Here is a 114,219-nt window from a genome sequence, read left to right on the forward strand (position 1 = left end):
ATCCTATAGGAAATGCGATTCTAGATCTGGAGTGACAATGCCGTACACCGCCGATAACTGGCCCATTGCCGCCGCCCTGCTGCAGTTCCCCGGAACCCGGCCGGACGGAACCACTGCCCAGGATGCCCCTGCCAGCGACTGGCAGCGGGTCTTCGAGGAAGTGGCCGATGCCGGTTTCTCCAACGCCGACCTCACCGACAGCTGGGTCCGCCCCGGCGATCTTTCCAGCGCCCGGCTGGACGAGCTGAAGGCTGCGGCCACCGCCGCTGGCCTGGGGCTTCCCTCCATCTCAGCCATCCGCCGCAGCGTGATCGAGGAAGGGAAGTGGGAGGAAAACCTGGCCTACACCCACCGCACCCTCGAAGCCGCGGCGCAGCTTGGCTGCGAAGTTGTCTCCATCGGCCTGCACCAGGCGATCACCCCCGAGCAGCAGAAGCAGCTGTGGTTCTGGACCGTAGAAGGCCACAAGGATCCCGTCGGTGACAAGGAAAGCTGGAACAACGCCGTCAGCCGCATCCGCGAAGTGGGCAAGCACGCGGCCGAGCTCGGCCTCCTGGTGTCCCTGGAGATGTACGAGGACACCTACCTGGGCACGGGGGACTCGTCCGTGCAGCTGGTCCAGGACATCGACCTGCCCAACGTGGGCCTGAACCCGGACCTGGGAAACCTGATCCGCCTGCACCGACCCATCGAGGACTGGCGCGAACTGGTCCACAAGACGCTGCCGTACTCCAACTACTGGCACGTGAAGAACTACATCCGCGATGAGGACCAGGCCCGGGACCACTACGTCGCCATGCCGGCGCCGATGGAATCAGGCCTCATTAGCTACCGCGAGGCCTTCCAGTTCGCCCTCTCCGTAGGTTTCCAGGGCATCATCTGCACCGAACACTACGGCGGGGACGGCCTGAGCGTCACGGCCGCCAACCAGGACTACCTGCGCCGCCAGGTCCTGCCCAAACGGGACAGCTATGCACTGGGAACCAGCATGGTGGCCCAGGGCCGGCAAACCCCGGCTGCCGTCCCGGCACGCTAAGTCCCGCAACCACCCCAAGCGGTTCAACGAGGAATCATGACAAAGATATTTGACGATCCAGCGCAGTTTGCCGACGACGCCCTCGACGGCTTCGTCGCGGCCAACCGCCAGTACGTGGCCCGCGTTGACGGCGGAGTGGTCCGTTCAACCGAATCACCCGACGGCCAGGTGGCGCTGGTCATTGGCGGCGGTTCCGGCCACTACCCGGCCTTCGCGGGCCTGGTGGGTGCCGGGCTCGCGGCCGGAAGTGCCTGCGGCAACATGTTTGCGTCCCCTGCCGCCGGTCAGGTTTACCGGGTGGCCAAGGCATCCCATAACGGCGGCGGCGTCCTGCTGAGCTACGGCAACTACGCGGGCGATGTCCTCCATTTCGGCCAGGCACAGGACAAGCTGAACGCCGAAGGCATCGAAACCCGGACCGTCCTGGTCACCGATGACATCGCCAGCGCCCCCCTCGAAGAGATCGGCAAACGCCGCGGCATCGCCGGGGACCTTACGGTCTTCAAGGTGGCCGGGGCGGCAGCAGAAGCGGGCCTCAACCTGGACGAGGTGGAACGCCTCGCCATCAAGGCCAACCACCACACCCGCTCGCTTGGCGTGGCCTTCGCCGGCTGCACCCTTCCCGGCGCGGAGGAACCCCTGTTCACGGTGCCTGAAGGCATGATGTCCCTGGGACTTGGCATCCACGGCGAACCCGGAATCTCGGAGCAGCCGCTGCCCACCGCCAGCGAACTCGCCAAGCTGCTGGTGGACGGACTGCTGAAGGACAAGCCCGAAAACGCCGGCACCCGCGTGGTGCCGATCCTGAACGGCCTGGGCACGGTCAAATATGACGAACTGTTCCTGCTGTTCGGCAGGATCGAGTCGCTTCTGACCTCAGCCGGCCTTGAGATCGTGGAGCCAGAATGCGGCGAACTGGTAACCAGCCTGGACATGTCCGGACTGTCGCTGACGCTGTTCTGGCTGGACGGGGAACTGGAGAAATTCTGGGCCGCGCCGGCTGATACCCCCGCCTTCCGGAAGGGCAACCTGGCTCCCCGCCGGGCCCGTTCGCTGGAGGCCCTGGAAGACGCCGAAGCGACTCCGGCGCTGGCTGCCACGGCAGCCTCCACCGCCCTGGCGGCCACCGCGGTGGGCGCCCTGAAGGAAGCCCAGGCCGTCGTCGTCGAACATGAGGAGGCGCTCGGGAAGCTTGACGCCATCGCCGGGGACGGGGACCACGGCATCGGCATGCGGCGCGGCGTTGACGCTGCCGTTGCCGCGGCCGAAAAGTCCCACGCTGCCGGCGCGGGCCTTGAGGAACTCCTCGCGGCGGCGGGGGAGCAGTGGGCCGAACGCGCCGGCGGTACTTCCGGTGCCCTCTGGGGCGCAGCCGTCACCGCCGTCGGCAGGACCCTCGGCAGCAAGGATTCGTACACTTCCGCAGACGCGGCTGCGGCCGTGAACGCCCTCCGCGACGCCATTGTCACGCTGGGCAAGGCCGAAGCCGGCGACAAAACCATGGTGGACGCGCTGCTTCCGTTCGCCGACACTTTCGCCAAGTCAATTGACGACGGCGGCAGCCTGGCCGGCAGCCTTCGTGCGGCAGCGGAGGCGGCGGCAGAGGCCGCTGACGCGACTGCCGCGCTCAGCCCGAAGAAAGGCCGCGCCCGGCCTTTGGCGGAAAAGAGCATTGGCCATCCCGACCCCGGTGCTGTGTCCTTCGGCCTCATCGCCCGCCGGGTGGCCGAGTACGCCGCCTCGATCGAAAGCAACTAAGGAGAACCCTTATGACTGAGCAATCCCAGCCGGGCTGGCGCATCGTCGTCGGCAACGATGAAGCCGGCGTCGAATACAAGAACGCCCTGCGCGAACTGCTGGAGGCGGACCCCCGCGTGGCCTCGGTGGAGGACGTGGGAGTCGGCGCCAACGACTCCACGGCCTACCCGCACCTGGCCGTTGCAGCCGCCCGCAAGGTGGCCGCCGGCGAAGCGGACCGCGCGCTGCTGATCTGCGGCACCGGCCTGGGCGTGGCCATCTCGGCCAACAAGGTACCGGGCATCCGCGCAGTCACGGCCCACGACAGCTATTCCGTGGAACGCTCCGTGCTGTCCAACAACGCGCAGGTGCTGACCATGGGCCAGCGCGTCATCGGCCTGGAACTTGCCAAGAAGCTGGTGGGCGAGTGGCTCAACTACCGCTTCGATGAAAACTCCGCATCCGCGGCCAAAGTAGACGCCATCTGCTCCTATGAGGGCGCGTCGGAAGGACTTGACACCAAATGAGCACACGTAACATCGCCGTCGTCGGCTCCGGCTACATGGGCGGCGGAATCGCCCAGGTCCTGGCACTCGCCGGGGCCCGCGTGGCCCTGGCGGACGTCTCCGCCGAAATCGCCCGGAGCAACTACGAACGGCTGCTGAAGGAATCCGACGAATTCGTCGCTGCAGGCCTCTTCCCGGCCAACGCAACGGACCTGCTCAAGGAAAACCTCTGGGCCGCCAAGGACATTGAAGAAGCAGTAGCTGACGCCGAGTACATCGAGGAAGCGGTGCCGGAGGTCCTCGAGATCAAACACGCCACCCTGGCCCGGATCAGCGCTGCCGCCCGCCCCGACGCGATCATCGGCTCCAACACCTCCACCATTTCCATCGCCAAACTCGCCGAGGTCGTCGACAACCCGGAGCGGTTCCTGGGCGTCCACTTCTCCAACCCCGCCCCGTTCATTCCCGGCGTGGAAGTCATCCCGCACGAGGGAACTTCCGAGGCAACCGTCCAGGCCGCCCGCACCATCGTGGGGGAGACCGGCAAGGAAACGGCCACCGTCAAGGACGTCACCGGCTTCGTGCTGAACCGGCTCCAGTACGCCCTCTTCCACGAGGCCGCCCAGGTAGTGGAGGAAGGCATCGCCAGCGCCGAGGACGTGGACACCCTGGTCCGCACCACCTTCGGCTTCCGGCTGCCGTTCTTCGGCCCGTTTGCCATCGCCGACATGGCAGGGCTGGACGTCTACGCCTTCTGCTACAAGTCACTGCAGACCGGCTTCCCGGAGCGTTTCGCCACCCCGAAGATCCTGCAGGACAAGGTCGACGCCGGTCAGCTCGGCACCAAGACCGGCTCCGGCTTCCTTGACGTCCCCGCCGACCGCACCGCAGCCCTGGTTGCCTACCGGAACAAGGCGTACGTGGCCATGCAGAAGCTCATCGAGGAACTGGGACCTGCGCCGCTGTCCTAGGCAACGCCTGCCTTGGCAACGCCCTCCAGTTCCCCTTCATCCAAAAGGAAAACCATGACTTCATTCCCCACCGACCGCACGGTGATTGTCACCGGTGCCGTCTCCGAGCGCGGCATCGGCCGGGCCACCGCCGAGTACCTGGCCGAGCGCGGCTGGAACATCGGCGTGATCGACCTGGACGACGCCGCCAGCAAGAACCTGGCCAAGGAACTGGCGGACAGGCACGGTGTCAAAGCCCACGGTGCCGGCGCCAATATTGGCGACGAAGCCTCCGTGCGGGCCGCCATCGACGAGATCGAGGCCGAGCTTCCCCAGTTGGTTGCCCTGGCCAACATCGCAGGCGTCAGCTCACCCGTCCCCTATCTTGAGCTCGATGGAACCGAATGGGACCGCGTGGTCAACATCAACATGAACGGTGTCCACTACGCCACCCGCCGGGCCGCCGAGTCCATGGCAAAGAACCGGCTGGGCCGGATCGTGAACATTTCGTCCGTGTCCGCGCAGCGCGGCGGCGGAACGTTCAGCAAGACTCCGTACTCGGTGGCCAAGGCCGGCGTCATCGGCCTGACCCGCGCCACCGCCCGCGAACTGGGCGAGTACGACATCACTGTCAACGCCATCTCGCCCGGTCCCATCGATACGGACATTATGGGCGGCACCCTCAGCGAGGAACGCAAGGATGAACTCGTCAAGGACCTGGTGGTGAACCGGGTGGGCACCACCCGCGACGTCGCCGCGGCCATCTCCTTCCTCATCGGGGAGGACGCCGGGTACATCTCCGGCCAGACGCTGAACGTCGACGGCGGCCTGTACATGCACTGACGGCGCCCACCTCCCGGCATCACAAGGCCGGGCGCCACACCACGCCCGGGGGCCGCCGGCCCCCGGGGAACAACCAACGTCACCACTCGAAGGAGAGTGTTGTGTCAGAAACCACCGCAACATCCAAGGAACTCCTGGCCCGTCCGGTCCTGAAGTCCGCGATCTTCAAAGCGGCCCGCCGGCTCATGCCGATGCTGGTCATCCTCTACGTTGTTTCGTTCCTGGACCGCACCAACGTGGGCTTCGCCGAAGCGGCGCTGGGCGCGGACAAGGGCGTGTCCGCCGCAGCCTTCGCCCTCGGGGCGGGCATCTTCTTCATCGGCTACGCAATCTTCGAGATCCCCAGCAACCTGCTGCTCAAGAAAGTCGGCGCCAAGATCTGGCTTGCACGCATTGCCATCACCTGGGGCATCGTGTCCGCATGCTTCGCCTTCGTGCAGGGCGAGACCTCGTTCGTGATCCTGCGTTTCCTCCTCGGCGTGACCGAGGCAGGCCTGTTCCCCGGTGTCATCATGTACCTGGCCGAATGGTTCCCGAACAAGGTGCGCGTGCAGATGTTCGCCATCTTCTACCTGGCCCAGCCGTTCTCGCAGATGATCGGCAATCCGCTCTCCGGCTGGCTGATCAACATCGGCGACCAGGTACCGGGCCTGCGTGGCTGGCAGGTCATGTTCTTCGTCGAAGGCATGCTGGCCGTCCTGGCAGGCATCGCGGCCTTCTTCTTCCTGATCAACGGCCCGGAGAAGGCCAAGTTCCTCAGCCGCGAGGAAAAGTACGCGCTGAAGGAAGTCATGGCCCTTGAGGACAACATCAAGGACGAGCACGGCCCCCGCGGCATCCTCGCCGCCATGCGCAACGGCCGCGTCTGGTACTTCACCGTCATCTACTTCTGCCTCCAGATCGCCGTCTACGGCGTGACGTTCTTCCTGCCGCAGCAGGTGAGCTCGCTGACCGGGCAAAAGGTGGGGCTCGCCGTCGGGCTGTTGATCGCCGTCCCGTGGTTCTTCGGGATTTTCGCCTGCTACTTCATCGGCAGGGCCGCCGACACCGTGGCCAAGCGCCGCAAGTTCGGCACCATCCTGTTCCTGTCCACCGGCCTGTGCATCTTCGGCTCGGCCTGGGCAGGCACCAACCACCAGCCGGTCCTGGGCATGGTCTTCATAACCCTCGCCGTCTGCAGCTTCCTGGCAGTGGGTCCGGTGGTCTGGTCCTATCCCACGGCGTTCCTCGCCGGTTCCGCCGCTGCGGCAGGCATCGGGCTGATCAACTCGCTGGGCAACCTGGGCGGCTTCGTGGCCCCCATCCTGCGCACCGCCGTCAACGAGGCCACGCACTCACCCACCGGATCCATGGGCGTCTACGCCCTGGGCGTCCTGCCGTTCGTAGCCGCAGCGATGATGTACGCAACCAAACGGTTCAAGAACCAAGCCGACGACCTGCTCGACTGAGCACCGCACTATCCACGCAAGGACACCATGAGCACCTCCGGCAGCAGCGCAGGCAACGGCACCCTCTTCATCGGTGTCAGCACCAAGATGTACCTGGGCTACCAGGAAAGCCTGCGCTGGCTGTCGGAGGTGCGGTGCATCGTCGATGACAGGCCCGGACTGGCAGCGGAGCATTCCACGGTCCGGGTCTTTGTCATCCCCTCCTTCCCGGTCCTTGAGCCCGCGGCCCGGATCCTGGCCGGCTCGCCGGTCCTGCTCGGCGCCCAGAACTGCGCGTGGGGCGGCGGTCCACTGACCGGGGAGGTCAGCCCCGGGATGCTGGCCGAGCTCGGCGTCTCGCTCGTCGAAATCGGCCACGCCGAACGCCGCCGGCTGTTCGGGGAGGACGACGCCGTCGTGGCACGCAAGGTGCGTGCCGCCGTCGACCATTCCCTGACCCCGCTGCTGTGCATCGGTGAGCCGGACAGGCTCGACGCCGGGGCTGCCGCCGCCTTTTGCGTGGACCAGGTCCACGCTGCCACGGGGGGAAGTCCCACCCTTCTCCGCCGCCTGGTGCTTGCCTACGAACCGGTATGGGCCATCGGCGCGCAGGAGCCGGCGCCCGCGCAGCACGTCAACGCCGTCCTCACCTCGATCCGGACAGCCCTGGGCCCGGGCTGCCCCATCATCTACGGCGGCAGCGCCGGGCCGGGACTGCTCCCGCAGCTGCCCGCTGCGGACGGACTCTTCCTGGGCCGCTTCGCCCACGACGCCGCAAACCTGGGCCGGGTGCTTGACGAAGCGCTCCTCCTGCGTCAGGCAGGCGCCGACGCCCCGGCCAGGAGCTCGTCAAGGCGCTCATAGCCTTCGGACATGCCGCCTTCCATGCCCGAGTGCAGCATGCCGTCCCGCGCCTCCATGCTTGGGTACATGGCGTGGCCCCGCAGCCTGCACCGGCCGCCGTCGAGCGGTTCAAAAGTCATGGACTCGAGGCTCACGGAGTCCGGGTAGCCGCCGAACTCGAAGGTCTGCAGGGCGAACTCGTTCTCGCGCACCGTGTGGAAGATTCCACGGAACTCGTATGGGACCCCCTCCGGGCCGGTGTGAATGTACCGGTAGCTCCCGCCCGTGCGGAAATCGTAATGGTCCATGTCCATCTTCATGCCCCGCGGACCCAGCCACTGGGCCACCAGCTCCGGGTCCTTGTGTGCCCGGAAGACATCCGCCACCGGAAAGTCGAACTCCCGCTCGAAGTCGATGTAGGGGAGTCCCTCCGGGGCCGTGATTCTCAGTGGATTGCTCATTTCCTGTCCTTTGCCGTTGGCGCCGCTTGCCCGGCGCTGGATTCAAGCACGGCATCGAGGCTGCGGAACTGCTCCTCGCGGACCAACCGGTACTGGTCAATCCAGGCAGTGAGCGCTTCCAGCCGTGCGGGGTTCAGGTGGACGGGCCTGCGCTGGGCATCCCTGGTGCGGGTCACCAGCTGCGCCTGCTCGAGTACCTGGATGTGCTTCGAGACTGCCTGCTTGGAAATCTCGAACGGCTCCGCCAGCTCGTTCACCGTGGCCGGGCCACGGCTCAAACGGGCAATGATGCTTCGCCGCACGGGGTCGGCCAGGGCGAGGAATGCGGAGTCCAATTCCGCGTCATTGGTCATGCCCGGCCCCTTAATCAACCTCTTTGTTTATCAATCTGTTGATTGACTAATCGTAACCCCGGTTGCGCCCCCTTTCAAGGGTCTTGTTTCTTCGAAAAGCATTTTGTTAGTATGTCAGGACAAACTACTCGAGGGGATACTTTCATGCCATTGGTACGCATTGACGTCAACGAGGGGCGCTCACCGGAGGATCTGCAGAAGCTGAGCCGCGGGATCCATGACGCCATCCTTGCGGAGTACGGAATTCCGGAACGTGACTACTTCCATATCCTGACCGAACACGCGCAGGGGCAGATTTTCGCCCAGGACGCGGGACTGGGGTTTGAGCGCACCGGGGGAGTGGTGATGATCCAGATTTTCACCCAGGGCGGCCGGTCCCAGGAGGCCAAGCAGCGGCTCTTTGCGGCGGTGGCTAAAAAGCTTGCTGGCGTGGGTGTTGCCGGCGAGGACGTCTTTATTGGCTATGTCGAAAACTCTGCCGGGGACTGGTCGTTCGGATTCGGCCGCGCCCAGTACGTCACGGGCGAATTGGCTGTGCCCAAGAAGTAGCCGGGTGCCCATTCCTCATGGGAAGAGTGCGGCGAAACGTACGTTGTAAGTATGTCAGTACAAACCTTTGACAGGACATTGGAACTACGGCAAAGTAGTGCCTGTGGCCCACACCACGGCCTGCCAGTTCCGGAGTTCCTGCCCCTCAAAGGACACGAGTTCCACACCAGAAAGGTCCACGATCACCGTGACCCACGAGCTTCTTACGATCGGGCGCATCAGCGTTGATATCTACCCGAACGACATCGGGGTTGGCCTGGAGGACGTTGAGTCCTTCGGCAAATACCTTGGTGGTTCCCCGTCCAACGTCGCCGTCGCCGCGGCCCGGCACGGCCGCCGGGCCGGCGTCATCACCCGGACAGGGGACGACCCCTTCGGCACGTACCTGCACCGCGAACTACACAAGTTCAACGTCGACGATTCTTTCGTGACCCCGGTCGCCGGCCTGCAGACACCGGCGACGTTCTGTGCAATCAAGCCGGCCACCGATGACTTCCCGCTGTACTTCTACGGCCGGTTCCCCACGGCTCCGGACCTGCAGATCAAGGCCGAAGAGCTGGACCTGGACGCCATCCGGAAGGCGGGGATCTTCTGGTCCACGGTGACCGGCCTCTCCCAGGAACCTTCCCGGTACGCCCACATCGCCGCGCACGAGGCCCGCCCCCGGGCAGAACTTGCCGAGGGACAGTTCACCATCCTGGACCTGGACTACCGCCCGATGTTCTGGGCCTCCCAAGAAGAAGCCCGCGCCGAGGTAGCGAAGATCCTGCCGCACGTCACCGTGGCCATCGGCAATGACAAGGAATGCGCCGTCGCCGTGGGTGACGGTACGCCCGATGAGCAGGCAGACCGGTTGCTGGCTGCCGGCGTGGAGATCGCCGTCGTCAAGCTCGGCCCTGAAGGCGTGATGGCCAAGACCCGCACCGAGCGCGTGGTCTCGGCCCCCGTGCCGGTGGAAACCCTGAACGGCCTGGGGGCAGGCGATTCCTTTGGCGGCGCCTTCTGCCACGGCCTGTTGTCCGGCTGGCCGCTGGCCCAGGTCCTGGACTACGCCAACGCCGCCGGTGCAATCGTCGCCTCCCGCCTCTCCTGCGCCGACGCAATGCCGACCCCGGAGGAGGTCACCTCGCTGCTGGCCGAACGCGGACGCCCGGTTCCCGGCACCGGTGTTTCCAGCGCCAACGCACAGCTTGCCACCGAAGGAGCAGCACTGTGACCCTCACCCCGATCGCCTCGAACCATGCCGTGGACGATGACCCGCGCCGCTACGAGCACCTGAGCACCATCCGCCTCGAAGACCCGGACGCCGTGGCCCGCGCCGCGAAGGCCCGCCGCCGCCACCCGGGCGTGAAGGCAGGCCGGCAGAACTTCATCGTCGCCGCAGACCACCCGGCCCGCGGCGCCCTGGCCGTCGGCAACGACCCCGTCGCCATGGCGGACCGGCGGCAGTTGCTGGACCGTTTGCAGATCGCTTTGGCCAACCCTGCCGTCGACGGTGTGCTGGCATCGCCGGACATCATGGATGACCTGCTGCTCCTGGGGGCCTTGGACGGGAAGCTGGTGTTCGGTTCGATGAACCGAGGCGGCCTGGCCGGGCTGGTTAACGAGTTCGATGACCGCTTCACCGGCCACACCGCGGCCGCTCTGGAGGCACTGGGCGCGGACGGCGGGAAGATGCTGACCCGGATCTGCCTGGGCGACCCGGACACGGTGGCCACCCTGGAAGCGACCGCACGGGCCATCGACTCCCTGGCCGAGCGGAAGCTGATCGCCATGGTGGAACCGTTCCTGTCTGTCCGTGAGAACGGCCGGGTCCGCAACGACCTGTCCACCAACGCCGTGATCAAGTCCATCGCGATCGCCGAGGGCCTGGGTTCCACCAGCGCCTACACGTGGATGAAGCTGCCTGTCGTGTCGGAGATGGAACGCGTCATGGCCGCCACCACCATGCCCACCGTCCTGCTGGGCGGGGACCCGGACGGCACCCAGGACGAGGTCTTCGCCACCTGGGAAGCAGCGCTGGCGTTGCCCGGTGTCCAAGGCCTGACCGTTGGCCGCACCCTGCTCTACCCCGCAGACGGGGACGTCGCCGGCGCCGTCGCCAGCGCGGCTTCGCTGCTGCACCACACCACTGACATCCCGGAGAACTAGCCATGGGCACCACAACAGGAACACGCAGGATGACGGTGGCGCAGGCCGTCGTCGAATATCTCTCCAAGCAGTACACCGTCGACAAGGTGGGCGGCCAGGAATACCGGGAACGGCTCATTCCGGGCACGTTCGGGATTTTCGGGCACGGCAACGTGGCCGGCGTGGGCCAGGCGTTGAAGCAGTACCAGAAGCTGGACCCCACCCTGATGCCGTACTACCAGGGCCGGAACGAGCAGGCCCAGGTCCACCAGGCCGTGGGATATGCCCGGCACACCCGCCGACGCCAGACCTATGCGATCAGTACCTCGATCGGCCCGGGGTCCTCGAACCTGTTGACCGGTGCCGCGCTGGCCACCACCAACCGGCTCCCGGTCCTGCTGCTGCCCTCGGACACGTTCGCCACCCGCGCCGCGGACCCGGTGCTGCAGCAGCTCGAGCAGCCGCACGCGTACGACCTCACGGTCAACGACGCGTTCCGGCCGCTGTCCAAGTTCTTCGACCGGGTCACCCGGCCCGAGCAGTTGTTCTCCGCGTTCCACCACGGCCTGCGCGTCCTGACCGATCCGGCCGAGACGGGCGCTGTGACCATCTCGTTGCCGCAGGACGTCCAGGCCGAAGCCTTCGATGTCCCCGAAGAGTTCCTGGCAGAGCGGGAGTGGCGGATCCGCCGCCCCGAGGCCGACGACGACGACATCGCCCGCGCCGCAGCAGCCATCCGCGCAGCGAAGCGTCCGCTGATCATTGCCGGCGGCGGCGTCCTCTACGCCTACGCCAACGATGAACTGGCCAGGTTCGCCGAGCTGACCGGCATCCCGGTGGGCAACACCCAGGCCGGCGTCGGGGTCCTGCCCTGGGACCACAAGCACTCCCTGGGCGCCATTGGCTCCACCGGCACGACGGCGGCGAACGCCATCGCTGCCGAGGCGGACCTGATCATCGGCATCGGCACCCGCTACGAGGACTTCACCACCGCGTCCCGGACCGCGTTCCAGAACCCCGACGTGAAGTTCGTGAACATCAACGTGGCCCCGATCGACGCCTACAAGCACGGCACCGCGCTGCCGATCGTTTCCGACGCCCGCAAGGCCCTGGCCAAGCTCAACGCAGCCCTGGGCGGTTACCGTGTCGGTGCCGACCTGGAACAAAAGGTCGAGGCGGAGAAGAAGCGCTGGAACGCCACCGTGGACGAGGCCTTCGACACCCGTTACACCCCGCTGCCGGCCCAGAACGAGATTATCGGAGCCACCAACCGGGCCATGGACGCCCGCGACGTCGTCATCTGCGCCGCCGGGTCCCTGCCCGGTGACCTGCACAAGATGTGGCGCGTCCGGGACCCGTTCGGCTACCACGTGGAGTACGCCTACTCCTGCATGGGCTACGAAATCCCCGGCGGCCTGGGCGTCAAGCGTGCAGCGATTGCCGAAGCGGCAAGCACGACGGCGGCAGGCGCGTCAGGCGGACAGGTGCGGGACGTCGTCGTAATGGTGGGGGACGGCTCCTACCTGATGATGCATACCGAACTGGTCACCGCCGTCGCCGAACGCATCAAGCTGATCGTGGTCCTGATCCAGAACCACGGCTACGCCTCCATCGGTTCCCTGTCCGAGTCCCTGGGGTCGCAGCGGTTCGGTACCCAGTACCGGGCGCTGGATGAGGAACAGCACAGCTTCGACGAGGGCGAGATCCTGCCCGTGGACCTGGCCCTGAACGCCGAGTCCCTGGGCGTGAAGGTCATCCGGATCGAACCCGGCGAGAAGGTCATTGCAGAACTGGAGCAGGCCATCCGCGATGCCAAGGCTGCCCCGGAGGGCAGCGGGCCGATCCTGATCCACGTCGAATCCGACCCGCTCCTGGACGCACCGTCCTCTGAGTCCTGGTGGGATGTCCCCGTCTCCCAGGTCTCCGAACTGGAATCCACCAAACAGGCCTTCCAAACCTACGTTGACCACAAGTCACGCCAGCGCAAACTGCTCGGCTGACCACACTTTTTCACTACTCAAGGAAGAGTCCCATGACTGCCACCACCACCCAGACCCAGACCACGGTCATCAACCACTTCATCAACGGCGAAGAGACCGCCGGTGAGGGCGACCGCACCACCCCGGTCTACAACCCGGCCACCGGTGCCGTCTCCGCCACACTGCGGCTGGCCAACCGCGCCGACCTGGACACCGCCGTCGCCGCCGCCCGCAAGGCCGCCCACACCTGGGGCGATGTCTCCCTGGCCAAGCGCACCGCTGTCCTGTTCAAGTTCCGCGAACTCGTCGCCGCCCATGTTGACGACCTCGCCCAGCTGGTTACCGCCGAGCACGGCAAGGTCCTCTCGGACGCCAAGGGCGAGATCGGCCGCGGCCTGGAAGTCATCGAATACGCCTGCGGCATCCCCACCCTGCTCAAGGGCGACTACTCGGACCAGGTCTCCACCGGCATCGACGTGTTCAACTTCCGTGAGCCGCTCGGCGTCGTCGCGGGCATCACCCCGTTCAACTTCCCCGTCATGGTGCCGCTGTGGATGGCACCGATGGCCATCGCCACCGGCAACGCGTTCATCCTCAAGCCCTCCGAACGGGACCCCTCCGCCTCGCTGCTGCTGGCCAGGCTCTGGAAGGAAGCCGGCCTGCCGGACGGTGTGTTCCAGGTCCTGCACGGCGACAAGGAAACCGTCGACGGGCTCCTGACCCACCCGGACGTGGACGGCATCTCCTTCGTTGGCTCCACCCCGATCGCCCAGTACGTCCACGAAACCGCCACCAGGCACGGCAAGCGCGTCCAGGCGCTGGGCGGCGCGAAGAACCACGCCATCATCCTGCCCGACGCCGACCTCGACAACGCCGCCGACCACCTCGCGGCCGCCGCGTTCGGCTCCGCCGGTGAACGCTGCATGGCCATCTCCGTCGCTGTCGCCGTCGGCGAGGCCGCTGACCTGCTGGTCAAGAAGGTCGAAGAGCGCGCCCTGGCCGTCAAGGTCAACAACGGCACCGCCCCCGACGCCGACATGGGACCGGTCATCACCCCCGCCTCCAAGGAACGCATCGTCAGGATCGTCACCGAAGCCGAAACCGCCGGCGCCGCCATGGTCGTGGACGGCCGCGACCTCGTGGTCCCCGGCCACGAAAACGGCTTCTGGGTGGGCCCCACCGTGATCGACCACGTCAAGACCGAAATGACCGCCTACCAGGAGGAAATCTTCGGACCTGTCCTCGTCGTCGTCCGCGTGGACACCCTCGAAGACGGCATCAAGCTCATCAACGCCAACCCCTACGGCAACGGCACCGCCATCTTCACCTCCTCCGGCGCCGCCGCCCGCAAATTCCAGCGCTCGGTCACCGTGGGCATGATCGGCATCAACGTACCCCTGCCCGTCCCCGTGGCCTACCACTCCTTCGGCGGCTGGAAGGCATCGCTCTTCGGCGACAAGCACATCTACGGCCCCGAAGGCGTCTCCTTCTACACCCGCGGCAAGGTAGTCACTTCCCGCTGGCCCGAAACCCACCACGCTTCCGGCGCCTCCTACAACTTCCCCTCCAACTGATCCCCACCGCCACCCTCGCCTCGCAAGTCCAAATCGTCTCCCAACCTTCGCAAGCTCAGGCTGGGACCCTCGCCGATTTGGCTCCACGGCCAGGGAACCCTGGCGGCGTGGCCCCTATCAAAGAGACAGACAATGACTGAAAACAAGCTGATCATCGGCACGGCACCGGACTCCTGGGGCGTCTGGTTCGCGGACGACCCCAAGCAGACCCCCTGGGAACGCTTCCTCGACGAGGTGGCGGAGTCCGGCTACAAATGGATCGAACTGGGCCCCTACGGCTACCTTCCCACCGACCCCACCCGCCTGGCGGAAGAACTCAAGCAGCGTGACCTGAAAGTCACCGCGGGCACCGTGTTCACCGCCTTCCACCGCGGCCTCGCCCAGTGGGAAACCGCCTGGGAACCGGCCCGCAAGGTGGCAGAGCTGACGGCTGCCATGGGCGGCGAGCACATCGTGGTCATCCCCGCCATGTGGCGTGACGACGTCACCGGTGAAGCCGTGGAGAGCGGCACTCTGAGCAGCAAAGCCTGGGCCGACCTGTTCGCCGGCCACAACCGCCTGGGCAAGACCCTCCTGGAGGACTTCGGCCTGAAGCAGCAGTTCCACTCCCACGCAGACTCGCACGTGGGCGCGCAGGAGGACATTGAGACCCTGCTGGGAGCCACCGACCCGCAGTACCTGAACCTCTGTCTGGACACCGGACACGCTGAATACTGCGGCGCCTCCAGCCTGGACCTGATCAAGAACTACCCGGACCGGATCGGCTACCTGCACCTGAAGCAGATCAACCCGGAGATCCTCAAGAAGGTCAACGAGGAGAACATGACCTGGGCCGCCGCCAACCTGGCCGGCGTCATGACCGAGCCCCCCAACGGCCTGCCGGACCTCCGCGCGGTCATCGAAGCCGTGGAAGCCCTGGACCGGCCCATCTTCGGCATCGTGGAGCAGGACATGTACCCCGTGGCCTTCGACGTGCCGATGCCCATCGCCAAGCGCACCCGCAACTACCTGCTGTCCTGCGGCTCCCGTACCGCCGTCAGCTAACTCCCGCCACAGACACCAGAAGGACAGAACAATGACTCAGAACCTCCGCGTTGCCGTCATCGGCGCAGGGCGCATGGGCGCCGACCACATCCAGCGCCTCAACAAGCGCATCCATGGAGCCGAAGTCGCCGCCGTCGTGGACGTGGACCTCGCCCGGGCGCAGGCCGCCATCGAAGGCATCCCGGGCGCCGTGGCCCTGGCCGACGCTGACGAGGCCCTCAACAACGGCGACGTCAACGCCGTCCTGATCGCCACCCCCGGCTTCCTGCACCAGGACATCCTGCTCAAGGCCATCGCCAAGGACATCCCAATCCTCTGCGAAAAGCCCCTCACCCCCGACGCCGAATCCTCCTGGAAAATTGTCGAGGCAGAGGTGGCCCTGGGCCGCAAGCGGATCCAGGTGGGCTTCATGCGCCGCTTCGATGCCGAGTACACCGCCCTGGGATCGATCATCCGCAACCACGAACTGGGCGAGCTGCTGATGCTGCACCACCAGCACCGCAACCCCAGCACCCCCGAGGGCTTCACCAACGAGATGCTGATCAACGACTCCGTGGTCCACGAATTCGATGCCATCCGGTTCTTTACTGGCGAGGAAATCACGAGCGTCCAGGTGCGCCTGGGCAAGGCCACCCGGAACGCGCCGAACGGCCAGCACGATCCGCAGCACGTCCTGCTCGAGACCGAGTCCGGTGTCCTGGCTGATGTGGAAATCTACGTCAATGCCAAGTTCGGCTACGAAGTGGCCACCCAGGCCTCCTTCGAGGACGGCATCGTCAGCATCGGCGGGGACAAGGGACCCTACACCCGCAGCAACGGCCACTGGGGCGGCAACGTCACCCCCGGCTTCGAGGAGCGCTTCGGGGCGGCGTACGACGTCGAAATCCAGTCATGGGTGGACGCGGCACTTAAGGGCGGAATCGGCGGCCCCTCCGCCTGGGACGGGTACGCCACCGCCGCCTGCTGTGAAGCAGGCGTTGAAGCACAGAAGAACGGTGAAAAGGTCGCCGTGAAGCTGGCGGCAAAGCCCGACCTCTACAAGTAGGACCGGAAAGGGGGCGGAGTCATCCGTCCCCTTTTGTGTCTCCAACCTGACTGATCCACAATGGAGTGTTTACGTGAAAATCGCCCTTGACCCCACCCCGTTCCACCACTCCCACAGCCTGCTGGAGTTCCCCAAACTGGTGGCGGACCTCGGATACAAGTACATGCAAATGACCCCGCATGCGGACTTCATCCCGTTCTACAACCACCCCAAAGCGGACGATGAACTGGTGGGCCAGCTGAAGAGGGCCTGCCAGGATGCCGGAATCGGGATCGCCTCTGTCCTGCCCGTGCTGCGCTGGTCCGGCCCGGACGAGGACGCCCGCGAAGCCGCGGTCCGCTACTGGAAGCGCGCCATCCAGATCACCGTGGACCTGGGCGTCAGCACCATGAACACCGAGTTCAGCGGCCGCCCCGAAAAGGCAGAGGAATCCGAGCGGGCCTTTTACCGTTCCATGGAGGAACTGCTGCCGATCATCGAGCGTGAAGGCATCGACCTGCTGATCGACCCGCACCCGGACGACTTCGTGGAGGAAGGCCTGGCCGCCATCCGCGTGATCCGCGGCGTCAACTCGAAGAACGTTGGCATGGTCTACGTGGCCTCGCACAGTTTCCACATGAAGAACAGCCCTTTGGACATCATGCGGGCTGCGGGCGACAAGCTGCGGCTGGTCCACGTGGCCGACACCATGAACCATCACGCGTCCCATGGCCTGCGGTACATCACCAACCCGCCCGGCAACCCGGTCCGCGTCCACCAGCACCTGAAGATCGGCGATGGCGACGTGAACTGGGATGAGTTCTTCGGCGGCCTGAAGGAAATCGGCTTCCTGGACCGTGAAGATTCGGTGATGGTGTCCAGTGTCTTTGCCGAGGACGAGAACGCCGAAGACGTTTCCCGGTACCAGCTGGAGACCATGAAGCAGTACGTCCAAAAGGTGAGCGTATGAGTTCGCCTGCGCATACCGCTCCGCGGCCCGGAAACCACAAGCGCGCGCTGCGGACCGTCACTATCATCTCCACCTTCGGCGGCCTGCTGTTCGGCTACGACACGGGCGTGATCAACGGCGCCCTGCCGTATATGCAGGAGGACCTCGGGCTCACCCCGCTCACTGAGGGCCTGGTGACCTCGTCCCTGCTGTTCGGTGCCGCGTTCGGCGCCCTTTTCGGCGGCCGCCTGGCGGACCGCAACGGCCGGCGCAGGATGATCATGGTGCTGGCGGTCGTGTTCCTGCTGGGTACCCTGGGCTGCACCTTCGCGCCCAACACCGAAGTGATGATCGCCGCCCGGTTCATCCTGGGACTGGCCGTGGGCGGGGCGTCCGTCACGGTGCCGGTGTACCTTGCAGAGGTATCGCCCAGCAACCGGCGCGGCCGCATCGTCACGCAGAACGAACTCATGATCGTCACCGGGCAGTTGCTGGCGTTCATCTTCAACGCCTACCTCGGCAACTCCTTCGGCGAATCTCACGGGATCTGGCGATGGATGCTGGTGATCGCCACTCTTCCGGCCATTGCGCTGTGGATCGGCATGAATTTTATGCCTGAAAGCCCCCGGTGGCTGGCCTCGATCGGCAGCTTTGGCGAGACACTCAGCGTGCTGCAGCGGATCCGTTCGCAGGAGGAGGCGCGCAGGGAGTTCGAAGAAGTCAAAGCCATGGCCGTGGAGGACTACAAGTCCAAGATGGGCTCCTGGAAGGACCTGGGCATTCCGTGGCTCCGGCGCATCTTCTTCGTGGGCCTGGGCCTGGCGGTGATCCAGCAGATTACCGGCGTGAACTCGATCATGTATTACGGAACCCAGATCCTGTCGCAGTCCGGTTTTGGCCGCGAAGCGGCACTGACGGCCAACATTGCCAACGGCGTGATCTCGGTCCTCGCCACGTTCGTGGGGATCTGGCTGCTGGGCAAGGTGGGCCGGCGCAGGATGCTGATCACCGGGCAGGTGGGGACCACGACGGCGCTGCTGCTGATCGGACTGTTCTCCCTGATATTGCCGGAAGGCTCCGGCCGCGGCTTCGTCATCCTTGCGCTGACCGTGACGTTCCTGGCATTCCAGCAGGGAGCCATTTCGCCGGTGACCTGGCTGATGCTCTCGGAAATCTTCCCGCTGAAGATCCGTGGCCTGGGCATGGGCGCTTCGGCGTTCCTGCTGTGGATCGTGAACTTCCTGATCGGGTTTGGTTTCCCGCAGCTGCTGGCGGCCCTGGGGATCTCCAACACTTTCTTCGTGTTCGCGGTCCTTGGTGTGGGGGCAATTGCCTTCGCTGCCAAGTATGTGCCCGAGACCAAGGACAAGAGCCTGGAGGACCTGGAGCACTACTTCAAGAACGTGGCCGGGAACAAAGCCCAGGCCGCGGAAGCCACGATTCCCTGACCAAGATCAATCCACTGGCCATACAAGCAAGTGCCCCGGTGGGGATCCCCACCGGGGCATTTGCGCGCCAAGGCACCGCAGTCTTATGCGCGGGCGTGCAGCCGGGGGAGGGCGTCCACCAGCGGTGCAAGCTCCGGAACGGCCTGGGCCTCCTCGAGGGCGCGCTCCAGCGTGGCGTCGTGGACCGGCCGGGCCGTTGCCAACAGGCTGCTGCCGCTGGCGGTGAGCTCGGTGTAGATGCCGCGGCGGTCGTCGTCGCAGAGGATCCTGGTCAGCAGGCCACGGTCCTCCAGGCGGTTCACCAGCCGGGTGGTGGCACTGGGGCTCAAGGCGGTGGCACGGGCCAACTGCTGCATCCGCATGTGCCAGCCGTCCTGCCGGCTAAGGGCGTCGAGCACCGTGTACTCCACCACGGACAGTTTGGATTCGGCCTGGAGGGCACGCTCGAGCTCATTGTCGATCAGCCCGTGCAGGGCCGCCAGCGTTCGCCAGCCCTGGGCGCGGACCTCGACGGCGTCGTCCTTGATGCCCATGCATGCTCCTTCGTAGGTGGCCGCCCGGAACGGCCCATCGGTCAACAGAGAGAGATAGTTGCTTGCGCGGTATATTTGCATGTGCAACAATAAATACCGCGTCTGCAACTATCTTAGGCGCTTTCCCATTGAGGGGACAACCACACCTACAGCTCAAAGGAGCATTCGCATGCCTGTTGGCTTGATAGCACTCGCCCTGGGCGGCTTCGGCATAGGACTTACCGAGTTCGTCATCGCCGGCCTGCTGCCGCAGGTGGCGGCCGACTTCGGGGTCAGTGAGGCCTCCGCCGGCTGGTTCATCTCCGGCTACGCGCTCTCCGTAGTGGTGGGCGCGCTGGGCCTGACTGCCGCGGTGACACGTTTCCGGCGCAAGCCGGTGCTGGCCGCCCTGCTGGTCCTGTTCATCGCCGGGAACCTGCTGTCCGCAACGGCGGACGGATACTGGCCCATGATGGCCGGGCGCGTCATCGCTGCCCTCTCGCATGGCGCGTTCTTCGGTATCGGGGCTGTGGTGGCCGCCGGCATGGTTCCGCCCAGCAAGAAGGCAGGCGCCATCGCGCTCATGTTCACCGGGCTCACCGCGGCCAACGTCCTGGGCGTGCCCTTTGGAACTTTGCTGGGCCAGGCCGCCGGCTGGCGTGCCACCTTCTGGGCCATTACGGTCATCGGCGCAGCCGCGCTCGCCGGCATCCTGGCACTCGTCCCCTCGTCGGCGGGTGAAAGGGAAGAAGCGGCCAGCCTCCGCTCCGAGCTGCGTGCGTTCCGCTCCGGCCAGGTCTGGCTCTCGATCGTGGTGACCATCCTGGGCTTCGGCGGAATGTTCGGCGCCTTCACCTACATCGCCTACACCCTCACCGAGGTGTCCGGCTTTGCCGCCTCCACCGTGCCGTGGCTGCTCATCGTCTTCGGAGTGGGCCTCTTTGCCGGCAATACCCTTGGCGGAAAGGCTGCGGACCGCAACGTGGACCGCACACTGCTGGTGGTGCTGGCTGTGCTGACCGTGGTCCTGGCGGGATTTGCGCTGACGGCCACGAACCCCGTGCTGACAGTCATTTCCCTGGTCCTCATGGGCGCGTTCGGTTTTGCCACCGTGCCGGGGCTCCAGATGCGCGTCATGAAGTACGCCTCCGGCGCTCCCACCCTCGCTTCCGGTGCCAACATCGGGGCGTTCAATGTGGGGAACGCCCTCGGCGCCTGGCTTGGCGGCATCACCATCACCGCCGGACTGGGCTACACCTCTCCGATCTGGGCCGGTGCCGGCATAACCCTGGCGGGCCTGGCCGTGATGGCTATCGCCGCCGCTGGGGCCAGGAGGAGTGGGCAGCGGGGCGATAACCGCGGCACGGTCCAGGCCGTGGAGGAACTGGCCAGCCGCTAAGCGGCCGGATCGGAGGAGCGGCGCACCATGAGCGCAGGCTCGAGCTTGCGGGTTACGGCCGGACCGGCCGTGCCCGCAATCCGGTCCAGCATGACGTGCGCCCCCACCCTTCCCAGCTCCCGGGCGTGCTGGTCGATGGAGGTCAGGCCGATCAGCGGGGAAGCGCCCACCTCGATGTTGTCGCATCCGACGATCGCCACATCGCCCGGAACGGACAGTCCCCGCGCCGCCAGCGCCTCCATGATGCCGATGGCCGTGAGGTCGTTGTGCGCAAAGACCGCCGTGGGGAGGGTGGCACCGGAGTCCAGGAACTGTTCCATCACGGCCCGGCCGCCGCGTTCGGTCATGTCGCTGTGCACCAGCTGCGGCTCCAGGCCGAACTCACGCATGGCATGGAGGTAGCCCTCCCTGCGTTCGGTGTAGGGGAGCCAGTCGGAGATGTCCACGTGCGCGATCCGTCGGTGCCCCAGCTGGTACAGGTGCTCCACGGCGAGTGCGCCGGAACGGAAGTCGTCGGTCAAAACGGAATCCACGCCGTCGACCTCCAGCTCCCGGGTGATGACGACGGCGGGCGTCCCGCGCAGGGCCCCTGCCAGTTCCGCAGAGGTGCCGGTGTAGCCGGCCAGCAGCACGCCGTCCACGCGCAGGTCCACGAACGAGCGGACGGCCTCAAGTTCCGTCCCGGGATCAGCAGAGCCGACGGCGACCATCACCTGGTTGCCGCTGCCGGCCAGGCCCTCGGTCAGGCCGTCGTAGATATCAGCGAAGACCGAGTTGTGCAGATCGAGGAAGAGGACCCCAAGCGTGTTGGTCCGGTGGCTGGCCAGCCGGCTGGCGAGCCTGTTGGGGGAGTACCCCAGCGCGGCGGCGCTTTCCAGCACCGCCGTCCGTTTGGCCGGCGAAACGTTCGGGGAATCGCGCATCACCAGGGACACCAAGGCGCGGCTCACGCCGGCGTCGCGTGCCACGTCCTCCATGGTCACCGACCGTGCTGAGGGGGAAGTCTGTCTCACAGGACTCCACTATGCCAGCCTGCCGCCGCCTGGCCGCCCAACCATGGTCAGGAGCCGAACGGCAGCCGGGGATCGATGTTCTGGCTGTCCCAGGTCTGACGCACCCAGCCGTGGTGGGGGTCGTCGCTGATCAGCCATTCGCGCACAGGCCCCGGACCCGCCATCACGTTGAGGTAGTAGAGGTCGTACCCCGGCGCGGCCATGGCAGGACCGTGCCAGCCATAAGGGACCAGGACGACATCACCCGTGCGGACCTCGGCGGAGACGTCGATGGGCCGCTCGTCCGAGGCATACACGCGCTGGTAGCCGATGGCGTCGGCGTCCGTGGGCGCCCCGGAGCCGGAAGCCACCTGCGTTTCGAAGTAGTAGATCTCCTCCAGGGAGGTCTCGCCCTCCTTCTCCTCGTCATGCTTGTGCGGAGGGTAGGAGGACCAGTTCCCGGCCGGGGTGAGGACCTCGCAGACGATGAACCTGTCGGCCTCCAGTGCCGCCGGCGTGCCGAAGTTGTGGACCTGGCGCGAGCAGTTGCCCGCCCCGCGAAGCTCCACCGGGGTTTCGGCGGCGGGCACCAGCCTGGTGGGGTAGGACTTTTGTGCCGGCGCGGTTGCCACCGCCACCCGGCCGCCGTCGGCGGAGGTGATGCTGACGGCCCGCCCGGTGCCAGAGTAGAGGACATCCGTGGGGCCGGCGAAGACGGAGGGCCGTCCTGCGAGGGGGTAGTCCGTGCCGTCCACGGCCACGGTGAAGGATCCGTTGAGGGGCACTACGATCCGTTCCTCCTCCGCGGCGGGAAGCTCGACGGCGGCGCCGGCACCAAGGGTGGCAACCTTCAGGCCCGTATGGGCCCAGCCGTCCACGGTGAGGGCGGAATCGGAGGTCCCGATCGAAACATCCCAGGCGCCGTCGGAGGCAGTGCCCAGGGGGTAGACCCAGTTGGTCATGGAGTTGGCTCCTTGGATTATTGCTGTGCGGATTATCGCTGTACGAGAGTCATCTCAAAGCTGTAGGAATCGGCCCGGTAGACGTGGTGGCCGGTCTCAACGCGGCGGCCGGTATCGTCCATTGCCGTGCGTTCCATGGTGACGAGTGCCGACCCCGCCGGAGTGTCCAGCATGGACGCCTGGTAATCGTTGGCGTTCATGGCGCCGATGCGCTGCGTGGCCAAGCGGAAGTTGACGCCCCCGCGGCGGAGGATCGAGTACAGGCCTTCGGCGCCCAGCATGGCCTCATCCATCTCGGCGATATCGTCGCGCACCCAGTTCTCCATGAGGGCCAGGGGCTTGCCTCCCACCCGCCGCAGCCTGGTGAAGTGGTACACCTTCGAACCTGCGGGCAGCTGCAGCGTGGTGAGGGTTGCGTCGTCCGCCTCCAGGTGCGAGAAGCTGAGGACCTCGGTGGTGGGCTTCTTGCCGTTGTTGGTGAGGTCGTCGTAGAGGCTGGAAAGTTCCAGCGGCCGGCGCACCTGGCTGGAGACCACCTGGGTGCCCACGCCCCGTTTCCGCACCAGCAGGCCGGAGCGGACCAGTTCGTCCATGGCCTTGCGCATGGTGGGGCGGGAGAGGTTCAGCTGGGCGGCCAGGTCGATCTCGTTGTCCAACCGGCTCCCGGGTTCCAGGACCCCGCTGTAGATCGCCGCCTCAATGCCCTGGACCACCTGGTGGTACAGGGGCACGGGGGAGGAGCGGTCGATGCTGAGTCCCAGGTTGTTCGCCACGGTGCGTTCCCTCGTTTTCGGTCCTGCGCCTCCGTCCGGTCGGGACAGCCGCGCCTGCGGCCCATGTGCCGCCATATGTTCTCTTGATAGGACATACTTTCTTCCCCGATCGTATCAGCAGGGCTCTGCTGGTCAAGGGTGCTGCCCGCCCGCGTCGGCAGGAACGCCGTGCCACTCGAATTGTGCTGACATTAAGACTTTCTATTGACGAGCAGTATTAGAGCGCTCTAAAGTCGGTGGCACGCATCACATTCCCGGCCGGTCTTCCGGTCCCCGAGAGAATCTGAGAGGCAACAATGCTGTTGCAGAAACAAACCACCGGCGCGCCCGGTACGCAGCGCCGCGGATACCTTGCCCGGCTCACCGTCATCTCCACCCTGGGCGGCCTGCTCTTCGGCTACGACACCGGCGTTATCTCCGGCGCCCTGCTGTACATGAACGACTCCCTCAACATGACCGCGGTCGAGGAAGCAACCGTGGTGAGCGCACTGCTGTTCCCGGGTGCCGCCGTCGGCGCCCTCACCGGAGGCCGCATGGCCGACAAGCTGGGCCGCCGCGGCTCCCTGCTCGTCTGCGCCTTGCTGTTCCTGCTGGGCGCCATCGGCTGCGCCCTCGCCCCCAACGTCAGCTTCATGATCGCGGCCCGCATCGTCCTTGGCCTCGGCGTCGGCGCCGCCGCCGTCACTTGCCCGCTGTACCTTGCCGAAATGGCGCCCGCCCACCTGCGTGGCCGCATGGTGACCATCAACGAACTCATGATCGTCACCGGCCAGATGCTTGCTTTCGCCATCAACGCCCTCCTGGACGCCCTGATCCACGACACCGAAGTGTGGAGGACCATGCTGGGCATCGCCTCCCTGCCTGCCCTCGCACTTCTCGCAGGCATGCTGATGCTCCCCGAGTCACCCCGCTGGTACGCCATCCGCGGCCGCCTCGAGGACAGCCGCCGCGTCCTTAACCTCAGCCGCAGCCCCCAGGAAGCAGCTGCAGAATTCGAGGAGATCGCCCAGGCGGCCCGCACCGCAAAGGAAGAGCGGGGCCACGCCCTGCGCGACCTGAAGAACAACCCCTGGATGCGCCGCCTGCTGTACATCGGCATCGGCCTCGCCACGGTCCAGCAGGCCACCGGAATCAATACCGTGAATTACTACGCACCCACCATCCTGGAAAAGAGCGGACTCGGCGTCAGCGCGTCGCTGGTGGCAACCATCGGTGTCGGCGTCACCTCAGTGCTGATGACCATCCTGGGCATCTGGCTGCTGGGCTTCGTGGGCCGCCGCAGGATGCTGGTCATCGGCTTCTCCGGTGTGGTCGGCTCGCAGGCACTGCTGGCCATCGTCTTCCTCCTGCCGCAGTCGGACCTGGCCAGCTACACCATCCTGGCCGCGATGATGCTGTTCGTGGCCTTTGTCCAGTGCTTCATCGGCACCTGCGTCTGGCTCCTGCTTTCCGAAATGTTCCCGCTGGCCATCCGCGGGTTCGCCATGGGAATCGCGGTCTTCGCCCTCTGGACCGTGAACGCGGCCATCTCCTTCCTGTTCCCCATCGTGGTCAACGCTCTTGGCTCCACCGGCACATTCGGCCTGTTCGTCCTGGTGAACATCGCGTCCCTGGCCTTCGTCATCAAGTTTGTTCCGGAAACGAAGGGCCACTCGCTCGAGGACCTGGAAGCGCACTTCCGCGACGGCGGGGCGCCGGCCAAGGTGACCACCTAGCAGGCAAGGCCACCCGCCGGCACCAGCGGCCTCGGTGCGGGGCCGGACCATACCCCTTCCGGGACGAAACGGAGGGGCGTGGTCCGGGCCCCGCTTTTGCGTTGGGTGGCCTAGGCTGGCTCCATGATGTGGACGCCGGGGCGGCAGCTGTGAACTTCGCCGGCAGCCTTGGTCCCCGCCCCCGCAACCTGGAAGTCCAGGACCTGGCCAGCTTTGACCGGCTGGTGGCCGGGGGCGCCGTCAACCTGCACGGCTGGCACGCGCAGTCGCTGGACCTGCGGGGCAGGTCCGCGGCGCTGAAGGGCGTCAGCGTCGAGGGCGCGATGTTCCTGGGCTGCATCTTCGATGAAGGCATGGAAGCCAACCTGCGCGGCCGGGGTGCCCTGATCTTTCCAAGGCTTGAGGGCGTCCCGTTCGACCCCTACCGCGCCTCGTTGTATTCGCCCGCCGAACTGTATGCCGGGCTGGCAACATCGCCCTACGAGGCGCTGCCGGATGCCCGCATCTACCACTGGAGCATCCAGCCGGGCCAGCGGCAGCGCGTGGACGCAACCCTGGCCTCGGCCCTGCACGACCATGCCATCGGCGATGCTCTGGATGAGCTGACCGGGTCAGTGCCCTGGTCCAGCCGCGCCATCGTCGGGGTCATGGGCGGCCATGCTGCGCCGCGCGGCAGTGCCGGCTTCGCCCAGGCCGCCCTGCTGGGACGGCGGCTGGCGCTGGCAGGGTACACGGTGGCCACCGGCGGCGGTCCGGGGGCCATGGAGGCGGCAAACCTCGGGGCCTACCTGAGCCGGGCATCCGACGGTGACGTGAAGGCGGCACTCTCAGCCCTCGCCGCCGTTCCAGGCTTCAGGCCCTCGGTGTCCGCGTGGGCACGGGCGGCAGCCGCCGTCGTCGAACGCCATCCGGGCGGGACGCCGTCGCTGGGCATCCCCACCTGGTTCTACGGGCATGAGCCGCCCAACTACTTCGCCACGCACATCGCCAAGTACTTCGCGAACGCCATCCGCGAGGCCATCCTGCTGGAGCTCTGCCACGGCGGCATCGTCTTCCTTCCCGGTGCCGCCGGCACTGTCCAGGAGATCTTCCAGGATGCCTGCGAGAACTATTACGGCGCCCGCGAGAAGGTGGCGCCGATGGTGCTGGTGGGCCGGCGCCACTGGGAACAGGAATACCCCGCCTGGCCCATGCTGCGCTCGCTTGCCGCCGGCCGCGCCATGGCGGATTACATCTTCCTGGTGGACACGGTGGAGGAAGCAGTGGAGGTCCTGCAGCGCCGCTGACGGCACCGCAGCACCTCAAGGATGCGAACTCCCGGCTAGCCTACGGCGGTACCGAACAGCAGGCCCAGCAGGTAGGTGATGGCGGCGGCGCCGAGGCCGATGGCCAGCTGGCGCAGGCCGCGGGTCAGCGGGGAGGTGCCGGAGAGGAGGCCGACGGCGGCGCCGGTCGCCAGGAGTGCGGTGCCCACCAGGACTCCTGCCACCACCAGCGCGGTGACGCCGGTCAGGCCGAACAGGAACGGCAGGATGGGGACGATGGCCCCGGAGGCGAAGAAGCAGAAGCTGGACAGCGCGGCTCCCCATGCAGTACCCACCGCCTCATGCTGGTCCTCTTCCTCCGGCAGGTCTGGCTGGAGCGACAGGCTGGGGTCGCAGTCGCAGGACAGCAGCCCCATCCGCTCGGCCACCCGGTGCTCCGCCGCCTCCCGCGACATCCCTCGGGCCAGGTACACCAGGAGGAGTTCGTTGTGTTCCAGGTCCAGCTTGGGCGCGGCCGCCAGGGTGATCTGCGTTGGCCGGGTGGCGGCCAGCAGTTCGCGCTGGGAACGGACGGAAATGAATTCGCCCGCGCCCATCGACATGGCGCCGGCCAGCAGCCCGGCGATGCCGCTGAGCAGCACCACGCTGCTGGCCACGCCGGAAGCTGCCATGCCCATCACCAGGGACAGGTTGCTGACCAGGCCGTCGTTTGCGCCGAAGACCGCGGCGCGGAACGTTCCGGCCAGCCGGTTGCGGCCGCGGGTGGCCAGCCCGCGGACCACTTCCTCATGGATCTGCTCGTCGGCGGCCATGGCCTCGGTGGCGTTGGGATCCTTGGCATAGGGGGAGCGGCCCTCGGCGCGCTGGGCCAGGGCCAGCACGAACACGGAGCCGAAATGCCGGGCCAGGAAGCCAAGGAAGCGGCTCCGCGCGGACGCTCTCTTCGGCTTGCCGGCATGGTCCCCCAGCAGGGCCAGCCAGTGGGCTTCGTGCCGGCCTTCCGCCTCGGCCAGGGCCAGCAGGATGTCACGTTCCTCGCCCTGGCGGTTCTGCGCGAGGTCTCGGTAGACGGCGGCCTCGGCGCGTTCGTCGGCAAGGTATTGGCGCCACCGCTTGATGTTGGCCGCCGAGGGCTGGGGTGGGCCGCCGGCCTCCTGGGGCGTGGCGTGGGAATGGGAACGGGCGTGCTGCGACACTGAAACTCCTGGACTGGAAAGGGCATGTACTCGCGCCTTTGCCCTGCCAGCCTACTGCTGATTTTCGCGGATTTTTGGCTGGCAAACCTCGCTGCGAAGTTTCGGTTTGCCTTAAATCCGCAGCTCCTGCCGCCGTTCGTCCACCTGCCGCTGGGTGCTGTGACGGCTATTGACCCGTCCGGTGCGCGGTGCTGTGATGAAGGGGTGGCGCAGCCTGCGCCCTCCCTGAAAGAGCACGTCAGGCGAACTTACGGAGGTTCGATCATGAGCACCACCGGACAGCACCCGGACATGCCGCACCTTGACGCCGTGGAGGCGGATCCCGCCTACGACTACGCGGAAGATGCACCGGTTGACGATGAAACCTGGGTCGCAGAGGACGACATCGTCGACGAGGAAGAGCCCGTGGTCCAGGCGCCACCGATCGTCATCGACGCCGAGGACCGCGAGGTCCCGCTGGATGACGACGAGCCCCGCGACACGGAAGGCTAGAAACAGGGGCGGCCAGGACTGACGACGGCGGCACCTCCTTTCGCTGCCATGCGAAAGGAGGTGCCGTCGTCGTACTTTATTGCTTGGGCTTGAATGCCTGGGATCAGCGTCCGGCGAGGACTTCCTCCGGGGTTTCCTCCGCGCCCTGGCCCGAGACCCGGCGCTGCCATGCCTGCATGACGGCGGGGTCCGTGGGCGGGGTGAACAGCGAGGCTGCAATGTAGACAACGGCCGAGGCGATCAGCCCGTAGTAGATGGGCTCGTTGGCGTAGATGCCGTCCAGCGGTTCCTTGGCGTTCACCTCCAGGATGATCATGGTCCCCAGCGTCACCACCGAACCAACGGCCATGGACGCCGCCGCAGCCATGCCGGTGCCGCGCTTCCAGACCAGGCCGCCAAGGATGGCCACCAGGAGGCCGCCCACCAGGATGTCGTAGGCGATGGTCAGGGCCGCCACGACGTCCTTGGTAATGATGGCAATGACGATCGCGACGACGCCCAGCACCAGGACCCAGATGCGGTTTGCTTTGACGTCATGCTCCGGATTTTCGGTGTCCCCGGTCTCCACCGTCTTGCCGAACCAGCCGGCCACGAATGGCAGGACGTCCGCGCGGGCCACGGTCGCGGCGGCGATGAGGGCGCCCGAGGCGGTGGACATCATGGCTGCCACGGCGGCGGCGAGGACCAGCCCGCCGATGCCGACCGGGAGGATGTGCTGGGCAACCTCGGCGTAGACGTCATCCTTGGCGGCAATCTTGACGTTGGACAGGGCCACGTTGGCGGCCATGCCGATCAGGGCCCCGGCCACGCCGTAGAGGATGCAGTAGATGCCGGCCGTGGCGCCGCCCCAGCGCGCAACCTTGGGGGTCTTTGCAGTGAACACGCGCTGCCAGATGTCCTGGCCGATCAGCAGGCCCAGGGTGTAGACCACGAAGTAGGTGATGATGGTCTGGACCCCGATGCCGTCCATCTGGAAGAAGCTGGCGTCCACACGGCTGCGGATGCCGTCCAGGCCACCGGCGGCGTTCAGGGTGAACGGGAGCATGAGGAAGAAGATGCCTACGGTCTTGATGACGAACTGGACCTGGTCTGCGAGCGTGATGGACCACATGCCGCCAACGGTCGAATAGACCAGCACGATGGCGCCGCCGATGGCGATGGCCAGTGCGCGGTCCAGGCCGAAGAGGACCACGAAGATGGTGGCGTAGGCGCCGGTGGAGGTGGCGCAGAGCATCAGCGTGTAGGCAAGCATGACGATGCCGGAAGCTTCGGTTGCCTTGCTGCCGTAGCGCAGGGTGAGCATCTGGGACACCGTGTAGATCTTCAGCTTTTGGATGGTCCCGGCAAAGAGCAGGCTCAGCAGCAGGACACCGGCGCCGATGGCCACCACCAGCCACATTCCGGAAATGCCGAATTTGTAGCCCAGCCCGACGCCGCCCACGGTGGAGGCGCCGCCCAGGACGACGGCGGCCATGGTCCCGGTGTAGAGGAATGGTCCAAGGCGGCGGCCGGCCACCAGGAAGTCGCTGTTGTTTCGGGTGCGGGACTTTCCCCACCAACCGAAGGCCAGCATTGCGAGGAGGTACACCACCACAATGGCGATGTTGATGGCACTGGCATCCATAGATGGCTCCTTGGAGCTGTTGGGATCCGGGTGTTCGGGTGCGGGGCGCCCGTACTGCCGGGGATGAACGGAGAGGGACCCTGTTATTGCCTGGGAGGGTTATTGCCCTATAGGCAACAGGAGTTTCCAAAGATAGGGTGTGACGGCCGCAACAGTCAAGGTCGGGGGAATGCTGCCGCGGCGACGTGTGGCATGGGCGCGTCACAAAAGCGGCGCCCATTAGTATGGCTCGAGAGCGGAGCCGGGCTGCCGGCCATGAAAGGTTCGTAGATGAAGGCACTGCCAGTTGAGCCCAGCAACGTCCCGGTGGCCATCGGGTCCCGGATCAGGGCCGCGCGGCAGTCCCAGCGGCTCACCATTGAGCAGGTGGCCGATGCGACCGGGCTGACCAAGGGATTCCTCAGCCGTGTGGAGCGCGACCTGACCTCGCCGTCCGTTGCCTCGCTGGTGACGCTGTGCCAGGTGCTGTCCATTTCCATCGGTGATCTGTTCGCGGCGCCCGAAACCCACCTCACCCGGCGGAATGACGGCCCCCGGATCTCGCTGGGCGGCCAGGGCATCGTGGAGCGGCTCCTGACCGCGCGCTCCGAGCGCCGGGTCCAGATCATCCAGGCCGTGATCGAACCGCACGGCCGCGGCGAGTCCGAACTGTATGCGGTCGACTGCGACGTCGATGTGCTGCACGTGGTCAAGGGGTCCATCAAGCTGATCCTCACCAACGAGGAATACGACCTCAACACCGGCGACACCGTGACCTTCCCGGGCCGCGAACCCCATACCTGGGTCAACCCGACGGACAAGCCGGTCGAGGTGCTTTGGGTCCTGGTGCCTGCCGCCAGCCGCTGACCCGGTTCCTGCGCGTGCCTTCCTGCCCGGCTTCGTTCCGGCGTCACGCGGAGCACTCTTTGGTCCGTTGCCTGCCTGGCTTCCCTTGAGATCGCGGGTTTCCTGCAGCTTCCGGCTGTCCAAAACGTGCTCTGCGTGACGGGGCGTTCGACGACGGGCAAGCTATTGGTAAACAGCTGATGCTCATTGGAAAACCAAAGTGTATGATTGCAGTCACACAGTCCCTCAACTCCTCGAAGGAGAGGCCTCCATTGGAAGAGCTGCGCATTGAAGCCAACGGCAACCTTGGCCCCATCGATTCATCCCGGATTCCCCGCTACGCCGGGGCTGCCACGTATGCCCGGCTTCCGCGCCTGGACCAGGTGGACAAGGCTGATGTGACCGTGGTGGGCGTGCCCTTCGATTCGGGCGTTTCCTACCGCCCGGGGGCCCGCTTCGGCGCCAACCATGTCCGTGAGGCCAGCCGCCTGCTGCGCCCCTACAACCCGGCCTGGGACGTCAGCCCGTTCGAGAACATCCAGGTTGCCGATGCCGGCGACATGGCCGTCAACCCCTTCAACATCAACGAGGCCATCGAGACCATCCAGCAGAACGCCCTGGACCTCACGGCAGCGGGGAGCAAGCTGCTGACCCTGGGCGGGGACCACACCATCGCCCTCCCGTTGCTGCGCGCCGCGGCCGAGCGTGCCGGCGAACCCATCGCCATGCTCCACTTCGATGCGCACCTGGACACCTGGGACACCTACTTCGGTGCTGAATACACCCACGGCACACCCTTCCGCCGCGCAGTGGAGGAAGGCATCCTGGACACGGAAGCCATCAGCCACATCGGCACCCGTGGCCCGCTCTATGGCAAGAAGGACCTCGACGACGACCACCGCTTCGGGTTCGGGATCGTCACCTCCGCGGACGTCTACTACCAGGGTGTCCTGGAAACCGTGGCCAAGGTCCGTGACCGCATCGGCAAGCGGCCGCTCTACATCTCGGTGGATATCGACGTCCTGGATCCGGCCCACGCGCCGGGCACGGGCACGCCCGAAGCGGGCGGCATCACCAGCCGGGAACTCCTGGAAATCATCCGCGGCTTCCGCGGCATGAACCTGGTGGGCGCCGACGTCGTGGAGGTTTCCCCGGCCTACGACCATGCCGAGATCACCGGCGTAGCCGCCAGCCATGTGGCCTACGAACTCGTCACTTTGATGGCGGACAACGCCCTGCCGGGGGACCGCTTTGGCGCGGAGACCGGGTATCAGGCCCAGGCCCTAGGCCAGGAAGCCCGCCGGCCTGCCGGTTTCGCTGCCGCCACCAAGGAGTAGGCCGTGACCGAATCAGACCCATTGGCGGCCGAACACGGGAGCGGTCCGCGCAACGGCGGGGACCTCGTCGTCGAAACCCTTGAGGCCCTCGGCGCGAAGACCGTTTTTGGCATCCCCGGCCAGCACGCCCTGGGACTCTTCGATGCCATGGGCCGCGGCAACCTCCGGTTTGTCTCCTCCCGGATCGAGAACAACAGCGCCTTCGCCGCTGACGGTTACTCCCGTGCCACCGGTGAGGTGGGCGTCCTTTTCCTGTCCACCGGCCCCGGCGCACTGACGTCGCTGGCCGGCCTCCAGGAGGCGTACGCCACCGGCGTGCCCATGGTGGTGGTGGCCAGCCAGATTCCCCTGGAAGGCCTGGGCGCGCGGCGCAAGGGCATGCTGCACCAGCTCGATGACCAGAAGGCCTCGGCCGCCAACGTCACCAAGAGCCAGCGGCTGATCCAGCACGCCTCGGGCATCCCGTCGGCCATCCAGGATGCCTGGACCGAGGCGATCTCGTCCCCGCAGGGTCCGGTCTGGCTGGAGATCCCGCAGAACGTGCTCCTTGATCCCATCCTGGTCCCGCCGGTGGAGGATGCCCTGGCAGAGGCAGCAGACAACCCGCCGCGGATCGAACTGGTGCGCGAGGCCGTGAAGTGGCTGGAACGGGCCAAGCGGCCGGCAATCATCGCCGGCGGCGGCACCCGCCGTGGAAAGGCGGAAAAGGCGCTGCTGTCCGTCGCGGAGAAACTGCGCGCCCCGGTCATCTGCACGCCGGGCGGCAACGGCGCGTTCCCGTGGCACCACGAGTTGTCGCTGCAGGCCTGGATCGAGGACCGCTACATGACCGACGTCCTGGAGGACGCCGACGTGCTGCTGGTCATCGGGTCATCCCTTGGCGAAGTGACGTCCAACTACTTCACCTTCGAACCGCGCGGACGCATCATCCAGATCGACGCCGAACCCCGGGTTCTGGAATCGAACCGGCCCGGCCTGGGCATCCGGGCCGACGCCGGCCAGGCCCTGACGGCGCTGGACGCGGCACTGGTTGCTGACCCGTCCCGGACCGCTCCGGACTGGCATGGCGTGGCTCCCGAAACCCTGGTCAAGGAGTCCCTGGCCAAGGTAAGGGCCCGGCTGGAATCGCAGGACCTGGCCAAGGAGCTGAAGTTCATGGCCGATATCCGTGAAGCGGTCCCGGCGGACATGCAGACCTTCTGGGACATGACCATCGCCGCCTACTGGGGCTGGTCCTGCTGGGACGCCCGGGACGGACAGTTCCACTCGGCCCAGGGAGCCGGCGGCCTTGGCTTCGCGTTTCCCGGTGCCATTGGCGCAGCGGTCGGCCTGGAAACAGTGGGCAATGAAGCCGGCTCAGCCCGGGTACTCGCGGTGTCCGGTGACGGGTCGGCCATGTACTCCATCGCCGAACTGGCCACCGCCAGGCAGCACAATATCCCGGTCACCTGGCTGATCGTGGACGACGGCGGTTACGGCATCCTGCGCGAATACATGGTCGGCGCCTTCGGCAAAGCCACCGCCACCGAACTTGCGCGCCCGGATTTCGTTAAGCTCGCCGAATCCTTCGGGGTCCCCGCCACCCGGGTTGCCCCGGAAAATGTCGGGGACGCTCTCAAGGCAGGGTTTGCCGCGGACGGGCCGAACGTCGTCGTGGTGGAAACCCTCCTGAAGATGTTCGGGCCCACCCACCTGGGCGACTGATTCCAGCAATAACCCGCGCGCTCCTTCGCTTTTGCCCCACCGGCTCAAGCGGGGGAGCGCTGTTGGTTTAAGGGGCATGACCAATAACTTCGTTTCCCTAAGCAACCTTTTTCTGATACAGTTGCTTGCAGCAACTAATTCCTTAGGGAGGATCATGTCTGTCGCACCGGCCACCGCAGCCGACCTCGTCAGCCACATTTTCGACCTCCAGCGCGCCCTGCGCTGCGTCACCACCATCAACGTCAAGGGCCAGGACACGGGCATTGCCCTCCAGGGCGTGCTCAAGTTCATCGGCGAGGGGGAGACCCGGGCCGCACACCTGGCCGAGCGCCTGGGGGTCAGCCCGCCCGTGCTCAGCCGGCACGTGGCCGAGCTTGCGGACGCAGGCCTGGTGATCCGCACTCCGGACCCGGACGATGGCCGGGCCCAACTGCTGGCACTGTCCCCGCGCGGGAAGGAAAAACTGGCGGAGCTGGTGCGGCATAGGGCGGAAACACTGCAGGCCTACCTCGCCGACTGGAACGAGGACGACGCCGTGGCCACAGCCGCAATGCTCAACAAACTCACCACATCCCTGAAGAACTCCATCCGGGCAAGGGCGGCCGGAACCACCACCGAACACACCACGCAGGAGTCCATCAATGGCTAACGTCACCGCCGCCGCGGACCAGGAACGGGAGCGCCAGCGCGAACGCACCGTCAAGCAGGAGTCGCGGCAATCCAAGCGCCACGAACCCGGTGCGCCCATGAACCACCGGCAGATCATGGAGGCCCTGACCGGCCTGCTCGCCGCCTTCTTCACCGCAATCCTCAGCAGCACCATCGTGGCCAACGCGCTGCCCACCATCATGTCCGAGCTCAAGGGCACCCAGACGGACTTCGCCTGGGTGATTACGGCCGCGCTGCTGGCCAACGCCGCCACCACCCCCATCTGGGGCAAGCTCGCCGACCTCTTCGACAAAAAGGTCCTGGTCCAGCTCAGCATCGTGATCTTCGTGGCGGGCTCGGTCATGGCCGGTTTCTCCGAGAACATCCCGTTCCTGCTCACAGCCCGCGTGATCCAGGGCATCGCCATGGGCGGCCTGACCGCGCTGGCCCAGGCGATCATCGGCTCCATCATTCCGCCGCGTGAACGCGGGAAGTACTCGGGCTACATGGGTGCCGTCATGGCCGTGGGCACGGCCGGTGGCCCACTGCTGGGCGGCTTCATCGTGGACAGCGCGCTTGGCTGGCGCTGGACGTTCTTCGTCTGCGTGCCGCTCGCCGTCGTCGCCCTGATCCTGCTGCAGGTCACGCTCAAGGTTCCGCACATCAAACGCCCCGCCAAGATCGACTGGTTTGGCGCCATCCTGCTCACCTCCGGCGTCAGCCTGCTCCTGATCTGGGTCTCCTTCGCCGGCAAGGCCGACTACTACGACTGGTGGTCCTGGCAGACCGCGGTGATGGTGGGCGGCGGCGTCCTCCTGCTCGCCCTGCTGGTACTGGTCGAGTCCAAGGTGTCCCAGCCGATCATCCCGCTGAAGATCATCTCCGAGCGCACCACCGCCCTGGCCATCGTCGCCTCCGTGGCAGTGGGTGTGGCCATGTTCGGTTCCTCCACCTTCCTGGGCCAGTACTACCAGGTGGCCCGCGGCGCAACGCCCACCGAGGCCGGCCTGCTCACGCTGCCCATGATCGCCGGCAACCTCATCGGTTCCGTCGTCTCCGGCCAGCTGATCAGCCGCTACGGCAAGTGGAAGCGCTTTTTGATCGGCGGCACCATCCTGCTGATCGGTGGCCTGGCGCTGGCCGGCACCATGGACCACACCACCGAACTCTGGCTGACCGGCCTCTACACCGGCATCTTCGGCATCGGGCTGGGCATGCTGATGCAGAACCTGGTCCTTGCCGTCCAGAACACCGTCCAGGCCAAGGACATCGGCTCGGCCAGCGCCTCCGTTGCCTTCTTCCGTTCGGTCGGCGGCGCGATCGGTGTCTCCGTCCTGGGCGCCGTCATGGCAAACCACGTCAAGGACCTGGCCACCGACGGGCTGGCCAAGCTCGGCATCCCGGCCGGCGGAAACAGCGGCGCCACGCTGGACCTGAAGGACCTGCCGGCCCCGATTGCCGACGTCATGCGCGCCGCCTACGGTGACGCCACAGCGGGCATCTTCATGATCTCCGCCGTCGTAAGCGCCGTTGCCCTTCTCGCAGTGCTCTTCATCAAGGAAGTCCCGCTGCGCAAGACGGTTGACATCACCCCCGAGGCCACACTGCAGGCCAACGCGGCGGGCGAAGCAGGGATGACGGCCATGACCGGCCAGCTTCCCATGGTTTCCGGCGAATCGCGGGATGGGGACGTGCGTGACGGTGTGCGGATGGCCACCCAGGGTGCGGTCCGTTCGGGCCTGCCCACAGCCCCGGCCAAGACGTACGACGGCGGGGCTGCCGCCGCCGCCGCGGCCGCCGGCCGGGTGGCCACGGAGGACTTTGAGGAAGCCTTCGCACGGAGCTTCCGTTCCGAAGACCTGGACCTGCGCCCCGCGTACCAGATCGAGGCGGACCGGACGGAGGCGGACCGGACCGGGAAAGCCGCCGACGCCCTCGCCAGCGCCGCCGCCACTTTGCAGAAGCTGCAGGACACCCAGCACCTGCTGGCCCGGCAGCAGGCCGAACTGGGCGGCCTGGTCCTGAACATCCAGGAACAGCTGCGCTCGCAGCAGGAGGTGGCGGCCAGGCAGGCAGCCACGGCGGCAGAGCTCAGCAGGCTGCAGCGCAAGCTCCTGAAGGAACGCAAGCTCCAGGCCGCAGCCGCGCTGTACCTGGCCGGTCACGGCCGGCACAGCGCCGCCGCACCCCCCGCCGGTGCCGGCACCGAAGGCACTGAACCGGGCCGGGGACAGTAACCAACCGGCACGACAGCAGCACCACGAGGGCCGCAGCCCGCACCGGAGAACCGGAGGCGGGCTGCGGCCCTGCCGTTAACTGTGGCTTCCCGGACAGGAAAAGTGCCTTCGAGGGGCCTCAATGTCAGTGGGCATCACTAGAGTTGAGTCCATGCTCCTCACCCTTATACGGCGCTACTCCAAACCGTATGCGCCGTACATCCTGGCTGTCGTTGTTTTCCAGCTCGCCTCCACCATTGCAGCCCTCTACCTGCCCAGCCTGAACGCCCAAATCATCGATGACGGTGTGGCGCGGGGGGACACCGACTTCATCTGGCGCACGGGTGCGGTGATGCTGCTGGTGGCCTTCGCCCAGGTGGCTGCAGCCATCGCCGGCGTCTATTTCGGCTCCAGAACCGCCATGGCCGTGGGCAGGGACCTGCGCCGTGCGGTCTTCCGACAAGTCACCAGCTTCTCCGCCAAGGATGTCAACGCGTTCGGGGCACCCACCCTGATTACCCGTGGCACCAACGACGTGCAGCAGGTGCAGATGCTCCTGCTGATGGGGCTGAACTTCATGGTGGCCACACCCATCATGTGCATCGGCGGCATCATCATGGCCCTGCGCGAGGACATCAACCTGTCCTGGCTGGTCTGGGTGTCCGTTCCCCTGCTGGCAGTCGTGGTGGGGTACCTGGTGGTCCGGTTGATGCCGCTGTTCCGCTCCATGCAAAGGAAGATCGACCGGATCAACGCCGTACTCCGCGAGCAGATCATCGGTATCCGGGTGGTCCGGGCCTTCGTGCGTGAACCCTATGAAACGGACCGCTTCGGCGCCGCCAACAAGGAACTGACGGACGTTTCGCTGCGCATTGGCGCGCTGTTCGTGCTGATGTTCCCGGCCATCAGCATGATCCTGCACCTGTCCACCGCTGCGGTTCTTTGGTTTGGCGGCCAGCGGGTGGACGCCGGCGCCATGCAGGTGGGCTCCCTCACCGCCTTCCTGCAGTATCTGCTGCAGATCCTGATGGCCGTCATGATGGGCACCTTCATGGCCATGATGATCCCGCGGGCCTCGGTCTGCGCGGACCGCATCGGTGAGGTGCTCGGCGTCGAACCCTCTATCCACGACCCCCAAAACCCGCAGGCGCCGGCTGCACTGGAGGGCGTGGTGGAGTACCGGAACGTCACGTTCGCCTATCCGGGAGCCGAAGCCCCGGTGCTCAGCAACATCAGCTTCACTGCCCGTCCCGGCCAGACCATCGCCATCATCGGTTCAACAGGTGCCGGAAAGACGTCGCTCCTGTCCCTCCTGCCGCGGCTGTACGACCCCGCAGAAGGCCAGGTCCTGCTGGACGGCGTCCCCGTGGACCGGCTGGACCGCGCCGAGATCACCAGGCGCGTGGCCCTGGTGCCGCAGCGTCCCTACCTGTTCTCCGGCACCATCGCGCACAACCTCCGGTTCGGCAAGACCGAGGCAACGGAGCAGGAACTCTGGGAGGCCCTCCGGATAGCCCAGGGTGACTCTTTCGTGCGGGACAAGAAGAACGGCCTGGAATCCAGGATCTCCCAGGGCGGTACCAACGTCTCCGGCGGCCAGCGGCAGCGGCTCTGCATTGCCCGCGCCCTGGTGACCAAGCCCCGTGTCTACCTTTTTGACGACTCCTTCTCCGCCCTTGACGTCGCCACGGATGCACGGCTGCGAGCCGCGCTCAGGAGCACCACGGCCGATGCCACCGTCATCATCGTGGCCCAGAGGATCTCCACCATCACCGGCGCTGACCAGATTCTGGTGCTGGACAACGGACGGATCGTGGACCGCGGCACGCACGAGGAACTCCTGGAAACCTCGCCCACCTACCAGGAAATTGTCGAATCCCAGCTCAGCGTGGAGGAAGTGGCATGAGCCCCCGCAAGAAGGACGCCACCGCGGTGGACGCCCAGTCCGGTGACGTTCAGCCCGGTGCAGCGCAGCCCGCCGCAGAACCTGCGGACGACGATTTCGTCGAAGAGGAGTTCCAGCCCACCGAGGCTGACGGCGGCATGTTCGGTGCCATGCCGGCCAAGAAAGCCGAGCACTTCTGGCCGTCCGCGAAACGGCTCATGGGGCTGCTGAAGCCCGAGGCACTGGGCATCTACGCCGTGGTGGGCCTGGTGGTCGTCTCCGTGGTCCTGAACGTCATTGCCCCCAAGATCCTTGGCCAGGCCATGGATGTCATCTTCGCCGGGGTGGTGGGCAGGCAGCTTCCGGCCGGAGCCAGCAAGGAACAGTTCGTTGCCGGCCTCCGCCAGCAGGGCCAGGACAATTTCGCGGACATGGTCTCCCGCATGGAACTGGTGCCCGGCACAGGCATCAACTTCGACAAGCTCACCATGCTGATCGCCACCGTCCTGCTCATGTACTTCGTGGCGAACATCTTCATGTGGCTGCAGGGGTATGTGCTGAACCGGATTGTCATGAAGGTCATCCGGCGGCTGCGCGACGATACCGAAACCAAGCTGAACCGCCTGCCCCTGAACTACTTCGACACCCGGCAGCGCGGCGACGTCCTGTCCCGGGTGACCAACGACGTCGACAACATCCAGCAGGCGCTCCAGCAGGCCTTCGCCCAGCTGGTCAACTCCCTGCTGACCGTGGTGGGCATCGTGATCATGATGTTCATTGTTTCCTGGCAGCTGGCCCTGATCGCGCTGGTGGCCCTCCCGCTGTCCGGGGTGGCCGCCGGAATGATCGGCGTCCGGAGCCAGAAGCTCTTTGCCGCCCAATGGAAGAACACCGGATCACTGAACGGCCAGATCGAGGAATCCTTTTCCGGGCACGACCTCGTGCGTGTCTTTGGCCGCGACGCCGACATGCTGGCACGGTTCGAAGAGCGCAACGAGGCACTGTACAAGGCAAGCTTCGGAGCGCAGTTCGTCTCCGGAATCATCTTCCCCGTGATGCAGTTCGTCTCCTACCTCAGCTACGTGGGCATCGCAGTGGTGGGCGGGCTCCGCGTGGCCTCCGGAGCCATGTCCCTGGGCGACGCCACCGCCTTCATCCAGTACTCCCGCGAGTTCACCCAGCCCCTGGGCCAGATGGCGGGCATGGCCAACATGCTCCAGTCCGGCGTTGCATCCTCGGAGCGCGTCTTCGAGTTCCTGGACGCCGAGGAGCAGGACACCGAAACGGCCACCGAGCACCTGCCGGCCAAGACGGATGGCCACGTGGACTTCAGGAACGTCACCTTCAGCTACACCCCGGACAAGCCCCTCATCGAGAACCTGTCCTTCACGGCAGAGCCGGGCAACACGGTGGCCATCGTGGGTCCCACCGGCGCGGGCAAGACCACGCTGGTGAACCTGGTGATGCGGTTCTACGAGCTCAACGCGGGCGCCATCCTGCTGGACGGCGTGGACATCACCCACCTCAGCAGGTCCGAGCTGCGGTCCAAGGTGGGCATGGTGCTGCAGGACGCGTGGCTGTTCGGCGGCTCCATCTACGAGAACATCCGCTACGGCAACCTCGACGCCACGCAGGAGCAGGTCATGGCGGCGGCGAAGGCCACGTTCGTTGACCGGTTCGTCCGGGCCCTGCCCGATGGCTACGACACCGTGATTGACGAAGAGGGCAACAACGTCAGCGCCGGCGAGAAGCAGCTGATCACCATCGCCCGGGCCTTCGTGGCCAACCCGTCGCTGCTGATCCTGGACGAGGCCACCAGTTCCGTGGATACCCGCACCGAACTGCTGGTACAGAAAGCCATGGCAGCCCTGCGCTCCGACCGGACCAGCTTCGTGATCGCGCACCGGCTCTCCACCATCCGCGATGCCGATACCATCCTGGTTATGGAAAACGGACGGATCGTGGAACAGGGCAACCACCAGGTGCTGCTCGCCGCCGGCGGGGCATACCACCGCCTCTACATGTCGCAGTTTGCCGGTGCCGACGCCGGGGAACTTCCGGTGGATGATTCGACGGCGGTCCACAGCTGAGCGCGCACGGCGGCCAGCGGATCGAAGTCCTGGTGCCGATGCGCTGGGGCGATATGGACGCTTACGGCCACATCAACAACGTCCAGATTGTCAGGATGCTGGAGGAGGCGCGGATCGCCGCCTTCGGGCCGCCAAGGGGCGCGGGACTTCCCGGCATGGAGCCGCCGGTGTCCCTGTTCAACGATGTCCCCGACGGAACCCTGGCACTGGTGGTGGACCACAAGATCCGCTATGTCAGGACGCTGGAATACCGCAACGTTCCTGCGGTCGTGCAGGTGTGGATCGGCGCCGTCAAGGGGGCCAGCTTCGACATCCACTACCTCCTCCAGGATCCCGTCACGCGGGAGGACTGCGTGAAGGCCAGCAGCCACCTGGCCTTCGTTGACGAGGCAACCGGCCGGGTGCAAAGGCTCACCCAGGAACAGAAAGACCGGATGGCCCCCTACAGGCACTAAGACTCTGGTCAGGACGGCACCGGGTGACTGGACTGGAATAACGATCCACATTGAAAGGAAGTCCCATGGCAAGGAACAAAATGAAAATGAACAAGAGCCGCAGGACCCATGCCGGCAGGCAGAAGAAGACCTGGAAGGAAATGTCCCCGTCAGGCAGGGCAGGAATCATCATCACCGCCATCGTCCAGGTGTCGTTGCTGGTGGCCGCGCAGCGCGACATCTCCCGCCGGCCCGCCGCGCTCATCAACGGGCCCAAGGCCGCATGGCGGGCGGCATCCTTCATCAATTTCATCGGTCCCATGGGGTACTTCGTCTTCGGCAGGAAGCGGTCCGCCACCGGCAAATAGGGCGGCAGGAAGCCGGGCAATCCAGGCGGCGTGGAGCGGGCGCCCAGCTTGACCCTGTAAATTTGAGGGCATGACCCCCACTGCCACTGCTGCCATGACCCGCGCCCTCGGCATCTCCAAGGAGATTGAGGATGCGGCCTGGTTTGTGCTGGGGCCGGGCCTGCTGGGCAAGGCGTCGCCCCTGGACGGCCGCACCAGGACGTGGTCCGTTCCGGCGGCCGTCGAATTGCTGGACCGCCTGGACCGGGGGATCGCCGACCCCAAGGCGCCGATGATGACCAACCTCCGGGAGAACCTGGAGGGCGCCACCCGCGGGGCCAAGCAGTTGGCTGTGGAGCTGCTCTTCCTGCAGTCCCTCCCGCTGGCCCACGAAGTGAAGTCCCTGAAGGTCAAGCGAGCCCGCGTGGCAGAGGCCGCAGGCTGGCTGGAACCGCCGCTGGAGCTCCCCGGGGAGCTGTATGCGGGCATGACGGACCACGGCGTCATCCGTGACCGGACGGCAGAATTCAACTGGACCATCTGGGACCACCTCAAATGGCTCTGCCGCTTCGTCCGGAACGTCGCCCAGCGGCCCGCCGCCGTGGTCCAGGCGGCCATCAACGATCCGCTGCAGTTCCACCGCCTCGCCGCCTCCACCCCTGACGACCAGCCCGCCATCCGCCGCAGCATCGAATTCCTTGCCTGGCCCAGTTACTTCGAGCCCGTCGTCGCCGACGTCGAGCGGCAGGAGATCCGGGATGCCTTCGCCTCCCTGGTGGGCGGCGCCAACGGCGACACCGAAGAGGACATCACCGCCGACATCCACCGCATCCGCCTGCACCTTGACGAGCAGGCCGGCCAGCGCATCGACTGGTACTCCCGGCAGCTCGTCAGCCAGTGGCGCAAAGTGGGCGACCCCGGGCGCCGGGCCTGGCTGCTGCGCACGCACAGCGACCAGGCCGAGCTGCTCACCGCCTGGCACCACGAGGAAAAGGTGACGCTCGACGTCGAACATCTCCGCCACCTGGACCACGGGGTTCCCGCCGGCCTGGTCCAGCACGCGGTGGATGAGGACTACAAACACCTTGGCTACGTGGAGCGCGAGGACACCAAGACCGCGGTGTTTGCCTTCCTCACGGTGATGAAGCCGGGGGACCTGGTGCTTTACCAGCACGCCGGCAGCGTGCGGTTGGGCGGCGTGCTGGGGGAGCCCGAATACAACGACGACAACCGCCGGCTGCGGCGCAAGGTGCGTTGGTTCGACGACGGCCACACCACCACCAGCCTTCCCCGGCACGTCCAGCGCCAGCTCGCCACCCCGGGCATTGTGGTGGACGTGACCCGCGTGGTCCAGGCACTGCAGGCGCTGCTCCCTGCCGAGGCGGAAAACGAGCCCGACGGCGACACGGACGCCACCGCCGTCGTCCCGCCTGTCCAGGAAGGCTTCCGTCCCCTGACGCAGCAATTTGCCGCGTCCCTGCATATGGAGCTGGAACCGCTCCAGGAGATTGCCGACCTGCTGGAGGAGAACCGGCAGCTGGTCCTTTACGGCCCGCCCGGCACCGGCAAGACCTACCTTGCCAAGCACCTGGCGGCGGAGCTGGCGGATGACACCACGGACGAGCGCGTGAAGCTGGTGCAGTTCCACCCGTCCTATGCCTACGAGGACTTTTTCGAGGGCTACCGGCCGGACAAGACCGACGGCGGCCAGGTGTCCTTCAAGCTGGTGGCGGGCCCCCTGCGCCGGCTGGCGGAGGAAGCCGCCAAGCCGGGGAACGAGAAGAAGCCTTACTTCCTGATCATCGATGAGATGAACCGCGCCAACCTGGCGAAGGTCTTCGGCGAGCTGTACTTCCTGCTGGAGTACCGCGACGACAGGATCTACCTGCAGTACAGCCCCAATGAGCCGTTCACGCTGCCGGACAACCTGTACATCATCGGCACCATGAACACCGCGGACCGGTCCATCGCCATGATGGATGCCGCCATCCGCCGCCGCTTCTCCTTCATCGAGCTGCACCCGCAGACCGAGCCGGTCAAGGGTTCGTTGCTGAGGTTCCTGCAGGCCCGGCAGCTGGATTCCACCCCGGCGCTGCTGCTGGACGCCCTCAATGCGGCCATTGATGAGTGGGACCGGGACCTGATGATCGGCCCGTCCTACTTCATGAAGCCGGCGGCCCAGACCCTGGCGGGGCTGCGCCGGATCTGGAAATACGAGCTGATGCCGCTGCTGGAGGAGCACTACCACGGCCAGCTCACCCGCGCGCAGCTGGAGGAACGCTTCGGGCTGGACCAGCTGCTGGGGCGCATTGCAGCGCGCTGATCCGCGGGCGCACGGTACTCCACCCGGCCCCGTCCGGCACCTGGTGCTGGACGAGCTGTCCAGCGGCGTGATGGAACGGCTCGACGCACCAACAGCGTCCTTCCTGAACTCCAGCGGCCTGGCCAAGGCCTCCCCGATGGGCCTGGGACTGTACCGGATCGAACCCGTGGGCAAGGTGGGATCGGTGCGGACGGCCACCCTCCAGCTCGACGTCCGGCCCAAGGACCGGCTGGGGCTCAGCCGGCTCCTGTTCCTGCTCAGCTATGCGGGGGAGCAGGGCTTCCGGCCGGACCTGGTGGCCGCCGCGGAGGACCGGGACCTGTGGAGCGCGCTGGCGGAGTCGCTGGCGCTGCTGGCCGAGCGGGCGCTTGCCCGCGGTGTCCTGCAGGGTTACCTGACGGTGGACGAGTCGCTGCGGACCGTGAAGGGCCGGATCCGGATTTCGGACCAGATCTCCCGCCGCCCCGGCATGCTGGTTCCGCTGGAGGTTTCGTACGATGAGTTCACCGAGGACATCGCCGAAAACCGGATCCTGCGCGCCGCCCTGGAACGCATGGGGCAGGTGCCAGGGGTGCGGCCCGAGGTGCTGGGCCGCCTGCGCCAGCTCAAGGGAAAGCTCGACGGCGTGACGCGCCTTCCGGCCGGCTCCCCGGTTCCGCCGTGGAAGCCCACCCGGATGAACCTGCGCTACCACGCCGTGCTGCGCCTGGCCGGGCTGGTCCTGCGGAACGCGTCCGCGGAAGCCGGCGAGGGCCGGCAGCAGACCGCCGCGTTCGTGGTGGACATGGCGCAGGTGTTCGAGGATTTTGTGGGTACGGCCCTGCGCAGCGCAATGGCGTCCTATCCCGGGGAGCTGCGGTTGCGCTACAACGCCCTGCTCAGCGAGGCGGTGAACGATTCCGACCGGCTGTCCGTGCGGCCGGACGCGGTGCACATGCTTGGGGGACGCCCCGTCGTTGCCTATAACGCCAAGTACAAGGCAGCCTCCGATGCCGGCGCATCGCTCACCGCGGACCACTACCAGATGCTCGCCCACTGCACGGCGCTCGCCGTGCCCACCGCCTGGCTGGTGTATGCCGGGCAGGGTGAGGTGAAGCTGCGCCGGATCCTCAACACGGACATCGACATCGTGGAGTATCCGCTGGATCTCAGCCAGCCGCCGTCGGCCATCCTTGCTTCGGTCAGGGAACTTGCCCGCCAGTCCTGGGGCGAAGTTGTGCGGGCTGCTAGACCGGCACCCTGAAGGTAAAGGTCGTCCCCTCGCCCAGGGTGCTGTCGACGTCGATGGTTCCGCCGTGTGCCTCCACGATCGCCTTGCTGATGGGCAGGCCCAGGCCCACGCCGGGTATCGCCGTGCGCCGGACGCTGCTGGTGCGGAAGAACTTGGCGAAGACCTCGGAGGCGTCTTCCGGGGTCATGCCCATGCCGGTGTCCGTGACGCGGCAGGCCACGTGCCCGTCCTCGCGGGCCAGTGACACCACCACCTCTCCGCCGCCGGGGGAGTACTTGATGGCGTTGGACACCAGGTTGTCCAGGACCTGGGAGATGCGCGCGCTGTCCACATGGGCTTCCAGCCGCTCCGGGGTGTCGGCCCGCAGCTCCACACCGGCCGCGGCCGCCCTGGGCATGGCCGAGGACACGCTGCCACGCACGAGTTCGGCCACATCAACAGCGTGGGGCGTGACGATCAACTGGCCGTTGCGGCTGGACAACAGGTCCGAGACGAGGGTCAGGAGCCGCTCGGAATTGCGGCGGATGATTTCCAGCATGTCCCGCTGGGAATCCTCCAGTTCGTCCGCGAGCAGGATTTCCACGTAGCCCAGGATGGACGTCAACGGGGTACGGAACTCGTGGGACACGCTGGAGACGAAGTCGTCCTTGGCGGTGAGCGCATTCACCAGGTCGGTGACGTCGCTGAAGACAATCACCGAGCCGGTGAAGTTGCCGTCGGAATCCTTCATGGCGCGCGCCGTGGTCACCAACGCCCGCTGTTCCTTGCCGTCGCCCAGCCACACCAGGTAGTCGGTGAAGGTTTCCCCCAGGACTGCGCGGCGCACCGGCCGCTCCTCCACGGGGACCAGGGTCTTCCGGTCCGGCCCGAACACCAGCAGCTGGGACTCGTTGGGATCGGCAATGTCCTTGGGCCGCGCCAGCTCATGGTTGGCGCGCTGTTTCCGGTTCATCAGGACGTCGTGCCCGTCGGCGTCAACGGCCAGGACGCCAAGGTGGACTGTGTCCAGCACCGTGTTCAACAGCGACTCCTGGCGCTTGCTGGTCCGCAGGCTGGCCCTCAGCTGCTCGTCTTTCTCCTCCAGCTGCTTCTGCTGGCGCATCATGCTCAGGGTCAGTACGCTCACGGACACGCCGATGCCCAGCATCATGACCGGCAGCAGCAGGGACCGGGCAAAGTCCTGCGGGGTGAAGTTGCCCTTCAAGAGCAGCGGCACCCAAATGATGGCCAGCGGACCCAGGAAGGAAAGCCACAAGGCCGCCCGTGGATAGAACCCGGACGCACACAGCCAGATGACCGGGAACACGGCCAGCAGGCTGATACCCGCGAGGCTCTCCTGGCCGCCTTCCCGGCCGAGTGCAATGGAGATGAAATCCAGGATCGGGATGGTCAGGAAACTCGTGTACGGCAGCTTGTCCCACGGAACCACGTAGCACAGCGCCATGAGGACCAGCTGGGACACCAGGAAGGTGACGAACAACGGGTTGTCCATGGTTTCGGTGAAGAACGCCCACACCAGGAAAGCTGTCAGGAGGGTGGTCACGAACAAGGGCATCTGGCTCATCGCCACCCGGTCCGTCAGCCGGTACTCGTGGAAGGGCTGCTTGAAGAACCGCAGGCGTCCCGAGGACCAGGCCGTGGGAGTGCTCATGGGGTGCAGGACGCGGATGTCGGGGTATGCGGGGCCATACCAGCAGGATATCCGCAGCCAGCTATACTTCTGACGTTGGCACTGAGGGGGCTCTATGAGTGAGGCACGTGTGGGTCTGGTCATCGAAGATGACCACGACATTCGGGAACTGGTTCGCACTGTGCTGACCCAGGCTGGTTTCGACGTCTCCGTCGCCAGTGGCGGCGCTGAGGGCGTCCTGATGGCCAAGAGCCTGAACCCTGACGTCATTACCCTTGATCTGGGGTTGCCGGACATTGACGGCTTTGAGGTGTCGCGGCAGATCCGGGAGTTTTCGGATGCCTACATTGTGATGCTGACAGCTCGTACCGAGGAACTGGACACCCTGATCGGGCTCGAATCCGGGGCTGATGATTACCTGACCAAGCCATTCCGGCCCCGCGAGTTACGTGCCCGGGTGGCCGCCATGATGCGCCGGCCACGGTCCGTTCCGGACCCGGCCGAGGTTGCCGTGGATGCCTCACCGGACGGCTCGGCCCATCCGGAGCGGGGAAACTTCAGCCATAACGGGCTTGAGCTCAGCTACGCCTCGCGCACTGTCAGTGTGGACGGCAGGGAAATGAACCTGACCCGCACGGAGTTCGAGCTTCTGTATGCGCTCCTGGAAGCCGGCCGGACGGTCCGGACCAAGTCCGACCTGGTGCGGCGGCTCCGGGACGAGGATTACGACGTCGGCAGTTACATCAGCGAGGCCGACGAACGTTCGGTGGAGGTCCACATGGGCAACCTGCGCAAGAAGCTTGGCGATTCGCCGCAGCAGCCGCGGTGGCTGCAGACGGTCCGCGGGGTGGGTTACCGCTTGGCTCCGGGACAGCACTGAGCCTGCAGCCGGTGCGTGGTTTGCCGGCTGCACTGGGTGATGGGCCGCAGGTAGGTGGCGGCCAGCCTGGGCAACGCCACGGTCATGTCGGCGTGGCGGGCCTCGGCCCGGATCTCGTTTTCCAGCTCGAGCGCCAGCCCCGCCAGCCGCTCGGCACCGACCATCTGGCTTGAGGTCTTGAGGCTGAGGACTGCGTCGATGGAGCCCTCCAGGTCGCCGGTGGTCATGGCCAGCCTTAGCCGGTCCAGGCGTTGGGGCAAGTACTCGATGAAGTTCCCCACGAAGACCAGGGTGTACCCCTCTTCCTCCTCAAGCTCTTCCCGCAACCGGTCCAGGACTGACTGGTCCACCAGCGGCCTTGGCGCCTCGTCTGACGTGCTCATGACACTCCTTTCTGCTGGAACTGGGGACCCGAAAACAGGACGGTTATGCGGGGGTTGCTTGCTGTTTTTCAGGTTAGGACCGTTCCTCCGGGCTCGCAGAACACTCGGCAAGAATTGCGGTTTTCTTGATCGGAGGGCCCAATTCTGCCCATAAAATCGAGGCCGGTGCTTTCTGCATTGACATCAACTGCGGCCTGGGCCGCCTTCAATCTGGGGATAGATTGCCGTGTTCCGAACTTTCAGGACTTTATTTGTCGCGCTCTTAATCGTGGCCGGACTGGCTTTGGCCAGCGTCCAGCCGGCCGGCGCAGCCACCACACCGCAAATCACGCTGGACCCGGCGTCCGGTCCAGCCGGTTCTGCCGTGACCGTGGCGGGAACCGGCTTCAAGGCGTCCACCACGGGGACAGTGATTGTGGGTTCCACAACCTTCCCGTTCCAGACCACTGCGGCCGGCGCCTTCAGTACCGGCATCACCATTCCGCCCGCCGCCACCGGCAACCTGGCCATTACGGCCAAGACCTCGTCCATCAAGGCCTCAGCGACGTTCGTGGTCCAGGCGGCAACGCCGGCGCCGGCTCCGCAGCCCGCGGCCGTCAGCTCTGCCGCCCTGCGCTTTGGGGTGGCAACCGCCGGGGGTCCCCTGGCCGGTTCCGAACTGGATGATGTGGCCAGCATTGCAGGTGAAATTCCGTCCATCGTGATGAGCTATAAGGACTTCCTGCAGGCACCGCCAATAGCTGAGATGGATGCGGTACGTTCACGCGGAGCCACCCCGCTGGTGACGTGGGAGCCCTGGGCGTGGGGAGGCGGCGTGGAGCAGCCGGCGTACGCGTTGAACCGCATCACCGCCGGCGACTTCGACGGAACCATCAGCCAGTGGGGGCAGTCCCTGGCAGCCTGGGGCAAGCCGGTGATGCTGCGCTTTGCCCATGAAATGAACGGCAACTGGTATCCGTGGGCGGAAGGCGTGAACGGAAACCAGGCGGGCGACTACGTCGCGGCCTGGCGGCACGTGCATGACGTGGTCGCCGCCACAGGTGCGGCCAACGTGCAGTGGGTGTGGTCGCCGAACGTCCCGTACTGGGGATCCACCGAACTGGCCGGTTTGTTCCCCGGCGCGGGTTACGTGGACATCGTGGCCCTGGACGGCTACAACTGGGGCACCTCGCAAACCTGGAGCACCTGGGTCTCCCCGGTGGACCTGTTTGGCCCGGGGATTTCCCAGCTCCGAGCCCTGGCTCCGGGCAAACCGGTCCTGATCGCTGAAACAGCCTCCAGCGAGTCCGGCGGGTCCAAGGCTGCGTGGAACACCGACCTGGTGTCTTATCTTGCCGCCCAGCCGGATGTCATGGGTTTCGTCTGGTTCCACCTGCAGAAGGAGACGGACTGGCGGATCAACAGCAGTGACCCGTCGGCGGCTGCTTTCAAGTCTGCCCTGCTGGCACGGAGAAGCTAGGGGATAGGGGAAGCTGCTCCGGAACCATCAATGGCGTGCTGCCTGACCGCTGCAACCCATTCATCCTGCCTTGGCGGGATCAAGGTCAGCGGCGGCGTCAGCTGAAGATTGGCTCAAGATTCCACAGGTCGGGCGCCGGCCTCCAGGAAACGCACCAGCTGGGCTTCGAGAGCTGAACGGTCCTTCAACTCGCATTCCCAGACGGTCAGCACTTCCCAGCCGGCGTCTTCCAGCTGCCGGCGCTGGCCGGCGTCGCGCTCCCGGGTCCGGGTGCGCTTTGCGGCCCAGAAATCCGCGTTGGCTTTGGGTGCGTGCCGGCCCACCCTGCAGTCGTGGAAATGCCAAAAGCAGCCGTTCACGAAGATCACCTTGTGCCGGCCGGCGAAGACGAGGTCCGGGTTGCCCGGCAGCTTGCGGCCGCCGGATGTGCCATGCAGGCGGTAGCGGTAGCCCTTGGCATGCAGGAGCCGCCGGACCAGCAGTTCGGGTTTGGTGTTCTTGCCGCGGATCCGGGACATGTTCCAGCTGCGCTGCTCGGGGGTCAGCTTGTCAGCGGTGGCCTTCTCCGCGCTGGAATTGTCCGGCATTCCTCCAGTCTAGGAGCGCCTAGATCTCCCGCTCCGGTTGTTCGCCGAACACGAAGTGCCGGCCGCTGACGGACGTCGGCTCGATCTCCACGTAAAAGTCCTTCAGGGTGGGCACCCAGGTCTTCAGGCCGAGCCCTTCGATGGCGGCGAGCTCATCGGAGTTGCTGAGGACCCGTGCGGTGCCCCGAAGGATGACGGACCAGGCTTCCTGGGACAGGATGCCGTCGGTTTCGAACAGCACGCGCTCGTTGATGGTCAGTTGCGCGAGCTTGTTCCCGGGCGCTGTGCGCAGGTAAAGCTTCCGGTGTGAGGTCACGTAGTTCACCGGGAAGATGTCTGGTTCCCCCGCGACGGAAACCACCAGGCGGCCATGTTGGGTGGCGGCCAGGAGCCGCCACGACTGCTCATCGTCGAGTTCCAGGACGGGATTGCCGTCTGCATGTTCAAACATCATGCGGCCATTCTTCCCAGCCGGACCGGAAGGCACCAGAGGCCGGAAGGCCCCTTTACGGCCCGTTTACTCCGTGCCGGCTGCAGCTGGCCCACCAGCCCATCGGGGAGACCTGGACCTTCAGCCTGCGGCCGCAGGCGGCGCAGAAGCGCGGAGGTTCCAGTTGGAGAAGGTCAGCGCACCTGGAGTGAAGGTACGACGCCGGTGCGTGGCCGCCGTCGTGCGTGTCCTCTTGGTGGGCGCCCTCCTGCCGGGTGGGCGGCTCCACGGGAAGGCCGCAGAGTTCGCAGAATGGGGCGGGTGCCGCGGGTGCCGCGGGAGGCGGGGAGGAGGTGCTCACAGCGTCTTCTGCAGTTCCTTGATGGGCATGTTCAGGTCCACCAGCAGGTTCAGGTCGGCCGTGGCGGGGCGGCCCAGGGTGGTGAGGTAGTTGCCGACGATGACGGCGTTGATGCCACCCAGCAGGCCGTCGCGGGTGCCGAGGTCCCCGAGGGTGAGCTCCCGGCCGCCGGCGTAGCGCAGCACGGTGCGGGGCATCGCCAGCCGGAAGGCGGCAATGGCCCGCAGGGCGTCTTTTCCATTCATGGTCGGCTGGTCCTGCAGGGGTGTGCCCGGCCGCGGATTGAGGAAGTTCAGCGGAACCTCGTGCGGTTCCAGTGCCGCAAGCTGGGCGGCGAGTTCGGCGCGCTGCTCCAGGCTTTCGCCCATGCCGATCAGGGCGCCGCAGCACAGTTCCATGCCGGCGTCCTTGACCATGGCGCAGGTTTCCAGCCGTTCCTCATAGGTGTGGGTGGTGACTACCTGCGGGAAGTAGCTGCGGGCGGTCTCCAGGTTGTGGTTGTAGCGGTGGACGCCCCAGGAAGCCAGCTGGTCCACCTGGCGCGGGGTGAGCATGCCCAGGGAACAGGCGATGTTGATGTCCACTTCCTGCCTGATGCGGTCAATGGCGAACTTGACCTGGTTCATGAGTTTGATGTCCGGCCCCCGGACAGCGGCGACGATGCAGAACTCGGTGGCACCGGCGGCGGCGGTTTCCTTGGCGGCCCTGACCAGTTCCGGGATGTCGAGCCAGACGCCGCGCACGGGGGAGTCGAAGACCCCGGACTGGCTGCAGAAGTGGCAGTCCTCGGGGCAACCGCCGGTCTTGATCGAGATGATGCCCTCCACCTCCACCTCGTCACCGCAGTGCCGCAGCCGGACCTGGTGGGCCAGTTCCAGGATGTCCGGGAGCACGTCGTCGGGGAGGCGGAGGACGTCCAGCAGCTGTTCTTCGGCCAGACCCACACCTTGGTCCAGGACCTGCCGCCGCGCATTTTCCAGGATTGAGCGGTCCTGCGGTCGAAGAGAGGTTGTCATCGCTGTCCTTTGGTTCGCCGGGAATTCTCTTTCCGACGCTAGTTCCACTGCCGCCGGCGTTTTTTGTCGGCTGTCCACAAGGGACGCCCGAAGGATTTGTTGACACATTCGGTCAATGCTTAACGCCCTCGAAACAGCGGCGTGACCGCCCTGTCGTTTCCGCTGGCTACCGTCGGTTCGAGATCTTCCCCCTCCACTGAAAGAGGCAGCATATGAGCCAGGACCTGGACACCCCGCAACTACTGGAACGGGCGGCACCCGCCGGGGGCCCCGCCGTCGGGCGTTCTCCCGCTTCTGCCGCGGCGGGCAACACTGCCGCGCTCAACGCCACCAAGGAAAGCCTTGAGGATTACACGCTCAGGTTCGCGCCGCGCTCCTACCGGAAATGGAGCGCCGGAGTAGTGGCCACCAGCGCGCTGGGCGGCATCGCCTACCTGGCCGACTTCTCCATCGGGGCCAACATCGGCATCTCGTACGGCACGGTCAACGCAATCCTCGGAATCCTGGTGGCCGCCGTCGTCATCTTCGCCACGGGCTTTCCCCTGGCGTACTACGCGGCCCGCTACAACATCGACCTCGACCTGATCACCCGCGGCTCGGGCTTCGGCTACTACGGGTCGGTGGTCACCAACGTCATCTTCGCAACTTTCACGTTTATCTTCTTTGCGCTCGAGGGCTCCATCATGGCGCAGGGGCTGGAGCTGGGGCTGGGCGTCCCGCAGTGGCTTGGGTACGCCGCGTCCACGGTGATCATCATCCCGCTGGTGATCTACGGCATGAACACGCTGGCCAAGCTGCAGGTGTGGACTACTCCGCTGTGGCTGCTGCTGATGGTAGTACCGGTGGGATATCTGCTGATTTCGCATCCCGGGAGCATCGACAGCTTCTTCGCCTACACGGGCGCTTCCGGTGACGGCGGGCCGAACCTGGCGTCCGTCATGCTGGCCGCCGGCGTCTGCCTGTCCCTGATGGCGCAGATCGCGGAGCAGATCGACTACCTCCGGTTCATGCCGCCGCGCACCGAAGGCAACCGGGCTGCCTGGTGGAGGGCCGTGATCCTCGCCGGACCGGGCTGGGTGATCTTTGGCGCGATCAAGCAGATCGTCGGGCTGTTCATCGCCATCTACCTGATTGCCACTCTCGATCCCGCTGCGTCAGCCACTGCGAATGAGCCGGTGCACCAGTTCCTGGGCGTCTACCAGGAGATGATGCCGGCCTGGCTTGCCATGACGCTGGCCGTGGTGCTGGTGGTCATTTCGCAGATCAAAATCAACGTCACCAATGCCTACTCCGGCTCGTTGGCGTGGACCAACTCCTTTACCCGCATCACCAAGACCTACCCGGGCCGGATGGTGTTCGTGGTGGTGAACCTGCTGATCGCACTGGTCCTGATGGAAGCCAATATGTTCGACTTCCTCAACACCATCCTCGGGTTCTACGCCAACTGCGCCATGGCGTGGGTGGTTACGGTGGCGTCCGATATTGCCATCAATAAGTATCTGCTCAAGATTTCCCCCAAGGTGCCTGAGTTCCGCCGCGGCATGCTCTATGCGGTGAACCCGGTGGGTTTCGTGTCCATGCTGGTGTCCGCAGGGGTTTCCATCGCGGTGTTCTTCGGGGCGTTTGGTGCTGCCATCCAGCCCTATTCGCCCATTTTCGCCGTGGGCCTGGCCCTGGTCCTGCCGCCGGCCCTTGCCGTCCTGACCCGTGGGCGGTACTACCTTCGGCGGCTTGACGACGGGATCGATCTGCCGATGTTCGACGCCGACGGGAACCCCAGCGACGCTAAGCTCCGGTGCCACGTGACGGGTTTGGAGTTTGAACGGCCGGACATGGTGCGCTCGGCCCAGGACGCGCCCGACGGCGGTCCCCAGTATGTCTCATCGCTCGCGTTATCGACGGATAAGACAGGGGAGTTGGTGCTGCCAGGCCAGAAGTAGCGATTCAATCTTTTCCCGTTTGGGGAAACCAGGAAGCCGGTGCACGTCGGTGTGCCGGCTTCCTTTGTGACTTCTTCTGTCGCGTTCCCGATGGTAGAACCGGGACGGGGTAATGCCTGTGGATAAGTTTGATCGCCCTATTGTGACCTGGGCTACCCTTAAGTCACTGTTCGGAGCAAGCCGTCTTGAAACTACTGGGGGAATAGCGGCCCATGACATCACAGAACTTTCTTTCGTCCCGCAATGCGCGGTCCGGTGCTGCAGCCCTTATTGTTGGTCTCTCCCTGGGTATGGCCGGCTGCAATTCAGGGGACTCTCCCGGGAATGGTGGAAGTTCATCCGCTGTGGCTGCCGAGACGCCCACAGCCACCGGGACTCCGACCCCCACCCCCACCCCGAGCGCCGTCTACAAGCCCGCTGACGCCACCGGCCCCGCCCAGAACGTGCCGGTCCCGGTACTGCCGGAGGTTGCCAAGACGGAGACGAAGGAAGGGCTCGAGGCGTTCGCTAAGTACTGGTTTCAGCTACTCAGTTATGGATACGAAACGGGTGACACTAAACCGCTCTCAGCGGTCACCGGTCCGGATTGCACCATGTGTGAGCGCGCCAAACAGGTACAGGAGGGATGGCATCAAGACGGGCGATGGCTGGCTGGTGGGAAAGTTACAACTCCTGCCGTCAACACCACTTTCGCGGTAGCTGCCGATGGAAACTACCAAGTCGCCGTGCAGGTCTCCCAAGAAGCACTTAGCTATTACAACCCGGACAAATCTCTGGACAGTACGGAGCCAAAGCCAGCGGATTCGGGAAATCTCATGTTGGTCGTTTTCCGGGACGGGGCCTGGTATGTGCAAACGATCGAGCCCATCGTCGGTTGATGACATGAAATCCATCTTCCGCTGCTGGGCTTTGATACTTCTGGGTTCTTCAATGGTTCTCGCGGGCGGGGCGCAGGCCAGTCAGCAATTGCAAGTTTCGGAAGTCTTCGTTAGTGAGGGCACAAATCCACTTCTCATCAAGCAGGAAAGTCCTCCGCCACCAAAGGCTCATTGGAGTTCAGGCGGCGCCGATGTCGCCGGGTGGCAGAAGAACCCCGGGGAAGACGAGTTTTCTCGACCAGTACAGGGGACTACCCCTACTGACCCCAACGAGTACAAGTACGAACTCCAGTGCCATCTCGGCGGCGGTGACTTTGACACACCTTGCCTCGCGCGCCAGCTCGACTGCAAGGACCGGGAGGACGGCGCCAAGGGTATTCCCGTGATGTGGCTGTCGCGGCCCAGGGGTGTCCCGGGTGCGGTCTGGGCACATCACTCTGGACCAACGTGCCTCTACGACCCCAAGCCGGAGGATCTGCTGCCCCGGATCGCCGCGGACATCCAGCGCCAATTCCAGAATCTTCCGGTCAATGCCGGCAAAGTTGTGGCGCAGCCCAGCCCGAACACCCTGCGCGGCGCCGAAACCAACTTCTATGCCGAAGCAGCTGAACAGCAGTTCGATGTCACCATGTTCGGCCAGCAGGTCCACGTGGTGGCCACACCCGTGCAGTACACGTGGAACTACGGCGACGGCACCGTCTTTGGTCCCCAGCCGTCCATGGGCGGTGCCTTGCCGCAGGACCGGTGGGGCGAAAAGACCCGGACCAGCCACGCCTATGCATCCACCGGGGATTTCCAGGTTGTCCTGACCACCTCTTTCCAGGGCACCTACTCCGTGAATGCCGGACCACCGCTGCCCATCCCCGGCCAGGGCCAGTTCACTTCCCCGCCTCAGACCATCAGCGTCTGGCGGTCCCTCACCCGCAACTACGCCGACGACTGCACCACCAATCCCCAAGGCCAAGGGTGTCCAGGCGCTGTACGGTGACCGCAGGACAACGGCGGCAGGATGTGATCCGCATCCCACCGGGACCAACGAGGAATAGTTGCACGCGCCCCACAGTTGGCACAGACAGTACGTCTTCAGCCTTCGAAAGGAACTGCGCATGCTGTTTTCCCCACTCACCCTCGGCGAACTGGAACTCCCCAACCGGCTGGTGATGGCACCCCTCACCCGTCTCCGCGCGGGTGAGAAGGGCATCCCCGGTCCGCTCGTGGTCGAGCACTACCGCCAGCGCGCTTCCCTGGGGCTCATCGTCAGCGAAGGGATCTACCCCACACCTGCAGGGCAGGCGTACCCCGGCCAGCCCGGCATCGTCACCGAAGAGCAGGTCGCCGCCTGGAAGAAGGTCACGGATGCCGTACACGCCGAAGGCGGCCGCATGTTCGCGCAAATAATGCACGGCGGCCGGGTTTCCCATTCGGACATCACCGGCGGCCTGCCGATCGTCGCCCCCAGCGCCGTGGCCATCGATGGCGTTGTCCGGACTCCCGCAGGCAAGCAGCCTTACCCCGTGCCCGAGGCCTTGACCACCGACGAACTTCCCATGGTCATCCAGGAGATCGTCAACGCGTCGCTGAACGCTATCGAGGCAGGTTTCGACGGCGTGGAACTGCACTCAGCCAACGGCTACCTCCTGCACGAATTCCTCGCCCCGAACTCCAACATTCGGACTGACAGCTACGGTGGATCGCCGGAGAACCGGGCACGCTTTGTCATCGAAACCGTAAACGCCGTGGTGGCAGCCCTTGGGGCCAACCGCGTAGGCCTGCGCATCTCGCCCGAACACAATGTCCAGGGCATCGCCGAGACCGACGCCGCGGACGTCCGTGCCACCTACGAAGTCCTGGTGGACAGCATCGCGCCGCTCAACCTGGCCTACCTGAGCATCCTGCACCACGAACCCACCGGCGGCCTCGTCCAGGATCTCCGCACACGGTTCGGCGGCACTTTCCTGGTCAACACGGGCTTTGGCGTCGTCACCACGCGCGAAGAAGCCGTAAACCTCGTGTCCGAAGGACACGCGGACGCAGTTGTGGTGGGCCGTCCCGCCATCGCAAACCCGGACCTTGCCCGCCGCTGGAAGGAAAGCCTTCCGCTCAACGAGCCCGACGCATCCACCTTCTACGCCGAGGGCGCCACCGGCTACACGGATTACCCGGCCTACCAGGGCTAAACGGCGCGTCGGCCAGGACGCAACAGACGACGACGGCGGCACCCACGGAGGGTGCCGCCGTCGCTGGCTGTCCGGGGTGCTGGTCCCGGTCAGCAATGCCGGGAGGCCATCCGACGACCCCCGGCTGAAGACTTATGTTGGCCCGCCGGACTCCAGCGGAAGCCGGCGGTGATCAGATGATACTCCATCGAATGGACTCTTACCATAGGCACTTTTCCAGCCCTTGGAGCGGCCTAAAGCACGGCTTCACGGCCGGTGCCTTCCTTCATGAGCAGCCGCCCGTCCTCGATGGACACCAGCACGCTCTTGGGCCGTCCGCTGACCTTGGTGATGGCCTTCAAACCACGGTTGGTAACCTCGACCCCCACCTGCGCGCCCTTCGCCGGCAATTCCACGGACACCTCGGTGGCGATGCCGAGCAACGGATTGGTGGACACGCCAAGATCCCTGCGCACCTCCTTGCCGTTGACGGTCACGGTGATGTTGGCGTCGTCGAACCCCTCCTGGAACACCATAAGCAATTCACGCATGACGGCCTCTTCCTTGAGCATCGGCGCCGGTAACGGCATGTCCACTACAGCACTTTGATGGCCCCAACGGAATACCTCCCCGCCCTGCTGCGCTCCCGGCGCCCCCGCCTCCGGTGGAGCCGGGAAGGCCTGTAGGGCAAGATGTTCAGGTGACCCAACAGCCTGCACCGTCCCCCGCTTCCATCCCCTCCGGCGCATCGGGGGAGGACGCGGTCCACGCCCAGATCGCTGCCGAGCTTGGCGTGAAACCCTGGCAGGTGAAGGCAGCAGTTGGCCTGCTCGACGGCGGCTCGACGGTTCCGTTCATCGCCCGGTACCGCAAGGAAGCCACCGGGACGCTGGACGACACGCAGCTTCGTGACCTGGAGGAGCGGCTCCGCTACCTCCGCGAACTGGCCGACCGCCGTCGTGCCGTCCTTGAGGCGATTGATGCCCAAGGCCAGCTGACCCCGGAACTGCGCAAAGCCATCCTGGCGGCCGACACCAAGTCCCGGCTTGAAGACATCTACCTGCCGTTCAAATCCAAGCGCAGGACCAAGGCACAGATTGCCCGGGAGGCCGGGCTGGAGCCGCTCGCGGAGACGCTCCTGAAGCGGCCGGACCTGGACCCTGAACGGGAGGCCGCCAAGTACCTGGACACCGCGCACTCCATCGGTGACACCACCGCCGCGCTCGCCGGCGCCCGGGCCATCCTGGTTGAGCGCGTGGCGCAGGATCCGGATCTCGCCGCCACCCTGCGGGACCGACTGTGGACGCAGGGCCGGATGGTGTCGCGCGTCAAGAAGGGCAAGGAAGCGGAAGGCCAGAAGTTTGCGGACTACTTCCAGTTCGCCCAGGCGCCGGACCGCATGCCGTCCCACCGCGTGCTGGCCCTCTTCCGCGGCGAGAAGGACGGCATCCTTGAGCTGGACCTCGCCGAAGCCGACCCATCGGACGACGCCGCCCTCACCGCCGCCCGCGCCCGCTACGAGTCAGCGGTGGCCAGGTTCCTCGGCGTCGCCGACCGCGGACGGCCAGCCGACGCCTGGCTGATGCAGACAGCACAGGTGGCCTGGCGTTCCCGCGTCCTGGCCCGGCTCACCTCCGACCTCCGCGCCAGGCTGTTCGCCGCAGCGGAGGACGAGGCGGTCCGCGTGTTTGCCGCCAACCTCAGGGACGTCCTGCTGGCCGCTCCCGCCGGCAACCGGCCCACCCTCGGCCTTGACCCGGGGCTGCGGACCGGGGTCAAAGTTGCGGTGGTGGACGGCACCGGCAAGGTGGTGGCCACGGACACCGTCTACCCGCATGCTCCGGCGCGGAAGTGGGACGAAGCCCTCGCCACCCTGGTCCGGTTGGCGCGGCAGCACGCCGTCGAACTGGTGGCCATCGGCAACGGAACCGCGTCACGGGAGACGGACAAGCTGGCCGCAGAATTGATCAAGCTCCTGCCGGAAGTGGACCGGAAACCGCAGAAACTCGTGGTGTCCGAGGCCGGCGCGTCGGTGTACTCCGCCTCGGCGCTCGCCGCCGCCGAACTGCCGGGCATGGACGTGTCGCTGCGTGGCGCGGTCTCCATCGCCCGCCGCCTGCAGGATCCACTGGCCGAACTCGTCAAGATCGACCCCAAGTCCATCGGCGTGGGGCAGTACCAGCACGACGTGACGGCGTCGAAACTCGACCGCAGCCTGGACGCAGTGGTGGAGGACTGCGTGAACGCCGTGGGAGTCGACGTGAACACCGCATCGCCGGCGCTGCTCAGCCGGGTGGCCGGCGTCGGACCCCTGCTGAGTGAAAACATTGTGGCCTACCGGAACGAGCACGGCCCCTTCACCAGGCGCACCGACCTCAAGAAGGTGCCCCGCCTGGGCGCCAAGGCGTTCGAGCAGTGTGCCGGCTTCCTAAGGATTACCGGGGGAGCGGAACCCCTGGACGCATCGAGCGTGCACCCGGAAGCCTACGCGGTGGCCCGGAAGATCCTGGTTGCCGCGGGCTCGGCGCCGGCGTCGTCCCTGGACCCGCAAAAGTTCGTTGACGACACCTTCGGCCTGCCCACCGTCCGGGACATCCTCGCCGAACTGGACAAGCCCGGACGCGATCCCCGGCCCGCCTTCGCCGCCGCGACCTTCTCCGAAGGGGTTGAAAAGATCTCGGACCTGGTGCCCGGCATGATCCTCGAGGGCACCGTGACCAACGTGGCGGCGTTCGGCGCGTTCGTGGACGTGGGAGTCCACCAGGACGGGCTGGTCCACGTCTCTGCCCTTGCAAACCACTTTGTCTCGGACCCGCGCGAGGTGGTCAAGTCCGGCCAGGTTGTCCGCGTCAAGGTGCTGGAGGCCGATCCGGAGCGCAAGCGGATCTCGCTGACCTTGAGGCTCGACGACGAACCGGTGGGCGGCGGTGCAGGTTCAGGGCGTCGCGGCCCAGGCGCCGGGAAGACGGAGCGTAGCGGAAAGGCGGAGCGTACCGGAAGGGCGGAGCCAGCCGGCAAGCCCGACCGGGGCGGCAAGAGCGAGCGGGGCGGACGCCCGGACCGCCAACAGTCCGCAAGGCCCGGGCCGGGGGCGGCTGGCGGTGGCCGGCCGGCTCCAAAACCCCAGCCCGTCAACACGGCGATGGCCGAGGCGCTGCGGAAGGCCGGGCTGGGAAAGTAGCCAGGGCAGTACTGGAGTCCGGAAGGGAAGCCGGCGGGTCTTTTGGCCGGGACGGGTTTTCTGCAAGGGTGGAGTATGACGTATTTCCTGGAGTACACCGTTCCTGCCGCCCCCGGCGATGCCGAATTCGAGTTCCCGCACGACGAGATCAACTCCGGCACCACCATCCCGCTGACCCAGACCGGGGCCGACGTCGTGCATACTCCTGCCCTTCCGGCCCGCACGGGCATTGTGGGCGCCACCGTGCCCGAGGCGAAGCTTGAGGCGGAGCAGCTGATCTCCCACAGCCGCGCCGCCGAAGCGTCCCTGTACTACGATCCGTCCAACTCCCTGCAGGCGGGCGTTGGCACCCTGGTGAGCACCTTCAGCGAAGGCCAGGGCTGGCAGGACGTGCAGGACACCGGCTTCTAGCCGGCAGTGTTCACCAGGCGGGGCCGGCCGAACCTTGTCCGAACGCCCGGGGAGTAAAGGACTGACTCGGGCGGTCCGCTGACGCTGATTCCTGCCGCCCCCACCAGCCCATCGGAGAACTGGTGGACGTCCGCGGCAAACAGGGGCCACGGATTGTGCGTGTTGGGAATGTAGGCGGTTCGTCCGAAGAAGTGGCCGTGCATGCCGAACCTGGCAGTCAGGAAGACCGACAACGGGTCAGCGGCGGCCGTGTCGAGGCGCGGAACCACGGCGAAGGTGCTGCTGGCGGCCGTGCGGCCGAACCGTCGCACCGAGTAGCCCAAGGGAAAATCCCCGAGGCTGCGGGCAAGGGTGAGTCCGCTTGAATCGGATTGCTGGAGGTCACCGTCTCCACCGGGAAAGGGCGGCCAGTGCCGGATGCGTGACCAGACGTAGGGTATTCCGGCCGCCCTGGTTGCCAGGACCACGGGGAGCCGGTTGGCGTCGAGGCTGAGGAACACCACGCCGCGGGTTCCGTCCGGTCCGCGTGAGTAGAGCCGCACGTTGACCTCGTTGAAGCTGCCCAGGTACGGAATGCCCGGGCCATGCCCAAGTCCGGCTTGTTCCATGCGGAAACCGATGAGCCCGACCCAGGAACTCCCGTCGAACACGTCCGGCCGGACCCCGGCCGGCATGAATCCCGCCGCCACTGACTCCTGAATGCGCCAGTGGAGGAAGATGGCGTCCAGCCAGCGTTGGTCAGAAAACACCGGCGAGGGCAGTCCGGGCGGCCGCGGCCAGATTTCGGCGGCATTCGAGTTTGCCTTCACGGCTTTCCACTCCTTCGCTTGGCCGGATCACCGGGCTTCTGGCGCACGGCTGTTGAAGCTCTTAGTTCAGCGGACGCGCGTTCTCCGGAAGCTGGCCGCCGGCAAGAAGGCTTGCCGCCGTGTCCGCCAGTGCCGTCAGGGCCACCCGCTGGGTCCACGGTCCGTATGAGATGCGGGCGACGCCCAGTTCCTGGAGCCTGGCCGGCGGCAGGGAGCCGGGCACGTTGATGACTGAAACCTTGTTCCAGCCGATGCCCTCCACCAAGGCGGTGACGGTGGCCTCGTCCAGCAGCCCGGGGACGAAAACGGTGGTGGCGCCGACGTCCAGGAACGCCCTGCCACGGGCTATGGCATCCGCAACAACCTCGTCCCGGTTCCGGTCCCCGGCCTTGAGGAAGGCGTCCGTCCGGGCATTCAGAACGAAGTCGATTCCCTCGGTGGCGCCTGCATGCACTGCTGCCGACATCTGGTTGACCGCATCTGCGAGCGGCCGCATCTGGTCCTCGATGTTCGCTCCGACGACTCCGACTCCAATCGCCCGCCTTACCGTTTCGCCCGGGTTTCCGTAACCCGACTCGAGGTCGGCGCTGACCGGCAGCTGGGTCGCAGCGGCGATGCGGCCCACAAAGCCGATCATCTCGCCAACAGGGATGTTCTCGCCGTCGTCGTAGCCCAGCGTCGCAGCGATGGAGTGGCTGGCGGTGGCCAGGGCGGCGGTGCCCGGCACATCCGTGATGACTTTGGCGGTTACCACGTCCCACACATTGACCACCTGAAGGATCTCAGGTGCCTCGTGCAGGCGGAGCAACTCGGATGCCTTGGCGCGGGTGGATTCGGTCATGGCTGAAGCCTAACGGACGGGCAGGACCTTACCCCGCGGGGGCGGCGGCGCCGGAAGCCGGGTCCTTCTGCCACGGCCAGCGGCCGGTGATTTCCAGTTCCAAAGAAAAGCTGAGGAATGTCCTGATCAGCACGATGATGGCCAGCACCCCGACGCTTTCGAACGTCGGCGTGACGGCAACGGTCCGGATGATATCGGCAGCGACCAGCAGTTCCAGGCCAAGGAGGATGGACCGTCCCAGCAATTGGCGGTAGGACCGGTAGAAACCCAGTTTGCCTGCTCCGGGCGGCAGCTGCCGCGGCTGGTGGCCGCGGAATGCCAGCGGGAGGGACACCACGGCCCCGACCACCATGACGGCAACGCCCGCGAAATCGACCAGCTGCCCGACTGCCTCAATGATCTCCCGAAACTCCATGCCCTGCCTCAACTCGGGCCAGGCGTGCCGCGGCCGGCCTGGCAGTGACCAGGGAACGGCCGCGCCGGTTATGGATGCCGGACGCCGTTCCCCGCGATAACGTCCCTGTACCCTTCCCGAAAGGTGGGAAACGTGAAGGTGAATCCGGTGCTGCCGAGGAGGCGGTTGCTGCAGCGCTTGTTGCCTCCGCGGGCCCGGCCTGCGTCGCCAACCGGGGGCGAAGGCTGCCCCAGTTCCGCCGCAAGGAACCGCAATACCGTCCCCAGGTCTGCGGGATCGTTGTCCACACCCACGTAGACAGGCGCAGGTGCTGCTTCCATCGTGGCCAGATGGACGATGGCGGCCGCGGCGTCGTCGCGGTGGATGCGGTTGGTGTAGCGCACGTCGTTGGGGATGACCGCGGACTGCGTCCGCACTTGGTCGATCAGCCGGGTCCGGCCCGGCCCGTAGATGCCGCCAAGCCGCAGCGAGGTGCTGGAAGTGCCGGTTCCGGCGAGCCGGGCCTGCAGCAGGTCTTCCGCCTCCAGCAGCATCCGCCCCGAGAAGCCGCCGGGTTCGGGCTTAGTGGATTCATCCACCCAGCCCCCGCCTGCGTCCCCGTAGACCGCCGTCGAGGACACGAACAGGATCCTGTCCGGCGTCACCTTGTCGCGCTCCAGCGCGTCGAGGACATGGGCCACCCCGTCTACATACGCTGCCCGGTACGCCTCCTCGGTAGGGGAGTCGGCAGCAACAGCGATGACGACGGCGGTGGTGTCCGCCGGGACTGGCGGCAGGTCCGGCGATCCCAGGTCCGCCGCGGCGCCTTCGATGGCCGCCGGCAGTTTTCCGGGGGTCCGGCGCCAGCCCACGACCCTGTGGCCCGAAGCAGCGAAACGGAGCCCTGCCTCGGTGCCCAGGTCACCGCAGCCCGCCATGAGAATCGTCATTGGCTACGGTGCCTCCACCGGGAAGAAAACGCGCGGGTCCTGCAGGAGGGCGGGGTAGGCGAACGCAGAACGGTCGATGATCTCCAGGACGTCGAAGTTCCTGCCGAACCGGCCATCATCAAGGGTGATGGGACGGCCCACGACGTGTCCCAACGCGAACCTGGACCCGTTCTCGAAGGGGACCGCCACGGGCGTCTTTCCGGGAAGGGTCCGGAAAGCCTCTTCCTGCGCAAGCCGCTTGCGGGTGGGCTTCTTTGCCTGCGGCTTCGGGGGCGCCTTCTTTGGGGCGCGGGAAGGACGGCGGGACCCGTCGTCCACATAAACGGGGGAGTACCCGTCATCCCCGCCTGCCATGGCTGCCGCCTCGGCAGCCTTGCGGTTCACCGGTGGCAGCGCCACCGTGTTGAGCGACTGGGGATCGACCTCGTCGTACGGCTCCCGCAGGATCCACAGGATGTCTCCCTCAGGCTCCTGCGGAAGAAACTCATGGCGCGGCTCCGGCCAGACATAGTCCATGTCTGGAATCGCATCCGTAAAGACAGACGTGTAGAACTTGGGTTCCTTGTGGACCAGCTTGGACCGGTGGCTGAGGTGGAAGTCGGGATCCCCGAGCCACGGCGGCATGACAATCTTCGCGGCATAGTCGGGGTGGGCAGCCTGCGGGGCGAACTCGGCGATGTTCGCCCGGGTGTTGTCGGGGTGGCCCCGTTCGATCCATTCATCCACCATGGCCAGCCCATACATCGTGAGCGCGGGCACGTGGCCCATCCACATGCGGATCGCAGGGTGCGTCTGCCACCCATAGCCGGGAATCACCAGGGCGCGGAGGGTCTGCAGCGCTTCAACCCGCTGCTTGCCCAGCCGTGCTGTGTCCAGGGCTTTGGCGCTTTGGCGGAAGTCAGGGTACGGGAGGAAGGTTTGCATCTATTCAGTCTGACGGCATGCGGCGGATGTTCCAATTACAGTGCGCGGGACCACGCACGGCACCGGGCGCTGTCCAAATAGTGGACGCATACATACGGCTCCCAGGTTAAGCCACTAAGATCGCCGCAACCACCCCCGCGTTTTGGAAGCTCTCTCATGACATTTACACCTGACAAAGCCGTCGACCATGTCCCCGCTGCCCTGCCCCGGTACGGGCAGATGCTGGGCCCTGAAGCCCAGGGAATCCTGGTTCTTGACGAGTTCACCATCGATCCTGCCGCCGCCCGGAAGGACCAGCACCGCTTCCGCGACGGCATGGCTACCGTCGCCAGGACGGTCCGCCGCATTGCTGCCCTCCGGGTGGTGATCGCGCTCGTGGCCATCGGCAACCTGCCGCTCTTCCTGCTCTCCAGCGGCTGGTGGATCTACGGTGTTTCGCTCACGCTCGTCGTCGCCGTGCACACCGCCGTCACGCTGCTCAACCGGCACGAGCCGCGGCTCAAGCAGCGGTCCGCCCTTGAACTGCACATGCACCGCGAACGCAGCGCCAACTACCGCAAGGTCCGGGACGCCGTGAAGTACATGATCGACACCCCCAGCCGGATGAACGAGCACCTCTACCTTGAGCTGCTCGCCGTAAAGCGGGTCGCCCTGAACCTTGCGCACGGCACCGTCGCGCTGCTGGACACCAGCGATGAATCCGCATGGAAGGTGCGGATCGTCCGGGAGCTGCACGCCAGCTGATATCCCTGCCCTGGCCGCTTCCTGCGGCAGGGAAGAAGGAATTAAAGAACGACGCCGGCACATCCCTCGTGGGGGTGTGCCGGCGTCGTCTTTTGGTCAACGGAATTTGTCTATCGCCGACCTGTCTGTGTCGCCTTTCCAAGGCGGAAGCGGGCCAAGCCGCTGGACACGGTCAACGACCGTTACGCGGGAAGCTGGATAACCTGTCCCTCGAACACGAGGTTCGGATCCGAAATGGTATCCAGGTTCGCGTCGGCAAGGTGCTGCCAGCCGCCCGGGATGCCCAGCTTGTCGGCCACGATGCTCAAGGTATCCCCGGCCTGCAGGGTGTAGGTCTCACCGCTGAGGGGAACCGAGGTTGCGTGCCGCGGTGCCGGAGCCGGCTTGGCCGGCGCGCTCTGCACCTGGATGCTTTGCGCGGGAGCAGCCTGGACGGGTGCGCTCTGTACTGGTGCGCTCTGGACCGGCGCTCCGCCGCCACCGCTCAAGCCGAGCTGTGAGGCGCAGGACGGCCAGGCACCCCAGCCCTGGGAAGCCTGGACCCGCTCGGCCACCGCGATCTGCTGTTCACGGCTGGCGTCGGCGGGGGAACCGGTGCCGCCGTAGGCCGCCCAGGTACTGGAGGTGAACTGCAGGCCGCCGGAGAAGCCATTGCCCGTGTTGATGGACCAGTTGCCGCCGCTTTCGCACTGCGCGAGTGCATCCCACGTGGACGTGGGGGTCGCTGCATTGGCCGCCGTGGCTGAGAGGGCCAAACCTGCCGCGGAGACGGCGGCCAGGGTGACTCCGCGGCGTGCGGCAGTACGGAACTTGGTGTTTTTCATTATGGTGATGCTCCTGAAGGCCACCAGCGCTGCTTCCGTCCCCGGAGATCGTCGCGCCACTGCCCGCCCCTGACGAATAGAGGTCACTGTCGGCTGCTGCCGCTGGGCAGTTCTGGTGAAGGCAGCACCGGGCAATCAAAAAGCCCGCCTGGCGGGCATGTATTTCACGCTAGGTCATCGTTTGGGTGTTATCAAATCGGGATACCGGCAGGCGTGGCGCTCTGATGCACGGGGCCCGTGGCCCGTGGGGAAGCATCCGCCCGGATTGCCCGGAAGGCACAAACCCGGGAGGGGCACTATCCTGACCGGATGGACAACTTTGCCGGCGGCAGCACCATGCCCGAAAACGAAACGGATTCTGCGGAACCCGCAGTCCCTGCCCAGCCCCTCCCGGTGGCCGAACTTCACCTGCATATCGAGGGCACGCTGCAGCCGGAGCTCATCTTTGACCTGGCCCGGCGCAACGGCATTGCCCTGCCGTATTCGGGCCTGGATGAACTCCGCGAAAAGTATGAGTTCACGGACCTCCAGTCCTTCCTTGACCTCTACTACGCCAACATGGCCGTGCTGCAAACCGAGCAGGATTTTGCGGACATGACCCGTGCCTACCTGGAGCGGGCGGCCGCCGCCGGGGTCCGGCACGCGGAAATCATGATGGATCCGCAGGCCCATATATCGAGGGGCATTCCCCTTGAAGCCTGCGTCAGGGGCGTTGCCTCGGTGCTTGCCACATCGGAGCAGGACTACGGAATCTCCACCATCCTGATCGCGGCCTTCCTGCGCGACCTGCCCGAGGATGCCGCGCTGGAGGTCCTGGACCGCCTGCTGGCCATGGATGCGCCGATCGGCGCCATCGGCCTGGACTCGGCCGAAGTGGGGAACCCGCCGTCGAAGTTTGAGCGGCTCTATGCGAAGGCGCGCGAGGCCGGGCTGCGGCTGACGGCGCACGCCGGGGAAGAGGGCCCGGCGTCGTACATCACGGAGGCCCTGGACATCCTGGGTGTGGAGCGGATCGACCACGGCATCCGCTGCATGGACGATCCCGACCTGGTGGAGCGGCTCGTGGACGCACGGATCCCCCTGACGGTCTGCCCGTTGTCCAACGTCCGCCTGCGGACCGTCGACACCCTGGCCGATCATCCCCTGCCTGCGATGCTCGCCGCGGGACTCAATGTTTCCGTGAACAGCGACGACCCTGCCTACTTCGGCGGCTACGTGGACGACAACTTCACCCAGCTCACCGCCGTCTTTGACCTCTCCGACTTCGACAGGGCCCGGCTGGCCGCGAATTCCATCCATTCCTCCTTTGCTTCGGAGGAGCGGAAGGCGGAGCTGCTGGCCGAGCTGAACGGCCGGGAAGTGTCCGACTGACGGCTGCTGTGTCGGGCGCAACAGCCGGGCCGCGGGGCCGGTAAACTGGTGCCGCAGGCGTGTCCGGGAGTGCGGTGCGGCACCCATGCCGGCGCTTAAAGGGTTATGCAGACAGCCCTTACCCGAGACCTCAGCCTCATTTGCGGCATAATCCGCTTCACAGTCGGTCACGACACGCAGAGTTAACCAATTAAAGTCGCGCGATTTAACGGGCAGTTGGCAAGATGCCTAAGACCGATCGCTTTTATATAAGGGGAATCATGGCCAAGTCCACCGCAGAGAACACCTACCTTCGACTCAAGACCGTGCTGGATGTCCTGACCGAAGGCGTGTGGTCCGGCGATGCCCTGAACGCCGGCCAGGTGCTGGCGGAAGCGACGGCCCGGGTGCCGTTCAACGAGCACGAGGCGGAACTTCTCAGCGGCGGAATCCCGCGGGGGCACAAGACGCTCACCTCGGCCACTGCCAAGCTGGTCAAGGCGGGCTGGCTGATCAAGGGCCGCTCGGGCTGGACCATTACCGAGGACGGCATGCGCGCCACGGTGGCCTTCCCTGACGCTGACTCCTTCGCGGCGGCGCTCGACGCCGGCACGCCGGTCCCCGCCGATACCCCGGTTCCCACGGCTCCCGAGGGCTTTGTCCGCCCGGTCTCCGCTGCAGCAGCAACGCTGGAGGTCCCCGCCAAGGAGGAAGCCCCGAAGAAGGCTGCCAGGAAGGCTCCGGCCAAGAAGGCCGCCTCCGCCGTGGGCAAGGCAGCCAAGGCCATCGAAGACGCCGTTGAGCCTGTGGTCAAGGCCGTCCGCAAGAAGTCCACCGCCAAAGACAAGGCCGGGACTGCACCTGCCGGGTCATCCGCACCCGCAGAGCCGTTCGAGGACGCGGACGTCGAGACCCTGCCGCAGCCGGAGGCCGTGGCCGTGGCGGGTGACTTCAACACCATCCTGGGTGCCCCCGAGAACTGGGCGCCGCAGTACGACGAGGCCCAGATGGAGTTCGACTTCCTGGAACAGCTCTGGAAGAAGAGCGCCGAACTGCCGGCCGGGTACTACACGTTCAAGATCGCCCTGAACCGTTCCTGGGCTGAGAACTACGGCGCGTTCGGCACGTTCGATGGCCCCAACCACGAACTGCACCACGCCGGCGGCACGGTGACCATCCGCTATAACCACGCCACCCGCGACATCACCATCAACTAACGGGTTGCCCTCCCGCCCAACCGGGTAGCGCCAACTGCCGTTCTGGAGGTTCCAGCATGCAGTTCCAGCGACCGCAGTTGGGCGGGGTGCAAGGTCCAGGAGGAGCAGCATGGGCAGGCATGAACGCCCCCGGGATGACGCGGGCCAGGAGGCGGTACGCCTGGAGGCCCGGGTGTTCGGGATGGTCCAGGGTGTCGGCTTCCGGTACTGGACCATGGGCACCGCGGAGGAGCTCGGGTTGTCTGGTGAGGTGAAGAACCTCGACGACGGCTCGGTATCCGTTGTTGCCGAGGGGCCCGGGCCGCAGGTCCGGAAACTCCTGGACTGGTTGAATTCCGACCGGACGCCCGGCCGGGTGGAACGGGTGGACGACTCACTGTCGCAGGCCAGCGGCAGCTTCCGCGGCTTCCGCGTCCTCTGACTCTAATCCCGCTTTGCGCGGGCCCCGTCCTGGTTCCGCGGGCTGAGGCCGATGAAAGCCCCGAGCTCTTCGAGGGCCGCGGGTTTGTGCGGCATGTAGCTGGTGAGCTCAGGGGACCGGATGATCACGGCACGCCACTGCCCGCGGGACACCGCGACGTTAATCCGGTTCCGGTTGAGCAGGAAATCCGCGCCCCTCGGGGCCTCCGCCACAGCCGAGCAGGCCATCGACACCAGCGCCACCGGAGCCTCCTGGCCCTGGAACTTGTCTACCGTGCCTACCCGGACCTCCGGCAGACCGGCCTCCGCCAGGTGCCTGCGGATCAGGTGGACCTGCGCGTTGTAGGCAGCCACCACCAACAGGTCCTGCTGTTCCAGCGGGCGCGGCTCCACCTCCGGGCCGCACCTCCACTTCAACCCCAGGTGGCGGCGGACCTGGCGCACCACTTCCTCTGCTTCCTCCGTGGACGCCGTGGCGTTGCCGCTGTGGTCAACGAACACTGTCTCAACACCGGGAGGCAGCTCCTCAAGTATCCGCTGGGATGCCGCAGGAGCAGACTTCAGCTTCCCCTCGTAGCTGAGGGTTGACACCGCACGGCACAGTTCCGGATGCATGCGCCAGGTGTCGGCCAGGAAGTAGCCGAGGGTGGCCGGAAGGGTGGCGTGTCCCGCTGCGAGCCAGCCCAGGGCGGACTCGTCCACGGGTTCCGGATGGGCGCCCTGGGTGACTTGGGGGAGTTGCTGGGGGTCACCCAGCAGGAGCAGCCGCGTCCCCGCCCGGCTCACGGCCAAGGTGTTGGCCAGCGAGAACTGGCCCGCTTCATCAATGACCAGGAGGTCCAGGGACCCGGGCGGAACTTCCTTGCCGGTCATGGTCCATGCGGTTCCGCCAACGAGGCAGCCGCCGGGGGAGGAGAGCAGGCGCGCCACATCGCCTTCCGCCGTAAGGGTCCACGGAACCGGGTGGGGTGCAGCCAGTTTCTTGCCTACCCGCTGTGCGTCCACCCCGCCGGTTTCGATGGCGCGGCACAGCAGGTTCTCCACCACGTTGTGTGACTGGGCCACCACCCCGATCTTCCAGCCTTTCGCCACCAGCCGGCCGATGACGTGCGCGCCAACGTAGGTCTTCCCCGTCCCCGGAGGTCCCTGGACGGCCAGGTACGAGCGGTCCAGGTCCAGCAGCGACCCGGTGATGGCACCGGCATAATCTGCGGCACCGTCCTCGCCGTGCCGGACGGCCGCCGGGCCCGGGAGGGAACGGAACCGCGGCGGCAGCTTGCGCAGGATGTCCACGCCCGGCTGCGCAGGCAGCGACGGTGCGGAAGCGCCTACGGCGCGGGCAATCTCCGTGATGGAGGCTTCGATGCTGGCCGTTGCCAGCGGCTGGTCCTCGGTCAGCGCCACGGGGAAATGGGGATATGCGGCAACCTTCCGCGTTTCCCGTTCAGCGATAGTGACCAGATGTTCCGGGCTGTCCTGCGCCGCCTCGAGCCCGCTGATCCTGGTGCCAAACGTGTAGGCCCTGGTTCCGGGTGCGGCCTCCGGGTTCATCCCATCGGGACCCGGAGCGTCGTACAGCCGGCACCAGGTGGAGTCCGCACGGAAATCCGAGCCCTCGGTCATGGTGCCGCGGAGTCGCAGGACGCGGGTGCGCATCCGTTCCCGTGGCTTGGCCAACGCCCAGTCGGAAACCACTTCCGCGGATGACACCACGAAGACGTTCCTCTGGTCGGACCAGCTCTCCAGCGGGGCCTCGACCCGGTCGAAGTGCTGCCACCAGAACTGCTTGCGTTCGCGTCGGTGGTATCCGGTGGCGGCCGCCACCATGGCGATGGCGCGCTCATCATTGGTCCAGGGCCGGTTGTCCGGCAGTCCGGCAAGGAACCGGTGCAGCCTTTCGTGCTCCGGGGATTCTTCCCTGCCGGCCGCGGCCTCGTCCTTCCCTCCCGCGGGAAGTCCAGCGGATCGCTCAGGGAAGTCGGCGGCGGGAGCGGCACCGCCAGGATGGCCGGGTGCGGACCCGGCTTGCTGCCCCACCTCCAGCAACCAGTCGCGAAGGCGCAGCGTGGAGAGGCAGTCGTAGCGGTTGTAGTCTGAAATCGAGGCCAGGATGGTGTCGGCTTCTGCCCTGCGCCCCTCGTCCCGCGCGGCACAGTAGGCGGCATAGGCCACCACCGAGGCGCCGGCGTCCTTGACGTCCCCGGACCTGAGGTTGCCACCCATGTAGAGCGGTTCGAGCTTCTTGATGGAGTACGACGCTTCGGAGATGCGGACGGAATGCCGCACGGTGGCGTACAGGTCCACCAGCAGTCCCTGCCGGAGCCAGTCGTCCACGGTGTCCTCGCCCGCCTGGTGGGCGAGGGACAGGTTCCGGAGCGCCGTCTTTTCGTAGGGGGCGTAGTGGTAGACATGCATGTCCGGGTACCGGGCCCGGCGCTTCTCCACGTACTCCAGGAAGTCCAGGAAGGCGCGGCGTTCCCCGGACCGGGAGTGTGCCCAGAAGGGCCGGAATACAGGATCTCCGTCGGCGCCCGCAGCGGGCGCTTCGATGACGCCGAAGAGGTACTCGATGCCCCAGACGCCGGTGGCGGGGTCCTGCCAGAGGGGGTCGCCCTCAAAATCAAAGAAGATGTCGCCAGGGCTCGGAGCGGGCAGTGATCCGATCGTGTTGTCCGGCAGCACGGTGTAGGCGACCGTGTGCGGCTGGCCGTCCTTGCTGAACGTCCGCGAGCCTGACGGCTGCTCCAGCCCCAGCTGCATCCGCGCCTGGGCACGAAGCCGTGCGACGGAGTTCTTTGCTTCGGCGGCGGGGAGGGCAGCCAGGTCATCAATGGTGGTGATTTTGGCTGCGTGAAGCTTCCGCCGCTGGACAACGGACATGCCTGCCACCATCAACAGGTCCCGGTGCAGCTTGACCTGTTCAGCGCAGTAATCGCATCGCCCGCAATGCACGATGCCGGGCTGTTGCCACTGCACCGCTGCCCCGGCGGCACGGTGGTTGGCCGTGAGCTGGCGGAAGCGCCGGCGTCGTTCCCGGAACACGGGCAGCAGGTCCGCCAGCGAGTGGGTGCTCCGCAGCCAGTCGTCGCCGGCGCGGGTGCCCAGCACCAGCGTGACCACGGGGGAGGGCTCCAGTCCCATGCCGACGAGCTGGTCGCCGTAGGCGGCGAGCTGAAGGAGCGCCCCGACCTTGGCATGCCGGGCAAGCTTGGTGTCCCACACCTCATAGCGGCCGGGTTTGCCCGTGCCGGCGGCCTCGTTCACCAGGAAATCCGCGTAGCCGAGGAATTCCCCGTCGAAGAAGGTGGCCTGGAAGACGACGTCGGCGCCGGACCTGAGGGCGAGCTCGGTTTCGGCGTGCCGGGCCTGCAGCTCGCCGCGCAGGGCGGGGCCACGCTCCAGCGAGTACACGCCTGCCCCGCGGCTGGCATCCCACTCGCCGTACTTCGCCACCAGGCTGGCCAGGACGGTGCGCTCATGCCGGTCGCCGAGCTCACCGGCGCGCCTTTGCATCTCGTCGACCGGGAACTCCGGCTTGGGAGTCCGTCCCAGTTTTTCGTCCAGGACCCGGAGCGTGCGGTACTCACACTCGGATGCAGCCACCAGGTCGCTGGCCGAAAACACCAGGTCCTGCGGGGCGGCGGATGCGGCGTCAGCGCCGGCAGAGTCGAGCAGAAACACGGGGCCTCCCGAACTGTTCGCGGGCCCGGGACGTTTCCCCGGCCTGGCTCAAACGTAGCAAGAGGGGCTGACAAAGCAGCACGTTGCCCCTGCCGGGGCTTCCTGCCTGGCCTGCCGCCCGGGGGCCATCAGGCCAGGCGTGCCACGCTGCGCCGCGACGGGCGGCGCGCTTCGCCGTCCGAAAACAGTTCCGGCGTTGCTTCCTGGATCCGCTGGACATCCTCGAACACGGCCCGGAGATGGAGGCGCAGGCTGCTGTCCGCGTCCGGGAGGTTGTTGGCTTCCAGCGCATCGACAACGGCGGTGTGCTGCTCGATCAGGGTGGACACCGGCCGGGTGTCCAGCAGGCTCATCCGGCGCGCGCGGTCCAGGTGCGCCTTGGCGGAATTGACCGCGGCCCAGGCCGATTCGTGTCCCGCAAGGCGCAGGAGTTCGCGGTGGAAGTCTTCGTCCAAACGGAAGAATTCCTCCACATCGTCCTTGGCGTCCGCCTCGGACTGGGCCCGCAGGATGCTCCTCAGTCCAGCGATGCCGTCGCTGTCAACGGCGAGGTCCCGCAGCGAGGCGCACTCGATGGCTTCCCGGACGAACTGCGCTTCCGAGACGCGCCCCAGATCGACAAGGGAGACAAACGAGCCGATCTGCGGAAACACCTGGACCAGCCCTTCCTCGCGAAGCAGGATGAGGCTTTCGCGCACGGGAGTCCGGCTGACCCCCAGCTCCTGGGCCAGTTCGTTCTCGGACAGCGGCTCGCCCGGCGGCAACTGCAGCGAAATGATCCTGCGCCGGAGTGTTTCAAGCGTCTGGTCGCGCACCGAAAGCCGGGGGGAAGCGCTTCTATTGTCCGTTGCCATGGGACCAGTCTAGCCGGTTGACACACTAGAATGGTAGTGCTTGTATGGTAGTCGAAATCGACGTGCTGCCGGTCACTCTTGCCCCATCGAACAGGCCCGGCAGACCCAGCTTTTCCGCTGTCCACATCCCTCCAAACGCTCTCCCCTTCGACAGCATCACCTGCAAAGGAGCAACTGATGACCGAAAGCATTGCGCCGCCAACCCGCAGCCAGGCCGAAACTCCCAACACCCGGGACCTGGCCAAAGTGGCCGTCTCTGGATGGCTGGGCACCGCCATGGAATTCATGGACTTCCAGCTGTACTCGTTGGCGGCAGCCATCGTCTTCAACAAGATCTTCTTCCCGGACGTCAGCCCCGTCATCGGGCTCATCGCCGCGATGGCAACCTACGGGGTGGGCTACGTGGCCCGCCTGTTCGGCGCCGTCTACTTTGGCCGGATGGGTGACCGGATCGGCCGCAAGAAGGTCCTCTACATCACCATTGCCCTGATGGGCGCCTCCACCACCCTGATCGGAGTGCTCCCCACCTACGCCATGATCGGCATCTGGGCGCCGATCCTGTTGGTGGCGCTGCGTCTCATCCAGGGCTTCGGCGCTGGAGCGGAAATCGCAGGTGCAACGGTAATGCTCGCTGAGTTCGCCTCGGCCCGCCGTCGTGGCCTTATCTCGTCACTGGTCTGCCTGGGAACCAACTCGGGCACCCTGGGCGCTTCGGCCCTGTGGGCCATCCTCGTGGCGTCGCTTTCGCAGGAAGACCTGCTGAGCTGGGGCTGGCGCATCCCATTCCTGGCCAGCTTCGTGATCATGCTTTTTGCCGTCTGGATCCGTCGCTCCATCAAGGAAAGCCCCGTCTTTGAACAGCGTGCCGACGTCGTCGACGGCGTTGCCCTCACCAAGGACAAGATCAAGACCGCGGCAGCCAAGGCCCCGGAACTTGCCGGAACCAGCACCATCGAGGCCGCCCTGCACCAGAAGAAGGGCAAGTCCTTCCTGATCGCACTCGGCCTGCGCTTCGGCCAGGCCGGCAACTCCGGCCTGGTGCAGACCTTCCTGGTGGGCTACCTGGCCACCGTGCTGCTGGCCGACAAAACAGTGGGCACCAACGCCATCATGTACGGCTCCCTGCTTGGCTTCATCACCATCCCGGTGGTCGGCTTCCTGGGCGACCGCTTCGGCCGCCGCCCGCTGTACCTTGTGCTGAGCGCCCTGACTGCCGTGTACGCCATCCCGATGATGCTCATGATCACCAGTGGCAATCCAGCCGTCATCACCGTGGCCATGGTGATAGGACTCAACCTCGGCGTGCTGGGCCTGTTCGCCATGGAAAGCGTGACCATGGCCGAATTCTTCGGTGCCCGCACCCGCTTCACCCAGCTGGCCCTCGCCAAGGAAATCGGCGGCATCCTGGCCACGGCCATTGGCCCCATCCTTGCAGCCACGCTCACCGCCGTCACCGGACACTGGTGGCCGCTGGCCGCCATGCTCATCGGTTACTCGCTGATCACCCTGGTATCGGCCGCCGTGGGCCCCGAGGTCCGTGGCCGCGACATGGTCCGGCTGGAGGACGCAGTATGAAAGCCGTCGTCGTCCATGGCGCCAACGACCTGAGGATCGATGACCGGCCGGAGCCGGTGGCCGGGCCGGGGGAAGTAGTGATCGACGTCGAATGGGGCGGGATCTGCGGAAGCGACCTGTCCTACTGGCGGCACGGAGCGTCAGGTACCGCGGCGCTGAAGTCGCCGCTCGTCCTGGGGCACGAGGTGGCCGGCCGGATCAGCACGCTGGGCGCCGGCGTCGAACACCTCGAGGTTGGCCAGGCGGTGACGGTCCACCCGGCCGAACTCGTTGGGGACGGAACCATGCCGGAGCGCCTGCGCGGACGGACCAACCTCTACCCGCAGATCCGCTACTTTGGCTCGGCCGCCTTCGACCCCCACACCGACGGCGGCTTCAGCGAGCGGAAACTTGCCAAGGCATTCCAGGTCCGCCCCCTTCCCGCCGGAGTCGACACCCGCCGCGGGGCGCTGGCCGAGCCGCTTGCCGTCGCCATGCACGCGGTCAACCGTGCAGGCAGCCTGCGGGGCCGGGACGTGTTGGTCAACGGCGCCGGCCCGATCGGATCGCTGGTCACCGCGGCCGCCAAATTTGCCGGAGCCCGCAGCGTCACGGCCACCGACATCAGCGATGCGTCCTTGAAAATCGCCCGGGCCATGGGCGCGGATGAGGTCATCAACGTGTCGGACAATCCGTTGCCCGCCGACATGGAGCTCGTCTTCGAGGCCACCGGGATCCCGGCAGTCCTGGGCGGAGTCCTGCGCGCCACGGCCCGCGGCGGCACGCTCATCCAGGTGGGCAACCTGCCCGGCGCCCCGGCGCCCGCGGCACTGGGCGACCTCGTCACCCGGGAAATCACCTGGATCGGCTCCTACCGGTTCGTGGACGAAATCACCGACGCCTTGCAGGCCATGCAGAACGGCCTGGACGTCTCACCCGTCATCACCCACACGTTCGGCATCAACGACGCCGAGGAAGCCATGCAGACCGCCGCCGACCCAACCGCCGGAAGCAGCAAGGTCATGCTCCGGCTCAGCGGAACCTGACATCCCGCTTCACCACACAGCAGGAACTGCCGTTGTGGGCCCCCGCAACGGCAGTTCCTGCGACCCACCTTGCCCGTACAACCAATTGAAGGACCCCCAGTGAAGATCACCGACGCACGGGTAGTGGTTTCGTCGCCCGGACGCAACTACGTGACGCTCGTCATTGAAACCGAGGACGGCATCACCGGCATCGGCGACGCCACCCTCAACGGCCGCGAGCTGGCCGTGGCGTCCTACCTCAGCGAGCACCTCTGCCCCCTCCTGATCGGCCGCGACGCCCGCCGTATTGAGGACGCCTGGCAGTACTTTTACAAGGGCGCCTACTGGCGGCGCGGCCCGGTGACCATGACGGCGATCGCCGCGATCGACGTCGCGCTCTGGGACATCAAGGGCAAAGCCGCCGGAATGCCGGTCTACGAACTCCTGGGCGGAGCGGCCCGCGAGGGTGTCATGGTCTACGGGCATGCCAGCGGCACCACCCTGGAGGACCTCAGCGCAGACTTCCAGCACCACCTGGACCTCGGTTACAAAGCCATCCGCGCCCAGGCCGCGGTCCCCGGGCTGGACAAGACGTACGGCATCGCGCCAGTGGACGGGAAGCTCTACGAACCGGCCAGCAGCAACGTGCCCCAGGAGGACACCTGGGAGACCACGGCCTACCTGGACTTCGCGCCGAAGATGATGGCCCACGTCCGGGAGGAGTTCGGGTACGGCGTGCACGTCCTGCACGACGTCCACCATCGGCTGACCCCCATCGAGGCAGGCCGGCTGGGTGCCTCGCTGGAGCAGTACCGGCCGTTCTGGATTGAGGATCCGACGCCGGCCGAGGACCAGTCCGCGTTCCGGCTGATCCGCCAGCACACCACAACCCCGATCGCCGTGGGGGAAGTCTTCAACTCGATCTGGGACTGCCAGCAGCTCATCACGGAACGGCTGATCGACTACATCCGCACGTCCGTGTCCCACGCCGGCGGCATCACCCACCTGCGCCGGATCTTCTCCCTCGCTGACCTTTACGGCGTCCGCTCCGGCTCCCACGGTGCCGGCGACCTCTCGCCGGTGTCCTTCGCGGCAGCACTGCACGTGGACATGAGCATCCCCAACTTCGGAATCCAGGAATACATGGGCCACCGGGACCCGGCGGGTGAGGTCTTCAAGAGTTCCTACACCTTCAACGACGGCTACATGCACCCTGGTGAGGCTCCCGGCCTGGGGGTGGAGTTTAACGAGGAAGCCGCCGCGCGCTTCCCCTTCGACGCCAAGTACCTCCCTGTCAACCGCCGGCTCGACGGATCGGTGCACGACTGGTGAACGCTGCAGCACACAAGCCCTTCGATGTGGTGGTGATGGGGGAGATCCTGGTCGAAGTCGCCACCGACCTGCCCTTCGCCCACGGCGTTCCAGCGCAGCTTGGCATCTCCGGTGACGCCCTCAACGTGGCAGCAGCCGCCGCCGCTGCGGGTGCCAGGGTGGGCCTGCTGTCCGTACTCACCGACGACGACCTGGGCCAGGCGATTGCCGCGCGGGTCGCCGAGCTGGGTATCTCCACAGACCTGTTGCTGCACCGCCGCGGGCAGCAGGGCGTCTACCTGGTGCACAGCGACCCGGATGGCGAACGCGAGTTCTCCTACGCACGCAGCGGCAGCGTCGGTTCCACCCTGGGGCCGGACGACGTGGACCCCGCAGTGTTCACCGCGGCCGGCGCGGTGGTGGCGGGCGGCATCGCCTCCGCCATCTCGACGACGGCCCGCGCCGCCGTCGTCAAAGCCGCCTCCCTGGCCCAGCGCTTTGTGTTCGATCCGAACTTCCGCCCCCGGCTCACCACCAAGGAAGAAGCGACGGCGGTCCTCGCCGAACTGGCGCCACAGGCCTTCCTCGTCACCCCCTCATTCCCCGGCGAAACCAGCGCGTTGTTGGGCGCATCCACGCCGCAGGAAGCCGCCGCCGGGCTCCGGGCCCAGGGCACAGCCAACGTCGCCGTGACCTGCGGTGCCGAAGGGATCCAGCTCGAGTCCGGGCAGGACCCGGTATGGGTGCCGGCCATCCCGGCCCCCGCGGTGGTGGACCAGACCGGCGCCGGCGACGCCTTCGTGGGGACCCTCACCGCACGGCTGGTGCTCGGGGACGACTTCCAGGCCGCGGCGCGGTATGGTGCCGCGGCGTCGTCGCTGGTGGTGGGCGGCAAGGGCGGAACGGGCTTCATCCCCACGTTCGAGCAGACGCGCGCCCACGCCGCGGCGTCCGCCCACTCCGTGGAAGGAGAAGTGTCATCGCACGCCTGAGTTCTTCATCCCTTGCCGCCACCGGCCAGCAGGTCCGGTTGCCGCGGGAGGAGCTGCAGCCCGGCATCGTCCACCTTGGCCTCGGTGCATTCGCCCGTGCGCACACCGCAGTATTTACCGAGGACGCCATGGCCTCCTCGGGGGACTACGAGTGGGCAATCATTGGCGTCACCCAGCGATCGGACACCGTGGCCCGCCAGCTGACGCCCCAGGACGGGCTGTTCACGGTCGCCGAAAGGGGCGCGGGTGCTGCACCGCCGCGGGTGGTTTCCAGCATTGTGGAAGCAATACCGGGGCGGGACAGGCCGCAGGACGTCGTGGACCGGATCGCTGCGGCGTCCACCAGGATCGTCACCCTGACCATCACGGAAAAGGGCTACCGGTTCGATCCCCTGACGGGCGGTTTGCACCTGTCCGACGACGACGTGCAGGCGGACCTCGCCGGACGTCCGCCGCTGACCGCCGTCGGCCAGATCACCCGCGGGCTGCAGCAGCGCGCACGCACCGGGGCCGGCCCCGTCACCATCCTTTCCTGCGACAACCTCCCTGCCAACGGCGAACTGACGGCGCGGCTCGTCCACGGGTTTGCCGCCGCACTGCCCGCGGCCGAATGCGATGACCTGCTGGCCTGGATCGCGGCAAACGTGGCGTTCCCGTCCACCATGGTGGACCGGATGGTGCCCGCCACCACGGACCGTGACCTTGCCGCCGTCGAACATGAACTGGGGGTGCGTGACGAAGCCGCCGTGGTGGCCGAACCCTTCAAGCAATGGGTCATCGAGGACACCTTCGCTGCCGGCCGACCCCGCTGGGAGGACGCCGGTGCCCTGTTCAGCGCGGATGTTGCAGCGTGGGAAGCGGCGAAGCTGCGGCTGCTCAACGCCAGCCACTCCATGCTTGCGTATCTTGGGCTGGCGGCTGGAAAGGAAACCATCAGCGATGCCGTGGCGGTGGAGCCGTTCCGCACCGCCTGCCGGCGCATGATGCTGGCGGAAGCACTGCCCACCATCACCCTGCCAGCCGAACTCGATGGCGAAGAGTACTGCTCGCAGGTGCTGGAACGGTTCGCGAATCCGGCCTTGGGCCACACCACCGCCAAAGTGGGCAGCGACGGCTCACAGAAGATTGGGCTGCGCCTGCTGCCCACCATCCGCGGAACGCTCGACGCCGGCCGCGAACCCCGGTGGGCCGCCCTCGCGATTGCAGCCTGGATGCACAGGGTCGCTACCACGCCGCCGGCGGGCCTGAACGATCCGCTGGCCGCCGAACTCCACGCTGCCTTGCCCGCCGCCCGCACCGCGGAGACGGTCGTTCCCGCCCTGCTGGGATTCCGTCCCATTTTCGACCCCAGCCTGGCGCAGAACGAACAATTCACACACCTGCTCCTGCACTGGTACCGCACCCTGGAAAACGGGCCGGAAGGCCTGGGAAACGAGATCAACCATGGCTGACGCCTCCGCCGTCCTGAACACTTCACCGGTCATCCCGGTGGTCACCATAGACGACCCCCAGGACGCCGTGCCGCTCGCCCGGGCGCTGGCCGACGGCGGGGTGGGCATCATCGAACTTACGCTGCGGACCGAGTCCGCGCTGACGTCGGTCAAGCTCATCGCCGAGGAAGTCCCGGAGATCCTGGTGGGTGCCGGCACCATCCTCACCCCGGCGCAGGCCGACGCCGCCGTGGCAGCCGGCGCCCGCTTCCTGGTCAGCCCCGGCGTCACCCCCGCCCTGCTCACCTCGATGCTGTCCCTCGACGTGCCGGTGCTGCCGGGCGTAGCCACGGTTGGGGAGGTCATGGCGGTCCTCGACGCCGGCCTGGACGCGATGAAGTTCTTCCCGGCAGGACCCGCCGGCGGCCCGAAGTACCTTGCGGCGATCGGCGCCCCGATCCCGCAGGTCAGGTTCTGCCCCACCGGCGGGATCAGCCTGGCCACTGCGCCGGACTACCTGGCGCTGCCCAACGTGGCCTGCGTCGGCGGAAGCTGGCTGACCCCGGCAGACGCCGTCCAAGCCAAAGACTGGGACACGATCACCGCACTGGCCAGGGGCGCCGCAGCCCTTAGCCGGTAGGTCAGGCCTCGGCCGCGGCAGCCCGGACCTGGGCCTTGTCATGCTCCGCGTGGGCGTTGCGCAGCAGGGCCATGAATTCGGTTTCGTTGCGGATCAGCCGCTTGTACTTCTCGGGGAGCTTGCGGATCTGGCCTTCCTCCCGGCACATCTTGGCGAAGATCTTGTCGCGTTCGGCCATGTCCGTCTCATAGTTGAGATCCAGGTATTCGGTGGCATGCCGCTTTGCCCCGGACACCGCGTTCTTGGCCTTGCCCTTCGGGCTGAAGAGGGACGCCAGGATGGTCACCACCAGCACGCCCAGGATCACGGACAGCGACACGGCCGTGCTGACTTCCACAACGTTGACGTGCTCGCCGTCGTTGATGAACGGAAGCGTGTTCTCATGCAGCGCGTGCAGGATGAGCTTCACGCCAATGAAACCCAGGATCGCCGCCAGGCCGTACGAGAGGAAGATCAGCCGGTCCAGCAGGCCGTCGATCAGGAAGAACAGCTGGCGCAGGCCCATCAGGGAGAACGCCGTGGCGGTGAAGACGACGAACACGTTCTGGGTCAGCCCGAAGATCGCCGGGATGGAGTCCAGGGCGAACAGGATGTCGGTGCCGCCGATGGCCACCATCACCAGCAGCATGGGCGTCAGGACCCGCTTGCCGTTCTCCACGGTGAAGAGCTTGTCGCCGTCGTAGTGCTCCGACGCCGGCAGCAGCTTCTTGGCGAGCCGGACCACCAGGCCGTCGGAGTCGTCGTCGTGGTCGTCCGGCTTGAGCAGGTTGCCGGCCGTGACCAGCAGGATGAGCCCGAAGATGTAGAACACCCAGGCGAAACTGTTGATCAGGGCTGCGCCCAGGAAGATGAATGCCGTGCGGGCGATCAGGGAGAACACGATGCCGAACAGCAGTACCTTCTGCTGGTCGGCGCGGGGCACCTTGAAGCTGGCCATGATGATGAGGAACACGAAGAGGTTGTCGACGGACAGGGCCTTCTCCGTGACATAGCCGGCGAAGTATTCCGTGCCCATGTCCGAGCCGCCCAACAGCAGCACCCCCAACCCGAACAGCAACGCGATGCCCACGTAGATGGCGGACCAGGCTGCGGATTCCTTGAGCGTGGGCGTGTGCGCCTTGCGGACATGGAAGAAGAAATCGAAGGCCAGCAGCCCCACGATTCCCGCAATGGTCAGGGTCCAGACATACGCAGGTACTTCCACCCGGGGGCCTTTCGTTGGAGGTCCTCCCAGCCTACCTAAGCAGGCTTCAGGAGTTTGTTCTCCACCACGGCGGACCGGGACAGCGTCTTGTACCCCTCCTGTTCAAAGAGCACCGTGATGACGTCGTCTTCGTGCCGCATCACCAGCCCGGGACCCCATTCCTTGTGCACCACTGCGGACTGCAGCGGGAACGGCTCGTCCGCTGCGGAAGCCGGGCCGCCGCCGTCGGACGTCCTGCCGCCCTTCGTCCTGCCTGCCTGCTTCTTGTCCTGCTTCTTCGTCCCGGCCTTGTCCTTGCCACCTGCTGTTGGCTGCGCGTGTGCGGCAGCCGCCGCGCATCCGTCACAGTTTCCACAGGGCTCCGGCAGGTCCTCGCCGAAGTAGCCCAGCAGGAACTGACGCCGGCAGCCGTCGGTCTCCGCGTACGCACGCATCATGGTGAGCCGGGACTGGTCCACGCGCTGCCTCGCCTCGGCCAGTTCGACGGCGTCCCCCACCAGGGCGGGCAGCTTGGCTTTGGAGGTGAGCCGGATGCCCCGCTTGCCCGTGCTGACGGCGCCGATCTCTTCAAGCTGGTTGACCAGGCCGGTGATGCGCCGGGCCGGAAGGCCGGTGAGCTCCGCCAGGGACGATTTGGGGGCCGGGGCCTTGGCGGCCTTGAGGATCTTCAGGACGGCCAGCAGCGAATCGGGGTCGGGGGAGTGGGTGCTGAAGAACTTGCGCAGGCCCAGGTCCTCCGAACGGTAATGCAGGACGGCGGCCGCGGGGGCTCCGTCCCGGCCCGCCCTGCCGATCTCCTGGTAGTAGGCATCCAGCGACTCGGGGATGTCGGCGTGGACAACGAACCGTACGTTCGGCTTGTCGATGCCCATCCCGAATGCGGTGGTGGCCACCACGACGTCCAGTTCGTCGGCCAGGAACATGTCGTGGATGCGCTCGCGGTCCCCGGCGGACCGGCCCGCATGGTAGGCCTCGGCGCGCAGCCCCTCCTTGGCCAGCTTGGCTGCGTATTTCTCCGTATCCTTCCGGGTGGCGGCATAGAGCAGCCCCGGGCCGCTCCTGGCCAGATCCGCCACCTGTGCCAGCACGGCCTTGCGCTTGCCCTTGTCCTCGTGGTGCCGGACCACGTCAAGGCTGATGTTCGGCCGGTCAAAGCCGTGCACCAGGACCAGGGGGTCCTTCATATCCAGCCGCTCCACGATTTCGTCCCGTACCGGCGGGGAGGCCGTGGCGGTCAGCGCGGCGACGGGCGGGTTCCCCAGCCGCTCCCGGACATTGCCAAGGGCCAGGTAGTCCGGACGGAAATCGTGGCCCCAGGATGAGACGCAGTGTGCCTCATCCACCACGAACAGCGAGATGTCCAGGGCTTTGATTCGGTCCACCGTCGACTCTTTGGCCAGCTGCTCAGGGGCGAGGAACAGGAAGACCGCTGTGCCCTGCTCGGCAGCCCGCCAGGACGCTTCGACGTCGGCATCACTGTGTGAGGAGTTGATGGCCACCGCCGCGCCCGGGCCAAGGACGTGCGACAGGCCGTCCAGCTGGTCCTCCTGGAGGGCAATCAGCGGCGACACCACGACGGCGGGACGTCCGGTCTTCCGGTGCAGGTGCAGGGCCGCCACCTGGTAGATCGCGGACTTGCCGTACCCGGTGGGCATCACGGCCAGGACGTCGCGTCCCTGGGCAAGGGCCGCCATGCCCGCCAGTTGGCCGTCCCTCAGGTGGGGCAGGGAAAAGGGTGACTCAGCAAGGGCCCGGAGGGCTGGTTCGTCGGACATAGGAAAGTGCTCCGCGCAGAAAGAAACAGCGGCCGCTTGCTTCAGCCGTGCCCACCAGCCTACGCCAGCCCCGGCCGGCGTCGTAAACACCGGCGCGCGGCGAATGCACCCGCCGTGTCCACAAACCCGGCCTGGAGCCGGGGCTGCCCGGCTGCCTTGACCAGGCCGGCTAGGGGTCAGACGTCAATGGTGGACATGTTGGGGTAGCGCGCACCCGCCGTTGCTCCGGCCGGTGCCAGCTGGTCAAGCAGCTGCAGCTCGTCCTGACTGAGCTCGACATCAACGGCGCCCAGGTTTTCGCGCAGCCGTTCCCGCTTCTTGGTCCCGGGGATGGGGACGATGTGCTCACCCTGGGCGAGCAGCCACGCGAGGGCCAGCTGGCCCGGCGTGCACTGCTTCCGGTCCGCCAGGTCCTTCACCCGGTCCACGAGTTCCAGGTTCCGGGTGAAGTTCTCCCCCTGGAAGCGCGGCGAATGGCGGCGGAAGTCATCCTCGGCGAAGTCGTCCGCGCTGCGGATCTGCCCGGTCAGGAAGCCGCGGCCCAGCGGGCTGTAGGGGACGAACCCGATGCCCAGCTCGGCGAGCACAGGAAACACCTTGGTTTCCGGCTCCCGCTCCCACAGCGAGTACTCGGTCTGCAGTGCGGTGATGGGGTGAACGGCGTGGGCCCGGCGGATGGTGTCCGCGGATGCTTCCGACAGGCCCAGGTGGCGGACCTTCCCGGCCTGGACCAGTTCCGCCATGGCGCCCACCGTGTCCTCGATGGGGACGGTCTTGTCCACGCGGTGCTGGTAGTAGAGGTCGATGTGGTCCACGCCCAGGCGCCGGAGGCTGGCGTCACAGGCGGACCTGACGTAGTCGGGCCGGCCGTTGATGCCCACCCAGGAGCCGTCTTCACGGCGCTCGTTTCCGAACTTCGTGGCCAGGACAACGTCCCCGCGGCGTCCGGCGATTGCCCTGCCCACCAGTTCCTCGTTGGTGAAAGGGCCGTACATGTCGGCGGTATCGAGCAGCGATCCGCCGGCATCGAGGAACTCGTGGATGGTGGCGATGGATTCCTGCTCGTCGCCGTTGCCGTAGAACTCGCTCATGCCCATGCAGCCCAGGCCCAGGGCGGAAACCGTCAACTGTCCGATGGTGCGCGTTTTCATGCCGTTTCTCCTCAAGGTCGAACCTGATGTGGAACCGGCCGGCCGGTGTCTATGGCCTGGCCGGTGCAGCGTACGCCACTATAGGCGCATACCCTCCGGATTGCGCCTGAAACTGGGGGCCGATACCCCTAGACCGCCATGGGGGCCGTGCCTAGACTGGGCGAATCCCCAACCCGGGAACCGATACCTGACCACCGGATACGGCAGGAAAACCCTTGGACCAGCGCAGTTCCCGCGCGGGATGTCCCACCTACCAAGATCACGGCCGTCCCACCGGACGCCTGACTACAGGAGCGATAGATGACAGGGAACAAAGCCGTTGCCTATAAGGAAGCCGGCAAGGTAGAAGTAATCGACATTGACTACCCAACGTTCGAGCTCAAGGATGGGCCCGGGGTTAATCCCGCCAACGTTGGACGCCCGGTCAACCACGGGGTAATCCTCAAAACGGTGGCCACGAACATCTGCGGCTCGGACCAGCACATGGTCCGCGGCCGCACCACCGCCCCACCCAACCTGGTGCTTGGCCACGAGATCACCGGCGAAGTGGTGGAGGTGGGCCGCGACGTTGAATTCATCAAAGTGGGGGACCTCTGCTCGGTGCCCTTCAACATCGCCTGCGGCCGCTGCAGGAACTGCAAGGAACGCAAGACGGGCATCTGCCTGAACGTGAACCCGGACCGGCCCGGCAGCGCCTACGGCTACGTGGACATGGGCGGCTGGGTCGGCGGCCAGGCGAACTATGTCCTGGTGCCCTACGCGGACTGGAACCTGTTGAAGTTCCCGGACAAGGACCGGGCCATGGAGAAGATCCTGGACCTGGCCATGCTCTCGGACATCTTCCCCACCGGTTTCCACGGCGCGGTCACGGCCGGCGTGGGCGTAGGTTCCACCGTTTACGTGGCCGGAGCCGGTCCCGTGGGCCTCGCAGCGGCCACCAGCGCACACCTGCTGGGTGCCGCCGTCGTCATTGTTGGCGACATGAACGACGGCAGGCTGGCGCAGGCCCGCAGCTTCGGCTGCGAAACCGTGGACCTGACCCAGGGTGAGCCGAAGGACCAGATCGAACAGATCCTGGGCGTGCCCGAGGTGGACTGCGCCGTGGACGCGGTGGGCTTCGAAGCGCGCGGCCATGGCAAGGGAGCGCAGGAAGCACCCGCGACCGTGCTGAACACGCTGATGGACATCACCGCGGCGGGCGGGGCGCTGGGCATCCCCGGCCTGTACGTGACAGGTGATCCGGGCGGCATTGACGAGGCAGCCAAGAAGGGGTCGCTGAGCCTGAGCCTCGGCACCGGCTGGGCGAAGTCGCTGAGCTTCGCCACGGGCCAGTGTCCGGTGATGAAGTACAACCGTCAGCTGATGATGGCCATCCTCAACGACCGGGTCAACATCGCCAGGAACGTCAACGCCAAAGCGATTCCGCTGGAGGAGGCGCCCAAGGGCTACGCCGAATTCGACGCCGGCGCGGCCACGAAGTACGTCCTCAATCCCAACGGCTACCTCAGCTGACGGGACGGCGGACGGAGACGCCCCCAGGGAACCGCGTTTGCGGAAATAAGGGCTGCCCGGGCCGGGTTAGGCTTGGCACGGGCAGCACCAACCGCTAACAAAGGAGTACCCCTTGAGTGACATCACCGTCCGCCACAACCCCGGGCGCGAGCGCTTCGAGATCCTGGACGCCGGCAACGTGATCGGCAAGGCGGCCTACAAGGAATACGACGGCGGGGAGTCGCCGCAGCGGATTTTCTACCACACGGTCATCAACGAGGAATACGGCGGGCAGGGCCTGGCCGGCCGGCTCGCCGCGGCGGCCTTGGACAGCACGGTCGAGTCCGGCAGCCGCATCGCGCCGGTGTGCCCGTTCATCAAGAAGTTCCTGGCCAAGCACCCGGAATACTCGGCCAGCGTTGTCGCCGTCACCCCGGCCCACCTCGAATTCCTGGAGGGCGCGCTGGCTGCCCGGACCCGCGCCTAGAACCGCATTCGACGCGCAGAATGGTTTTCGAGGCGCACATTTCCTGGCGCGCCCGGAATATGGTGCGCGTGAATCGATACGCGCGTCGAGGAGTTGCTTGCGTGTCGTGAAGACCACCGCGGAACACCCCGCACGCCTTCAGGAAGCTCCCAACCTCCGGTGATTTAATCAGCATCTGTCAGCGCGGCTCAACGCCGGGCTGACGTTGCTTGTGATTGCCGAAGCGGGACAGGAGCCCTTGTATGTCCGTGCACCCCGTGGTGCCCAAACCAGGCCGCGGTGCCCCGCAGCCCGCGCCTGGCAAGCCACCGACCAGCAGGCGGGAGGGCCACCGGCGGCTGCTTTTCCTGGCCCTTGCCGTGGTGCTGGTCATCGTGGGCACCATCACCCTGGCAGTAGTGCGGTCCGCGCCGCCGACGGGCACCGTTGCCCCCACCCAGCCGGCGGTACCCGCTGCGCCGGTGGCGGCAGCCCCGGCGACGTTGCAGGACAGCGTGGACAACATCCTCAGTGAGGCGGATGAATACCGCATCGGGCTGGCGCTCGCCGACGTGTCCGGCGGAGCGGAACGGACATTCGGGGACCAGGACACCTTTACCGCGGCCAGCACGGCGAAGATCCTGACGGCCGCCGCCTACTACCACCTGGTGGAGAACGGGCAGGCAAGCCTGGATGAACCCATGGGGGACTATGACGCCGCCTTCCAGCTCAAGGCCATGGTCAATGACAGCAACAATGATTCCTGGCTGCTGCTCATGGACGCCGTAGGCTACCCGCAGCTGATTGCCTACGCGGACTCGATCGGCGTCACGTACGACCCCGAACAGAACCTGCTGACCGCCGCCGACATGGCCCTGATCCTGAAGAAGCTGTACGCCGGGGAGCTCCTGGATGGGGACCACACCCAGCAGCTGCTCAGCTACATGCAGGACACCAACAACGAGGACCTCATTCCCGCCGGGTCGCGGTCCGGAGTGGATGTGCACCACAAGTACGGGGAAGTCTCCGGTGAGCTGCACGATGCCGCCCTGCTTAGCTACCGCGGTTCCACCTTTGCGCTGGTGATCTACACGGAGAACCGGGAGGGCGTCGCCGATGACGGCCAGGCCCAGGTGATCCGGGACCTGACCCGGGCGGTGGAGGACGCCCTCTTCCCGGTGGGGCTGGCGAGCAAGTAGCCGACACCGCGCCCCAAGGGGGTCCGCCAAGTCGCCCGCACCGGAAGCCATGCGCCAGACTGTTACCGTGAGCAACAAACCCCGGACTTCCCTGGCCGTCGCCGGCCTCAGCCTGGGCACGGCACTGAACCCGCTGAACTCGTCCATGATCGCCGTTGCCCTGGTGGTCCTCCGCGCCGATTTTGGCCTCGACGTCGCTGCCGTGACCTGGGTTGTCACCTCGTTCTACCTGGCATCGGCCGCAGGGCAACCGGTCATGGGCCGGCTGGCGGACCGGTTCGGGCCCCGGCGGATGTTCCTGCTGGGCATGGGGCTGGTGGCCGTCACCTGCGCCCTGGCCCCGCTGGCGCCGAACTTCGCTCTGCTCTGTGTGGCGCGCGCGGTCATGGCGCTGGGCACCGCCACCGCCTACCCCAGCGCCGTGGTGATGGTGGGGGCGCTTGCGCACCGGGCCAAGGTGGACACCGCACGCCCGCTGGGGCGGCTGCAGATGGCCAACACGTCGGCGGCTGCGGTGGGGCCTGTCGTCGGCGGCCTGCTGGTGGGCCTGGTGGGCTGGGAGTCGCTGTTCCTGATCAACGTCCCCCTGGCTTTGGCGGCGCTGCTGATCGTCCGGCAGGCCGCACCGCCGGACAAAGTCAGGGAGCGCGGCAGCGTCGCAGAGCTGGTCCGCGATTCGGACGTTCCCGGCATCGCGGGATTCATCGGTGCGCTCCTGCTGGTCATGATGGCGGCGCTCAATGTAGCGCCGGCCTATCGCTGGTGGATGCTCGCTGGGGGTACCGTCATCGCGGCGCTGTTTGCCTGGCGGGAGCTGCGGTTCGCCAAGCCATTCCTGGACCTGCGGCTGCTGGGCGGGAACAGGCCGCTGATGCTGGTGTACCTGGCCTTCGCTGTGTTCAGCAGCGTCTACTATTTTGTCTTCTTCGGCCTCCCGCAGCTGCTGCAGGAAGCCGGTGGTTACGATCCCGGGGTGGTGGGCCTGCTGATGCTGCCCCTGGCGGGCATGTCCGTGGTGGCCACCCCGTGGGCCGTCTCCGCGATGGGGCGGTGGGGTGTCCGGCGGGTGCTGCTCGCCGGCGTCGTCCTCCTGACCGTGGTGGCGGCACTCATGTGGCTCCTGACCGGGACACTGGCCATCCCGGTGGTGGTGGTGCTGACGGCGCTGATGGGCATCCCGTACGGGACGGTGAGCATCGCCACGAACCAGGGCATGTTCGTCTCCACCCGGCCCCAGGAGCGCGGCGTTGCCGCCGGGATCTACCAGACCTGCCGCTACGTGGGGGCGATCACCGCAACCGTCATGATCGGGGTGTTTGCCGCCGGCGGGGTGCACCAGGACAGCTGGCTGCGGATGGTGCTGGCCATGCTGGTGCTGTGTGCCGTAACGTTCGGGATTTCAGTGTTCTGGCGGCAGCGGAAGGCGTAGCCGGCCCCGGGTGGAAGCATCCGGTGAACCCCTATGAAGCGTCCGGCGGGCGTGCCATGCTGGCCGGATGGGAAACATGATGGCTCTGGGCAACGCCGCAACGTCCGTCCAGGCGTACGTCAGTGAACCGGCCGCGGCTCCCAGGGGCGGGCTGGTGGTGGTCCACGAAGTGTGGGGCCTTGTCCCGCACACCAAGGATGTGGCGGACCGTTTTGCCGCGGAAGGCTATGTGGCGGTGGCGCCGGACCTGCTGACGGGAGCCGGGGGAGTGCCGGATCTCAGCGGAGAGCTGCAGGAGGCCGCCTTTGATCCGCAGCAGCGCAGCAATGCCCAGCCGCGGCTGCGGAAACACATGGCACCAATCCGCGCACCGGAGTACGCCAAGCACGCGCTGGCCGCCCTCCGGGTGTGTTTCGACCATCTGGAAGGCCTGCCAGGACTCGCGGGGCGGGTGGCAGCGACCGGCTTCTGCCTGGGCGGCACCTACACCTTTTCCCTGGCGGTTGCCGAACCCAGGCTGCGGGCCGCCGTTCCGTTCTACGGCCACGCTGACTTCAGTGACGCGGAGCTGCGCGCAATCAACTGCCCCGTCCTGGCCTTCTACGGCGCACAGGACAGTGCGCTCATCGAGGAGCTGCCCGGGCTGAAGCGGCGGATGCGGGCTGCCGGGGTGGATTTCGAAGCCGTCGTGTATCCGGGAACAGGGCACGCCTTCTTCAACGACACCAACAGGTACACCTACAACGCTGAGGCCGCCGAAGACTCATGGAGGCGTATGCTCGCCTTCCTCGACCGGAGCCTCAGCGTGTAGGTGCCCGCCGGGCGGTCACGGGCAGCGGTACACCTCGTGGTTGTACCCGCGGCCGTCCCCGGCTTGCTGGCTGTCCTCCCGGTCCGTGCATCCGCCGGTGGTTTGCGCGTAATGCAGGCCCACTTCGATGGATACGCCGTCCTGCTCGAGGCTGTGGGAGCTCATGCGCGTCCGGGTGGTGGTTCCGTCGCCCGGATCTGTATCAACCCAGTTGCTGAAGGTGGAGCTGGAACGGATGCCGCTCGGAGTCAGGACCGTTTGGCACACCTCTTGATTGTCCTGGCAGCCGCTTGTCCGGTCGACATCCGCGCCGCCGCTGCCCGCAGCCTGTGCGGGCGCCGCGACGGCTGCAGCAGCAAATGCCAGGGCGGCGGCCAGAAGGGTGGTGCGCTTGGTGAACATGGTCGTCCTGTCTGCCGGGTGGGGGTGCATGGTGCCTTAACTGTGTCCGTAACCCACGTCCTGCCCTAGGGCCATTGGTCCCCGGAGGCGCGGCAACTACAGGCGCAGCCAGGCAGCGTTGTCCGGCTGCAGCCACCCGTCCTGTTCCAGCGGGAAGGCGCTGAAGAGTACGACGCCGGCAGGCAGCCGGGCGGGGGCACTCCCCATGGCGACCGCCACCAGGAAGCCGGGGCTGCGTTGGCACAGCAGCAGGCCACCTTCCTGCACGCGCCATGTGCCGCCGTCGTTCGCCGTGAAGGTGCCGTCTGCCCAAAGCCGGCGCCGCAGGGCGATGGCCTGCGTGGTCAGGGCAAGGTGGGACCCCGGGTCCCGTTGTTGGCGCTCAACGGCGCGGGTGCCCCATTCGTCCGGAGTCGGCAGCCAGGACGGGGCCCCGCCGGCAGCTGAAAAGCCGTGGCCGCCCGCGGGGTCTTCTGTCCACGGGAGGGGAACGCGGGCACCGTCGCGGGTGACGCCGCCGCGTGCCCACATCGGGTCAACGCGCGCCTCCTCCGGGACGTCCACCTCGGGAAGCCCCAGTTCCTGGCCCTGGTAAATGTACGCCGCTCCCGGAAGGCCGAGAAGCGCCACCAGGGCAGCACGTGACCGCCTCGTCCCTTGCCGGCCGCCACCGAAACGCGTCACGGATCGGACGATGTCGTGGTTTTCCAGGGCCCAGGTGGGGGCTGCGCCGTGCAGCTTCCGTGCCTCCTCCAGCTCGGTGCCAACCTTCGCCCAGGCGGCCGGGTCCCAGCCCAGTTTGACGAAGGCGAACGCGAAGGCCTGGTGCATCTCATCTGCGCGGGTGTAGCGGGCGGCCCTGGCCGGTTCGAGGTTAACTTCGCCCACCAGCAGACGGTGCGGCTGGTACTTTTCAGCCAGCCTCCGCCAGCGGCGGTATACCCCGTGCACCTCCTCCTGGTCCGAAACCAGCGGATTGGACCGCAGGCCGTCCACCACCGGGCTGGCCGACGGCGCGTCCGGCATTCCGTCGGCCTTGAACAGGGCGTGCGCCACGTCGATCCGGAGGCCATCCACGCCCTTGTCGAACCAGAAGCGCAGCACTCCTTCGAAGTAGTCGCCCACCTCAGGGTTACGCCAGTTCCAGTCAGGCTGCCCGGACGAAAACAAGTGCAGGTACCACTGGGTGTCAGTAGCCGAACCAGGGTTGGCGCGGGACCACGCCCGGCCGCCGAAGACGCTCTGCCAGTTGTTGGGCGGGAGGTCGCTGGGGGAGTCCGGGGAGGAACTGCGGCCTTCCACGAAATGGAAGAACTCGCGTTCCGGTGAGCCCGGGCCGGCGGCCAGGGCCTGCTGGAACAGCGGATGTGCGGATGAGCAGTGGTTGGGGACCACGTCCAGCAGGACCCGCAGGCCCTGGCCATGCGCTTTATCCAGCAACTGATCGAAGTCCGCCATCGTGCCGAACAGCGGATCAACCCCGCAGTAGTCACTGACGTCGTAGCCCTGGTCCACCTGTGGGGAGGTCTGGAAAGGGGTCATCCATATCCCGTCCACGCCAAGGGAAGCGATGTACGGCAGCCGTTCACTCAGCCCGGGGAGGTCGCCTACGCCGTCGCCGTCACCGTCCGCGAAGGACCGGGGGTACACCTCGTAGATGACGGCGGAATCCCACCAGTCCCCGCTCACTTGCCGGCTCCAGCGGTCAGGCCTTCCACGATCCGGCGCTGGAACACCAGCACCATGACCACCAGGGGGATGGTGACGATGACGCCGGCGGCCATCTGCTCGCCGAACGGCGCCTGGAACTCGGTGGCGCCGGTGAACTTGGAAATGGCCACAGTGGCGGTCTGGATCCTGGGGTCGTTGATCATGGACAGCGCAATGATGAACTCGTTCCAGCTGTGGATAAAGGTCAGGATCGCGGTGGTGAACACGCCCGGCGCGGCCAGCGGCAGCAGGACCTTCCGGAACGCCTGCCACTTGGTGCAGCCGTCGATCATGGCGGCTTCCTCAAGGTCGAAGGGCAGCTGCTTCATGAAGGTGGTGAGGTTCCAGACGGCCAGCGGAATGGCGAAAGACAGGTTGGGGATGATCATGGCCTGGTACGTGTTGATCCAGCCCAGGTCCGTGAAGAAGCGCAGCAGCGGCACCACCACGGAGATCCCCGGGAACATGGACGTGGCAATGATGACGCCGAGGATCACCGATTTGAACCGGAAGTTCAGCCGGGAGATGGCGTAGGCGGCGAAGATGCCCAGCACCAGGGCGGCCACCGTGGTCACGCCGGCAACGATCAGGCTGTTCAGCAGCGCCTGTCCGAACATGGTGGAGCCGTCGAACACCTTGGTGTAGTTCTCCAGCGAGAAGGGGTTCGGGAGGAGGGTGTTGTCGAAGATGTCGGCGGTGCGGCGCAGGCTGGAGACGATCATCCAGTAGAACGGGGCCAGGCAGTAGACGATGATCAGCACCAGGCCCGCGTAGACGGAGTAGGAGCGCCAGCCGCGTTTCTGCCCGGTCCTGGCAGGAGCGCCCGACGCCGCGGTCCCGGCTTTGGAGAGCGCCCGGAGGTCTGTGATGGTCATTGGGCGGCCTCGGCTTTCTGGATGCGGTCTGCCTTGCGGGCACGGCGTTTGGCGCCCAGCTGCTTCGCCCCGGTGATGTCGGCGCCCAGCACCTTGACGAACACGATCGCCACGGCCGCGACATAGAGGAACAGGATGACGGAAAAAGCGGATGCTGAGCCGTACCGGAGCTGGTTGGACTCGTCCCAGGCAAGCATGGACAGTGTTTCCACCGACTGCTTGCCAGGACCGATGAGGACGAAAGGCAGGTCGAACATGCGCAGCGCGTCGAGCATGCGGAACAGCACGGCCACCAGCAGGGTGGGCTTTACCAGCGGCAGCGTGATGGCACCCAGTTGCCGCCACCAGCCGGCGCCGTCGATCTTGGCGGCCTCGTACACTTCGTCCGGAATGATCTGCATGCCGGCCAGCACCAGCAGGCCGATGAAGGGAGCCGTCTTCCAGACTTCCGCGACGATGACCGCAACCTTGGAGGCGGCTCCCTCCGCGGTCCAGAGGATTTCGCTGCCCAGCAGGGTGTTGGCGATGCCGTCGGACTGGAAGATCCAGCGCCACAGCAGGCCGGACACCGCCGTGGGGACGGCCCATGGCACCAGGATGCTGGCGCGGAGGAAGGACCTGCCCTTGAAGGCCCGGTTCATGGCCAGTGCCAGGGCCAGGCCCAAAACGGTCTCCAGCAGCACGGTGGTGACGGTGAAGAAGGTGGTGTTGCCGAACGCGTTAAAGAACTGCTGGCCGGCTTCGCCCGAGAAGAGGTCCGCGTAGTTGGCCAGGCCAACGAACGCTTCCCCTTCGGTGACGTAACCGTCAGCGTCCAGCCCTGGCTGGGCCCGGTACAGGGACTGGTGGATGGCCGAAATGAGCGGGTAGGCGATCACCAGCGCCAACACCAGGAGCGTGGGGGAGAGCAGCAGGGCCGCCATCCGGCCTTCGCCCGGAGTGCGGCCCGCGCCCGGCGCGGCCTGCGCGCCTGGCGGCCCGTTAAGTGTCCGGTTGAGGGTTGCGGAGCTTGTCATTTCGAGGAGATCTCTTTGAGCTTGGACTGCATGTCCGCCAGGGCGGCGTCGGTGGTCTTCTGGCCGGTGATCGCGGCGTAGGCCTCTTCCTGGATGGCCTTGGTGGTGGCGCCGTACTGGACCACCTTGGGGCGGGGCTGGGCGTTCTGCAGGGACTCAAGCAGGTTGGGGAAGAAGGGGCGCTTGGCGACGACGGCCTGGTCCTGGTAGAGGTCGGCGTAGGCGGGTGCGCGGGAGCTCAGTTCAAGGCGCTTCCTGGCCTGTTCCTCGCTGGTGAAGAACTTGATGAACTCCAGGGCCGTGGCCTTGTTGGGCGTGAAGGGGGAGACGGCCAGGTTGCGGCCGCCCAGGGTGGAGACGCCCGGGCCGTCGGTTCCGGGGATGGAAGTGATGCCGAACTTGCCGGCCACCTTGCTGGAGCCGTCCGTGGCGCTCAGGGAGGCGTAGACGAAGGGCCAGTTGCGTAGGAACACCAGTTTGCCGTCCTGGAACGCGCGGCGGCCCTGTTCCTCGAGGTAGGTGATGGCGTCCGAGGGGAAGAGGCCTTCCTTGAACCCGTCAACCAGCAGCGACAGGCCCTTCTTCGCTTCGGGGGTGTCCACCGTGGGCTTGCCGTCGGCGTCAACCACGCTGCCGCCGGCGGATGCCACTGCCTCGGAGAAGTTCACGGTGAGGGCTTCGTTCTTGTCGAACTGGCCCGCGTAGCAGGACATGCCGGCCGCTTCAGGCAGGGCCAGGATCTTCTTGCAGGCGTCCTTCATTTCGTCCCAGGTCTTGGGCGGGGCGGCAACTCCGGCGGCGGTGAGCAGGTCCTGGCGGAAGTAGAAGAGCGCACCGTCGGTGTAGTACGGCGCACCTACCAACGTGTCCCGGTATTTGGCGGCGTTGACGGTGGCGGGGATCATCTTGTCCGTGGGCACGGCGTCCGCAGGCAGCGGCAGGACCCACTTGTTGGCGGCGAACTCGGAGTTCCACACCACATCGAGGTTCAGCACGCTGAACGTGTCCGACTTGATCTGGGCATTCTGGATCAGCTGCTGGCGCTGCTGGTCCGCGGAGTCGGGGAGTTCGATGAAGGTGACCTTTTCGTCCGGGTGGGCCGCGTTCCATTCCTCGATGCTCTTGTTGGCGGCACCGGAGGCATCCCGGGAGGAAACGTAGTTGATGGGGCCCTTGCCCTCGAACGCCGCGGCCGGGCTGCTGCTGGCTTTTGGTTGGGGTGAGGAACCTCCGCAGGCCGTGAGCCCGGTGGCGGCTGCCGTGACGAGTGCGGTGGTGGTGAGAAGTGTCTGCCAAGTGCGGCGGCGCTGCCTCATGTGATGCTCCTTCTGGGGATATTTGTGATGCGAATCAGGGGTTGCGGGCATGGAGAAGTACGACGACGGCGGCACGGGGATGTGCCAGGCGTTGCCTTGGGTGGGGGAGTGCGTGCGGTGGCTGGTCAGGTGGTGGGCGGCGGCGCGGTGGAACCGCGCTCGATGAGCCGGTGGGGCATGATCTTGGGTCCGAGGTCCCGCGCGCGGAGGAGTTTGGTTACGGCCATCCGTCCCATCTCCTCAAGCGGCTGGCCCATGGTGCTCAGCGGCGGGTGCACGTGCAGCGAGGTGGAAGTGTTGTCGAAGCCCAGGACGGAGACGTCCTCAGGCACTTTCCGGCCCCGCCTCTGGAGTTCGTTGACCACTGCGGCCCCCATCTCGTCGCTCACCGCGAAGATGGCAGTCAATCCGGGATCCTGAGCCAGGAGTTCGTCCAGTCCGGCCGCCCCGCTTTCGTAAAAGAAGCTGCCGGTGGCCGTGACCGGCGTACATTTTGCCTCCCGCATGGCGCGGAGGTAACCGCGCTCGCGGGGCTTGGCCACGAAGACCGAGCCGGGATCTCCCGCCAGTAAGCCGATGCGGCGGTGCCCGATCCGCAGCAGGTGGCGGGTTGCGTCGTAGGCGGCCTGTTCGTCATCGATGGCAACACTCGGCGACCCGGATTTGTCGCTGATGGCCACGGAAATGATGGGGATGTTGGGTCCCAGCAGCTGCCGCGTTTCCTGGGTAATGACCGCGGAGATGAGGATGACCCCGGCGGACCGGTAGGTTCGCAAGGTTCTCAGGTAGCCGGCGATGAAGGCGGACTTGGCTCCGGTGCGTCCCAGCATGACGGCGTAGCCGCGCTCCTGGGCTTCCTGCTCGACGCCCTGCATGACCTTGGAGGCGAGGGCATCCGAAACCATCGGCGCGAGGAGCCCGATCACCGAAGTCTGGCGGGTCTTCAGGCCCCGGGCCAAGTAATCCGTTTCGTAGCTGAGCTTGCGGACGGCGGCCTCGACGCGTTCCCGGGTTTCGTCCGAGTAGCCTACGAGGCCGTTGACGACGCGGGAAACGGTGGCAGGCGAGACTCCGGCATGTTGCGCCACGTCCCTGATGGTTACCACTGTTTCCCTTTCCCGCCGGTGCTCTGTGGCACGTACGCAAACGGTTTACGAAAACGGTTGCGTGACGCGCCTCAACAACAGTAAATGGACAAGGAACGGAACCGCATGCGTTTCGTAAACGCCGCCCAGACAGTGCCGCCGCCCCTCCAAGCCGCGTGCCGCCGTCGTACTCCTACCCGGGCCGGTCGGTGGCCGGGGTGACGCGGACCCGTGCGATCCGGAGCCTGTCCATGCTCAGGACCGTCAGCACATAGCCGGGGACCTGCACGCGGTCGCCCGCCCGTGGAAGGCGTCCCAGCCGGTCCATGATGAATCCCGCCACTGTCTCGTAGTGGCCCTCGGGCAGTTCTATTCCGGAGGCTGCCCTGAACTCCTGCAGGATCAGGCCGCCGTCGACGTCGATGGTTCCGTTGGCGACGCTGACGCGGTCCTCGTGCTCGGCGCCGGTGTCGTACTCGTCGTAGATTTCGCCCACGAGTTCTTCCACCAGGTCTTCGAGCGTCACCACGCCGTCCGTGCCACCGTACTCGTCCACCACCAGCGCAATGTGCTGGTTGACCTTGCGCATCCGGGACAGCGAGGGCAGCACCCGGTTGGTGCCGGGCAGCGCCAGGATTTCCCTGGCAATGGTCCGCACCGGGCGCCGGTCCTGCGCCTCATCGCGGGGCATGAGGTCGCGGATATGCACGAACCCCAACACGTCGTCCGGACTTTTCCCGATGACGGGGAACCGCGAATACGGGCCATCCCTGACCATGCTCCGGGCATCGGCGATGGTGGTGGCGCCGTCGATGAACGTTACTTCCGTCCGTGGGCGCATCACCTCCTGAAGTGTCCGGTCGCCTGCACCGAACACGTCGGCCACGATGCTCCGGCTGCTTTCCTCCAGCAGTTCGCTTTCCGCCACCATGTCCCAGAGTTCTTCGGAGCTGATGCCCTCCCGTCTCGCCCGCGGATCGCCGCCGAGGAGCCGCACCACGGCGTCCGTCGAGACGGACAGGAGCCAGATGACCGGCCGCATGGCCCTTGAAAACGCAATCAGCGGCGGAGCCAGGATCCTGGTGAAGACCACCGGCCGTTGCAGCGCCAGCCGCTTGGGCGCCAATTCACCCAGGACCAGGGACAGGTAGGCGACCAGCAGGGTCATGCCGATGAAAGCCACTGGCCCTGCCGCCGCGCCCAGCCCGGCGGCCTCCAGCAGGGGGACGACGCCGGGCGCTATTTCCGAGGCGCCATAGGCCGCGGAGAAGAACCCGGCCAGGGTGACCCCGATCTGTACGGTGGAAAGGAACCGGTTGGGGTTGCGCGCCAGCTCGGCAGTCCGGACTCCGCGGGGGCCGGACTTCTCGATCCGGCGCACCTGGCTTTCCCGCAGGGACACGAGGGCCATCTCAGCCGCTGCGAACACGCCGCCCAGCAGCACGAAACCCAGAACCAAAGCGATGTTGACCACGGCGCCGCTGTCCATGACATGACACTACAGAGCCGGGGCGCGCTTGGCGCTGCGTCAGGACACTTACGTCAGGACACTTATGTCAGGACCGGGGGGTGCGGGGCCGGAGCCGGAGTGCCTGCATGCCCCCGTCGACTGCCAGGTCCACGCCCGTGGTGGAACCGGCGAAGGGGCTGGCCAGGTATGCGATGGCAGCAGCGATTTCCTCTGGGGAGACGAGCCGGCCGTGGGGCTGGCGCGCCTCCAGTGCGGCGCGCTCTGCCTCCGGGTCCGCCGCTGCGGACAGGAGCCGGCCGACCCAGGGCGTGTCAGCCGTCCCCGGGTTGACGCAGTTGACCCTGATGCCTTCCTGCAGGTGGTCGGCGGCCATGGCCAAAGTCAACGACAGCACAGCACCCTTGGTGGCGCTGTACAGTGCCCGCTGCGGGAGGCCTGCGGTGGCTGCTACGGAACAGGTGTTGACGATGGCCGCGTGCTCCGACTGCCGCAGGTAGGGCAGTGCCGCCCTTGAGACGCGGACCATTCCCAGCACGTTGATGTCGAACACCCGGTGCCACTCGTCGTCGTCGTTGGCCTCGATGGTGCCCTGGGCGCCCACCCCGGCGTTGTTGGCCACGACGTCGATCCCGCCCAACTGCTGCGCAGCTTCTTCAATGGCCTGGCGGACGGAGGCGTCGTCGGAGACGTCGCAGTGGATGGCCTTTATCCCTGCAGGTGCCTGGTCGGGGTTGAGGTCCAGCACGGCGACCGAGGCGCCCCGCTCCTGGAGAAGCTTCGCCGCCGCCGCGCCAATGCCGGAGGCCCCGCCGGTGATAACTGCCTTGAGTCCAGCAAATCCCATTGTTTGATCCTTTCGATGGCGGGCTGCCTAGCCCTGGAAGAATTCCTGCCGCTGGCGGCCAAGCCCCGCCACTTCAAGTTCGACGACGTCACCGGCCTTCAGGTAGGGGAAGCGCCCGGACAGGGCTACTCCCTCGGGGGTTCCGGTGCAGATGAGGTCTCCAGGCTCGAGGACCAGGAATTGGCTGAGGTCATGGATCACCTGTTCCACCCCGAAGATCAGGTCGCGGGTGGTGGAGTCCTGGCGGAGTTCACCGTTGACCCAGCTGCGCAGCGGCAGGTTCCCGGCATCCACCTCGTCAGGGGTGACAAGGTAGGGGCCGGTGGGGCAAAAACCCGCGCAGCTCTTGCCTTTGGACCATTGCCCGCCGGACACCTCAAGCTGGAAGGTGCGCTCAGACAGGTCGTTGACGGTGACGAACCCGGCAATGTGGTCACGGGCCTGTGCCGGGGAGTCCAGGTACGAAGCGCGGCGGCCAATGACCACCCCCAATTCCACTTCCCAATCGGTCTTGGTGGAACCACGGGGGATGGCCACCGCGTCGAAAGGACCTGCCACCGTGTTGGGAGCCTTGTGGAAGATGATCGGGACCGAAGGCGGGGCGGAGCCGGATTCAGCGGCATGCGCGGCGTAGTTCATGCCGACGCAGATGACGGAGGAGGGCCGGGCAATCGGAGCGCCGATGCGTGCCCCGTCGACGGCGAGTTCGGTTAATTCCCCGGCTTCGAGCGCGGCGGCCGCGCGTCCCGGACCGTCGGATTCCCAGAAGCCGGCGTCTATATCGGCCGCCAGCTGCTCCAGGGAGTAGTACTTCTTGTCGTGCAGCAGGGCGGGCACTTCCTTGCCCGGGGCACCTATGCGCGCAAATTGCATTGTTCCTTCTCTTCTCAATAGGGGTGGGCTGTGCGGTCAGGTAATGAGCCCGCGGTCGCGGAGGTCGGCCCAGAGCGCGTCCGGCACTTTCTGGGAGGCCAGGTCGAGGTTCTGCTGCACCTGGGCCGGCGTCCGCATGCCCAGGACGACGCTTGTCACGGCCGGGTGCTGGTACGGGTACTGGAGGGCGGCCGCGGGAAGCGTGGTTCCGTGCAATTCGCAGATGTCCGCCAGCAGGTTGGCCCTGTCCAGCAGGTCCTGCGGGGCAGGTGCGTAGTTGTATGTGGCGTTGGCGGCCGGCCGTTCCTTGGACAGCAGTCCGGAGTTGAAGACGCCGACGTTCACCACCCCGACCCCGCGTTCGATGCATGCCGGAAGCAGGTCCTGTGCGGCTCCCTGCTCCAGCAACGTGTACCGGCCGGCGAGCATGACCACGTCGATGTCCGTCTCGGTGACGAAACGGTGGAGCATCCCGGACTGGTTCATGCCCGCGCCCCACGCGCCGATCACGCCTTCGTCGCGGAGCGCGGAAAGGGTGGGTGCGGCTCCCTCGACGGCTTCGGTCCAGTAGTCGTCGGGGTCATGGATGTAGACGATGTCGATCCGATCCGTGCCCAGCCGCTGCAGGCTTTCCTCGATGGAGCGCAGCACGCCGTCCCGGGAGTAGTCCCGAACCCTGTGGAGCTCGTCCGGGACGTCGAACCCCTCGGTATCCGTGCCCTGCGGGGACGGGTTGGGCCGGAGGAGCCGCCCCACCTTGGTGCTGAGCACGTAACTGTCGCGGTCCAGCCCCGCCAGCGCCGCACCAAGGCGGCGTTCGGATAGCCCCAGCCCGTAGTGCGGTGCGGTATCGAAGTACCGGACGCCGCCCTCCCACGCCGAGGTGACGGCGTCGAGCGCTTCCTGCTCCGGAACCTGCCGGTAGAGATTGCCGATGGGCGCCCCGCCGAAGCCGAGCACCGGCAGCTGGACGTCCGTGTCCGGGATGGTGCGGGTTTCTGCTTGCATTCTCAGTCCTTCTCCTGGTTCGTGGGTGGCTGTCGTGGCGGCGGTTGAAGCTGATAGACGCGGGTTGCCGTTCCGTGCAGGACACTTTTGCGCTCGCCGTCGGACGCGCCCACCATTGCCTGTTCCATAATGGTGAGCCACTCCTGGTAGGCGGGCTGCCCGGTGAGGGAGACGGGCCAGTCGCTGCCGACCATGCAGCGCCCGGCTCCGAAAAGGTCCAGCGTTTCGCTGACAAAGGGTGATGCCTGGGGCGCCAGCGGCCGGTTCGGGTCCGCCTCCGCCCCGGCCCCGGAGATTTTGACGACGACGTTGGGGCGCCTTGCAACTTCCCGCATGCCCGTACGCCACATCGCTTGATCCCCGCGGGCGATGGGAGGTTTGCCCATGTGGTCCAGCACAATCTGCAGGTCGGGGACGAGGCCGGCAAACTCGGCCAGGGCCTCAAGCTGCGGGGCGCGGATGCAGGCGTCAAACACCAGCCCGGCACTGGCTACCTGCCGTGCCCCCGCCAGCGTTGCCGGATGCAGCATGAACGACTTATCCCGGTCCTGAAAGAGCTGCCGCACGCCACGGACCAGGGGCCGCTCCAGTAATTGGCCGAGATCCGCCGCCACTGCGTCCCCGCGGCTGATGGCGGCGAAGGCCACGATCCCGGCCAGTTCCGGCCAACCCGCCCGGAGCCCGGTTACCCAGTCCACTTCCTTCAATGCCTGGTCGTCACGGCAATCGGCCTGCACGAAGACAGCTGCAGTGGTGCTGGCCCCGCGGTGCGGAAGACCGTCCGGGAGGAACGGCTTGTTCAGGCCGGGGGCGTCGGCCAACCAGGCGTAGTCGAGCACAGCGGGGTCCCAGACGTGGACGTGTGCGTCGATCACCTGCAAGGAGGATGCTTCCATCAGGCGGTACCGTCAGGCCGGACCCCGATGGTCAGCAGCAGGTTCGCGTAGTGCCGGGTGTCACCGCTGGCGATGACAACGGCGACGTCGGGCGACCGGGCGGCGTCGTAAAACCCAAAGCGTTGATGGGAGGTGATGGGAACCGCGGTGCCCAGCGCCTGCTGATAGCCCCTGACTGCCTCCGTCCAGTTTCCATCAGGCGGCGTCATCACCGCTGCCGCTTCGAGAGGAACGGCCTCGACCAGCACTTCGAGGATCTGATCGATGGTGAGCAGCCCGGGCCTCAGGTTCAACGCGATGCGCCTGGCCGATGCCGGTGCTCCCGTGTTGTGGGGGTAGTTGGCGTCGGCAACCAGGATCTGCGACCCATGGCCGGATTCGGCGAGGGCAGCGAGCAGGCCGGGATGCGTAAGGGTGTAGTTGATCATGGCTGTTTCCTACCCTTCTCCTGCCCGCACGCTCGCGAAGGCAACGGCCTGGCCATCGTGGGCCTGCCGCCATGCCGTTTCCGCCCGGCCGGCTTCCGTTCCGGCCCAGTAGCTGCCGCGGGGAAAGGCGTATTCCTGCAGGGTCTGCTCCTTGAGCTCTGCCGAATACCCCGGATTGGCAGGCATGACATAGGCGCCGTCCTTTACGAGGCAAGGGTCCACGAAATGTTCGTGCAGGTGGTCAACGAATTCGGTGACCCGCCCGGTAAGGTCCCCCGAAACGGCGATGAAATCGAAGATGGACAAATGCTGGACCAGCTCGCACAGGCCCACTCCGCCGGCGTGGGGACACACCGGGATACCGAACTTGGCCGCCATCAGCTGGACCGCGAGTACTTCGTTGACACTGGCGAGCCGGCAGGCGTCCAGCTGGCAGTAGTCGATGGCCCCGGCCTGGAAGAGTTGCTTGAAGAGCACCCGGTTCATGCCGTGCTCGCCGGTCGCCACTCCGATCGGCTGCACTGCCCGGCGTATCTCGGCGTGGCCCAGCACATCATCGGGGCTGGTGGGTTCCTCGATCCACAGGGGGTTGAATTCGGACAGCTGCTTCACCCAGTCAATCGCCTGGGGAACGTCCCACACCTGGTTCGCGTCGATCATCAGGTTCCCTTCGGGTCCCATGACCTCGCGGGCGATGCGAAGGCGCCGGATGTCGTCCTCCAACGAGGCACCTACTTTGAGCTTGATGTGGCGGTACCCCTGGTCCACCGCCTCCTGGCAGAGCCGCCGGAGCTTCTGGTCGGAGTACCCGAGCCACCCTGCGGATGTGGTGTAACAGGGGTAGCCGTCGCGGGTCAGCTGGCGGAGCCGTTCGTCCCTGGACGGGACGAGGCGGGCCAGGAGGTTCAATGCTTCGTCCCGGGTCAGCGCGTCCGAGAGATACGTAAGGTCGGCAGCATCGACAATCTGTTCAGGCGTCATGTCGACCAGGAGCCGCCACAGTGGCTTGCCCGCCCGCCGGGCTGCCATGTCCCATACGGCATTCATCACGGCACCAAGCGCAAGGTGCTCCACGCCCTTTTCGGGTCCGAGCCAGCGGAGCTGCGAATCGCGTTTGAGGCTTCGATACGTCCCTCCCAGGTCGATGCAGATTGCATCGGCGTCCAGCCCCACAAGGGGGCGGGCCCGGAGTTCCATGGCGGCCGCGCAGACGTCATTGCCCCGGCCGATGGTGAAGGTAAACCCGCATCCGTACACTTCGGGGTCGTCGGTCTTCAAGATGATGTAGGCGGCGGAGTAGTCCCCGTCCTTGTTCATGGCATCCGAGCCGTCGGCCGAGAGCGACGTCGGAAAGCGCACGTCGAACACGTCAAATCCGGTGATCTGTGGCAAGGTGAATCCTCTCGATGAGGCTGCGAGAATGACGCTGCGGCGGCGCAAGCGTCATCAGATGTATTTGGAAGTATTTGATGAGAATATAGGACTTGGATAGCTTTTCCAAGCAATTCATCGGATGAAAGTGGATCGGCTAGTGGAAACCCAAACTGACGGAACAGCAAGAAGGGCGGCATCCATGACCAACGGAGCCGCCAATGGTGCGATGTCGCAGACTGACGTCGTCATTTCGGGCGTGAAACGAATGCTCTCCTCCCGCCGTCTGCGGCCGGGGGATCGGCTGCCCATCGAGAAGGACCTCGCCGCGGAACTGCAGGTCTCCAGGGGGTCCCTGCGCGAAGGCGTGCGGGCCCTGTCTGTCATGGGAATCCTGGAAACACGGCAAGGTGCCGGCACGTTCGTCACCCGCCTGGAGCCCGCCGCCCTCCTGTCCGCCATGGAATTCTGGGTGGGTCTGCAGGACGGCGAGCGCGCGAATCAGGTGCATACGGTCCGCAGGGCGCTGGAGACCGAGGCTGCTGCCGCCGCAGCCGTCCAGATCGGCAAAGATCAGCTTGACGAAGCAGAACGCATTCTGGAACGCGCGCATGCCGCTATTCAGGCAGAACCTATCCAGCACGAGGCTGCAATGCAGTGCGACGTCGAGTTCCACCGCCTGATCGCGCAGGCATCCGCCAATCACGTACTGTCCGCGCTGATCGAGACCGTGTCGAGCAACACCATTAGGGGGCGCATGTGGCGCTCCCTTCACGACAACGAGGGTCTGCAGGCCACGCACCGAGAGCACCTTGGCATTCTGGAGGCGTTGCGCGGGCACGACGCAGATCGCGCCAGGACGCGGATGGCCAACCACCTATATGCGGTAGAGGACTATGTGACGGCCATCCCTGAACCGGCCCTTGAGGACCGGGGTGGCGATGCGGCGGGAGTTATGGAGGGCGGGAGCAGCGCCCGCTAGACGAATATTCGTCAGACCTTGTAGGGCAATACGGCAGCAAAAGGCTGGCTCTCACGGTGCTTGAGGGGAAATTAGCATAAAAGATCAGATGAATCCTTGACTTCCCGACGAGGGCAGGGTCATTCTGTTGGAACAAAGGTTGCGGAAACCCATCGGGAAAGCGACCAGACGCCGCAGGGCAGCCTTTGTCCCCAGCTAATGAAAGGACATTCATCGTGTCGATCAACCGCGTTACCGGCAGGCTGTTGACAGCGGCCGCGGTGGCAGCCCTCGCAGTGGGCACCCTGAGCGCCTGTGGTTCAAGCGCAGGTTCATCATCCGGCGGGGGCAAGGAAGCCTCCTCCATGTACACCTGGATCAGCAATGAAAATGACCGGGCGCAATGGCAGGCCTTCGTGGACGCGGCAAAGAAGAAAGACCCCGCGTTCAACCTCACCCTCGAGGGTCCCAGCTTCAACGACTACTGGACAAAAGTGAAGACGCGGTTGTCCAGCTCCGGTGCGCCGTGCATCATCACCACGCAGGCGGCCCGCGCCCAGGAACTCAAGGACCTGACGGTGCCGCTTGACGACATGGTCAAGAGCAACAACGTGGACGTGTCCATGTACAACAAGGCGATGATTGATGGCTTGACGGTGGACGGAAGCCTCCGCGGCATCCCGTACGACGCCGAGCCGGTAGTCCTCTACTACAACAAAGACCTCCTGTCCGCAGCAGGAGTGAAGGAGCCAACGCTCAATTACACCACCGCTCAGTTCACATCGGACCTGAAGGCACTGACGAAGGGCGGCGTTACGGGCCTGGCCGTGCCGCCGGGCTTCGGCGCAGGCCCGGGGCTGCCCCTGGCTTTTGCCAACGGCAACGAACCGGTCAAGGACGGGAAGCTGGACCTGACCAACCAGGGTCTGGTGCAGGACCAGCAGTTCGCCTTTGACCTGGCCGCCAAGGAAAAGGTGGCCACTGCTCCTCAGGCATCGGACGGCAGCGATGTCCCGGAGCAGCAGTTCATGAGCGGCAAGGCGGCCATGATCATCGACGGCCCTTGGATGTACGACACACTGACCACGAAGACGCAGGGCAAGGTGGGCATCGCCGTCATTCCTTCGACCTCGGGGCAGGGCATCGGGATGATCCAAGGCTCCGCCTTCGCCATCGCGGCGTCCTGCGAGGACAAGGAAACGGCCTTCAAGAACATCATGAAGATCACGACGCCTGAGGTGGTTGGAGCCGTCGGGGCAGCCCGCGGAACGGTGCCCTCCGTGGAGTCCGCGATCAAGGACTGGGCCGGTAACAAGCCGGCGGCCGACGTCGCCGTGGTCGAAGCGCTGCTGAAGTCCGGGCGCCCCCTGGTGACCACGCCCACCTGGAACCAGGTAGAAACGAACTTCACGCAGTACTCCGGCGACGGGTTCCGCGGCACCAAGTCAGCCCAGGACATCCTCTCCACCATCGCCAACTCAGCCAAGTAATCCTCCGGGGGCAGGCTCCAGCCTGGAGCCTGCCCCGCCCAAGGAATAGGTCAAAGATGACTGCTTTACCGACGCTCGCAGTAAAGAACGCAAAGAAGCCGGCCAGGGTCACCGGCCACGGGAAGCTCGCCGCTGTGTACCTTGCCCCCGGCATGCTGGGGTTCCTCATCTTCATCGTGGTTCCGCTCGTCGCCTCCCTGGTGATCAGCCTGTTCGACTGGCCCCTGTTCGGTACACCCAAGTTCGTCGGACTGGAGAACTACACCCGCATGCTGACCGGTGACCCGGTCTTTTGGACGGTCCTGGGCAACACGCTGTTCTTCGCTGTTTCCTACACCGTGCTGAACCTTGTCCTGGCACTTGCGGTATCGACGTGGCTGCACAATCTGGGGAGCTGGGGCCCGTTCTTCCGCGTCCTGTTCTTCATCCCGGTTGTCACGCCGATGGTGGCCAACGCGCTGGTATGGCGGCTCATGCTCACCGATGACGGCGTCGTCAACAGCTTCCTGGCCACTTTCGGCATCCACGGACCGTCCTGGCTCAGCAACAGCCAGTTGGCCATGGGCTCGCTGATCGCCATGTCCCTGTGGCAGGGCATCGGCTACAACATCATCGTCCTCGGCGCGGGGCTCAACGGGATTTCACCCAACCTGCTGGAAGCAGCCCGCATTGACGGAGCCGGGGCGTGGCAACGGTTCTTCCGCGTGGTGCTGCCGATGCTCTCGCCGTCGCTCTTCTTCTGCACGGTGATGACCATCATCGGATCCTTCAAAGTCTTCACCCAGCCGTACCTGCTCACATTGGGCGGCCCCGGTGAATCCACCAACACCATCGTGCTCTACCTGTACCGCAACGGATTTTCCTTCGACAAGCTCGGCTACGCATCAGCGCTGGCCTGGGCGCTGTTTGTGATCGTCATGCTTATCACCGCACTGCAGTTCTCCCAGCAGAAGAGGCTGGTCAACTATGACAACTGACACCATGGCCAAGGGCGCCACCCCGAACACCGGCGCCATGAAGCGCCAACCCCCTGCGCGCCGCAGGAAGAAGAGGCCCGGTACCTACATCAGCAGGGCAGGCATCATCCTTGCAGGGCTCATCTTCTTCTTTCCGTTCCTCTGGATGGTGGCTACTTCCCTGAAGCCGACTTCCGAGGTCTTCTCCACGGGTTCGAACTTCCTGGCTTCCCGCGTGGAATGGTCCAACTATGTCACCGCCTGGACCGCCATACCGTTCGCACAGGTGATCGCCAACAGCTTCCTGGTGTCCATTGCCGGAGCAGTCCTGACCACCGTCGTGTCGCTGCTGTCCGCATATGCCTTTGCGCGGCTGCAGTTCAAGCACCGCGACAAACTGTTCCTTGTCTTCCTAGGCACCCTGGTGCTGCCGCAGGAGGTCCTGGTCATCCCGCTCTACATCATGATGAACAAGCTGGACCTGGTGAATTCCCTTCCGGCGCTGATCGTTCCGTTCGCATTCGGTGCGTTCGGTGCGTTCCTCATCAGGCAGTTCCTGCTTTCCCTCCCGGTCGAATTCGAAGAAGCTGCGCGGATAGACGGTGCGGGGTCCCTCCGGATCCTCTGGAGCGTCATCCTGCCACTGGTCCGCGCACCGCTCGCGGTGGTGGCTGTGTTCAGCTTCATCGATTACTGGAGCAGCTTCCTGTGGCCCCTGATCGTCATCAATGACGTCTCGCAGGCGACGATTCCGCTCGGCTTGTCCATGTTCTCCGGTGAACGCGGAACGGACTGGGGGCCACTGATGGCCGCAGCAACCGTAGCCGTGATCCCCAGCCTGTTGGTCGTCATCCTCCTGCAGCGCCAACTGGTCAAAGGCGTCAGCATGGGCGGGTTCGGCGGCCGTTGAGCCCCACCCTGAACCACAAAAATTGCCAAAATCACCTATCTGAAATTGGAGTGCAGCATGACTGACAGCACAGCCACGCCTGAAGACTGGAACAAGTTGTCCCGTCCCGTGCCGGAGTGGTTCCAGAACGCGCCGTTCGGCATCTTCATCCACTGGGGCGCCTACTCCGTCCCCGCCTGGGCCGAACCCATCGGCGCGCTGGGCACCATAGAGGACCACGAGTGGTTTACCCACAACCCCTACGCGGAGTGGTACTACAACACCATCCGCATTGACGGCAGCCCTGCCCAACAGCACCACCGGGAGGTCTTCGGAGGAGAGGACTACGACGCCTTCCTGGACCAATGGAAAGCAGAACAGTTCGATCCGGCGGACTGGGCTGAGCTGTTCAAATTCGCCGGTGCCGACTACGTGGTGCCCACCACGAAGCACCATGACGGTATTGCGCTCTGGGACGCTCCGGGAACAGGGGAACGGAACACGGTCCACCGCGGACCGCGCAGGGACCTGATCGGCGAAATCGCCCGCGCTGTGGACGACAAGGGCCTGAAGCTGGGGCTGTACTATTCCGGCGGCCTGGACTGGCACGTACGTCCCTTCCCGCCGCACGTAACCAGCGAAAGCGTCCACGACACGTCCCGCCCCAAGGACGCCGGCTACGCCGAGTACGCCTACAACCACGTGGTGGACCTGGTGGATAAGTACCAGCCGGACGTCCTGTGGAACGACATCGAATGGCCCGACGCCGGCAAGCACTTTGGCGAGAACGGCCTCGGCACGCTGTTCGAGCACTTCTACTCGATCAATCCGCAGGGCGTGGTGAACGACCGTTGGGGCGCCACCCACAAGGACTACGCCACCAGCGAATACGAAGCCGCCAGGGAGAACGAGTCCGAATCCGAGTGGGAGAACTGCAGGGGAATCGGATTCTCCTTCGGCTACAACCAGGTGGAAGGTCCGGAGCAGTCGTTGACCGGCCGGCAGTTGGCCCGCCACCTCACAGACGTGGTGTCCCGCGGCGGCCATTTCCTTTTGAACGTGGGTCCCCGGGCCGACGGGACCATCCCTGAGATCCAGCGCCAGGCCCTGACAGGTCTCGGCAAGTGGATGGCCACTGCCAAGCAGTACCTTGTGGGGGCCCGTCCGCTCCAGGATGGAATGGCGGCAAGCAGCGAGGACCCCTGGATCCGCTGGGTGGACCGCGGAACGGAGGCCGTGGCTTTCGTTGACTCGCCGGGCGGGGGAACGGAAGCTGCCATCAAGCTGGACGCGGGCAGGTTCTCATTGTCACAGGCGGTAGCGGAAGGTGCCGGCGGAACGGTCCAGGCGACCGGGGACGGGCTCAATGTCACCCTGTTGCCTGACCGGCCCGGCCCTGCCATCATCCGCGTCCCCAAGGCGTAGTCCCGGAAGTAACGTCGACGGCGGCGGCTGACCCGCCAAGGGGGCCGCCGTCGTGGTGCCTCAGCTCAAGATCGGCCGCTTACGTGTACAGCAGCGAGCCGGGCGTGGTGAGTTGTTCGCCCGTCTCCAGCCACGTCTTCAGGCCGGAGAGGATCATTGGCCAGCCGCCATAAAGCTGCTCGTTGGCGCCCTCGCGCAGGTCGCTGTGCGTGACCGTAAGGTGGCACGAATCGCCCACCGGCTCGATCTCCCACGTGATTTTCGACGTGCCCTCGGCCTTGACGTCCTCGCCCCACAGGGCGCGCATGGTCTGCACCAGGCGGCGCGGCGGATCCACCTCAAGGTTCTCGCCCTCGCCCAGCAGGTCGCCGGCCTTGGGATTGCCCATCTCGAACCGTCCGCCCGGAACCCAGTCGGATTTCAGTGTGTTTCCGAACTGGTACTTGCTGCGGATCCCGCTGTCCGTGATGGCTTCCCAGAGCCGTTCCGGTGTGGTCTTGATGTAAATCTCGAAAATCTTTTCCATGGGACTTTCCAATCTGGATTTGAGGTCGCTGAGGGCAGCGGCCCATGGTTCTGCGTATTTGCTGACCCAGCGGTCGTGGACCAGGCGGATGGGGACCGGGTTCAGGAAATGCAGCTTCTCCCGGCCCCGACGGCGGGTGACCACCAGGCCTGCATCCTCCAGGATGCGGAGGTGCTTGGCGATCCCGAAGCGGGTCATGTCGAAACGGGCCTCAAGGGCGCTCAGCGTTTGCCCGTCCTCGCGGAACAGCTCGTCGAGCAGGTCCCGCCGGGTGGGGTCGGAGAGCGCCTTGAACACGTCGTCCATGCGCCAATAATAGGTGACTAAAAGGTCACATATCAATAGTCATGCCGGATCAGTTGTGGGCAGCCAGGTTCCTGTCCCGCTCCTCGAAGACGTCCTCGCCGGGACCGGTGAAGGCCCGGGAGCGCTCCACCGCCTCGATGGAGCCGGTGAACAGCTGGGACTCATGCGGGTCCGCCGGGGGCCGCGCCCCTGCCGCCCCGGCCAAACCCAGCCCGCGCAGCGGTGACCTGCGCCGGGTGGCTGTGCCGCCGTCGTCGTCCGCTGCCTGCTCCCAGCGCTGGTGCGGCAGGGCCTGGGGATGGCTCTGCTGGAGGAACGTGACCATGGTTTCGCGGACCAGGCAGCGCAGGTCGAAGAGCGCCGCGCTGTCCGCGGCGCTGACCAGGATCCGGACCCGGACGAAGCCGCCGGTGGCGTCGGTGATCTGCAGGACGCCTACGCGCTGATCCCACAGTTCGGTGCCGGCCAGGACCCGGCGGAGCTCGGTGCGCATGTCTTCCACGGGAGCGCGCCAGTCCAGGTCGAACTCCACGGTGCCCATCACCTCGGACTGGCGTCGGGTCCAGTTCTCGAACGGGGTGGTGGTGAAGTAGGTGGAAGGCAGGATCAGGCGGCGGTCGTCCCAGAGATGCACCACCACGTAGGTGAGCGTGATTTCCTCGATCCGGCCCCACTCCTTCTGGACCACCACCACGTCATCCACCCGGATGGCGTCGGTGAAGGCCAGCTGCATGCCGGCGAAAACGTTGACCAGCGACGTCTGTGCGGCCAGGCCTGCCACGATCGAGATGACACCGGCGGAGGCAAGCAACCCGGCGCCCAGCGCCTGGATAGCCGGGAAGGTCAGCATCGCGGTGCCGACGGCGAGCACCACCACCAGTGCCACGGCGATCCGCCGCGCCAGGATCATCTGCGTGCGCAGCCGCCGTGCCCGGCGGTTGTCCGCCACGTCAACGCTGTGCCGGGTCAGCACCACTGCCTCCACGATGAGCAGCACTGCGATAGCGAGCCAGGCCACGGCGCCAATGAGGGCGATGAGCAGGAGATGGTCGACGCCGGCGTGCCAGCTTTCGCTTCCGGCGGTAAGGCCCAGCGCCGTGCGGACGCCCACCAGACACAGTGCAAGCCGCAGCGGCTGGCGGGCCACCCTGGACGTGGCCTGCAGCTCCGGGCGATTCCGGTTCAGCTTCAGGACGATCTTGCGGAGCAGCCAGGACAATGCCAGTCCGGCCACCACCGCCAGGGCTGTGGCAATGAAGGGCAATGCGGGATTCAGGACAGCTAGCATCCTTTAAGGTCTATCAAGCCTGCCCCGGGCGCCGAAATTGGACAGGGGCGCAGGCGTGTCCGTCCCGGGCAGCGGGAGGCTATGGCCCGATGGGCAGCAGGAGCAGCGCCACCAAGGCGGGAACGGTGGCGGCGAGTGTCCCCGGCACGCTTTCCCATTTCCTTGGGTAGTGGCCCAGGATGTCCGCCAGAAGCATGATGGGGGCCGTGAGGACCATGTTGGCGCAGCAATAGACCACCAGGGTGTAGCCAACCACGAGGTGTCCGGTGTTGGCGGCCACCACACCCGCGATCACGCCCAGGGCGATGACCAGGTTCTTGTACCCGGTGGGGATGGCCCACATCATCACCGCACGGACGTTTTCGGGCGGCGTGCTCAGGAATTTCTGGACCCAGCGGTGGCGTTGGAGGAGGAAGCTTTCCAGCGGAAACACGAAGATGTAGATGGCGGCGGCCAACACCGCGAAAACCTGCGAGACGGCGTTCATGCACGAAGATTAGGCCGGTGGCGGCGCCGTGTTCCATCCCCGGAATGGGGGATTCCCGACGCTGCGCGGGAGCCGGGACCCTTTCATCGGCACGCGCTGCAGGCCGGGGCGCTGACTGTCGCCAGCCGGGCGCCCGGTGGGTAGCCTTGGGCGCATGCAGAAGATATCAATCGATGCGCTGGCCCGGCAGCAGCTCGAGGCAGCCCTTGCGTCCACCAACGGCCGCGCCGCCGACACCGTATACGGCGGACACGAGAAGATCCTCCGGCAGACGGTCATCGCCATGAAAGCCGGGACCCGGCTGAGCGAGCACCAGAATCCCGGCGACGCCACGGTGTTCGTGGTCCAGGGTTGCCTCAACCTGCGCGCCGGCGGTGAATCCTGGCAGGGAAAGGCCGGCGACCTCCTGATCGTTCCGCCCGGCCTGCACAGCCTCGACGCGGAAGAGGACTCCACTTTCCTGTTCACAGTGGCCAAATACCGGGACTGACCCGAATCGATTGCTCCGTAGATGTCGTTATGCCGGTGCAAAGCGACATCTACGGAGCAATCGATGGCCGGTGGTACGACATGGCGCCTGCCGGGCTCCCCCCCAGCGGAAGTCCGGCAGCCGCCGTCGTGCCACACCTGTCCGTCAGCCGCCGGACTGCACCTTGGACTTCGGGGGAGGCGGGCCGTCAGGCACGCCGCTGTCGGGCCGTCCCTTGGTGACCGGCCGCCCTGCGCCCGGTTGTTCCTGGCTGCCGGGTGCCGGCTGGCCAGTCAGCGCCGGCGCCGCAGTAGGGAAGGGGCTTGGGGACTTGTCCTCCTGCAGTCCTTCCGGGCCTGGCCGGCCGGATGCGCCGGGTCCGGGCTCCTGTACCTCCGCTGACCCACCCGGCTGCCGGGCCTCCTCCCGCTGGCCGTCCTCGGGAACCTGTCCCGGATCGGAGGACCGCTGCCCGGCCGTTGGCGGGGCTGGTGCGGGCGGCGGATTTTCCCCTCCCGGGACAGGCACGACGGCGGCGCCGGAGCATGGTGCTTCGTCGCCCGGCGCCGGGTCCGGGGTAGTCGGGGCCGGGGGTGCCGGAGCGTCCGGAACGGGCGGCGCGAACGATCGAATGATGGTGCTGATGGTTCCCTCAGCGCCTCGCCGGATCGTCTCATTGCCCGCCGCCGCGCCGCCGGCAACACCGAGTGAGGCGGCGACGGCAAGGCTGGTCAGCACCACCCGGCTCTTCTTCCGTGCTCTTCCCGCGTGTTGGCTGTTTTTATCCGCCACAGAGATGACATCCGCTGTCTCCTGCATGCCCATGAGCGCCCGCAGCGCCGCCGAAGGTTCCGGGACCTCCGTATCCCTCATTGCCTTCAGCTGCAACAGCACCCGCCGCAGCCCGGGGTCCGCCGGGAAACCGGCTTCGGCCAGGAATTGGTCCACGGCCTGTTCGTCATCCAGCCGCCGCTCAAAAGTTCCTCTGTTTGTGCTCGTCATGACCGGTCTTCTCTCAGTGCGGGGCGCAGCTTCCGGAGCCGGCACAGGGCCCGGCGCTGCAGCTGCTTGATGGCGCCGGGTGTCTTGCCCATGATTTCGGCGGTCGTTTCCACGGACAGGTCGGCCACCACCCTCAACGCAATGACCTCCTGCTGCTCGGGCTGGAGCACCGAGAGCAGGTCTTTGACGTTGCCCGAGCCTTCAACGGCGAGGAGCTGGTCCTCCGCGGAGTCGCTGCAGCGCGGATCAGCCTCGGGGGTGTAGTCCGTGGTGGCCGGCGCCTTGAGGCGGCGCCGGTGCTCATCCACGTACCGGGCGTGGGCAATGGAAAAGGCGAGGGACTTGACCCCCTTCATCCCCCCGCACACGCTCCCGAGTTGGGGGTAAAGGGCCAGGAAGACTTCCTGGGTCAGCCCCTCCGGGTCCTCGACGTTGCGGGCGCGCAGGTAGCTGAGAACGGCAGGGGAGAACTCCCGGTAAGCGGCACAAAACAGGCGCTCGTCCGGTGGTCCGGGCGCCGGTGTTTCGTCCTTGACCGTATGCATCCGCCCCCTGCGGCAGGTTCCGCGTGCGGCATTCCCAACCTGGGCGGCTGCTCCGGACCGGCGGGCCGGCCTGGAGCAGCCGCAGAACCTCTTGTCAGGCTACCGCTGCGACCCGGTGCCGTGCTTGGCCCCGTTGCCGGACTGGTGCCCGGCAGCGCCGTTGGAAGCACCCGCGCCCTGGCGCTGCTCCTGGACCTGCTGCTGTCCCGTCGCACTTTGTTCCACCTGGTCCTCGGTGGAATCGCCGGTGGGAAGGCCGGCATCCTCGTCGCCCCCTTCAGGGGCGGCAACGGTGTCGCAGTAGGTGTCGATGCCGCTTTCGCCGCCGGCGGCCCGGGCCAGCGCCGCGAAGGCGGTCGAGGTGGGGCTCAGGCCGCCGTTGGTGAAGGCGTTGCACAGGCCGAACGCCGCCGGGCCGGTGGCGTCAGGGCCGGCTGCCGTGGAGGTGGGCGCGGGCTCAGGATCCGCCGTTTCCGTGGGCGAAGGCTCGGGAGTGTCCGTTTCCGTCTCCGTTGGTGTCGGCTCCGGAGCTTCTGTTTCGGTTTCCGTGGGACTCGGGTCAGGGGACTCGGTCTCCGTGGGCGTGGGCGACGCTGTTTCGGTCTCCGTGGGCGTGGGCGACGGCGACCCGGTGGAAGCCACCACCGGCGGGCTGTCCTGCGCTGACTCTGCCATGGCGGCGACGCCTGTGCCCCCGACGGCCAACGCGCCGGCTGCCAAAACGGTCATTGCCAGCTTGTTGCCTGAGATGGTGAAGAACGACATGAGACCCTCCGTTGACGAATTTTTAAGGATTGCGATCAACTGCGCGGGATGTCCCCGCACTTAATGGATCGAAATACTCGTCATGGAGGTTACGGGTTGGCCGGAATCTTTTGACTATTTTGTCATCTTCACCGCTGACGGTGCCGTTACCGTTCCTTCGCCAGCGTCTTCTCACCCACCGGCCGCGGCTCCAG

Annotated in this window: 106 protein-coding genes (1 of these 106 only partly in view); 60 read left to right on the top strand and 46 right to left on the bottom strand. The window is 66.3% G+C overall.

Annotated features, from left to right (window positions below):
- Positions 1-37 precede the first annotated feature (37 nt).
- From PUN71_RS08990 to PUN71_RS09020, 7 genes are all read left to right on the top strand, one after another.
- The gene (locus PUN71_RS08990) at positions 38-1,036 is read left to right on the top strand and encodes a sugar phosphate isomerase/epimerase family protein (RefSeq protein WP_043451484.1); all 999 of its coding nucleotides are present in this window, start codon (positions 38-40) and stop codon (positions 1,034-1,036) included.
- Positions 1,037-1,072: 36 nt separating this feature from the next.
- Positions 1,073-2,794 carry a dihydroxyacetone kinase subunit DhaL gene (dhaL, locus tag PUN71_RS08995; RefSeq protein ID WP_277798111.1) on the top strand — a complete coding sequence of 574 codons (1,722 nt, stop codon included), beginning with the start codon at positions 1,073-1,075 and terminating at the stop codon, positions 2,792-2,794.
- Between the two features lie 11 nt (positions 2,795-2,805).
- Positions 2,806-3,300: a ribose-5-phosphate isomerase gene (locus PUN71_RS09000; RefSeq protein ID WP_277798112.1), complete on the top strand. Its 495-nt coding sequence runs from the start codon at positions 2,806-2,808 to the stop codon at positions 3,298-3,300.
- Positions 3,297-4,250, top strand: a complete 954-nt coding sequence (locus PUN71_RS09005; protein ID WP_277798113.1) for a 3-hydroxyacyl-CoA dehydrogenase family protein — start codon at positions 3,297-3,299, stop codon at positions 4,248-4,250. The genes PUN71_RS09000 and PUN71_RS09005 overlap by 4 nt, the downstream gene beginning before the upstream one ends.
- Positions 4,251-4,304: 54 nt before the next feature.
- On the top strand, positions 4,305-5,072 hold the full coding sequence (locus tag PUN71_RS09010; RefSeq protein ID WP_043451491.1) for an SDR family NAD(P)-dependent oxidoreductase: 768 nt from the start codon (positions 4,305-4,307) through the stop codon (positions 5,070-5,072).
- Positions 5,073-5,173: 101 nt separating this feature from the next.
- Positions 5,174-6,520, top strand: coding sequence for an MFS transporter (locus tag PUN71_RS09015; RefSeq protein WP_277798114.1), 1,347 nt, complete (start codon positions 5,174-5,176; stop codon positions 6,518-6,520).
- Positions 6,521-6,547: 27 nt separating this feature from the next.
- Positions 6,548-7,363, top strand: a complete 816-nt coding sequence (locus PUN71_RS09020; protein WP_277798115.1) for a triose-phosphate isomerase family protein — start codon at positions 6,548-6,550, stop codon at positions 7,361-7,363.
- Here PUN71_RS09020 and PUN71_RS09025 read toward each other — a convergent pair.
- Both PUN71_RS09025 and PUN71_RS09030 read right to left on the bottom strand, forming a co-directional pair.
- Positions 7,315-7,803, bottom strand: a complete 489-nt coding sequence (locus PUN71_RS09025; RefSeq protein WP_277798116.1) for an SRPBCC family protein — start codon at positions 7,801-7,803, stop codon at positions 7,315-7,317. The genes PUN71_RS09020 and PUN71_RS09025 overlap by 49 nt on opposite strands.
- Positions 7,800-8,156, bottom strand: coding sequence for an ArsR/SmtB family transcription factor (locus PUN71_RS09030; protein ID WP_043451497.1), 357 nt, complete (start codon positions 8,154-8,156; stop codon positions 7,800-7,802). The genes PUN71_RS09025 and PUN71_RS09030 overlap by 4 nt, the downstream gene beginning before the upstream one ends.
- A 144-nt stretch (positions 8,157-8,300) precedes the next feature.
- Between PUN71_RS09030 and PUN71_RS09035 the strand changes: the two genes are divergently transcribed.
- From PUN71_RS09035 to PUN71_RS09075, 9 genes are all read left to right on the top strand, one after another.
- Positions 8,301-8,705 (top strand): tautomerase family protein, encoded by a 405-nt coding sequence (locus PUN71_RS09035; RefSeq protein ID WP_277798117.1) that lies wholly within the window; start codon positions 8,301-8,303, stop codon positions 8,703-8,705.
- Positions 8,706-8,892: 187 nt separating this feature from the next.
- On the top strand, positions 8,893-9,921 hold the full coding sequence (iolC, locus tag PUN71_RS09040; RefSeq protein ID WP_277798118.1) for a 5-dehydro-2-deoxygluconokinase: 1,029 nt from the start codon (positions 8,893-8,895) through the stop codon (positions 9,919-9,921).
- Positions 9,918-10,856: a Cgl0159 family (beta/alpha)8-fold protein gene (locus PUN71_RS09045; protein ID WP_277798119.1), complete on the top strand. Its 939-nt coding sequence runs from the start codon at positions 9,918-9,920 to the stop codon at positions 10,854-10,856. Before iolC ends, PUN71_RS09045 begins: the two co-directional genes overlap by 4 nt.
- Positions 10,857-10,885: 29 nt before the next feature.
- Entirely contained in the window at positions 10,886-12,835 is a 1,950-nt protein-coding gene (gene iolD / locus PUN71_RS09050) for a 3D-(3,5/4)-trihydroxycyclohexane-1,2-dione acylhydrolase (decyclizing) (protein ID WP_436976241.1), read from the top strand.
- 32 nt (positions 12,836-12,867) lie between these two features.
- The gene (locus PUN71_RS09055; RefSeq protein ID WP_277798121.1) at positions 12,868-14,388 is read left to right on the top strand and encodes a CoA-acylating methylmalonate-semialdehyde dehydrogenase; all 1,521 of its coding nucleotides are present in this window, start codon (positions 12,868-12,870) and stop codon (positions 14,386-14,388) included.
- A gap of 132 nt (positions 14,389-14,520) precedes the next feature.
- Positions 14,521-15,432, top strand: a complete 912-nt coding sequence (locus PUN71_RS09060; RefSeq protein ID WP_277798122.1) for a sugar phosphate isomerase/epimerase family protein — start codon at positions 14,521-14,523, stop codon at positions 15,430-15,432.
- Between the two features lie 31 nt (positions 15,433-15,463).
- Entirely contained in the window at positions 15,464-16,477 is a 1,014-nt protein-coding gene (locus PUN71_RS09065) for a Gfo/Idh/MocA family protein (RefSeq protein WP_277798123.1), read from the top strand.
- 73 nt (positions 16,478-16,550) lie between these two features.
- The gene (locus PUN71_RS09070) at positions 16,551-17,426 is read left to right on the top strand and encodes a sugar phosphate isomerase/epimerase family protein (protein WP_277798124.1); all 876 of its coding nucleotides are present in this window, start codon (positions 16,551-16,553) and stop codon (positions 17,424-17,426) included.
- The gene (locus PUN71_RS09075) at positions 17,423-18,853 is read left to right on the top strand and encodes a sugar porter family MFS transporter (protein WP_277798125.1); all 1,431 of its coding nucleotides are present in this window, start codon (positions 17,423-17,425) and stop codon (positions 18,851-18,853) included. Before PUN71_RS09070 ends, PUN71_RS09075 begins: the two co-directional genes overlap by 4 nt.
- A gap of 83 nt (positions 18,854-18,936) precedes the next feature.
- Here PUN71_RS09075 and PUN71_RS09080 read toward each other — a convergent pair whose 3' ends face one another.
- Entirely contained in the window at positions 18,937-19,386 is a 450-nt protein-coding gene (locus PUN71_RS09080; protein ID WP_043451517.1) for a MarR family winged helix-turn-helix transcriptional regulator, read from the bottom strand.
- Positions 19,387-19,555: 169 nt separating this feature from the next.
- On the opposite strand from PUN71_RS09080, the gene PUN71_RS09085 reads away from it, so the two are divergent.
- Positions 19,556-20,764: an MFS transporter gene (locus PUN71_RS09085; RefSeq protein ID WP_277798126.1), complete on the top strand. Its 1,209-nt coding sequence runs from the start codon at positions 19,556-19,558 to the stop codon at positions 20,762-20,764.
- On the opposite strand, the gene PUN71_RS09090 is transcribed toward PUN71_RS09085, so the two are convergent.
- The 3 genes from PUN71_RS09090 to PUN71_RS09100 are packed head-to-tail and all read right to left on the bottom strand — an operon-like array spanning position 20,761 to position 23,491.
- Positions 20,761-21,777 carry a LacI family DNA-binding transcriptional regulator gene (locus tag PUN71_RS09090; RefSeq protein WP_156133855.1) on the bottom strand — a complete coding sequence of 339 codons (1,017 nt, stop codon included), beginning with the start codon at positions 21,775-21,777 and terminating at the stop codon, positions 20,761-20,763. The genes PUN71_RS09085 and PUN71_RS09090 overlap by 4 nt on opposite strands.
- A 47-nt stretch (positions 21,778-21,824) precedes the next feature.
- Positions 21,825-22,718, bottom strand: coding sequence for a 5-deoxy-glucuronate isomerase (gene iolB, locus PUN71_RS09095; protein WP_277798127.1), 894 nt, complete (start codon positions 22,716-22,718; stop codon positions 21,825-21,827).
- Positions 22,719-22,750: 32 nt separating this feature from the next.
- Positions 22,751-23,491 (bottom strand): GntR family transcriptional regulator, encoded by a 741-nt coding sequence (locus PUN71_RS09100; RefSeq protein ID WP_043451527.1) that lies wholly within the window; start codon positions 23,489-23,491, stop codon positions 22,751-22,753.
- 296 nt (positions 23,492-23,787) lie between these two features.
- Here PUN71_RS09100 and PUN71_RS09105 point away from each other — a divergent pair, with 296 nt between their 5' ends.
- The gene (locus PUN71_RS09105) at positions 23,788-25,206 is read left to right on the top strand and encodes a sugar porter family MFS transporter (RefSeq protein WP_277798128.1); all 1,419 of its coding nucleotides are present in this window, start codon (positions 23,788-23,790) and stop codon (positions 25,204-25,206) included.
- A 149-nt stretch (positions 25,207-25,355) separates the two neighbouring features.
- Complete coding sequence (locus PUN71_RS09110) at positions 25,356-26,492, top strand: LOG family protein (protein ID WP_277798129.1); 1,137 nt, start codon at positions 25,356-25,358, stop codon at positions 26,490-26,492.
- A 35-nt stretch (positions 26,493-26,527) separates the two neighbouring features.
- Here the strand turns inward: PUN71_RS09110 and PUN71_RS09115 are convergent, their stop codons facing one another.
- Complete coding sequence (locus PUN71_RS09115) at positions 26,528-27,667, bottom strand: VIT1/CCC1 transporter family protein (protein ID WP_277798130.1); 1,140 nt, start codon at positions 27,665-27,667, stop codon at positions 26,528-26,530.
- A gap of 264 nt (positions 27,668-27,931) precedes the next feature.
- Here PUN71_RS09115 and PUN71_RS09120 point away from each other — a divergent pair, with 264 nt between their 5' ends.
- The gene (locus tag PUN71_RS09120; protein ID WP_043451538.1) at positions 27,932-28,159 is read left to right on the top strand and encodes a hypothetical protein; all 228 of its coding nucleotides are present in this window, start codon (positions 27,932-27,934) and stop codon (positions 28,157-28,159) included.
- Positions 28,160-28,262: 103 nt separating this feature from the next.
- Here the strand turns inward: PUN71_RS09120 and PUN71_RS09125 are convergent, their stop codons facing one another.
- A complete protein-coding gene (locus tag PUN71_RS09125; protein WP_043451539.1) occupies positions 28,263-29,783 on the bottom strand; it encodes a sodium:solute symporter family protein in 1,521 nt (506 codons plus the stop codon).
- Positions 29,784-30,053: 270 nt separating this feature from the next.
- Between PUN71_RS09125 and PUN71_RS09130 the strand changes: the two genes are divergently transcribed.
- From PUN71_RS09130 to PUN71_RS09180, 11 genes are all read left to right on the top strand, one after another.
- On the top strand, positions 30,054-30,629 hold the full coding sequence (locus PUN71_RS09130) for a helix-turn-helix domain-containing protein (RefSeq protein ID WP_043451541.1): 576 nt from the start codon (positions 30,054-30,056) through the stop codon (positions 30,627-30,629).
- A 251-nt stretch (positions 30,630-30,880) separates the two neighbouring features.
- A complete protein-coding gene (gene speB, locus PUN71_RS09135; RefSeq protein WP_277798212.1) occupies positions 30,881-31,945 on the top strand; it encodes an agmatinase in 1,065 nt (354 codons plus the stop codon).
- Between the two features lie 3 nt (positions 31,946-31,948).
- Positions 31,949-33,649: a thiamine pyrophosphate-binding protein gene (locus PUN71_RS09140; RefSeq protein ID WP_277798131.1), complete on the top strand. Its 1,701-nt coding sequence runs from the start codon at positions 31,949-31,951 to the stop codon at positions 33,647-33,649.
- 154 nt (positions 33,650-33,803) lie between these two features.
- Entirely contained in the window at positions 33,804-34,298 is a 495-nt protein-coding gene (locus PUN71_RS09145) for a MarR family winged helix-turn-helix transcriptional regulator (RefSeq protein WP_043451547.1), read from the top strand.
- Entirely contained in the window at positions 34,291-36,534 is a 2,244-nt protein-coding gene (locus tag PUN71_RS09150; protein ID WP_277798132.1) for an MDR family MFS transporter, read from the top strand. The genes PUN71_RS09145 and PUN71_RS09150 overlap by 8 nt, the downstream gene beginning before the upstream one ends.
- A 151-nt stretch (positions 36,535-36,685) precedes the next feature.
- Positions 36,686-38,419: an ABC transporter ATP-binding protein gene (locus tag PUN71_RS09155; RefSeq protein WP_277798133.1), complete on the top strand. Its 1,734-nt coding sequence runs from the start codon at positions 36,686-36,688 to the stop codon at positions 38,417-38,419.
- A complete protein-coding gene (locus PUN71_RS09160) occupies positions 38,416-40,488 on the top strand; it encodes an ABC transporter ATP-binding protein (RefSeq protein ID WP_277798134.1) in 2,073 nt (690 codons plus the stop codon). The genes PUN71_RS09155 and PUN71_RS09160 overlap by 4 nt, the downstream gene beginning before the upstream one ends.
- A 38-nt stretch (positions 40,489-40,526) precedes the next feature.
- Complete coding sequence (locus PUN71_RS09165; protein ID WP_043451552.1) at positions 40,527-40,943, top strand: acyl-CoA thioesterase; 417 nt, start codon at positions 40,527-40,529, stop codon at positions 40,941-40,943.
- 65 nt (positions 40,944-41,008) lie between these two features.
- Complete coding sequence (locus tag PUN71_RS09170) at positions 41,009-41,290, top strand: PLDc N-terminal domain-containing protein (RefSeq protein ID WP_277798135.1); 282 nt, start codon at positions 41,009-41,011, stop codon at positions 41,288-41,290.
- Positions 41,291-41,360: 70 nt separating this feature from the next.
- On the top strand, positions 41,361-43,592 hold the full coding sequence (locus PUN71_RS09175; protein ID WP_277798136.1) for an McrB family protein: 2,232 nt from the start codon (positions 41,361-41,363) through the stop codon (positions 43,590-43,592).
- Positions 43,579-44,835 carry a 5-methylcytosine restriction system specificity protein McrC gene (locus tag PUN71_RS09180; RefSeq protein ID WP_277798137.1) on the top strand — a complete coding sequence of 419 codons (1,257 nt, stop codon included), beginning with the start codon at positions 43,579-43,581 and terminating at the stop codon, positions 44,833-44,835. The genes PUN71_RS09175 and PUN71_RS09180 overlap by 14 nt, the downstream gene beginning before the upstream one ends.
- Here the strand turns inward: PUN71_RS09180 and PUN71_RS09185 are convergent.
- Positions 44,819-46,474, bottom strand: coding sequence for an ATP-binding protein (locus PUN71_RS09185; protein WP_277798138.1), 1,656 nt, complete (start codon positions 46,472-46,474; stop codon positions 44,819-44,821). The two genes, PUN71_RS09180 and PUN71_RS09185, sit on opposite strands and share 17 nt — an antisense overlap.
- A 94-nt stretch (positions 46,475-46,568) precedes the next feature.
- Between PUN71_RS09185 and PUN71_RS09190 the strand changes: the two genes are divergently transcribed.
- On the top strand, positions 46,569-47,333 hold the full coding sequence (locus PUN71_RS09190; RefSeq protein ID WP_277798139.1) for a response regulator transcription factor: 765 nt from the start codon (positions 46,569-46,571) through the stop codon (positions 47,331-47,333).
- On the opposite strand, the gene PUN71_RS09195 is transcribed toward PUN71_RS09190, so the two are convergent.
- Positions 47,306-47,716 carry an Hpt domain-containing protein gene (locus PUN71_RS09195; RefSeq protein WP_110543866.1) on the bottom strand — a complete coding sequence of 137 codons (411 nt, stop codon included), beginning with the start codon at positions 47,714-47,716 and terminating at the stop codon, positions 47,306-47,308. The two genes, PUN71_RS09190 and PUN71_RS09195, sit on opposite strands and share 28 nt — an antisense overlap.
- A gap of 268 nt (positions 47,717-47,984) precedes the next feature.
- Here PUN71_RS09195 and PUN71_RS09200 point away from each other — a divergent pair, with 268 nt between their 5' ends.
- Entirely contained in the window at positions 47,985-49,175 is a 1,191-nt protein-coding gene (locus PUN71_RS09200) for a glycosyl hydrolase (RefSeq protein WP_502860377.1), read from the top strand.
- Between the two features lie 113 nt (positions 49,176-49,288).
- Here PUN71_RS09200 and PUN71_RS09205 read toward each other — a convergent pair whose 3' ends face one another.
- Genes PUN71_RS09205 through bioB form a run of 4 tightly spaced genes read right to left on the bottom strand, consistent with a single transcriptional unit; the run spans position 49,289 to position 51,569 of the window.
- Positions 49,289-49,762 (bottom strand): very short patch repair endonuclease, encoded by a 474-nt coding sequence (locus tag PUN71_RS09205; RefSeq protein ID WP_043451568.1) that lies wholly within the window; start codon positions 49,760-49,762, stop codon positions 49,289-49,291.
- 19 nt (positions 49,763-49,781) lie between these two features.
- The gene (locus PUN71_RS09210; RefSeq protein ID WP_043451570.1) at positions 49,782-50,216 is read right to left on the bottom strand and encodes a pyridoxamine 5'-phosphate oxidase family protein; all 435 of its coding nucleotides are present in this window, start codon (positions 50,214-50,216) and stop codon (positions 49,782-49,784) included.
- Positions 50,217-50,268: 52 nt separating this feature from the next.
- The gene (gene bsaP, locus PUN71_RS23165; RefSeq protein WP_502860380.1) at positions 50,269-50,553 is read right to left on the bottom strand and encodes a biotin synthase auxiliary protein BsaP; all 285 of its coding nucleotides are present in this window, start codon (positions 50,551-50,553) and stop codon (positions 50,269-50,271) included.
- Positions 50,550-51,569, bottom strand: a complete 1,020-nt coding sequence (bioB, locus tag PUN71_RS09215; protein WP_277798140.1) for a biotin synthase BioB — start codon at positions 51,567-51,569, stop codon at positions 50,550-50,552. The genes bsaP and bioB overlap by 4 nt, the downstream gene beginning before the upstream one ends.
- A 212-nt stretch (positions 51,570-51,781) precedes the next feature.
- On the opposite strand from bioB, the gene PUN71_RS09220 reads away from it, so the two are divergent.
- The 4 genes from PUN71_RS09220 to PUN71_RS09235 all read left to right on the top strand — a co-directional run bounded on the left by PUN71_RS09220 (position 51,782) and on the right by PUN71_RS09235 (position 56,564).
- Positions 51,782-53,509, top strand: coding sequence for a purine-cytosine permease family protein (locus tag PUN71_RS09220; RefSeq protein ID WP_277798141.1), 1,728 nt, complete (start codon positions 51,782-51,784; stop codon positions 53,507-53,509).
- A gap of 344 nt (positions 53,510-53,853) precedes the next feature.
- Positions 53,854-54,387 (top strand): DUF6318 family protein, encoded by a 534-nt coding sequence (locus tag PUN71_RS09225; RefSeq protein ID WP_277798142.1) that lies wholly within the window; start codon positions 53,854-53,856, stop codon positions 54,385-54,387.
- Positions 54,388-54,772: 385 nt separating this feature from the next.
- Complete coding sequence (locus PUN71_RS09230; protein ID WP_277798214.1) at positions 54,773-55,375, top strand: PKD domain-containing protein; 603 nt, start codon at positions 54,773-54,775, stop codon at positions 55,373-55,375.
- Between the two features lie 118 nt (positions 55,376-55,493).
- Positions 55,494-56,564 (top strand): alkene reductase, encoded by a 1,071-nt coding sequence (locus PUN71_RS09235; RefSeq protein ID WP_277798143.1) that lies wholly within the window; start codon positions 55,494-55,496, stop codon positions 56,562-56,564.
- A 233-nt stretch (positions 56,565-56,797) separates the two neighbouring features.
- On the opposite strand, the gene PUN71_RS09240 is transcribed toward PUN71_RS09235, so the two are convergent.
- Positions 56,798-57,115, bottom strand: a complete 318-nt coding sequence (locus PUN71_RS09240) for a hypothetical protein (RefSeq protein WP_043451585.1) — start codon at positions 57,113-57,115, stop codon at positions 56,798-56,800.
- Between the two features lie 128 nt (positions 57,116-57,243).
- On the opposite strand from PUN71_RS09240, the gene PUN71_RS09245 reads away from it, so the two are divergent.
- Together PUN71_RS09245 and PUN71_RS09250 are read left to right on the top strand one after the other, a co-directional pair.
- Complete coding sequence (locus tag PUN71_RS09245; RefSeq protein WP_277798144.1) at positions 57,244-59,724, top strand: Tex family protein; 2,481 nt, start codon at positions 57,244-57,246, stop codon at positions 59,722-59,724.
- 75 nt (positions 59,725-59,799) lie between these two features.
- Entirely contained in the window at positions 59,800-60,135 is a 336-nt protein-coding gene (locus PUN71_RS09250) for a hypothetical protein (RefSeq protein WP_277798145.1), read from the top strand.
- Here PUN71_RS09250 and PUN71_RS09255 read toward each other — a convergent pair.
- From PUN71_RS09255 to PUN71_RS09275, 5 genes are all read right to left on the bottom strand, one after another.
- On the bottom strand, positions 60,132-60,944 hold the full coding sequence (locus PUN71_RS09255; protein ID WP_277798146.1) for a YqjF family protein: 813 nt from the start codon (positions 60,942-60,944) through the stop codon (positions 60,132-60,134). The two genes, PUN71_RS09250 and PUN71_RS09255, sit on opposite strands and share 4 nt — an antisense overlap.
- Before the next feature lie 61 nt (positions 60,945-61,005).
- A complete protein-coding gene (locus PUN71_RS09260) occupies positions 61,006-61,785 on the bottom strand; it encodes an isocitrate lyase/PEP mutase family protein (protein ID WP_277798147.1) in 780 nt (259 codons plus the stop codon).
- Between the two features lie 28 nt (positions 61,786-61,813).
- Positions 61,814-62,200, bottom strand: coding sequence for a DUF1622 domain-containing protein (locus tag PUN71_RS09265; protein ID WP_277798148.1), 387 nt, complete (start codon positions 62,198-62,200; stop codon positions 61,814-61,816).
- 68 nt (positions 62,201-62,268) lie between these two features.
- Entirely contained in the window at positions 62,269-63,129 is an 861-nt protein-coding gene (locus tag PUN71_RS09270) for an SDR family oxidoreductase (RefSeq protein ID WP_277798149.1), read from the bottom strand.
- Positions 63,130-63,132: 3 nt separating this feature from the next.
- Positions 63,133-64,053 (bottom strand): MSMEG_6728 family protein, encoded by a 921-nt coding sequence (locus tag PUN71_RS09275; RefSeq protein ID WP_043451603.1) that lies wholly within the window; start codon positions 64,051-64,053, stop codon positions 63,133-63,135.
- 156 nt (positions 64,054-64,209) lie between these two features.
- Between PUN71_RS09275 and PUN71_RS09280 the strand changes: the two genes are divergently transcribed.
- On the top strand, positions 64,210-64,797 hold the full coding sequence (locus PUN71_RS09280) for a hypothetical protein (RefSeq protein WP_277798150.1): 588 nt from the start codon (positions 64,210-64,212) through the stop codon (positions 64,795-64,797).
- 182 nt (positions 64,798-64,979) lie between these two features.
- On the opposite strand, the gene PUN71_RS09285 is transcribed toward PUN71_RS09280, so the two are convergent.
- Positions 64,980-65,621, bottom strand: coding sequence for a LysM peptidoglycan-binding domain-containing protein (locus PUN71_RS09285; RefSeq protein WP_277798151.1), 642 nt, complete (start codon positions 65,619-65,621; stop codon positions 64,980-64,982).
- A 309-nt stretch (positions 65,622-65,930) separates the two neighbouring features.
- Between PUN71_RS09285 and PUN71_RS09290 the strand changes: the two genes are divergently transcribed.
- From PUN71_RS09290 to PUN71_RS09300, 3 genes are all read left to right on the top strand, one after another.
- Positions 65,931-66,992: an adenosine deaminase gene (locus tag PUN71_RS09290; protein WP_277798152.1), complete on the top strand. Its 1,062-nt coding sequence runs from the start codon at positions 65,931-65,933 to the stop codon at positions 66,990-66,992.
- A gap of 260 nt (positions 66,993-67,252) precedes the next feature.
- Complete coding sequence (locus PUN71_RS09295; protein WP_043451606.1) at positions 67,253-68,188, top strand: pullulanase X25 domain-containing protein; 936 nt, start codon at positions 67,253-67,255, stop codon at positions 68,186-68,188.
- A 109-nt stretch (positions 68,189-68,297) separates the two neighbouring features.
- Positions 68,298-68,609, top strand: a complete 312-nt coding sequence (locus PUN71_RS09300; protein ID WP_277798153.1) for an acylphosphatase — start codon at positions 68,298-68,300, stop codon at positions 68,607-68,609.
- A 2-nt stretch (positions 68,610-68,611) separates the two neighbouring features.
- Here PUN71_RS09300 and PUN71_RS09305 read toward each other — a convergent pair whose 3' ends face one another.
- Positions 68,612-72,289: a TM0106 family RecB-like putative nuclease gene (locus PUN71_RS09305; RefSeq protein WP_277798154.1), complete on the bottom strand. Its 3,678-nt coding sequence runs from the start codon at positions 72,287-72,289 to the stop codon at positions 68,612-68,614.
- A gap of 128 nt (positions 72,290-72,417) precedes the next feature.
- Positions 72,418-73,143, bottom strand: a complete 726-nt coding sequence (locus PUN71_RS09310; protein WP_277798155.1) for a GntR family transcriptional regulator — start codon at positions 73,141-73,143, stop codon at positions 72,418-72,420.
- Positions 73,144-73,320: 177 nt separating this feature from the next.
- On the opposite strand from PUN71_RS09310, the gene PUN71_RS09315 reads away from it, so the two are divergent.
- The 6 genes from PUN71_RS09315 (at position 73,321) to eda (ending at position 80,095) form a co-directional block, all read left to right on the top strand.
- On the top strand, positions 73,321-74,718 hold the full coding sequence (locus PUN71_RS09315; protein WP_043451610.1) for an MFS transporter: 1,398 nt from the start codon (positions 73,321-73,323) through the stop codon (positions 74,716-74,718).
- Positions 74,715-75,743, top strand: a complete 1,029-nt coding sequence (locus PUN71_RS09320) for an L-idonate 5-dehydrogenase (RefSeq protein WP_277798156.1) — start codon at positions 74,715-74,717, stop codon at positions 75,741-75,743. The genes PUN71_RS09315 and PUN71_RS09320 overlap by 4 nt, the downstream gene beginning before the upstream one ends.
- Positions 75,744-75,842: 99 nt before the next feature.
- On the top strand, positions 75,843-77,054 hold the full coding sequence (manD, locus tag PUN71_RS09325) for a D-mannonate dehydratase ManD (RefSeq protein WP_277798157.1): 1,212 nt from the start codon (positions 75,843-75,845) through the stop codon (positions 77,052-77,054).
- On the top strand, positions 77,051-78,025 hold the full coding sequence (locus tag PUN71_RS09330) for a sugar kinase (protein ID WP_277798158.1): 975 nt from the start codon (positions 77,051-77,053) through the stop codon (positions 78,023-78,025). The genes manD and PUN71_RS09330 overlap by 4 nt, the downstream gene beginning before the upstream one ends.
- 38 nt (positions 78,026-78,063) lie before the next feature.
- On the top strand, positions 78,064-79,476 hold the full coding sequence (locus PUN71_RS09335) for a mannitol dehydrogenase family protein (RefSeq protein ID WP_277798159.1): 1,413 nt from the start codon (positions 78,064-78,066) through the stop codon (positions 79,474-79,476).
- Positions 79,469-80,095: a bifunctional 4-hydroxy-2-oxoglutarate aldolase/2-dehydro-3-deoxy-phosphogluconate aldolase gene (gene eda / locus PUN71_RS09340; RefSeq protein WP_043451617.1), complete on the top strand. Its 627-nt coding sequence runs from the start codon at positions 79,469-79,471 to the stop codon at positions 80,093-80,095. Before PUN71_RS09335 ends, eda begins: the two co-directional genes overlap by 8 nt.
- Position 80,096: 1 nt before the next feature.
- Here eda and PUN71_RS09345 read toward each other — a convergent pair whose 3' ends face one another.
- The 3 genes from PUN71_RS09345 to PUN71_RS09355 form a co-directional block, all read right to left on the bottom strand.
- A complete protein-coding gene (locus tag PUN71_RS09345; RefSeq protein ID WP_043451619.1) occupies positions 80,097-81,299 on the bottom strand; it encodes a TerC family protein in 1,203 nt (400 codons plus the stop codon).
- Between the two features lie 35 nt (positions 81,300-81,334).
- Complete coding sequence (locus PUN71_RS09350) at positions 81,335-83,074, bottom strand: RecQ family ATP-dependent DNA helicase (RefSeq protein WP_277798160.1); 1,740 nt, start codon at positions 83,072-83,074, stop codon at positions 81,335-81,337.
- 176 nt (positions 83,075-83,250) lie between these two features.
- Positions 83,251-84,225 (bottom strand): aldo/keto reductase, encoded by a 975-nt coding sequence (locus PUN71_RS09355; RefSeq protein ID WP_277798161.1) that lies wholly within the window; start codon positions 84,223-84,225, stop codon positions 83,251-83,253.
- A 300-nt stretch (positions 84,226-84,525) separates the two neighbouring features.
- Between PUN71_RS09355 and fdhA the strand changes: the two genes are divergently transcribed.
- The 5 genes from fdhA to PUN71_RS09380 all read left to right on the top strand — a co-directional run bounded on the left by fdhA (position 84,526) and on the right by PUN71_RS09380 (position 89,621).
- Positions 84,526-85,737 carry a formaldehyde dehydrogenase, glutathione-independent gene (fdhA, locus tag PUN71_RS09360; protein WP_277798162.1) on the top strand — a complete coding sequence of 404 codons (1,212 nt, stop codon included), beginning with the start codon at positions 84,526-84,528 and terminating at the stop codon, positions 85,735-85,737.
- 112 nt (positions 85,738-85,849) lie between these two features.
- Entirely contained in the window at positions 85,850-86,203 is a 354-nt protein-coding gene (locus tag PUN71_RS09365) for a GNAT family N-acetyltransferase (protein ID WP_277798163.1), read from the top strand.
- Between the two features lie 242 nt (positions 86,204-86,445).
- Positions 86,446-87,381 carry a serine hydrolase gene (locus PUN71_RS09370; protein ID WP_277798164.1) on the top strand — a complete coding sequence of 312 codons (936 nt, stop codon included), beginning with the start codon at positions 86,446-86,448 and terminating at the stop codon, positions 87,379-87,381.
- Between the two features lie 67 nt (positions 87,382-87,448).
- Complete coding sequence (locus PUN71_RS09375) at positions 87,449-88,810, top strand: MFS transporter (RefSeq protein WP_277798165.1); 1,362 nt, start codon at positions 87,449-87,451, stop codon at positions 88,808-88,810.
- A 67-nt stretch (positions 88,811-88,877) separates the two neighbouring features.
- The gene (locus PUN71_RS09380) at positions 88,878-89,621 is read left to right on the top strand and encodes a dienelactone hydrolase family protein (RefSeq protein ID WP_277798166.1); all 744 of its coding nucleotides are present in this window, start codon (positions 88,878-88,880) and stop codon (positions 89,619-89,621) included.
- A 15-nt stretch (positions 89,622-89,636) separates the two neighbouring features.
- On the opposite strand, the gene PUN71_RS09385 is transcribed toward PUN71_RS09380, so the two are convergent.
- The 13 genes from PUN71_RS09385 to PUN71_RS09445 form a co-directional block, all read right to left on the bottom strand.
- Positions 89,637-90,023, bottom strand: a complete 387-nt coding sequence (locus tag PUN71_RS09385) for a hypothetical protein (RefSeq protein ID WP_043451631.1) — start codon at positions 90,021-90,023, stop codon at positions 89,637-89,639.
- Between the two features lie 96 nt (positions 90,024-90,119).
- Positions 90,120-91,712, bottom strand: a complete 1,593-nt coding sequence (locus PUN71_RS09390) for an alpha-amylase family glycosyl hydrolase (protein WP_277798167.1) — start codon at positions 91,710-91,712, stop codon at positions 90,120-90,122.
- On the bottom strand, positions 91,709-92,608 hold the full coding sequence (locus PUN71_RS09395; RefSeq protein WP_082007012.1) for a carbohydrate ABC transporter permease: 900 nt from the start codon (positions 92,606-92,608) through the stop codon (positions 91,709-91,711). Before PUN71_RS09395 ends, PUN71_RS09390 begins: the two co-directional genes overlap by 4 nt.
- Complete coding sequence (locus tag PUN71_RS09400) at positions 92,605-93,624, bottom strand: carbohydrate ABC transporter permease (protein ID WP_277798168.1); 1,020 nt, start codon at positions 93,622-93,624, stop codon at positions 92,605-92,607. Before PUN71_RS09400 ends, PUN71_RS09395 begins: the two co-directional genes overlap by 4 nt.
- Positions 93,621-94,940, bottom strand: coding sequence for an ABC transporter substrate-binding protein (locus tag PUN71_RS09405; RefSeq protein WP_277798169.1), 1,320 nt, complete (start codon positions 94,938-94,940; stop codon positions 93,621-93,623). The genes PUN71_RS09400 and PUN71_RS09405 overlap by 4 nt, the downstream gene beginning before the upstream one ends.
- 125 nt (positions 94,941-95,065) lie before the next feature.
- The gene (locus PUN71_RS09410; protein WP_277798170.1) at positions 95,066-96,046 is read right to left on the bottom strand and encodes a LacI family DNA-binding transcriptional regulator; all 981 of its coding nucleotides are present in this window, start codon (positions 96,044-96,046) and stop codon (positions 95,066-95,068) included.
- Between the two features lie 172 nt (positions 96,047-96,218).
- Positions 96,219-97,514 (bottom strand): hemolysin family protein, encoded by a 1,296-nt coding sequence (locus PUN71_RS09415; RefSeq protein WP_277798171.1) that lies wholly within the window; start codon positions 97,512-97,514, stop codon positions 96,219-96,221.
- A gap of 67 nt (positions 97,515-97,581) precedes the next feature.
- Positions 97,582-98,340, bottom strand: a complete 759-nt coding sequence (locus PUN71_RS09420; protein ID WP_277798172.1) for an SDR family NAD(P)-dependent oxidoreductase — start codon at positions 98,338-98,340, stop codon at positions 97,582-97,584.
- 27 nt (positions 98,341-98,367) lie between these two features.
- Positions 98,368-99,213 (bottom strand): fumarylacetoacetate hydrolase family protein, encoded by an 846-nt coding sequence (locus PUN71_RS09425; RefSeq protein WP_277798173.1) that lies wholly within the window; start codon positions 99,211-99,213, stop codon positions 98,368-98,370.
- A 36-nt stretch (positions 99,214-99,249) separates the two neighbouring features.
- A complete protein-coding gene (locus PUN71_RS09430) occupies positions 99,250-100,221 on the bottom strand; it encodes an aldo/keto reductase (protein WP_277798174.1) in 972 nt (323 codons plus the stop codon).
- A 2-nt stretch (positions 100,222-100,223) separates the two neighbouring features.
- On the bottom strand, positions 100,224-101,117 hold the full coding sequence (locus PUN71_RS09435) for an amidohydrolase family protein (RefSeq protein ID WP_277798175.1): 894 nt from the start codon (positions 101,115-101,117) through the stop codon (positions 100,224-100,226).
- Positions 101,117-101,545: an RbsD/FucU domain-containing protein gene (locus PUN71_RS09440; protein WP_277798176.1), complete on the bottom strand. Its 429-nt coding sequence runs from the start codon at positions 101,543-101,545 to the stop codon at positions 101,117-101,119. The genes PUN71_RS09435 and PUN71_RS09440 overlap by 1 nt, the downstream gene beginning before the upstream one ends.
- Before the next feature lie 9 nt (positions 101,546-101,554).
- Entirely contained in the window at positions 101,555-102,937 is a 1,383-nt protein-coding gene (locus tag PUN71_RS09445; protein ID WP_277798177.1) for an L-fuconate dehydratase, read from the bottom strand.
- A gap of 181 nt (positions 102,938-103,118) precedes the next feature.
- Between PUN71_RS09445 and PUN71_RS09450 the strand changes: the two genes are divergently transcribed.
- From PUN71_RS09450 to PUN71_RS09470, 5 genes are all read left to right on the top strand, one after another.
- Positions 103,119-103,898 carry a FadR/GntR family transcriptional regulator gene (locus tag PUN71_RS09450; protein ID WP_277798178.1) on the top strand — a complete coding sequence of 260 codons (780 nt, stop codon included), beginning with the start codon at positions 103,119-103,121 and terminating at the stop codon, positions 103,896-103,898.
- Between the two features lie 215 nt (positions 103,899-104,113).
- Positions 104,114-105,367 carry an extracellular solute-binding protein gene (locus PUN71_RS09455; protein WP_277798179.1) on the top strand — a complete coding sequence of 418 codons (1,254 nt, stop codon included), beginning with the start codon at positions 104,114-104,116 and terminating at the stop codon, positions 105,365-105,367.
- Positions 105,368-105,423: 56 nt separating this feature from the next.
- On the top strand, positions 105,424-106,344 hold the full coding sequence (locus tag PUN71_RS09460; protein WP_277798180.1) for a carbohydrate ABC transporter permease: 921 nt from the start codon (positions 105,424-105,426) through the stop codon (positions 106,342-106,344).
- A complete protein-coding gene (locus tag PUN71_RS09465; RefSeq protein ID WP_277798181.1) occupies positions 106,334-107,233 on the top strand; it encodes a carbohydrate ABC transporter permease in 900 nt (299 codons plus the stop codon). The genes PUN71_RS09460 and PUN71_RS09465 overlap by 11 nt, the downstream gene beginning before the upstream one ends.
- A gap of 57 nt (positions 107,234-107,290) precedes the next feature.
- A complete protein-coding gene (locus PUN71_RS09470; RefSeq protein ID WP_277798182.1) occupies positions 107,291-108,637 on the top strand; it encodes an alpha-L-fucosidase in 1,347 nt (448 codons plus the stop codon).
- A gap of 79 nt (positions 108,638-108,716) precedes the next feature.
- On the opposite strand, the gene PUN71_RS09475 is transcribed toward PUN71_RS09470, so the two are convergent.
- The 3 genes from PUN71_RS09475 to PUN71_RS09485 all read right to left on the bottom strand — a co-directional run bounded on the left by PUN71_RS09475 (position 108,717) and on the right by PUN71_RS09485 (position 111,244).
- Positions 108,717-109,469 (bottom strand): ArsR/SmtB family transcription factor, encoded by a 753-nt coding sequence (locus PUN71_RS09475; protein ID WP_277798183.1) that lies wholly within the window; start codon positions 109,467-109,469, stop codon positions 108,717-108,719.
- Between the two features lie 49 nt (positions 109,470-109,518).
- Positions 109,519-110,757 carry a mechanosensitive ion channel family protein gene (locus PUN71_RS09480; RefSeq protein ID WP_277798184.1) on the bottom strand — a complete coding sequence of 413 codons (1,239 nt, stop codon included), beginning with the start codon at positions 110,755-110,757 and terminating at the stop codon, positions 109,519-109,521.
- A 79-nt stretch (positions 110,758-110,836) separates the two neighbouring features.
- Positions 110,837-111,244: a DUF1304 family protein gene (locus PUN71_RS09485; protein WP_277798185.1), complete on the bottom strand. Its 408-nt coding sequence runs from the start codon at positions 111,242-111,244 to the stop codon at positions 110,837-110,839.
- Between the two features lie 154 nt (positions 111,245-111,398).
- Between PUN71_RS09485 and PUN71_RS09490 the strand changes: the two genes are divergently transcribed.
- Positions 111,399-111,734 carry a cupin domain-containing protein gene (locus PUN71_RS09490; RefSeq protein WP_043451653.1) on the top strand — a complete coding sequence of 112 codons (336 nt, stop codon included), beginning with the start codon at positions 111,399-111,401 and terminating at the stop codon, positions 111,732-111,734.
- Between the two features lie 144 nt (positions 111,735-111,878).
- Here the strand turns inward: PUN71_RS09490 and PUN71_RS09495 are convergent, their stop codons facing one another.
- The 4 genes from PUN71_RS09495 to PUN71_RS09510 all read right to left on the bottom strand — a co-directional run.
- Positions 111,879-112,715, bottom strand: a complete 837-nt coding sequence (locus tag PUN71_RS09495) for a hypothetical protein (protein ID WP_277798186.1) — start codon at positions 112,713-112,715, stop codon at positions 111,879-111,881.
- The gene (locus PUN71_RS09500) at positions 112,712-113,260 is read right to left on the bottom strand and encodes an RNA polymerase sigma factor (protein ID WP_277798187.1); all 549 of its coding nucleotides are present in this window, start codon (positions 113,258-113,260) and stop codon (positions 112,712-112,714) included. Before PUN71_RS09500 ends, PUN71_RS09495 begins: the two co-directional genes overlap by 4 nt.
- A 99-nt stretch (positions 113,261-113,359) precedes the next feature.
- Positions 113,360-114,025: a hypothetical protein gene (locus PUN71_RS09505; RefSeq protein ID WP_277798188.1), complete on the bottom strand. Its 666-nt coding sequence runs from the start codon at positions 114,023-114,025 to the stop codon at positions 113,360-113,362.
- 146 nt (positions 114,026-114,171) lie between these two features.
- On the bottom strand, positions 114,172-114,219 hold the 3' portion of the coding sequence (locus tag PUN71_RS09510; RefSeq protein ID WP_277798189.1) for an MFS transporter. 1,197 nt of this gene lie beyond the right edge of the window; 48 of the gene's 1,245 nt are visible here — the last part of the coding sequence; its start codon lies off the right edge, out of view — the gene reads right to left on this strand; it ends in the stop codon at positions 114,172-114,174.

The organism is Arthrobacter sp. NQ7 (genome assembly GCF_029581595.2).
GTDB lineage: Bacteria > Actinomycetota > Actinomycetes > Actinomycetales > Micrococcaceae > Arthrobacter > Arthrobacter phenanthrenivorans_B.

Coding starts and splice junctions, on each gene's coding strand:
- PUN71_RS09030 (WP_043451497.1), bottom strand. CDS start 8,156: ATGACCAATGACGCGGAATTGGACTCCGCATTCCTCGCCCTGGCCGAC.
- PUN71_RS09460 (WP_277798180.1), top strand. CDS start 105,424: ATGACTGCTTTACCGACGCTCGCAGTAAAGAACGCAAAGAAGCCGGCC.
- PUN71_RS09065 (WP_277798123.1), top strand. CDS start 15,464: ATGACTCAGAACCTCCGCGTTGCCGTCATCGGCGCAGGGCGCATGGGC.
- PUN71_RS09230 (WP_277798214.1), top strand. CDS start 54,773: ATGTGGCTGTCGCGGCCCAGGGGTGTCCCGGGTGCGGTCTGGGCACAT.
- PUN71_RS09275 (WP_043451603.1), bottom strand. CDS start 64,053: ATGCAAACCTTCCTCCCGTACCCTGACTTCCGCCAAAGCGCCAAAGCC.
- PUN71_RS09190 (WP_277798139.1), top strand. CDS start 46,569: ATGAGTGAGGCACGTGTGGGTCTGGTCATCGAAGATGACCACGACATT.
- PUN71_RS09435 (WP_277798175.1), bottom strand. CDS start 101,117: ATGGAAGCATCCTCCTTGCAGGTGATCGACGCACACGTCCACGTCTGG.
- PUN71_RS09505 (WP_277798188.1), bottom strand. CDS start 114,025: ATGTCGTTCTTCACCATCTCAGGCAACAAGCTGGCAATGACCGTTTTG.
- dhaL (WP_277798111.1), top strand. CDS start 1,073: ATGACAAAGATATTTGACGATCCAGCGCAGTTTGCCGACGACGCCCTC.
- PUN71_RS09250 (WP_277798145.1), top strand. CDS start 59,800: ATGACGTATTTCCTGGAGTACACCGTTCCTGCCGCCCCCGGCGATGCC.
- PUN71_RS09425 (WP_277798173.1), bottom strand. CDS start 99,213: ATGCAATTTGCGCGCATAGGTGCCCCGGGCAAGGAAGTGCCCGCCCTG.
- PUN71_RS09350 (WP_277798160.1), bottom strand. CDS start 83,074: ATGTCCGACGAACCAGCCCTCCGGGCCCTTGCTGAGTCACCCTTTTCC.
- PUN71_RS09385 (WP_043451631.1), bottom strand. CDS start 90,023: ATGTTCACCAAGCGCACCACCCTTCTGGCCGCCGCCCTGGCATTTGCT.
- PUN71_RS09440 (WP_277798176.1), bottom strand. CDS start 101,545: ATGATCAACTACACCCTTACGCATCCCGGCCTGCTCGCTGCCCTCGCC.
- PUN71_RS09280 (WP_277798150.1), top strand. CDS start 64,210: ATGACATTTACACCTGACAAAGCCGTCGACCATGTCCCCGCTGCCCTG.
- PUN71_RS09295 (WP_043451606.1), top strand. CDS start 67,253: ATGGCCAAGTCCACCGCAGAGAACACCTACCTTCGACTCAAGACCGTG.
- PUN71_RS09010 (WP_043451491.1), top strand. CDS start 4,305: ATGACTTCATTCCCCACCGACCGCACGGTGATTGTCACCGGTGCCGTC.
- PUN71_RS09080 (WP_043451517.1), bottom strand. CDS start 19,386: ATGGGCATCAAGGACGACGCCGTCGAGGTCCGCGCCCAGGGCTGGCGA.
- PUN71_RS09300 (WP_277798153.1), top strand. CDS start 68,298: ATGGGCAGGCATGAACGCCCCCGGGATGACGCGGGCCAGGAGGCGGTA.
- PUN71_RS09165 (WP_043451552.1), top strand. CDS start 40,527: ATGCGCTGGGGCGATATGGACGCTTACGGCCACATCAACAACGTCCAG.
- PUN71_RS09395 (WP_082007012.1), bottom strand. CDS start 92,608: ATGACCATCACAGACCTCCGGGCGCTCTCCAAAGCCGGGACCGCGGCG.
- PUN71_RS09270 (WP_277798149.1), bottom strand. CDS start 63,129: ATGACGATTCTCATGGCGGGCTGCGGTGACCTGGGCACCGAGGCAGGG.
- PUN71_RS09470 (WP_277798182.1), top strand. CDS start 107,291: ATGACTGACAGCACAGCCACGCCTGAAGACTGGAACAAGTTGTCCCGT.
- PUN71_RS09060 (WP_277798122.1), top strand. CDS start 14,521: ATGACTGAAAACAAGCTGATCATCGGCACGGCACCGGACTCCTGGGGC.
- PUN71_RS09370 (WP_277798164.1), top strand. CDS start 86,446: ATGTCCGTGCACCCCGTGGTGCCCAAACCAGGCCGCGGTGCCCCGCAG.
- PUN71_RS08990 (WP_043451484.1), top strand. CDS start 38: ATGCCGTACACCGCCGATAACTGGCCCATTGCCGCCGCCCTGCTGCAG.
- bioB (WP_277798140.1), bottom strand. CDS start 51,569: ATGACAACCTCTCTTCGACCGCAGGACCGCTCAATCCTGGAAAATGCG.
- PUN71_RS09450 (WP_277798178.1), top strand. CDS start 103,119: ATGACCAACGGAGCCGCCAATGGTGCGATGTCGCAGACTGACGTCGTC.
- PUN71_RS09210 (WP_043451570.1), bottom strand. CDS start 50,216: ATGATGTTTGAACATGCAGACGGCAATCCCGTCCTGGAACTCGACGAT.
- PUN71_RS09160 (WP_277798134.1), top strand. CDS start 38,416: ATGAGCCCCCGCAAGAAGGACGCCACCGCGGTGGACGCCCAGTCCGGT.
- PUN71_RS09235 (WP_277798143.1), top strand. CDS start 55,494: ATGCTGTTTTCCCCACTCACCCTCGGCGAACTGGAACTCCCCAACCGG.
- PUN71_RS09185 (WP_277798138.1), bottom strand. CDS start 46,474: ATGAGCACTCCCACGGCCTGGTCCTCGGGACGCCTGCGGTTCTTCAAG.
- PUN71_RS09145 (WP_043451547.1), top strand. CDS start 33,804: ATGTCTGTCGCACCGGCCACCGCAGCCGACCTCGTCAGCCACATTTTC.
- PUN71_RS09405 (WP_277798169.1), bottom strand. CDS start 94,940: ATGAGGCAGCGCCGCCGCACTTGGCAGACACTTCTCACCACCACCGCA.
- PUN71_RS09315 (WP_043451610.1), top strand. CDS start 73,321: ATGACCGAAAGCATTGCGCCGCCAACCCGCAGCCAGGCCGAAACTCCC.
- iolB (WP_277798127.1), bottom strand. CDS start 22,718: ATGACCAACTGGGTCTACCCCCTGGGCACTGCCTCCGACGGCGCCTGG.
- PUN71_RS09195 (WP_110543866.1), bottom strand. CDS start 47,716: ATGAGCACGTCAGACGAGGCGCCAAGGCCGCTGGTGGACCAGTCAGTC.
- PUN71_RS09480 (WP_277798184.1), bottom strand. CDS start 110,757: ATGCTAGCTGTCCTGAATCCCGCATTGCCCTTCATTGCCACAGCCCTG.
- PUN71_RS09000 (WP_277798112.1), top strand. CDS start 2,806: ATGACTGAGCAATCCCAGCCGGGCTGGCGCATCGTCGTCGGCAACGAT.
- PUN71_RS09130 (WP_043451541.1), top strand. CDS start 30,054: ATGAAGGCACTGCCAGTTGAGCCCAGCAACGTCCCGGTGGCCATCGGG.
- PUN71_RS09475 (WP_277798183.1), bottom strand. CDS start 109,469: ATGGACGACGTGTTCAAGGCGCTCTCCGACCCCACCCGGCGGGACCTG.
- PUN71_RS09490 (WP_043451653.1), top strand. CDS start 111,399: ATGCAGAAGATATCAATCGATGCGCTGGCCCGGCAGCAGCTCGAGGCA.
- fdhA (WP_277798162.1), top strand. CDS start 84,526: ATGACAGGGAACAAAGCCGTTGCCTATAAGGAAGCCGGCAAGGTAGAA.
- PUN71_RS09220 (WP_277798141.1), top strand. CDS start 51,782: ATGAGCCAGGACCTGGACACCCCGCAACTACTGGAACGGGCGGCACCC.
- iolD (WP_436976241.1), top strand. CDS start 10,886: ATGACGGTGGCGCAGGCCGTCGTCGAATATCTCTCCAAGCAGTACACC.
- PUN71_RS09075 (WP_277798125.1), top strand. CDS start 17,423: ATGAGTTCGCCTGCGCATACCGCTCCGCGGCCCGGAAACCACAAGCGC.
- PUN71_RS09055 (WP_277798121.1), top strand. CDS start 12,868: ATGACTGCCACCACCACCCAGACCCAGACCACGGTCATCAACCACTTC.
- PUN71_RS09150 (WP_277798132.1), top strand. CDS start 34,291: ATGGCTAACGTCACCGCCGCCGCGGACCAGGAACGGGAGCGCCAGCGC.
- PUN71_RS09495 (WP_277798186.1), bottom strand. CDS start 112,715: ATGACGAGCACAAACAGAGGAACTTTTGAGCGGCGGCTGGATGACGAA.
- eda (WP_043451617.1), top strand. CDS start 79,469: ATGGCTGACGCCTCCGCCGTCCTGAACACTTCACCGGTCATCCCGGTG.
- PUN71_RS09290 (WP_277798152.1), top strand. CDS start 65,931: ATGGACAACTTTGCCGGCGGCAGCACCATGCCCGAAAACGAAACGGAT.
- PUN71_RS09260 (WP_277798147.1), bottom strand. CDS start 61,785: ATGACCGAATCCACCCGCGCCAAGGCATCCGAGTTGCTCCGCCTGCAC.
- PUN71_RS09400 (WP_277798168.1), bottom strand. CDS start 93,624: ATGACAAGCTCCGCAACCCTCAACCGGACACTTAACGGGCCGCCAGGC.
- PUN71_RS09020 (WP_277798115.1), top strand. CDS start 6,548: ATGAGCACCTCCGGCAGCAGCGCAGGCAACGGCACCCTCTTCATCGGT.
- PUN71_RS09420 (WP_277798172.1), bottom strand. CDS start 98,340: ATGGGATTTGCTGGACTCAAGGCAGTTATCACCGGCGGGGCCTCCGGC.
- PUN71_RS09085 (WP_277798126.1), top strand. CDS start 19,556: ATGCCTGTTGGCTTGATAGCACTCGCCCTGGGCGGCTTCGGCATAGGA.
- PUN71_RS09005 (WP_277798113.1), top strand. CDS start 3,297: ATGAGCACACGTAACATCGCCGTCGTCGGCTCCGGCTACATGGGCGGC.
- PUN71_RS09170 (WP_277798135.1), top strand. CDS start 41,009: ATGGCAAGGAACAAAATGAAAATGAACAAGAGCCGCAGGACCCATGCC.
- PUN71_RS09265 (WP_277798148.1), bottom strand. CDS start 62,200: ATGGAGTTTCGGGAGATCATTGAGGCAGTCGGGCAGCTGGTCGATTTC.
- PUN71_RS09500 (WP_277798187.1), bottom strand. CDS start 113,260: ATGCATACGGTCAAGGACGAAACACCGGCGCCCGGACCACCGGACGAG.
- PUN71_RS09355 (WP_277798161.1), bottom strand. CDS start 84,225: ATGAAAACGCGCACCATCGGACAGTTGACGGTTTCCGCCCTGGGCCTG.
- PUN71_RS09430 (WP_277798174.1), bottom strand. CDS start 100,221: ATGCAAGCAGAAACCCGCACCATCCCGGACACGGACGTCCAGCTGCCG.
- PUN71_RS09240 (WP_043451585.1), bottom strand. CDS start 57,115: ATGCTCAAGGAAGAGGCCGTCATGCGTGAATTGCTTATGGTGTTCCAG.
- PUN71_RS09105 (WP_277798128.1), top strand. CDS start 23,788: ATGCTGTTGCAGAAACAAACCACCGGCGCGCCCGGTACGCAGCGCCGC.
- PUN71_RS09380 (WP_277798166.1), top strand. CDS start 88,878: ATGGGAAACATGATGGCTCTGGGCAACGCCGCAACGTCCGTCCAGGCG.
- PUN71_RS09035 (WP_277798117.1), top strand. CDS start 8,301: ATGCCATTGGTACGCATTGACGTCAACGAGGGGCGCTCACCGGAGGAT.
- PUN71_RS09025 (WP_277798116.1), bottom strand. CDS start 7,803: ATGAGCAATCCACTGAGAATCACGGCCCCGGAGGGACTCCCCTACATC.
- PUN71_RS09320 (WP_277798156.1), top strand. CDS start 74,715: ATGAAAGCCGTCGTCGTCCATGGCGCCAACGACCTGAGGATCGATGAC.
- PUN71_RS09125 (WP_043451539.1), bottom strand. CDS start 29,783: ATGGATGCCAGTGCCATCAACATCGCCATTGTGGTGGTGTACCTCCTC.
- PUN71_RS09485 (WP_277798185.1), bottom strand. CDS start 111,244: ATGAACGCCGTCTCGCAGGTTTTCGCGGTGTTGGCCGCCGCCATCTAC.
- PUN71_RS09415 (WP_277798171.1), bottom strand. CDS start 97,514: ATGGACAGCGGCGCCGTGGTCAACATCGCTTTGGTTCTGGGTTTCGTG.
- PUN71_RS09285 (WP_277798151.1), bottom strand. CDS start 65,621: ATGAAAAACACCAAGTTCCGTACTGCCGCACGCCGCGGAGTCACCCTG.
- PUN71_RS09465 (WP_277798181.1), top strand. CDS start 106,334: ATGACAACTGACACCATGGCCAAGGGCGCCACCCCGAACACCGGCGCC.
- PUN71_RS09205 (WP_043451568.1), bottom strand. CDS start 49,762: ATGCCGGACAATTCCAGCGCGGAGAAGGCCACCGCTGACAAGCTGACC.
- PUN71_RS09120 (WP_043451538.1), top strand. CDS start 27,932: ATGAGCACCACCGGACAGCACCCGGACATGCCGCACCTTGACGCCGTG.
- PUN71_RS09155 (WP_277798133.1), top strand. CDS start 36,686: ATGCTCCTCACCCTTATACGGCGCTACTCCAAACCGTATGCGCCGTAC.
- PUN71_RS09175 (WP_277798136.1), top strand. CDS start 41,361: ATGACCCCCACTGCCACTGCTGCCATGACCCGCGCCCTCGGCATCTCC.
- PUN71_RS09310 (WP_277798155.1), bottom strand. CDS start 73,143: ATGGCAACGGACAATAGAAGCGCTTCCCCCCGGCTTTCGGTGCGCGAC.